The sequence below is a fragment of the Nostoc sp. 'Peltigera membranacea cyanobiont' 210A genome (genome assembly GCF_002246015.1).
Lineage (GTDB): Bacteria > Cyanobacteriota > Cyanobacteriia > Cyanobacteriales > Nostocaceae > Nostoc.
Window position 1 is genome coordinate 1 of record NZ_NOLJ01000010.1, and the last position, 115343, is coordinate 115343.

The 115343-nt window shown below is 40.3% G+C and carries 85 protein-coding genes, 1 tRNA gene and 6 pseudogenes (1 of these 92 running past the window's edge); 47 read left to right on the forward strand and 45 right to left on the reverse strand.

Translation table 11 applies throughout. The features are described 5' to 3' along the window. The 3 genes and pseudogenes from CDG76_RS27820 to CDG76_RS27830 all read right to left on the reverse strand — a co-directional run. Positions 1-825: pseudogene (locus CDG76_RS27820) on the reverse strand (glycoside hydrolase family 10 protein); the annotation flags it as partial. A 625-nt stretch (positions 826-1450) separates the two neighbouring features. Beyond that, positions 1451-2776, reverse strand: a complete 1326-nt coding sequence (locus CDG76_RS27825) for a TIGR03279 family radical SAM protein (protein ID WP_094352108.1) — start codon at positions 2774-2776, stop codon at positions 1451-1453. A 321-nt stretch (positions 2777-3097) separates the two neighbouring features. Next, positions 3098-3922 (reverse strand): undecaprenyl-diphosphate phosphatase, encoded by an 825-nt coding sequence (locus CDG76_RS27830; RefSeq protein WP_094352109.1) that lies wholly within the window; start codon positions 3920-3922, stop codon positions 3098-3100. Positions 3923-4379: 457 nt separating this feature from the next. Here CDG76_RS27830 and CDG76_RS27835 point away from each other — a divergent pair, with 457 nt between their 5' ends. From CDG76_RS27835 to nadB, 3 genes are all read left to right on the forward strand, one after another. Further along, on the forward strand, positions 4380-5159 hold the full coding sequence (locus CDG76_RS27835) for a DUF3120 domain-containing protein (protein WP_190241003.1): 780 nt from the start codon (positions 4380-4382) through the stop codon (positions 5157-5159). A gap of 576 nt (positions 5160-5735) precedes the next feature. Next, a complete protein-coding gene (psbU, locus tag CDG76_RS27840) occupies positions 5736-6164 on the forward strand; it encodes a photosystem II complex extrinsic protein PsbU (protein WP_094352300.1) in 429 nt (142 codons plus the stop codon). 238 nt (positions 6165-6402) lie between these two features. Then, positions 6403-8079: an L-aspartate oxidase gene (gene nadB / locus CDG76_RS27845; RefSeq protein WP_094352110.1), complete on the forward strand. Its 1677-nt coding sequence runs from the start codon at positions 6403-6405 to the stop codon at positions 8077-8079. A gap of 1121 nt (positions 8080-9200) precedes the next feature. Here nadB and CDG76_RS27855 read toward each other — a convergent pair. The 3 genes and pseudogenes from CDG76_RS27855 to btpA all read right to left on the reverse strand — a co-directional run bounded on the left by CDG76_RS27855 (position 9201) and on the right by btpA (position 13996). Further along, positions 9201-11409, reverse strand: a pseudogene (locus tag CDG76_RS27855) (CHASE2 domain-containing protein). Between the two features lie 612 nt (positions 11410-12021). Next, positions 12022-13005 carry a vitamin K epoxide reductase family protein gene (locus tag CDG76_RS27860; RefSeq protein WP_094352112.1) on the reverse strand — a complete coding sequence of 328 codons (984 nt, stop codon included), beginning with the start codon at positions 13003-13005 and terminating at the stop codon, positions 12022-12024. A gap of 142 nt (positions 13006-13147) precedes the next feature. Next, positions 13148-13996: a photosystem I biogenesis protein BtpA gene (btpA, locus tag CDG76_RS27865; RefSeq protein WP_094352113.1), complete on the reverse strand. Its 849-nt coding sequence runs from the start codon at positions 13994-13996 to the stop codon at positions 13148-13150. A gap of 756 nt (positions 13997-14752) precedes the next feature. On the opposite strand from btpA, the gene rimO reads away from it, so the two are divergent. The 3 genes from rimO (at position 14753) to CDG76_RS27880 (ending at position 18667) form a co-directional block, all read left to right on the forward strand. Then, entirely contained in the window at positions 14753-16072 is a 1320-nt protein-coding gene (gene rimO / locus CDG76_RS27870) for a 30S ribosomal protein S12 methylthiotransferase RimO (protein WP_094352114.1), read from the forward strand. A gap of 281 nt (positions 16073-16353) precedes the next feature. Continuing rightward, positions 16354-17892, forward strand: coding sequence for a DEAD/DEAH box helicase (locus CDG76_RS27875; protein ID WP_094352115.1), 1539 nt, complete (start codon positions 16354-16356; stop codon positions 17890-17892). Positions 17893-18088: 196 nt separating this feature from the next. Further along, on the forward strand, positions 18089-18667 hold the full coding sequence (locus CDG76_RS27880; protein ID WP_094352116.1) for a Uma2 family endonuclease: 579 nt from the start codon (positions 18089-18091) through the stop codon (positions 18665-18667). A 10-nt stretch (positions 18668-18677) separates the two neighbouring features. On the opposite strand, the gene CDG76_RS27885 is transcribed toward CDG76_RS27880, so the two are convergent. From CDG76_RS27885 to CDG76_RS27910, 7 genes and pseudogenes are all read right to left on the reverse strand, one after another. Next, positions 18678-19625 carry an aldo/keto reductase gene (locus CDG76_RS27885; protein WP_094352117.1) on the reverse strand — a complete coding sequence of 316 codons (948 nt, stop codon included), beginning with the start codon at positions 19623-19625 and terminating at the stop codon, positions 18678-18680. 267 nt (positions 19626-19892) lie between these two features. Further along, positions 19893-20117: a hypothetical protein gene (locus CDG76_RS27890; RefSeq protein ID WP_094329757.1), complete on the reverse strand. Its 225-nt coding sequence runs from the start codon at positions 20115-20117 to the stop codon at positions 19893-19895. Positions 20118-20282: 165 nt separating this feature from the next. Then, complete coding sequence (locus CDG76_RS38665; RefSeq protein WP_223265439.1) at positions 20283-21149, reverse strand: tetratricopeptide repeat protein; 867 nt, start codon at positions 21147-21149, stop codon at positions 20283-20285. Between the two features lie 135 nt (positions 21150-21284). Next, positions 21285-22487 (reverse strand): annotated as a pseudogene (gene rpoD, locus CDG76_RS38670) (RNA polymerase sigma factor RpoD); the annotation flags it as partial. Positions 22488-22895: 408 nt separating this feature from the next. Continuing rightward, positions 22896-23219: pseudogene (locus tag CDG76_RS38675) on the reverse strand (nuclease-related domain-containing protein); the annotation flags it as partial. Positions 23220-23499: 280 nt separating this feature from the next. After that, positions 23500-23718, reverse strand: a complete 219-nt coding sequence (locus CDG76_RS27905) for a hypothetical protein (RefSeq protein WP_094352120.1) — start codon at positions 23716-23718, stop codon at positions 23500-23502. Between the two features lie 18 nt (positions 23719-23736). Next, a complete protein-coding gene (locus CDG76_RS27910; protein ID WP_094352121.1) occupies positions 23737-24534 on the reverse strand; it encodes an Rpn family recombination-promoting nuclease/putative transposase in 798 nt (265 codons plus the stop codon). A gap of 255 nt (positions 24535-24789) precedes the next feature. On the opposite strand from CDG76_RS27910, the gene CDG76_RS27915 reads away from it, so the two are divergent. From CDG76_RS27915 to CDG76_RS27930, 4 genes are all read left to right on the forward strand, one after another. Next, entirely contained in the window at positions 24790-26223 is a 1434-nt protein-coding gene (locus CDG76_RS27915) for a BCD family MFS transporter (RefSeq protein ID WP_094352122.1), read from the forward strand. Between the two features lie 70 nt (positions 26224-26293). Then, positions 26294-27100 (forward strand): inositol monophosphatase family protein, encoded by an 807-nt coding sequence (locus CDG76_RS27920; RefSeq protein ID WP_094352123.1) that lies wholly within the window; start codon positions 26294-26296, stop codon positions 27098-27100. A 216-nt stretch (positions 27101-27316) separates the two neighbouring features. Further along, positions 27317-27889 (forward strand): hypothetical protein, encoded by a 573-nt coding sequence (locus tag CDG76_RS27925; RefSeq protein WP_094352124.1) that lies wholly within the window; start codon positions 27317-27319, stop codon positions 27887-27889. Between the two features lie 96 nt (positions 27890-27985). After that, a complete protein-coding gene (locus tag CDG76_RS27930) occupies positions 27986-28942 on the forward strand; it encodes an MDR/zinc-dependent alcohol dehydrogenase-like family protein (protein ID WP_094352125.1) in 957 nt (318 codons plus the stop codon). A gap of 60 nt (positions 28943-29002) precedes the next feature. Here CDG76_RS27930 and CDG76_RS27935 read toward each other — a convergent pair whose 3' ends face one another. The 4 genes from CDG76_RS27935 to petP form a co-directional block, all read right to left on the reverse strand. Continuing rightward, a complete protein-coding gene (locus tag CDG76_RS27935) occupies positions 29003-29290 on the reverse strand; it encodes a hypothetical protein (protein WP_094352126.1) in 288 nt (95 codons plus the stop codon). 78 nt (positions 29291-29368) lie between these two features. Beyond that, positions 29369-30439, reverse strand: coding sequence for a chlorophyll synthase ChlG (gene chlG, locus CDG76_RS27940; protein ID WP_094352127.1), 1071 nt, complete (start codon positions 30437-30439; stop codon positions 29369-29371). 207 nt (positions 30440-30646) lie between these two features. Further along, complete coding sequence (locus CDG76_RS27945) at positions 30647-31747, reverse strand: Get3/ArsA fold putative tail anchor-mediating ATPase NosAFP (RefSeq protein WP_094352128.1); 1101 nt, start codon at positions 31745-31747, stop codon at positions 30647-30649. A 119-nt stretch (positions 31748-31866) separates the two neighbouring features. Continuing rightward, the gene (gene petP, locus CDG76_RS27950; protein WP_094352129.1) at positions 31867-32058 is read right to left on the reverse strand and encodes a cytochrome b6f subunit PetP; all 192 of its coding nucleotides are present in this window, start codon (positions 32056-32058) and stop codon (positions 31867-31869) included. Between the two features lie 262 nt (positions 32059-32320). Between petP and CDG76_RS27955 the strand changes: the two genes are divergently transcribed. The 15 genes from CDG76_RS27955 (at position 32321) to rfbD (ending at position 51239) form a co-directional block, all read left to right on the forward strand. After that, a complete protein-coding gene (locus CDG76_RS27955) occupies positions 32321-33055 on the forward strand; it encodes a Uma2 family endonuclease (protein ID WP_094352130.1) in 735 nt (244 codons plus the stop codon). A gap of 292 nt (positions 33056-33347) precedes the next feature. Further along, entirely contained in the window at positions 33348-34193 is an 846-nt protein-coding gene (locus tag CDG76_RS27960; protein WP_094352131.1) for an ABC transporter permease, read from the forward strand. Between the two features lie 248 nt (positions 34194-34441). Next, the gene (locus CDG76_RS27965) at positions 34442-35899 is read left to right on the forward strand and encodes a PPC domain-containing protein (protein WP_094352132.1); all 1458 of its coding nucleotides are present in this window, start codon (positions 34442-34444) and stop codon (positions 35897-35899) included. A gap of 378 nt (positions 35900-36277) precedes the next feature. Beyond that, positions 36278-37588 (forward strand): ABC transporter ATP-binding protein, encoded by a 1311-nt coding sequence (locus tag CDG76_RS27970; protein ID WP_094352133.1) that lies wholly within the window; start codon positions 36278-36280, stop codon positions 37586-37588. Positions 37589-37915: 327 nt separating this feature from the next. Beyond that, the gene (locus CDG76_RS27975; RefSeq protein ID WP_094352134.1) at positions 37916-38671 is read left to right on the forward strand and encodes a dTDP-4-amino-4,6-dideoxyglucose formyltransferase; all 756 of its coding nucleotides are present in this window, start codon (positions 37916-37918) and stop codon (positions 38669-38671) included. Further along, positions 38668-39798, forward strand: coding sequence for a DegT/DnrJ/EryC1/StrS family aminotransferase (locus tag CDG76_RS27980; protein ID WP_094352135.1), 1131 nt, complete (start codon positions 38668-38670; stop codon positions 39796-39798). The genes CDG76_RS27975 and CDG76_RS27980 overlap by 4 nt, the downstream gene beginning before the upstream one ends. Positions 39799-39801: 3 nt before the next feature. Next, positions 39802-41376 (forward strand): glycosyltransferase, encoded by a 1575-nt coding sequence (locus CDG76_RS27985; protein WP_094352136.1) that lies wholly within the window; start codon positions 39802-39804, stop codon positions 41374-41376. 474 nt (positions 41377-41850) lie between these two features. Further along, entirely contained in the window at positions 41851-43845 is a 1995-nt protein-coding gene (locus tag CDG76_RS27990) for a glycosyltransferase (RefSeq protein ID WP_094352137.1), read from the forward strand. Between the two features lie 8 nt (positions 43846-43853). Next, on the forward strand, positions 43854-44771 hold the full coding sequence (locus CDG76_RS27995) for a glycosyltransferase family 2 protein (protein WP_190241004.1): 918 nt from the start codon (positions 43854-43856) through the stop codon (positions 44769-44771). Positions 44772-44959: 188 nt separating this feature from the next. Continuing rightward, positions 44960-45931, forward strand: a complete 972-nt coding sequence (locus tag CDG76_RS28000; protein ID WP_094352139.1) for a GDP-mannose 4,6-dehydratase — start codon at positions 44960-44962, stop codon at positions 45929-45931. A gap of 339 nt (positions 45932-46270) precedes the next feature. Continuing rightward, positions 46271-47119, forward strand: a complete 849-nt coding sequence (locus CDG76_RS28005) for a glycosyltransferase (protein WP_094352140.1) — start codon at positions 46271-46273, stop codon at positions 47117-47119. Next, positions 47116-48189, forward strand: a complete 1074-nt coding sequence (locus tag CDG76_RS28010) for a glycosyltransferase family 4 protein (RefSeq protein WP_094352301.1) — start codon at positions 47116-47118, stop codon at positions 48187-48189. The genes CDG76_RS28005 and CDG76_RS28010 overlap by 4 nt, the downstream gene beginning before the upstream one ends. A 97-nt stretch (positions 48190-48286) precedes the next feature. After that, positions 48287-49363: a glucose-1-phosphate thymidylyltransferase gene (locus CDG76_RS28015; RefSeq protein WP_094352141.1), complete on the forward strand. Its 1077-nt coding sequence runs from the start codon at positions 48287-48289 to the stop codon at positions 49361-49363. A gap of 117 nt (positions 49364-49480) precedes the next feature. Next, on the forward strand, positions 49481-50026 hold the full coding sequence (gene rfbC, locus CDG76_RS28020; protein WP_094352142.1) for a dTDP-4-dehydrorhamnose 3,5-epimerase: 546 nt from the start codon (positions 49481-49483) through the stop codon (positions 50024-50026). Between the two features lie 292 nt (positions 50027-50318). Further along, a complete protein-coding gene (gene rfbD, locus CDG76_RS28025; RefSeq protein WP_094352143.1) occupies positions 50319-51239 on the forward strand; it encodes a dTDP-4-dehydrorhamnose reductase in 921 nt (306 codons plus the stop codon). 31 nt (positions 51240-51270) lie between these two features. On the opposite strand, the gene CDG76_RS28030 is transcribed toward rfbD, so the two are convergent. Continuing rightward, the gene (locus CDG76_RS28030; RefSeq protein WP_094352144.1) at positions 51271-52005 is read right to left on the reverse strand and encodes a 2-phosphosulfolactate phosphatase family protein; all 735 of its coding nucleotides are present in this window, start codon (positions 52003-52005) and stop codon (positions 51271-51273) included. Between the two features lie 373 nt (positions 52006-52378). On the opposite strand from CDG76_RS28030, the gene CDG76_RS28035 reads away from it, so the two are divergent. Next, positions 52379-53218, forward strand: coding sequence for a M56 family metallopeptidase (locus tag CDG76_RS28035; RefSeq protein ID WP_094352302.1), 840 nt, complete (start codon positions 52379-52381; stop codon positions 53216-53218). Between the two features lie 227 nt (positions 53219-53445). On the opposite strand, the gene CDG76_RS28040 is transcribed toward CDG76_RS28035, so the two are convergent. The 8 genes from CDG76_RS28040 to CDG76_RS28075 form a co-directional block, all read right to left on the reverse strand. Further along, a complete protein-coding gene (locus tag CDG76_RS28040) occupies positions 53446-53802 on the reverse strand; it encodes a hypothetical protein (protein ID WP_094352145.1) in 357 nt (118 codons plus the stop codon). Between the two features lie 4 nt (positions 53803-53806). Further along, complete coding sequence (locus CDG76_RS28045) at positions 53807-54841, reverse strand: methyltransferase (protein WP_094352146.1); 1035 nt, start codon at positions 54839-54841, stop codon at positions 53807-53809. Positions 54842-54857: 16 nt separating this feature from the next. After that, positions 54858-55037 (reverse strand): hypothetical protein, encoded by a 180-nt coding sequence (locus tag CDG76_RS28050; RefSeq protein ID WP_094352147.1) that lies wholly within the window; start codon positions 55035-55037, stop codon positions 54858-54860. 118 nt (positions 55038-55155) lie between these two features. After that, positions 55156-56358, reverse strand: coding sequence for an aminotransferase class V-fold PLP-dependent enzyme (locus tag CDG76_RS28055; RefSeq protein WP_223265425.1), 1203 nt, complete (start codon positions 56356-56358; stop codon positions 55156-55158). Positions 56359-56368: 10 nt separating this feature from the next. Continuing rightward, positions 56369-56440, reverse strand: a tRNA-Asn gene (locus CDG76_RS28060). Between the two features lie 145 nt (positions 56441-56585). Then, complete coding sequence (locus tag CDG76_RS28065) at positions 56586-57137, reverse strand: NYN domain-containing protein (RefSeq protein WP_094352149.1); 552 nt, start codon at positions 57135-57137, stop codon at positions 56586-56588. A 292-nt stretch (positions 57138-57429) separates the two neighbouring features. Continuing rightward, positions 57430-58107 carry an ABC transporter ATP-binding protein gene (locus CDG76_RS28070; RefSeq protein ID WP_094352150.1) on the reverse strand — a complete coding sequence of 226 codons (678 nt, stop codon included), beginning with the start codon at positions 58105-58107 and terminating at the stop codon, positions 57430-57432. Between the two features lie 13 nt (positions 58108-58120). Continuing rightward, a complete protein-coding gene (locus CDG76_RS28075; protein ID WP_012410874.1) occupies positions 58121-58393 on the reverse strand; it encodes a hypothetical protein in 273 nt (90 codons plus the stop codon). Between the two features lie 356 nt (positions 58394-58749). On the opposite strand from CDG76_RS28075, the gene psbD reads away from it, so the two are divergent. From psbD to CDG76_RS28110, 7 genes are all read left to right on the forward strand, one after another. Continuing rightward, entirely contained in the window at positions 58750-59805 is a 1056-nt protein-coding gene (gene psbD, locus CDG76_RS28080; protein WP_012409998.1) for a photosystem II D2 protein (photosystem q(a) protein), read from the forward strand. Between the two features lie 781 nt (positions 59806-60586). Then, complete coding sequence (locus CDG76_RS28085; RefSeq protein WP_094352151.1) at positions 60587-60868, forward strand: 4a-hydroxytetrahydrobiopterin dehydratase; 282 nt, start codon at positions 60587-60589, stop codon at positions 60866-60868. Between the two features lie 489 nt (positions 60869-61357). Beyond that, positions 61358-63085 carry an iron uptake porin gene (locus CDG76_RS28090; RefSeq protein ID WP_094352152.1) on the forward strand — a complete coding sequence of 576 codons (1728 nt, stop codon included), beginning with the start codon at positions 61358-61360 and terminating at the stop codon, positions 63083-63085. A gap of 461 nt (positions 63086-63546) precedes the next feature. Further along, on the forward strand, positions 63547-63984 hold the full coding sequence (locus CDG76_RS28095; RefSeq protein WP_094352153.1) for an RrF2 family transcriptional regulator: 438 nt from the start codon (positions 63547-63549) through the stop codon (positions 63982-63984). An 84-nt stretch (positions 63985-64068) separates the two neighbouring features. Further along, positions 64069-65031: a cysteine synthase A gene (gene cysK, locus CDG76_RS28100; protein WP_094352154.1), complete on the forward strand. Its 963-nt coding sequence runs from the start codon at positions 64069-64071 to the stop codon at positions 65029-65031. Between the two features lie 15 nt (positions 65032-65046). Beyond that, positions 65047-65748, forward strand: a complete 702-nt coding sequence (locus CDG76_RS28105) for a J domain-containing protein (RefSeq protein ID WP_094352155.1) — start codon at positions 65047-65049, stop codon at positions 65746-65748. Between the two features lie 150 nt (positions 65749-65898). Continuing rightward, positions 65899-66771 carry a 6-carboxytetrahydropterin synthase gene (locus CDG76_RS28110; protein WP_094352156.1) on the forward strand — a complete coding sequence of 291 codons (873 nt, stop codon included), beginning with the start codon at positions 65899-65901 and terminating at the stop codon, positions 66769-66771. Between the two features lie 107 nt (positions 66772-66878). Here CDG76_RS28110 and CDG76_RS28115 read toward each other — a convergent pair whose 3' ends face one another. From CDG76_RS28115 to CDG76_RS28140, 6 genes and pseudogenes are all read right to left on the reverse strand, one after another. After that, complete coding sequence (locus CDG76_RS28115) at positions 66879-67436, reverse strand: Uma2 family endonuclease (RefSeq protein ID WP_094352157.1); 558 nt, start codon at positions 67434-67436, stop codon at positions 66879-66881. 32 nt (positions 67437-67468) lie between these two features. Further along, on the reverse strand, positions 67469-68437 hold the full coding sequence (locus CDG76_RS28120) for a PrsW family intramembrane metalloprotease (RefSeq protein ID WP_094352158.1): 969 nt from the start codon (positions 68435-68437) through the stop codon (positions 67469-67471). Continuing rightward, positions 68430-68846: pseudogene (locus tag CDG76_RS28125) on the reverse strand (class I SAM-dependent methyltransferase); the annotation flags it as partial. The gene CDG76_RS28120 and the pseudogene CDG76_RS28125, both read right to left, overlap by 8 nt. Positions 68847-68932: 86 nt before the next feature. Beyond that, positions 68933-70516: a group II intron reverse transcriptase/maturase gene (locus tag CDG76_RS28130; protein WP_094348548.1), complete on the reverse strand. Its 1584-nt coding sequence runs from the start codon at positions 70514-70516 to the stop codon at positions 68933-68935. Positions 70517-71074: 558 nt separating this feature from the next. Further along, a pseudogene (locus CDG76_RS28135) lies at positions 71075-71581 on the reverse strand (SAM-dependent methyltransferase); the annotation flags it as partial. Between the two features lie 242 nt (positions 71582-71823). Then, positions 71824-73500: a DUF3352 domain-containing protein gene (locus CDG76_RS28140; protein ID WP_094352159.1), complete on the reverse strand. Its 1677-nt coding sequence runs from the start codon at positions 73498-73500 to the stop codon at positions 71824-71826. Positions 73501-74601: 1101 nt separating this feature from the next. Between CDG76_RS28140 and CDG76_RS28145 the strand changes: the two genes are divergently transcribed. The 3 genes from CDG76_RS28145 (at position 74602) to CDG76_RS28155 (ending at position 79874) form a co-directional block, all read left to right on the forward strand. After that, entirely contained in the window at positions 74602-77244 is a 2643-nt protein-coding gene (locus CDG76_RS28145) for a M1 family metallopeptidase (protein WP_094352160.1), read from the forward strand. A gap of 501 nt (positions 77245-77745) precedes the next feature. Continuing rightward, positions 77746-79470, forward strand: a complete 1725-nt coding sequence (locus CDG76_RS28150) for an ABC1 kinase family protein (RefSeq protein ID WP_094352161.1) — start codon at positions 77746-77748, stop codon at positions 79468-79470. 29 nt (positions 79471-79499) lie between these two features. Further along, positions 79500-79874 (forward strand): hypothetical protein, encoded by a 375-nt coding sequence (locus tag CDG76_RS28155; RefSeq protein WP_094352162.1) that lies wholly within the window; start codon positions 79500-79502, stop codon positions 79872-79874. 58 nt (positions 79875-79932) lie between these two features. On the opposite strand, the gene CDG76_RS28160 is transcribed toward CDG76_RS28155, so the two are convergent. From CDG76_RS28160 to CDG76_RS28195, 8 genes are all read right to left on the reverse strand, one after another. Beyond that, positions 79933-80961, reverse strand: coding sequence for an Npun_R2821/Npun_R2822 family protein (locus tag CDG76_RS28160; protein ID WP_094352163.1), 1029 nt, complete (start codon positions 80959-80961; stop codon positions 79933-79935). 16 nt (positions 80962-80977) lie between these two features. After that, positions 80978-81868, reverse strand: coding sequence for an Npun_R2821/Npun_R2822 family protein (locus tag CDG76_RS28165; RefSeq protein WP_094352164.1), 891 nt, complete (start codon positions 81866-81868; stop codon positions 80978-80980). Positions 81869-81871: 3 nt separating this feature from the next. Continuing rightward, the gene (locus CDG76_RS28170; RefSeq protein ID WP_094352165.1) at positions 81872-82852 is read right to left on the reverse strand and encodes an Npun_R2821/Npun_R2822 family protein; all 981 of its coding nucleotides are present in this window, start codon (positions 82850-82852) and stop codon (positions 81872-81874) included. A 3-nt stretch (positions 82853-82855) separates the two neighbouring features. Continuing rightward, positions 82856-83815, reverse strand: coding sequence for a glycosyltransferase family 10 domain-containing protein (locus CDG76_RS28175; RefSeq protein ID WP_094352166.1), 960 nt, complete (start codon positions 83813-83815; stop codon positions 82856-82858). Between the two features lie 208 nt (positions 83816-84023). Then, positions 84024-86264: an ATP-binding cassette domain-containing protein gene (locus CDG76_RS28180; protein ID WP_094352167.1), complete on the reverse strand. Its 2241-nt coding sequence runs from the start codon at positions 86262-86264 to the stop codon at positions 84024-84026. 41 nt (positions 86265-86305) lie between these two features. Next, a complete protein-coding gene (locus CDG76_RS28185; protein ID WP_223265426.1) occupies positions 86306-87469 on the reverse strand; it encodes a glycosyltransferase family 4 protein in 1164 nt (387 codons plus the stop codon). A gap of 133 nt (positions 87470-87602) precedes the next feature. Further along, on the reverse strand, positions 87603-88970 hold the full coding sequence (locus CDG76_RS28190; protein WP_094352168.1) for a glycosyltransferase: 1368 nt from the start codon (positions 88968-88970) through the stop codon (positions 87603-87605). Positions 88971-89034: 64 nt separating this feature from the next. Then, the gene (locus CDG76_RS28195) at positions 89035-90399 is read right to left on the reverse strand and encodes a glycosyltransferase (protein ID WP_094352169.1); all 1365 of its coding nucleotides are present in this window, start codon (positions 90397-90399) and stop codon (positions 89035-89037) included. Between the two features lie 428 nt (positions 90400-90827). On the opposite strand from CDG76_RS28195, the gene gloB reads away from it, so the two are divergent. The 4 genes from gloB (at position 90828) to CDG76_RS28215 (ending at position 96000) form a co-directional block, all read left to right on the forward strand. Further along, the gene (gloB, locus tag CDG76_RS28200) at positions 90828-91601 is read left to right on the forward strand and encodes a hydroxyacylglutathione hydrolase (protein ID WP_094352170.1); all 774 of its coding nucleotides are present in this window, start codon (positions 90828-90830) and stop codon (positions 91599-91601) included. Between the two features lie 325 nt (positions 91602-91926). Further along, entirely contained in the window at positions 91927-92385 is a 459-nt protein-coding gene (gene rplI / locus CDG76_RS28205) for a 50S ribosomal protein L9 (RefSeq protein ID WP_094352304.1), read from the forward strand. Positions 92386-92559: 174 nt separating this feature from the next. After that, on the forward strand, positions 92560-95457 hold the full coding sequence (gene dnaB, locus CDG76_RS28210; RefSeq protein WP_094352171.1) for a replicative DNA helicase: 2898 nt from the start codon (positions 92560-92562) through the stop codon (positions 95455-95457). Between the two features lie 24 nt (positions 95458-95481). Continuing rightward, complete coding sequence (locus CDG76_RS28215) at positions 95482-96000, forward strand: alpha-ketoglutarate-dependent dioxygenase AlkB (protein WP_094352172.1); 519 nt, start codon at positions 95482-95484, stop codon at positions 95998-96000. A 184-nt stretch (positions 96001-96184) separates the two neighbouring features. Here CDG76_RS28215 and CDG76_RS28220 read toward each other — a convergent pair whose 3' ends face one another. The 3 genes from CDG76_RS28220 to CDG76_RS28230 form a co-directional block, all read right to left on the reverse strand. Continuing rightward, positions 96185-96706, reverse strand: a complete 522-nt coding sequence (locus CDG76_RS28220; RefSeq protein ID WP_190241005.1) for an FKBP-type peptidyl-prolyl cis-trans isomerase — start codon at positions 96704-96706, stop codon at positions 96185-96187. Positions 96707-96784: 78 nt separating this feature from the next. After that, on the reverse strand, positions 96785-97108 hold the full coding sequence (locus CDG76_RS28225; protein ID WP_094352173.1) for a phasin family protein: 324 nt from the start codon (positions 97106-97108) through the stop codon (positions 96785-96787). A gap of 340 nt (positions 97109-97448) precedes the next feature. Then, positions 97449-97859 carry a 2TM domain-containing protein gene (locus CDG76_RS28230; protein ID WP_094352174.1) on the reverse strand — a complete coding sequence of 137 codons (411 nt, stop codon included), beginning with the start codon at positions 97857-97859 and terminating at the stop codon, positions 97449-97451. 519 nt (positions 97860-98378) lie between these two features. Between CDG76_RS28230 and CDG76_RS28235 the strand changes: the two genes are divergently transcribed. Both CDG76_RS28235 and CDG76_RS28240 read left to right on the forward strand, forming a co-directional pair. Next, the gene (locus CDG76_RS28235; RefSeq protein ID WP_094352175.1) at positions 98379-99263 is read left to right on the forward strand and encodes a ParA family protein; all 885 of its coding nucleotides are present in this window, start codon (positions 98379-98381) and stop codon (positions 99261-99263) included. 425 nt (positions 99264-99688) lie between these two features. Continuing rightward, positions 99689-103072: an amino acid permease gene (locus CDG76_RS28240; RefSeq protein WP_094352176.1), complete on the forward strand. Its 3384-nt coding sequence runs from the start codon at positions 99689-99691 to the stop codon at positions 103070-103072. Positions 103073-103146: 74 nt separating this feature from the next. On the opposite strand, the gene CDG76_RS28245 is transcribed toward CDG76_RS28240, so the two are convergent. Next, positions 103147-104298, reverse strand: a complete 1152-nt coding sequence (locus tag CDG76_RS28245) for a histidine decarboxylase (RefSeq protein WP_094352177.1) — start codon at positions 104296-104298, stop codon at positions 103147-103149. Between the two features lie 1003 nt (positions 104299-105301). Next, positions 105302-105985, reverse strand: a complete 684-nt coding sequence (locus CDG76_RS28250; protein WP_094352178.1) for a class I SAM-dependent methyltransferase family protein — start codon at positions 105983-105985, stop codon at positions 105302-105304. A gap of 563 nt (positions 105986-106548) precedes the next feature. Between CDG76_RS28250 and fldA the strand changes: the two genes are divergently transcribed. The 5 genes from fldA to CDG76_RS28275 all read left to right on the forward strand — a co-directional run. After that, positions 106549-107061, forward strand: a complete 513-nt coding sequence (gene fldA / locus CDG76_RS28255; RefSeq protein ID WP_094352179.1) for a flavodoxin FldA — start codon at positions 106549-106551, stop codon at positions 107059-107061. A 67-nt stretch (positions 107062-107128) separates the two neighbouring features. Then, positions 107129-107881 (forward strand): alpha/beta fold hydrolase, encoded by a 753-nt coding sequence (locus CDG76_RS28260; RefSeq protein ID WP_094352180.1) that lies wholly within the window; start codon positions 107129-107131, stop codon positions 107879-107881. A gap of 357 nt (positions 107882-108238) precedes the next feature. Next, positions 108239-111355 (forward strand): hypothetical protein, encoded by a 3117-nt coding sequence (locus CDG76_RS28265; protein ID WP_094352181.1) that lies wholly within the window; start codon positions 108239-108241, stop codon positions 111353-111355. Next, positions 111345-115055 (forward strand): helicase-related protein, encoded by a 3711-nt coding sequence (locus tag CDG76_RS28270; RefSeq protein ID WP_094352182.1) that lies wholly within the window; start codon positions 111345-111347, stop codon positions 115053-115055. The genes CDG76_RS28265 and CDG76_RS28270 overlap by 11 nt, the downstream gene beginning before the upstream one ends. A 195-nt stretch (positions 115056-115250) precedes the next feature. Next, positions 115251-115343 carry the start of a cytochrome ubiquinol oxidase subunit I gene (locus CDG76_RS28275; protein ID WP_094352183.1) on the forward strand. The gene runs 1350 nt beyond the window's last position, so only the first 93 of its 1443 coding nucleotides appear in the window; it begins with the start codon at positions 115251-115253; its stop codon lies off the right edge, out of view.

Genomic DNA, 115343 nt, shown 5'->3' on the forward strand with positions numbered 1-115343 from the left:
CCCTGCCCCTCTGCCCCCCTGCACTGAGGGCGCAGCCGCCACAGTTGTAGAGCAGCTTTGGGAACCTCCTGGTATTTTTTTGGTGCGATTTGATGGCGCTAGTGCTGTCAAATAGTGATTGATAGTAGTTTTTAACCAGGCATTATCCAACTCGGCTGTTGAGGCTGTATCTGTTCCCCAGCGCCAGCCCAAAAAGGTAGAACGCTCAGTTGTCACTACTGCGGCCGGATTATCTTTAGAATTCCAAACAGCAGGAGATTCACTGCCCATATCATTAGGAATCACAACGCCGCCGCGCACTTTACCAAAGAGTCCAGTTTGATTTGTCCATTGTGGGATCTTGGTTTTTGCAGCTTGAATCTGTTCTGTGTCACTAAAGCTGAATCCCCAATAACCTCCCAAGAGCGATCGCAATAATTGCCGCACTCCTGGCGATGACAAACTACCGACAGGCCCACTAGCAATCAAACGCCCTCCCTTACTCATCCATTCTTCTAGGGCGATCGCTTGAGTTGGTGTTAATGTCTCAACATTTGGCAAAAATAATACTCGGCGATCGCCCCAATCTGCCCCACTCTTGACATCATTTAGGGAAATTACACAATATTTCACCCCTATTGTCTGTAAGCGATCGCTTATCCCTCCCCATTGATTTGCATTTTCTTGGCCATACACTACGCTCAATACGGGTTCTTCAGTCGCCGCCGTTACTGGCAAAATACTCAAAAAATTTAAAACTACAATTTCACAACTTAAAATAAATAATCTTCTAGCTTTTTTAATTTTTAAACTTATATCTTTTGGGTTTTCCTGATACTTCACCAGTGACTCCTCATTTAATTATTAATTAATTTAGTTATTAGTCAGAATTCATTAGTACACAATACACAACCATAGCTTGATTCTTAGTAATTTTACTGAGATTCTCAGCCGGATTAAGTAAAGCTAATATTTGGCTTTTCAAAAATCAAATAGGATTCCTATAAGCTTTTCGTAGAAGTACTTAGTGAATGACCTTCATCAATCTAGCCTATCAAAACCAGTAAAAAATGCCAAGATAGATACTCAACTTCCCAGGCGATTCTATAGAAATTGTTAGCTATTACATTGTGAATTTAATTCCATTAGTGACTAGTTTTTTAGAAACTTTTGCATTTACCAATTTCCATAGGCTTTTGCGTAATTGCAGAGAGTTTTCACTTAAACCTAAAATAAAAAATGCCACTCTTGTTCTAATTATCTGTTTTTCAGGGTTTTTGTGAGTGAGTTAAAAAAGTAATACTAGTGCATCTTAAAGCCCTCATCCTAAATCCCTCTCCCAAGTTTGGGAGAGGGATTTAGGGTGAGGGCTCTGTTCCCCCGATCGCAATTTCGGGAGAAGGGGTGAGGTTTTGATATGTACTTCATCTACCTGTGAACTGCTATAGACTAAAGAGCTAACAAAAACAGCTTAAAGAATACAGGTATTGATTAAATCTTCAACTCCTCCTACTGGTAAAATTTTTGTCTCCAATTTACAGGCTATTTCTTCAATACTCATATCATCTAAAAATACTAATTCACCATGTTTGAGCATTACATTTGGCAGTAAAATTCCGTCTCCCAAATCTTGCCCTTGTAAGTTCAACAGCAAATCATGACCCGTTAGTAAGCCCGTGACAGTGATACTCTGTCCCCAATAATCACTACATAAAGCACGCATATTTACTTTTAATCCTTCAACAGCATTTAACCGTTTCAAGATAGGTTCAAAGGCGTTTTCTACTGCGTTGCCTACTACCCAAGTTAATTTTCTCTGAGGATAAACTTTTGGCGGTAGTAATTCTGTTGCCGCGGCTGCAAATTGCTTGATAAACAACTGAATTGAACCAACACCATTATCAATTTGGGGATACTCTTCATATTCAGATTCGCTCGGTAATTCTTCACCTGCAATCAAAAACCACTCATCAGCTAACCAAGCGACGTTAGAGGAAAACTTTTGGCGAAATTGTTGTGAGAGTATTCGCACTTGAGAAATCACTTCTTTCGCTTTTTCTCTGGTTACGGGTGTAAGTTCGTCTTCTAGAGGCCGAAACCTTGTCAATCCAACTGGCACAACTGCCACTGATGCCACCGTAGGCACTTCACCAGTATGAAAGGATGCTAAGTCTTTTAAGGTTTGCTCCAGGTGTTCGCCATCATTTATACCAGGACAAACAACCACTTGAGCATGAATTTGTAGCCGTCTTTTTTGAAACCACTTGAGTTGTTGCAAGATTTGTCCCGCACGGGGATTTTTCAGCAGTCTAATTCTAACTTCCGGCTCCGTGGCATGAACAGAAACATACAACGGAGACAAGCGCATTTGCTCAATTCGCTGCCATTCTCTTTCTGGCAAATTGGTCAGGGTAAGATAAGAGCCATACAAAAAGCTTAGGCGGTAATCGTCGTCTTTAAAGTACAAACTGGTGCGCTTACCTGGTGGCTGTTGGTCGATAAAGCAAAATGGACAGCGGTTATTGCACTGAATTAAGCCATCAAATAGGGCAGTTTCAAATTCTAGCCCCAAGTCTTGGTCGTAATCTTTTTCGATTTCCAGGCTATGAGTTTTACCAGCAGCGTCTAAAACTTCTAATTCCAAGACTTCATCGGCACACAAAAACTGATAATCAATTAAGTCGCGGGGACGTGTACCATTGATTGCAACGATCGCATCCCCAGCTTCAAAACCAATCTCTGCGGCTATTGAGTCTGGAAGAACCTTGGTAATTCGGGCAGGATGAATGGTAGTCATGGGGAATGGGGCATTGAGCAAAACAGTTCCGGGTTCCAAGTTCTGAGTGCTGAGTAGGGAATCTCACTTCTTTACTCAGAACTCAGGACGGGCTAAACGCCCCGCTAACATAACTGGGCACTATTGAGGGGCATTGGGCATTATAGCGTTTCTTAGTTGAGTCTAATACAGACCTAACCCCTACCTCCTTCCCTACTAGCGTTAAGGAGTAAAATTCAAAGCCTCTCTCTTTGTAGGAGAGAGGTTTGGAGTGAGGTTAGATTGTATTACATACAAACGAGCGTAGGCGTAGCCCGTCGAAGGACAAATGACAAATGACTATTATCCTTTCCAACCTGCTGCGATCGCTAGTAAGATCGCACTACCAAATGCTAATCTATACCATACGAAAATCAAAGTGTTTTTGGTTGCTAAGTATTTGATCAAAAATGCAATTGATAGGTAGGAAAAAATCAAGGTTGAAATAATTCCTACAATTAATAGTCCAACAATGTTATCTGGCAACTGATGAGCTTGAAACAACTTGAATATTTTTAAGCTTTTATACAGCGTCGCAATTGTAAGAGTTGGAAACCCTAACAAAAATGAGAATTTTGCTGCTGTAGCGCGTTCTAATCCTAAAAATAAGGCAGTTGTCAACGTCGAACCAGAACGAGAAACGCCCGGAATCAAGGCAAGTGTTTGTCCCAATCCAACCAAAATACCATCCTGAATCTGCAATGACTCAAAACCTCGCTTACGAGTGCCAATTTTTTCTGCCAAAGCTAATACAAGGGACATAATAATTGACATGATGCCAATAATTAATGCACTCTCAGGTAAAACATCTTTCAAAAGGAAGCCGAAAATTAAAGCGGGCAGTGTTCCGACTACAATACCGACAAGAATCTTCCATTCTTCACGTTGCCAGTCTTTAGTTTTTAGTGCTTCGATCCCACCTTTGACAATACTATAAATCAGCGACCAAAAATACCCCACAATTGCTATAACACTGCCAAATTGAATTGCATCAACAAAATCTTTAGAACCTAGTTCTTTCCAACCAAATACCTTTGTCACAATCAGAAGATGTGCGGTGCTACTGATTGGCAAAAACTCTGTAATACCTTGAACAATACCTAAAATAAAAGCTTGAATAAACTCCATATACAATTAATACCTTTTTCGTGTTCTAGAGATCGTGATGAACATTTTTTAGCTGATGATGTTGCTTTATATACTCTCTATTGCACCCAATCTTGTAGAAAATTCAATTTTACCGATCGAAAACATCATCGAAGACGCTGACTATGTTCTTACACCCACCTCAATAAGTCAACGCAATTTGAAAAATTCATCAAACTTTAATATTTAGCGGACTAATACCAGCTCACTTTTTAACTATTAGATTTTACCCTCACCTCTGTGTAGTCCCCCATTTACAATGAACTACATAACAGTTGTGTACATAGTGCAACTTGAATGGATTCGTCTGGCGCAGAATGTTTTGTTTGGTTTGCACCAGCGCTAGTGGAAATTTCAGTATAATTACAATGCCCCAGGGGGGGATTTGAAAATGTGATATCTTAAATAAGATAAAGTTTAGTAACAAATATTAAAAACTTTGATTAATAATACACTGTCTTCCTACAGCGCTTCTACCCCTTCTATTGATACCGAGTTGGATTTAGCTGATACTGGGCAGAATGGTATCAGACAATTGGAATCTACACTTTCGTTTTCTCCCTCTCTACCCTTATCTACTTCTGCCCGACAAACTTGGTTAGTGTTTGCAGCAGCGGTGTTTTTGGTAACAGTGCCAGTATTTATAGAAGCGCCAATAGTGCGATCGCTACCAAGTCTGAGTCTAGCCCTGACAGGATTTTGGGTGTGGCTAAGTTTTGCCTTAATGTCACGCCCTGCAACTTACGTCTGGGGGGATTTGCTCTTGGGGTTTAGCTGGAGTTGGTTAGCAGGAGCGATTTACTGGGGTTGGTTACGTTGGGAACCTTTATGGCATCTGCCGATAGAATTTATCGGTTTACCGTTTGCTTGTTGGTGTCTGGTAAAGAATTGGGGCAAGGTAGGTAACTGGTTTTATTTAGGTTCTTTACTCGGTACAGTTTTAACAGATGTATATTTTTATATAGTAGATTTAATGCCCTATTGGCGGCAAATCATGAGAGTAGATGCAGATTTAGTACCGCAAATCTTACAAAATGCTCTCATGCAAGTACAAGCACCTTGGGGGCAAACTTGGGCGATACTTCTGGGCGTAGTGCTACTAACAGTAGGAATTTCAGCTTTAGGTCGAAATCAAAGACACTGGTATGCCTTTGGTGGCGCAGTTTTAAGCACAATTTTGGTAGATAGCTTGTTTTTGTTAGCTGCGATCGCAGCGTGAAAAAGGTAGGAGACACTATATGTTGCAATGAGCGTGTAGGCTTCTCTTACTGAAACTTTTCCCAGCCCAATCTACGGCACATCAAAAATGATGCTGTAGATGATTAATTAGTTAAGAAATATTACATAAAAATCCCTCAGCATCAAGTCTTTTTTGGTAAGGTTTTCGATCTTAGAAATCGTACAGTTTGGTGTCTGCTTGGGAGGTAGAATCAGCCACCCGGAAAAGATTTCGTCTAGCTGGGAATGCTGCTGGGATCGTCGATGCAACGCTATCGCAGCGATGTAGGTACTCTTGCCACAATGAAAATTTTTGCCAAAAGTATAGTCAAACCCAGTAACGGTAAATATTGTGGATATTAATACGCTGTATATTAGTTTCTGATGACTGCTGTGTTGACTAAGCTATCAGCTTTTGTCCTTCGTCCTTTGTCCTTCGTCCTTGGCGCTATCACGTAGAGGCATTAGGGCCTCCCGCAGGGTATGACTAATGACTAATGACCAATGACCAATGACTAAATGACTGTTGTTAGCTTAAAACTTTTATTTCTGTTTGATGGAAAGAGGTAGAAAAATCGTGAAAGGATTGGCGCGTTTATTAACAGTGTTTAGTTTGTTACTTAGTTGCTGGGGATGGTTGGGAACAACTCAGATAGCCCAAGCTGCTAGTTTCAACAGTTTTGCTTTTCCCCAAGTCCCAGTTCTGGCAATTGAGCGGCAGAATCGGGCAGACGCTAAACTAGGAACGGAATTTGGTAAAAAAATTGATTTGAATAATACCAACGTCCGAGCTTTTCAACAGTTTCCAGGGCTTTATCCCACCCTGGCTAAGAAAATCATCACCAATGCTCCTTACCAAAAGGTAGAGGATGTATTGGATCTTGCCGGATTGAGCGATCGCCAAAAAGAAACCCTGCAAGCCAACCTCGATAAATTCACCGTGACGGAATTAGAGCCTGCCTTCAATGAAGGAGACGATCGCTTTAACAACGGTATCTACAGATAACTGAATTGCAGTTAATGTAGCAAATAGCAGCCCACTCCTGATTCTAGCGAGTGGGATTCTTCTATTAGAGATAAGGGGGGATGAGGGAGATAAGGAGGATGAGGGAGACAAGGAGGACGAAGTAAAATTTCTTCCTTGTCTCCCTCATCCTCCTTATCTCCCTCATCCCCCCTTATCTCTAATAGAAGAATCCCACTCGCTAGAATCAGGAGNCCCCCTGCTCCCCCTACTCATTACCTTGTCTCAAATAGATATTCCCAGCCAATTTGATGTCTTAGTAGTCGGTGCTGGTGCCGCTGGACTATACACAGCGCTGTGTCTGCCAGAATGCTTGCGAGTCGGTTTGATTACCAAAGAAACCGTTGCTTTATCCGCCAGTGATTGGGCACAAGGTGGCATTGCCGCAGCGATCGCCCCAGAAGATTCTCCCACGCTGCACATTGAAGATACGATCCAGGCGGGCGCAGGTTTATGCGATCGCACCGCTGTCGAATTTCTCGCCCAACACGCTCCTAGCTGTATTCAATCCCTAGTTAACTTGGGGGTCGCTTTTGACCGTCATGGTCAAGCCTTAGCTTTAACTTTGGAAGCCGCCCATTCTCGCCGTCGTGTTCTCCATGCTGCGGACACCACAGGGAGGGAAGTTACTACTACCCTCACCGCTCAAGTATTACGTCGCCAAAATATTCAAGTCATTCAGCAAGCTTTGGCTTTGAGTTTGTGGATTGAACCCGAAACTGGTTGCTGTCAGGGAATTAGCCTGTTTTATCAAGGTAAAATCACCTGGATAAGAGCTGGTGCTGTGGTACTAGCAACCGGCGGTGGCGGTCAGGTATTTGCCCAAACCACTAACCCGGCTGTGAGTACGGGTGATGGGGTAGCGATCGCATATCGGGCTGGGGCTATCCTCCGCGATTTAGAATTTGTCCAATTTCACCCGACTGCTCTCACTAAACCTGGTGCCGATCGCTTCTTGATCAGCGAAGCTGTACGCGGCGAGGGGGCACATCTCATCGATAATGAAGGGCGGCGTTTTGCCTTTGACTACCACCCTGCTGGTGAACTTGCACCTAGAGATGTGGTTAGTAGAGCAATTTTCAGCCATTTACAACGTACCGCCCTTGATTTGGCTACTGCCCATGTGTGGTTGGATATGCGCCCCATCCCCGCCGACAAGATTCGTCACCGCTTTCCCAACATCATTAAAGTTTGTCAGCATTGGGGTGTTGATGTCTTCCACGAACCAATTCCTGTAGCGCCAGCCGCCCATTACTGGATGGGTGGAATTGTTGCGGATCTAATGAATCGTACAAATATCCCCGGTTTGTACGCAGTGGGTGAAACCGCTAGTACTGGAGTGCATGGGGCCAATCGCCTTGCTAGTAATTCCCTGTTGGAATGTATTGTGTTTGGGGCCCAGATGGCTAATATTAAGTTAGAAAATATTGGGCTGTCCTCAGAAACACCAGTGCTACCATTACGGAAATTTAATCCCGATCCTAGTGAGTGGCACATCCAACAAGCACAGCTAGAAGCACTCAGGGAGAAGTTACCGCGTCTAGTGTGGGAAAGTGCTGGTATTTGTCGAGAACAATCAAGGCTGGAAAATGCGATCGCTACTATTGAATCTTGGCAGCAAGATTTCGCTGCCTTGCCTTTAACTCAATTCTTGCTTGCTTTACGTCCAGTAGAACCCGCTAGTTTTGACCTACCAGATGTTGAACGGCAATTGGGACTTTGGGCAGAAACCCGCAATTTATTAGATGTAGCTGATTTAATTCTCAAAAGTGCTGCTTTTAGAACCGAAAGCCGAGGCGGACACTTCCGTTTAGATTATCCTCAACCAGACTCAAATTGGCAAGTCCACACACTTATACAAACAAATCATTGGTGGAAATCTCCACTATTGTCTTGAATCAACTATCTTAAAGAGCCTGACGGTTTTCGCAACCCTAAGCACAACATCTTGCAATGAGCCGCCAAGTAAAAGATGTGGTGTCCAAGACGGTAGTTAACTCATCGCGCTGCTTTACCACAATCTAAAATCTAAAATTGCCATCAACGAGTACCGCTACCATTATGACTGTCGGGACCACCATAATTTGGTGGAATGTATATGTCTTGTAAATTTTGAGAATTGACCTTGCGGACGATTAAGCTATCACTGCTAGTAGGACCAAAAGAATTAGCACTTGCAGTACTTAATATACCTGTGCAAGCGGCAATTTTTGGGATCAGTATATAAGCACCTATGCAGAATATCATAAACTTTGTGATTCGGAAGTTAGTCTTCATGTATTTCAGTAAATTTACTAGTTTTTCATTTCAAAGCGTATTTTTATTTACTACCGTATATTTACTGTACTTTTTGGAAAAAGTATTTTAACTTTATGAAATTATTGCTGGTAGCGTACAAGTTATTGTGGTATTCGCTTGTCGATTAACCTTAATGTGCGGATATAAAAGAGTCTTTATACTTAAGTGGTATTCTTAATAAGCAGTTTTTACATCAGTCTCAGGTTAGATATGTCAATGATTTACTGTGAGCATTTTGCTTAATTCACTATTTATTAATAATATCTTAACACTTTTAAGTGTAAACACTATGTTTTCTGAATCAAGAGTTCAGAAGAATAGGAAATAATACTTATTTGATTGTATAGTTTAGACTTAATAGAGTATAGATGTGTAAAGATAAAACAACATATTTATCGTGTCATAAGGATTTTTAAAACTATCAAACAGCGTAATAAACGAATAAGTACAGGTATAATTTTTAATGCAATTCAAATTACATTAAAAATTATTTTCCTAATTATTTTTGATCGCTAATTGCTTTGTGACATTAGTCATGAGGTTTAGTCTTCAAGCCAAAAAGCCTTGCTGGGTATATATATTGGCTAAAAATTTACCTCGCAGTACATAAGCTATACTTTTCAAAATAGTGCCTTAGACGTGTCTCCAGTCTAAATTCCTAATTTGAAGGTAAAAATTGTAACTATAGTGAAAAAAACTGGAGACTTGACTCTTAACTAATTAAGCAAACTCGTAGCGATTTTTACCCAGGCGCTTGGCACGATACATTGCTGTATCAGCTTGTTTTATCAAAGTTTCACTGTCTTGACTGTTGTATGGGTAAACACTAATGCCAATACTGGCAGAGACTTGGATTGTATAGCCGTCCAAAACAATTGGCTTGGTAATACTGCTTAAAATTTTTTCGGCGACTTTAGCAGCTATTTGGACATTAGGAATTGCCCGTAAAATCACAGTAAATTCATCGCCACCCAAACGAGAAACTGTATCACTAGCGCGTAAAGAGTTGCTGAGTCTTTCAGCAATAGTCATTAACAAGCGATCGCCCATCTCGTGTCCCAAAGTATCATTGACTTGCTTAAAGCCATCTAGATCGATAAACAGCAGTCCCAGCAACAAGTTATTGTGTTGCGCCCAATGTAAGGACTCGTAAAGTAAGTTGTTCAGCAAAAAATTTGCGATTGGATAAACCAGTGAGGGGGTCGTGATACGCTAAATAACGTAAGTGGTCTTCTTTGAGTTTTAATTCATTGTTAGAGCGGTATAGTTCAGCAGCAGTACGCTTCAGCTGTTCTTCCATCAGCTTACGCTGAGTAATATCTCGGATGACACCAACTAAAAAGAAATTACCAGCTGAGTCTTTGTGGAGCGATCGCTTAGTGGCAATTAGATGAGTCTTACCATCGGCATTTGTAAATTCTTCTTCATGTTCTTGGGGTTGTTGAGTCCGAAAAACAAGATCGTCCTGTTGTCGAAACACATCAGCTTCATGTTTTGGGAAAAAGTCATAGTCTGACTTTTCAATTAAAAACTTATTTGGATAACCGATAAATCGACAATACGCCTCATTTAAAACAATCCACTGATGTTGTTCATTTTTCACAAAAATTGGATCGGGGATCGTGTTGATAACGTGATGCAAAAATTCTTTGGAACGTTTCCACTCTTCCTGCATGTGAGCAATATGACTAGTCATCCAAATCGCTGAAGTGCCAAAGCAAACCAGTGAGGGAATGAGAGGTATCCACCAACCGTACAAAAAAGCCAGGTATGCACTCACGGTCAATACAAAGCAAGAAACTAGGATACAGAAGAGACTCCTAGTTGCGTGTCGTATCCGCCATATCGTCACGGCTCCCAAATAAGACCAAACAAAAACCCATAAGTATTCCACTAAGTCAGGCCAAACTTTGAGTAATGGTCTTCCATCAACAGCAGCAGAGATTAACTCACTAATAAAATAAGCCTGCAATTGAATACCAGGTACAGGCTTTGCCGTACCAATTAAACTGCTGGAGTAAGGAATAAATACAAAATCTTGGAGACTGGGTGCTGTGGAGCCAATAAGTATAATCCGATCTTTGATTAAATTTGCTTTGACTTTATCTGCCAGTACATCTCTCATCGATACCTGGCGAAAACTACAAAATTCTCCAGACAAACTTTGACATTTAGGTTTGGGAAAATTGCTCAAAATTTGGTAGCCTCTATCATCAACTCCCACATAAGCACCATCATTAGCCTCAAAACGAGTAAATGCTGCCTTCCCTAATTGCAAATACTCAGAGTTACTTTTTGCTTTAGTGGGAGTAATTCCCTTTGACTTTAAATACAATAAAGCCAACTTCAGGGCAAAACTTTCATGTACTTCACTTTTAATGTGCCAATACAACAAACTGCGACGTACTTTACCATCAAGATCGTACAGCACGTTATTAAAGCCCACTTGATCCTGATTCAGCCCTGGTGGAGGCGAAACACTAAAGTTTTTGTTGTTATCATTTGCTAGTAGTTCAATACCAATCAAGTTGGGCATTGACTTATAAGCATTACGTAGTTCTTGATTACCAGGCTCTACTGGTAAATTTTTGTAGATATCTAAGCCAATCGCACGGGGTTTGTGGACATTTAATTTTTGCAACAACTGGGCAACCTTCGCATCTGGAATTGGCCACGAACCTACTTCGTTTAAATAAGCCTCATCAATCACTACGATCGTAATCCGGTCTTCTGGCGGTTCATTTGGACGTAAGCGAAAAAATTGATCCAAAGCTGCCAACTCCAAAGATTGCAATAATCCGATGGAGTGCAAAAGCAGGACGCAGACTGCAACGCTGGCCGCAGTAATCAATTCTCTGTGTCCTCGACTAAGCGATTGTTTCAGCCCAAAGGTTAACTTCACAAAACGCTTGCCTAGCTGCTGATTCATTCCCATTACCTAGTGAAATATTCTCTATTTCCTATAGCTATTAACTATCGGACTAACATAGCTCAAGTAGGAGCTAAATAGAGTTTCTAAAAATTTTTTCAAATTAGCAAGGTTCTTTAAGACATCGTGGTATTTGTGATGTATTACCATATATTGAGGCCAATTATCTGACTAAAAGGCAACTGTGACTTTTGTAGCTCTCAGCACAGATTAATAAATATTGTTGAAAGTAAGTTCAGTAACTTTTACTCTCAAAGCCTTGTCTGGTAGAGCTTACTCAACGAAACTCACACATTTGCGATCGATTAGGTATTTTACTGAGAATTTCGTTAACTTCCAACAGACACACCTCTGGGTTTGAACCTGACATGATTACATCCCAAGGTGGCTCTCAAGTGTTATAAAAACAAATTAAAATATACATTGTTTTAAAGCAAATGTACTTAGCTAATTTCCTTTAGCTTAAGTGTTTGCAGATAAAGCCGCAGGAAAATTGATATTGGGCATTGGATAAGGCCTATCATCTGTTAGCAAAAACAAAAAAGTCAACTGGAAACAGATTTTACTGTATTTATCCAGTTGACTATGGGGTGTGAACTACTGAAGGTCAGTTTACTTGAAATACTTAAAGTTTCGAGGCCCTGTGTAACCAGAAACTTTCGCTAGTTCCTCTAAATTTTGGACTCCGCTATAGCTTTTACCATTAACGATCCAAGTGGGGAAACCTTCAATTTTTGCAGCCTTACAAAGTTCTGGTTGAGCTTTGAGTCCATCAGGAGCGCACTCTACCTTAATACCATTATTGATTATTTCCTCAGCTTCTTTACCAAAAAGCAGCTTTTGTTCATGGCAGTGAGGACACCAATAAGCACTGTATTCCTTTGCACCTACCTTCGCTAGATGCTGTGCTAAGGCTATTTCTGCCTCACCAGAAGTAGTGGTAACTTCCCAACCGAACGCTGGGTTGGGATTTTCCTTGGGAGTAAAGGTAATTTTTGTGGGTTGTCCAGGAGTTCCAGGTGTCACATCTGATTGATTCACGCCAGCATAGACGCCTAAAGTACCAATCAGCGTTACCATCCCGACAATTAGGGCGGTAAACAAGATTTGTCCAATATCCTCCCAAGTCCGACCGATAATCGTTAGTATCAAAAGACTCACAGAGAACAAAGCTGAACCGATACAGTAAGGACAAATAGCTTTGATTTGAGATGTTAGCACATACATTAAGTAGCCGCTAAAGACAGACATAGCGATCGCACCTGCCAGCAGCAGCCACCACGTCCAATTTTCCAATTGTTTGCGGCTATTATTTTCCCCTGAGTTGAATATCAAGGGAGCCAAAGCAAATATCACCATACTGATGTATGCCAAAAACCCAAACAAAGCTAATGGCTGACCAAAAACCGTTGCCCAAGGGCTGGAAAGCACATCATTACAGCCCTTAGCACCAGCCTGTGCCACACAAGCGGCACTGCCTCCGGTTAACTTTTCTATGGTGAGATAACCTGTGATCAGGGCACCACATCCAGCGATCGCGGCAATCAATGGACGTGACCATTTATGAATCCAAGGAGTAGAACGGCGGCGAATCATAAATATTGGGGACTGGGGATTGGGGATTGGGGAAGGTGGGGCCCCCTCTGGGGATAAGGGGTAATGGGGATTGGGAACTGGGAAGAGACAAAGGAGTGACTTGTCCTTTATGTCCTCCTAATCCCTAGTCCCCATTCCCCCTTTAAGAATGTAACTTCACTTGTTCTGCTGATTTGCTTTCACCTTTGGAGTTCCAATTGCGACGGGCGGCTTCCACAAATTGACTGACGCGAATTGGGTCAATTGGTTGCTCAATACGTCCATGACGTTTTAGGGAACTGGAAACTATTACACCATCTGCTGCTTGCATTAATGTATCAATATTTTCCCAATTAGCCCCACTGCCGATGAACACTGGCGTGCCATTTGCTGCGCCACAAGCTAGTTCCAAATCTTCTAAGTTAGGAGGACTACCAGTAGCCCAACCAGATAAAATCACTCCGTCTGCTAAACCCCTTTCAATGGTGTCTTTCACGGCGACTGTGAGATTTGGAGAACTCAAAGGACGGGCGTGTTTTACCAACACATCGGCCAGGATTTTAACATCACAGCCCAACTCCCGTCGATAGCGGAGTAGTTGATGGGCTTCTCCCTCAATTAATCCTTGGTCGGTTGCCATCACGCCTGTGAGGACGTTGACGCGGATAAATTGCGCTTGTACACAGCTAGCGATCGCTATTGCACTTTTGGCATCGTTTCGCAAAACATTTAAGCCTATAGGCAAAGTTACCAAATTCTGTATGCGCTGCACCACAATGGTCATGGCACTCACAACCACCGGATCGACTTGGTTTTTGGTAAACGGCGCGTCGAAAAAATTCTCGACAATCAGACCGTCAACCCCTCCACTTGCTAAGGCTGCGGCTTCTTGTTCGGCACGATCAATCACCGCTTTTAAACTACCTCCCCAACGGGGTGAGGTAGGCAGTGGTAGCAGGTGAACCACGCCAATAATTGGGGAACGAGTTTTAAATATCTGATATAAGTCCACGTCTTTAATCCGCCTCGCGGAGTCCAGAGTCCAGAATTTTTTGACTATTGAACGCCAGTTCAACACCACTCCTCTTAAGATCAGGAACCTTTTTACAGGGGTGGCTCTTCAACGGGGAAAACCCCGCACGTGACTGGCTCCTTTTGACCCTTGACTCTTGACTTTTCATTAACTAGTCAAATGTGTTTTATGATAGTCGGTTTATTGCCTCTTTCCTCAGATGGAAATTGGCGTGAAACCTCCCATAAGATATGTTAAGATAAAACTTGGCTACAAGAGGAGTTTGCCACTCACTAGACGCAAGGCAGCTTTCCGTGGTTTAGGCGTCTTGTCCGCGCACTGTCGTAGGACTTGCCAATCGCCAGGGTAGCATTACTGCTTTATAGGCGTAGTCGCTTTCGTCGATTTCCCTGAGGGTAGCGACTTCTCAAAACAAGCCCTTTGGGCGGCTTCCCGATGGGTAGGTTAACAACGCACACGCTGTGGTAATGTAAAATATCAATAGGCGAATTGTTAAAAAACATTACAAGTGTCAAATGTACCCAAAGACACTTCAATTTACCCTGGGGAACAGATTGATAAAAATATCATAACATGACCTCTATTTTTATTATTGATAGGGTCATAATTCTACGGACAGTTGCTAACAGTGAAAATCTGTCAACGTGCTGTTATTAGAAGGATAGCGGTCGGAAAAAAGCGAAATTAGCGCCGGAATGTTGACTACAAGAAAAAAAATGAAGATATTTTCAAAATATGGGTGACAAGCCAACGATTGCCATTTCTCATCTGGGCTGCGAGAAAAATCGAATTGATACAGAACACATGCTAGGACTGCTCGTAGAAGCAGGCTACGGTGTAGATACAAATGAAGAGTTAGCAGATTACGTTATTGTTAATACTTGTAGTTTTATTGAAGCGGCCCGGCAAGAATCTGTCAGAACTTTAGTAGAACTGGCAGAGGCAAATAAAAAGATCGTAATCACTGGCTGTATGGCGCAACACTTCCAAGAGCAACTTTTGGAGGAGTTACCTGAAGCAGTAGCGGTGGTGGGTACAGGCGATTATCACAAAATTGTTAATGTAATTGAGCGTGTTGAACTTGGCGAGCGGGTCAAACAGGTTAGTATAGAGCCAACCTACATTGCCGACGAAACTACACCGCGCTATCGCACTACAACAGAGGGCGTTGCTTACCTCCGAGTTGCCGAAGGTTGTGATTATCGTTGTGCATTTTGTATAATTCCTCATCTTCGAGGGAACCAGCGATCGCGTACTATAGAATCTATCGTCGCCGAAGCGGAGCAGTTAGTTAGTCAAGGGGTAAAGGAAATTATTTTAATTTCCCAAATCACCACTAACTACGGTCTAGATATTTACGGTCAGCCAAAATTAGCCGAATTACTTCGCGCTTTGGGGAAAGTAGATATACCGTGGATCAGAATGCACTACGCTTATCCCACGGGACTGACCCCAGATGTGATCGCGGCGATTCAAGAAACACCCAACGTCTTGCCTTATCTGGATTTGCCCTTGCAGCATTCTCATCCAGATGTTCTCCGCTCCATGAATCGTCCTTGGCAAGGACGCGTAAATGATGGGATTATAGATCGCATCAAAACGGCGCTACCAACAGCCGTATTGCGGACAACATTTATTGTTGGTTTCCCAGGAGAAACAAACGAGCATTTTGAGCATTTACTAGAGTTTGTTCAAAGGCATGAATTTGATCATGTTGGTGTCTTCACCTTTTCCTCTGAGGAAGGAACCCCAGCTTACAAATTGCCAAATCAGTTGCCCCAATTGGTGATGGACGAGCGCCGATACCAACTTATGGAAATCCAGCAACCGATTTCCCAAAAGAAAAATCAACAGGAAGTAGGCAAAATCGTTGATGTCCTGATTGAGCAAGAAAATCCTGAAAGTGGTGAATTAATAGGTCGTTCAGGTAGATTTTCCCCAGAGGTTGATGGTCTGGTATATGTCAAAGGCCAGGCAAAATTAGGAACCATCGTGCCAATAGCGATTCACCACGCTGATACATACGACCTCTATGGTCAGGTAGTCAATAACTAAATTGTCCTTTGTCTTTTGTCCTTTGTCTTTTGTTAAATGACCCTTACAGATTTACCCTTATTCCAATATCGACGCTGCATTAATGGCAGTTTTCATGAGGGTTTACCTGAAGTTCGGGGACTCACTCGTGGGCATAGCTTCTCCAAGAGTTTGAGGCTTTGCTATCGCCCTTGGCTGACTAACTAGCCAATAACTAATGACTAATGACTAATGACTAATGACTAATAACTAATGACTAAATGACTAATCCAAAATCCTTACATAAAATTTAGGACGAATTAATGACTCTTTCATTTCAAGAATTAGGAATTTCCCAAGAGCGTGTCGAAGAACTAGAAAAAATCGGTTTTACCGAACCAACTAACATTCAAGTGCAAGCAATTCCCCAATTGTTAGCAGGTCGTGATGTAGTCGGTCAATCTCAAACTGGAACAGGCAAAACGGCAGCATTTTCACTGCCAATTTTAGAGCGGCTAGATATCAATCAAAGAGCCGTACAAGCCATAGTTTTAACACCAACTCGTGAATTAGCGATGCAAGTTCACGATGCGATCGCCCAATTTATCGGTAATGAAGGATTGCGGGTGTTAGCAATCTATGGAGGTCAATCAATTGACCGCCAAATGTTACAACTCAGACGTGGCGTTCACATGGTTGTGGGCACTCCCGGACGGGTCATAGACTTGCTCGATCGTGGCTGTTTAAAGCTCGATCAAGTGAAGTGGTTTGTGTTAGATGAAGCCGATGAAATGTTGAGCATGGGCTTTATCGACGATGTAATCAAAATCCTCTCGCAAGCGCCCGTAGATCGCCAAACAGCTTTATTCTCGGCAACAATGCCACCATCAATTCGGATGTTGGTGAACAAGTTCTTGCGATCGCCTGCAACTGTCACCGTCGAGCAACCAAAAGCCGCTCCTAACAAGATTAATCAAGTAGCTTACCTGATCCCCCGCCACTGGACAAAAGCCAAAGCTTTACAGCCAATTCTGGAAATGGAAGATCCAGAAACAGCCTTAATCTTTGTGCGCACCAGACGCACCGCCGCCGAACTCACCAGTCAGTTACAAGGTGCTGGTCACAGTGTTGATGAATACCACGGGGACTTGTCCCAACAAGCACGGGAACGCTTATTAGTCAGATTCCGTAACCGTCAAGTCCGCTGGGTGGTAGCAACTGATATTGCAGCACGAGGGTTAGATGTCGATCAACTCTCCCATGTCATCAACTTCGACTTACCCGATAGCGTAGAAACCTACGTCCACCGTATTGGTCGTACTGGTCGTGCTGGTAAAGAAGGAACAGCAATCTCTTTAGTCCAACCATTTGAGCGGCGCAAGCAGCAAACATTTGAACGTCATAACCGCCAAAGTTGGCAAGTGCTGACGATTCCCACACGCGCCCAGATTGAAGCAAAACACATTCTGAAATTGCAAGAACTGGTGCGGGAAGCTTTGACAGGTGAGCGTTTAGCTTCATTCTTGCCTATTGTCAGCGAATTGATTGAAGAATACGATGCTCAAGCGATCGCCGCAGCTGCACTACAAATCGCTTACGACCAAACTCGTCCCGCTTGGTTGAGTTCAGACGTGGAAATTCCCCAAGAAGAATCTTCTGCTCCCAAACCAAGACTCGGTAAGCGTCGTGAATCTTCTAGCGATCGTCCCCGTGCTGCATGGAAATCGGATAGCAGCAATGGAGATGAAGAAAGACATTCTTCTCCCAAGCCAAAACTGCGGACAAGTGGAAGTGGTCGTGAATCTTCTGCATCCCCTAGTAAAAAGATAGGTTCACCGACAGCTAGAGAATCAGCTTCTTAGTCAACAGTTAGAAGTTAATCAATTTTGGATTTTAGATTTGAGGTTTTTTCTTCAATCCAAAATCCAAACCTAAAATTGGAGAGTTGAGAGTTAGGAGTCAATATTTTGACTTTGGCTCTTGACTTTTTGGCTTTTTGGGTAATTTTTTCTCCCAGTTTGTAGGAAGATAAATTACAGATGCATTCTTCGTGGTCTTATGTTCACTATTCCAGACTTAGAGCAACTACAAGCAGAGCATCCAGAATGGCAGATGGAGCTAGTAGACGGAAATATACTTCTTATGGGGCCATCAGATTATGAGTCAGAGGAAATAGGCATAGAGTTTGCGCGGCAATTGGCTAATTGGGTGCGCCCACAGAGGCTAGGACGGGTCACTGGTTCTAGCGCTGGTTTTATTTTGCCTACATTAGAAACTGAAAACGGGAAAGAAGCTGATCACGAAAAACGAAATCTCCGCGCTCCTGATATATCTTTTGTTCGTGCTGATAGGCTTAAAACAAGCAAGCGCGACTTTGTGGAACTGGTGCCTGACTTGACGGTAGAGATAAAATCTAAGTCAGACCGGATCAAACCACTAGTAGAAAAGATTCAGCTATTCCTACAACTTGGATGTACAGTTGGTATCCTGATTGATCCTGACAAATTGACGCTCACAGTTTATCGCCTCAACCAAGAACCAATAGTTTTGCAGGACAACGACAAACTGACACTACCAGACTTACTACCAGGTTGGGAGCTAGTAGTGTCAGAAATTTGGCCTCCTGTGTTTGAGTAGTTCAGAAATACTACAGCCAAGGACGACTAACTAGTTCTAACTCTCCAATTTCATCGTCGCTCAATTTCCAGCCCAAAGCGCCAGCATTTTGCCGTACCTGTTCGGCTGTCTTCACCCCAGCAATGGGAATAACGTTCCCCTGAGCAATTAACCAGTTGAGAGCAACTTGGGCAGGAGTGCGATCGTATTTTTCCCCGAAGTTGCGTAGTAAAGATATGACTGGGGCAATTTTTTGCAGTCCTTCTTTCTTAAATCGCGCGTCTATTTTCCTCGCACCAGTGGGAGTTTCAGCACTATCAATACTGTACTTGCCTGTGAGTAATCCCTGAGCTAAAGGACTATAAGCCAAGATAGTCACACCCAAGTCACGGGCAGTTGTGATAATACCTTTGCTTTCAACTTGGCGACTGAGTAAAGAATAGCGCACTTGGTTCACAGCCAAAGGCACTCCACGGGCTGCCAATATTTGATGCGCGTCTCGCATTTGCTCTGCTGAGTAATTACTTACACCAACTGCCGCAATTCTGCCCCGCTTCACTTCATCCGCTAGGGCATTCATCAAAGTTTCTTGACTTAAAAAGAAGGCAAAAGGCCAATGCACTTGATACAGGGCGATTCGCTCTAATTGCAAGCGTTTGAGGCTAGCTGTTAAAGCATCAGAGACGGATTGGGCTGTAAATCGCCACGGTAGTGGGCCAAATTTTGTGGCGATTTGTACAGATTGTTGTGTCTGTTGGAGAAATTGTCCCAAAAATTTCTCTGATAGTCCCATTCCGTAGACTTCGGCAGTATCAAAGAAGGTAATACCAGCTTCTAAGGCTGCGGTAAAGGCTTCTTGTAACTGTTCTGGTCCGTAGCGATCGCCATAATTCCAAAATAGTTTATCACCCCAAGCCCAAGTGCCTATGCACAAGGGTGTAACAGATGGGCCATTTTGCCCCAATGTGATGTTTTCCACGGTTGCAAAATTTAGTTTATTTACATTTCTTTACTTTTATAGTGTATCGTTATAGACAAGATTGGGTGCGATCGTCACCACTTGGCTGCAAATCTTCTAGTGCCGCAGCTACGCCCGTCATAGACATCGCGCCTTGCATAAAAATTTAAAACCTGAATCAAACGCGCATAAACAAGATCCCCGACTTCTTGAAGAAGTCGGGGATCTGCGGGTTGCAATTCTCACAAATCAAATAGGATTGCTATAGTTGAGTGTATTTACTTGTATTTATGAATTAGAGGATTTATCCTGCTTGGGTTTTTTGATTAATTCCATGTAGACATTAATCTCACTAATTTCTACATCATGCTCAACTCTGGTTACTTTCCATCTTTCCTTTTTTAAGTAAACTTCCTCTCCTACTCTGGGAGTAAATTGGAGATCGTAGAATTTTTTGAGAAAATCTTTTTGATTTTCTTCCCATAATATTACTTTGACTGGTTCTTTAGTCATTGCTTATGCCTTTTTGGTTACTAGATGAAGGTAAGTAGTTTGATGACATACATACGGCAATTTTATCTTACTAATTCAATGGAATAGCGTAGTTAAAACCACATTTTAATATTGATATCTTTATATGGCTTGATTGCGTTTGATAAAGTTATTTTTGATTTGCTATTACACATAGTGGGATTCTGAAGCGTTTTTTAAGTCCTCCATTGCACCTTGGTAATCTTTCAGGGCAGCACGAATGCTACTTCGTTTGTTATAAGCTTGAGAATTGTTAGGATTGATCCGCAGTAATTGATTTAAATCTTCAAGTGCTTGTTGATAGTTTCCCAGATTGTAATGAACACTAGCCCGGTTATAGTAAGCTTCGGCAAAGGCGGGATTGATTTCCAAAACTTGGTTATAGTCCTTAAGCGCTTTGATATAGTCACTTAAGTTCTCATGCACAAGTCCACGGTAGTAGTATGTTAGAGTATCTTCACAATTAATTTGCACGGCTTGAGAATAATCTTCAAGCGCTCTTTGGTAATTTCCCAGGTAATAGTGTGCAAGCCCCCGCCGACTGTAAGCTTCAGCAAAGTCGGGATAGATCCGTAAAGTGTAATTGTAATCCTCAATTGCTCTATGTAAGTCTTTTAAGCGATAAAAGGCAACTCCTCGGTGAAAATAAGCTTCAGCAAGATCAGGCTTAATTTTCAATGCTTGGCTGTAATTACCAATGGCTTCCTGCATCTCTCCCAGATTGCTACGGACAAAACCACGGTAGAAGTAAGCTAAGGCTTCATTGGGATCAAGGAATAGTATTTCGCTGTAGACCTCAATTGCTTTTAGATTATCTCCCAAACTGTAGTGAACATGACCCCTCTGGTAGTAAGCATCTATATATTGAGAGTTTAGGTTAATAGCTTGAGTAAAATCTTCAATCGCTCCTTTCTGAAATTCTCCCTCAGTCTTGGCTAGCCCTCTTTGGTAGTGTAGCTGGGCATTATTGGGGTTAAGCTTCAGTGCTTGGGTAAAATACTCAATTGCTCCCAAAAAATCCCTATGACGGTGACATGTCAGCCCTTTTTGAACGTAATGAGTAGCATTTTTTGTCTTTCGGGTATAATTCTGGTTCCCCTTAGATTGCCCCTCATATTTCTTCTGTTGCGAGTTATGTGGTTGGCATCCACGAATATACTCTTTGAGAATGCTATTGCGGTTGGGGTGGCGTAACTTGCGGAGTGCTTTCGCTTCAATTTGACGAATTCGTTCGCGGGTTACATGAAAAATCTGGCCAATTTCCTCAAGGATCTTCATGCGACCGTCATTCAAGCCGTAGCGGAGTCTGAGAACATCTCGTTCGCGGGGACTAAGACTGTCGAGAACTTTTTCTAAATCTTCCCGCAGCATATTTTTATAAACTTGTTCTTCTGGGGTTTCCTCATCAGATTCTATAAAATCTGCCAAGCATAAATATTCTTCTATATCTCCCTTATAAAACCAAGGGTCTTTATCTAGAACTAAATAGATGGGAGTTTCTAGAGAAATAGGTAACTGGGCAGATTTAGCAATAAACCGCAGCTTCTCAATGGTCATTTCCATACGAATAGCTATTTCTTCCTCACTCGGTTTGCGACCCATGTTTTGAGAAAGCAGCTTAGTTGTTTTCTTGATCCGAGAAATCGTTTCGTATAGGTGAACTGGAAGACGAATAGTGCGAGATTGGTCGGCGATCGCCCTGGTAATTGCCTGACGAATCCACCATGTAGCATAAGTAGAAAACTTGTAACCTTTTTCGTGGTAAAACTTTTCTGCGGCGCGAATTAAACCAAGACTACCTTCCTGAACTAAGTCTTGGAAACACAAGCCGCGATTCATATATTTCTTAGCAATTGAAACCACAAGGCGCAGGTTGGATACCACTATCTTATCTTTCGCCCTGCGACCAATATGCAGCCGATAACGAAAGGCTGGTAATGGCAGTTGTACAGCTTTTGCCCATTCACTATCATTAGGGTCACGCTCCAACTGTTCTGAAAGTTTTTCCCGTACCCTTTCTAATTCCAACAAATCGGCAATTTTCCGCGCCAATTCAATTTCTTCGTCTGCCCGCAGTAGGCGAATGCGACCAATTTCTTCTAGATAGAGGCGAATTGAGTCTTCTGTGTAGTGCTTTTTCTGAGTTTGCTTCCAATGATAAAAGTTCGCACTCCTAATAGAGTAACCGTCTTCTTCATCTAACGGAATTTCTAAAAACTCATCTTCACCTTCATCGATGATCAGTAAGTCATCTTCTTCGTTTATTAAGAGTTCTTCTAATGACATCTCAGGCTAATTTTTTATTTCTAGATCAGGCTGATAAATGCTTTCGAGTACGTTGTTACCAGTAATAGGAAAGCTATTAACATGAAACTTATAACGGGGCAACTTAATTATTTTACAGACAGGACGAGGGGTTTTTGATTCATCTGTTTTGTGCGTTTTTTCTTTTTCTACAGAGATGTGTTTGGATATTGAAAATGATGCTTTGTCCACAAGTGTCTGATTAGTTCCACCAAAAACACACATTAGCGATCGCCATTGTTCGTCGGTTAAATTTATTTGTCTCCTTTGAACACTCTGAGTAAAATTATGTTTTAAAGTATAAGGTTTCAAATCTTCTCTAGTCAGTACAACACCTTGAATGTTTGGCAAATTATGAAATCCTTTATTTTGCCACTGTTCTTGGCTAATAAAGGGAATAGCAACTCTAAAGTTTAAGTTTAATGAGGCGCAAAAATCTAGCTGTTTACGCAAATGGTTTTTAAGCGCAAACATCTGGTATTGTGCTTGGTTAACTGGTTTTATGCGGTCTTCATACCAGTTTTTCATTCTCCATTCAGCACCCTTAATAGCCTCTATATCATTGATGTAGCATCCTTTACATTCAATCACCCATAGTCCTAGCTGACGATGGACAATAAGAATATCAATCTCTCGCTCAAGATTTCCGTCTTTGTCAAATAGCTGATAACCATGAAATGCCTCACCAGGATCATCCCTGAAGGCAGATTTTACTTGTTGCCAAACTTCTTTCTCGGCGTTATTATTGGCATCAAAAATATTGTCGGGATAGAATTCCATAGAATCTCTAATTTAATAAATCGTTACTAAATTTAATTATTTGGGCGGATACCATCTGCACCAAATGTTGTAGTTAGTAACGGCTATTATTAGAGTTCCCAAAACTGAAGTTGTTATTAAGGTCACTTACTAGCAAGTTTCAACTCTGATGAAATCATGAGCATCTTAATCTGTCATATTTTGGTGCGATCGCTCTGGAAACCATAAAATGACAATTGAGGATTCTTATCAAGCTCTCCTCATTTTGCAAAAATATGACAACAGACATAAAATGCCCATTCTATGTATTTTGTTGTATGGCGATCTGGACAGCTTTTATATCAACATTAAGGTGTTGAGCAATCTGCTCCACACTCATTCCTGTTTTTAGTAACAGAGGCACGGTAAGTTTCAACATTTCAGCTTCCCGTTCTTTTCGACCTTCTTCTCGGCCTTCTTCTCGACCTTTGGCTTTCGCTTCTTGATAAACTCTTGTTTGCTCCAAAGTCAATCCCAGCATAGCTTTAACTTCCTCATTCTATGTGGTTGACTGTGCAGCGATCTGGACAGCTTCTATATCAACATTGAGGTGTTGAGCGATCTGCTCCACACTCATCCCTGTTTTTAGTAACAGAGGGACAGTAAGTTTCAACATTTCAACTTCCCGTTCTTCTCGACCCTCGGCTTTCGCTTCCTGATAAACCCTTGTTTGCTCTAAAGTCAATCCCAGCATAGCTTCAACTTCCTCTCTACTCAAGGTCGAAAACTTATAAACGGCAATTGTGGTGATGATGTCTAATATTTCGTTTCGCGGCAGTGTGTCCGTTTCCTCTAATTTTACCCGCTCAATCAATTGCTTTGCTTGCTCTGCCATCACTTCATCCGATGCTAGAGTCAACTGCATCAAGTTGATGCCTATTGGCTGCTGATTAGTCGCGCCTAACTCATCTAAATAGATTCGCTGCACTTGGTCGCTGTTGAGAAATATTCGATGAGTTTTTTGATCCCTTGGTTCCAAAGAGCGTGATGAAAAAATTACCACACAGAACCAGTCATCGTACTGAGAACGATTCCGGTTCAGGTACATCAGCGACTCGGTAAAGAACCTATGGTAGAGGGCTTCATCTCTTTGGAATTGAACTTCAGCAAAAAAGATAACTCTGGATGTTGCACCCTCTGGAGGTAAAAACACACCATCGATGCGGAAAGCCGTTTCTTTGACTTCAAGTGATTCAAATCGATAGTTTTGTGCTTGAGGAGGAGGGACATCAATCAGTTCAAAGAGTAACCCAGGAAAGCGCTTAAAAATTTGATAGTAAATGGAGTCTCGTTTCACTATTTCATCCTAAAATTCTCTCGTTATGCGTAGGCGTAGCCCTTCGGCTGCGCTCAGGAACCACCCGTCGTAGACATCGCAGATTACAACTTCCTAAAAATTAATCCTAACTTGGCTGAAGCATACCCTAATTGAGGTGTATAATTGCTTGCCAAATCGCAACTTCAACTTTTCGTTCGCTGATTTTAAGCGAGTAGGGTTTATCTTTATTTAAAGAGAGAGATTAAATCCTATAAAGCATACGAAAAACTAGCTATGGCAAGCGGTGAAGTATTTGATACCAAAACAAAATCCTTATCTGTGCCAAGGGTAAACCTGCTGACCATGTTTCGGCTGGGTTTATTTCAGATGGGGTTGAGCATGATGTCTATTTTGACTCTGGGGGTACTCAACAGAGTCATGATTCAAGAAATAGCAATTCCGGCGACGCTGGTATCAGTAGTTCTAGCACTGCCTTTATTTGTTGCTCCTTCGCGTGTCTGGTTCGGCCAGATTTCCGATGCCAAGCCTTTATGGAGATATCATCGTACAGCTTATGTTTGGGTGGGCGCGGCAATATTTGCGATCGCAGCATTTTTAGCTGTACAAGTAATGTGGCAGATGAATCTTGCTGGAAATAGTTCAGGTGCTTGGGTATGGACAACCCAAACAATCGGTTGGACAGCACTTTTGGCTTTAGTTTTCGCTGTCTACGGTCTAGGAATTTGTGCTAGCGGTACTGCCTTTGCTGCTTTGTTGGTGGATATATCTGAAGAAGATAACCGTTCCAAAGTAGTCGGTGTGGTTTGGTCGATGCTAATGGTGGGGATTATTGTTGGGGCGATTATTAGTGCCAGCTTGCTGAAACAGTTAACTCCAGAAGCAACTGTAGAAACCTTGCAGCCAGCAATCAACAGATTGTTTACTATCGTCCCAGCAATTGTATTTGGTTTAGCGATCGCAGCGACATTTGGCGTAGAAAAAAAATACTCCCAATACTCAACCCGTTCCACACTGGTGAACCGGGAAGACAGCATTACTCTAGGCAATGCTTGGAAAATATTGACAGCTAGCCCACAAACAGGTATATTTTTCACCTTTTTATTGGTGATGACCATCAGTTTGTTTATGCAAGACCCGATTTTAGAACCTTATGCGGGTCAAGTGTTTAAAATGCCCTTAGCGGAAAGTACCAAATTAAATATTTTTTATGGAACGGGTTTGCTGATTGCCTACGGCGTTACGGGTTTTTATATTGTCCCGCGTTTGGGTAAGCGCAGAACCGCACGTTTTGGCTGTATGTTGGTAGCGTTCTGTGCAATATTGCTAGGTATATCAGGATTCACAGCTAATGCAGCAGTTCTCAAACTAGGTTTGGTATTGTTCGGTTTAGCCACAGGTTTCTTAACTACAGCCGCAATTAGCTTGATGTTGGATCTCACCGCAGCAGAAGCCGCAGGTACGTTTATTGGGGCCTGGGGATTAGCGCAGTCCCTTTCTAGAGGTGTGGCGGTAGTCATCGGAGGTACAGTTTTGGATATTGGACGCAAGCTGTTACCAACCGTAGAACTAGCTTATGGACTGGTATTCGTTCTAGAAGCAGTAGGAATGGTGCTATCGATTTGGTTTCTGAATCGGGTGAACATTACAGAATTTCAAACAAGTACCAAGCAAGCGATCGCATCTGTTTTAGAAAGCGATTTAGACTAAACTGTATAGGGCATTGGGCATCGGACAAATGACCAATGACTAATGACAAATGACTAATGACAAATGACTAATGAATGATTTTTGGACAACAATTCTTGATTTTGCTCAAACTACCACTACCAGAGTGGGCAAGCAGCTAATGCAAGATTTTGGGAAAGTCCAGGCTGACCACAAAGCTGATGGTAGTTTGGTGACGCAAGCAGATAAATGGGCAGATCGAGAAATTCGGGATGCGATCGCTTCTACTTTCTCTGGTTACGGCATTTTGAGCGAAGAGAGCGATCAGTCTTTTCCCGGTACTGAGTGGTGCTGGGTAATTGATCCTCTTGATGGTACAACCAACTTTACGCGCGGCATTCCCATCTGGACAATATCTCTGGGTTTACTGTATCGCGGTACACCCATTTTTGGGTATGTTTACGCACCAACTCTGAATCAAGCTTTTCATGGTTTCTGGGCAGGTTCATCTAGTTTAGCAACACCAACAGGAGCATTTCTCAACCACCATCCCATCCACACTAGTATAGATAGTCCCAGCAATAATCACTTTTTTAACCTTTGTTCGCGCAGCACGGCAATTATCCGCAATGGCTTTCCTTGCAAAATTCGGATGTTGGGTGTAGCTAGCTATAATTTTTTGACAGTTGCCACTGGGGCTACTCTCGGTGGGATTGAGGCGACACCAAAGGTTTGGGATATAGCCGGGGCTTGGGTAATTGTCCAAGCTGCTGGTGGGGTATGGTCATCACTCAAGTCAGAGCCGTTTCCATTATCACCCGGAGAAGATTATAGCGATCGCTCTTTTCCCACCCTTGTGGTTAGTCGTGCCGAATTAATTCCGGTATTTCAACCTTTTCTCGAAGGCGTAAAAATTTAATTTGCAGATCGTAAACCTAAAACCAGTGATTTTGTCAACTACCTTAGTAGACAATAGCATACCCGATATTAAACTTAACAAAACCCTAGTTAAACAAAGAATTGAGTATAAATAAAGCTGGTAATAATCCTGATTTAAGTGCAAAACCAGTGTAGTTATTAATTTAAGTAGTGTTATGACTTTCATTACACTGGTTAATTTAGTATAAAAAATTTTATGTTGTCTAATCTAGATTTAATTCGAGAGTTTGTGCAAAACTCTATTCAGAAAAAAGATATTTTGTTGTCAAATCCTGTTTTGACAGCGCAAACAGTGTATAAAATCAACCAGCTGACAGCAAAATCTGAAGGCGTAATTGCCACTGTTCAACTATCTAACACCTTATCTGAATTCTCGATTTCTCCAAAATCAACCCAGTGGGAATTGATAAATCAGGCATTAGCAGAATATAGTTATATCCTCAAAGGAGAAGTAGATAGTCGGGGTTTCTATCAGTATCAATACTGCGAAGTTCCCAAAGGCTATCAGATGAACTGTACTAAATGTGTGATTCTATGGCGAGCCTGGTGGAAATATTGCAAGCATAGTTCAAGACAAGGGATTCCGTTAGAACTTCTGATTAGAACACGAGATTCATGGTACCCAATTAGAGATTTAATTATCAGTGACGGACTTCTCTATATCAAAACCTTGGGGAGTGAGATTGCACTTGGCTCAGACGACTTAGTTACTTGGTTAAGCAAAGTTGATGTAAGCAAAATTAAAGAAATACCTTCTACAGAGACATAGGTGTGGGTATGGCGGTACAGAATATATGCCCCTATAGTTGTAAACATTTTTCAAAGTGATTGTGACAACATAATTAGGTAAAGGATGTGAAGAGAAATGAAAGGACTTTGGCTCGAAAATAACCAGTTGCAATTACGCACAGATATTCCCATTCCTGAACCGCCACCAGGAGAAGCCTTGGTACGCGTCTTGCGTGCAGGTATCTGTAACACTGATCTGGAACTACTCAGAGGCTACTATCCTTACACTGGTATTTTGGGGCATGAATTTGTCGGCATTGTCGAACAAGGGCCAGAACACTTAGTTAACCAGCGCGTAGTTGGAGAAATCAACGCGGTATGTGGGCATTGTCGGTTTTGTCTTAGTGGACAACCAACTCACTGCGAAAATCGTACAGTTCTGGGTATTGTCAACCGCAACGGAGCCTTTAGTGAATATCTTTGTTTGCCGGTGGAGAACCTGCATTTAGTACCCGATAATGTGCCGACAGAAGTAGCAACATTTACTGAACCTATAGCAGCAGCTTTGGAAATTCAGCAGCAAGTGCCATTGCATCCAAACCATCGGGTGCTAGTGGTTGGAGATGGCAAACTAGGGCAGTTAGTAGCTCAGACACTAGCTCTAACTGGCTGTGAACTCTTAGCTGTGGGGCGTCATCGAGACAAACTGGCTAACTTAGAAGCACGGGGGATAAAAACGAGTCTAGCCGAGGCTGTTACAGATGGATATTTCGATATTTCAGTAGAATGTACTGGCAACCCAGAAGGATTTGCGATCGCCCGCCGCGCCCTACGTCCCCGTGGTACTCTTGTACTTAAAAGTACTTACGCTGGCAACCTCAGCTTAGATGTTTCTTCTTTAGTAGTAGATGAAATCACTCTCATCGGCTCCCGTTGTGGCCCCTTTACTCCGGCTCTCCAGCTACTAGCCACAGGACAAATTGACGTGCAACCTTTGATTCATGCCACCTACCCTCTCATTGAAGGGCTTGCGGCTTTTGAACATGCCCAGAGTCGCGGTGTTTTAAAAATATTGCTGGATATTAGTGAATAGTTATAGTTATTGAATATTGGGGAAACTCTTTCCCAATCTCCAGCCCCCAATCCCCGCTCCTTAATACAGATAGGGGTTCGTCTTCGGTTGATAGTCAAGACAATTGATCGCTTCTTCTGTATTGGCAATAGATGGGCGTACAGTACATTTAAGGCGGTAATTGTCAGTAAAGAATTGGCAACCAGTACAGGGGATTTGATGCATTTGCTTGGCTGTAGCCACACTATCTCGCGCCGCCGTCCAGAGACTTAACATAACGAGAATAGTTACAGTCCAAGCAGTGATAAAGGATATTGGGATTATCAAAGGTTGAATCGCGTGAATGAGGAAAAATATAAGTTCTAACACGGCATTTTCTGATACAAATTAGGAGTTAAAAGTATATTAACTCCTAACTCCTAATTCATAACTCTACTGAGAAGTATATTAAATGCCAGCATGACCCAGCGCTAAACCTGTTACCAGCATTCCCAAAACAAGAAACGGTTGGGCGCTGGCTTGGTACTTAACATCATTCTTCACAGGATCGCGCAAGAAATACATATCTTGCAAGGTAATTTGCGGAATGATTAAGAGTACTAGTATCGTTGCATACAAATTCTCATGAATGCTGACGAGATAAGCTGCGATCAATCCTTGAAAGACATCAATCGTTACTACACAAATCCATGCTGCGGTGGTGATGCCAAACATTACGGGTAATGAATTTAATCCTAACTGGCGATCGCCTTCTACACTCTTAAAGTCATTGACAATGGCAATACCCAATCCAGCCAAGCTGTAGAACATTGTCAAAATCACAATTGTGGAATTCAGTTCGCCAAATAAAGCGTGTCCTGTAGACCAAGGTAGGGTAATGTAGCTTGCACCCAAAGCGTAGCTGCCTAGCCAGCCGTTTTGCTTGAGTTTCAGGGGAGGCGCAGAATAAATATAAGCGATGAAAGAACCGATAATCGCGATCGCTGTAATTGTCGGGAATTCATGACCAGACCACACATCCAGCACAAATGCCAAAGCATAGCCAGCAATCAGTAATACCCAAATCTGAATAATTACCTGCGGTAGGGGAATTGCGCCAGAGGGAATGGGGCGATAAGGTTCATTGATGGCATCGATTTCGCGATCGTAGTAATCATTGAGGATTTGGGTGTAACCTGTCATCAACGGCCCAGCCAGTAACATACAGGCTGCTACCTTCAAGACATTTTCCAGCGTCCAAGTATAGTTGCCAGAAGAAGCCGCACCACAGACTACGCCCCAAATTAGGGGAATCCAGGTGATGGGCTTCATTAGCTGTAAACGAATTTTCCAGATTGAAGTTTCCCCAGCAGATGCACCTTTCATCCCCAACAGCTGCCTAGTTTTCGCACTGCGATCGGCAGATGCGTTCGCCCTTGGCGTTGGCAGAGCCATCGCTTGCTCATTGAGATTATTTGCCACTGAGTCTAGTGCTTCAGACGGGTTAGGGTCTGGGGTAATGGGAGTTGATTCTGACATAATTTTTACTGATTAATTGGGCATTGGGCACTTGTACTGAGCGTATCGCTAAAGCGAAAGCTTCGCTAACGCGTAGCGTCTCGTAGAGAAGCCGTTGGCGCAGCCTCTCCAAGAGTTGTATTGAGCATTGGGCATTGGCATTAGGATTAAGTTTCTTCCCTATTCCCTATTCCCCATGCCCCATACCCCATGCCCTATTCCCATAACTTAAAACGAAATTATCAAATAATTATTCTGAAACTTTGCTCCAGCAACGGGTCTGCCACTCAGAGCCGGGGGTAAGGGAATATTGCGCCGCTGATCTCCTGCTTCTACCGTGACTTCTGGCCCATATTGGGTAAGTTTGACCTGCTTTTTGTCAAATCCTGGCAAGAATAAGCGTACTTGACGATTGTGGATGTCTATTTCAATCGGTTTGGGAGCCTGTAAAGCTTGTGCTTCAAAGTTTGGTAGAGCGTCTATCAGTGGTTGCCAATCACCCGTGGGCGAGTTGGGAACGATGCTCACAGTTAGGGGTATAAATTCTTCTGACAGGTTGACATTTGTCTCGTTAGACACAAGCAGAACACCACCGACAGTTAAACCGATTTGTTGAGCGCTACCCCATAAATAACGAGCATTTGCGACCTCAATCGGATCTCCTGTAGTCACTAAGAAAGCAACGAGACGCTTGGGATCGGCTAGAGCGGCTCTCCCCTTTTCTAAGAAATTATTGACTTGGTTAGTGGGAGCGGCAAAGTTATCTGCTGTCCAGTTGATATTGAAAAAACTGCTAATCAGCGGTTGAATCAAGGGTGATTCAGTAATTGTCTTTCCCAAATCGGAGTTGACAAATAATTGCCGAAATCGCCGGACATACCAACTCAGAGATTCTGGCAAACCCAACATTCGCAGCGTTAAAGAGTCGCCCGTGCCATCGTAGACGATCGCATCATATTTCCCACTGGCATCATATTCGCGGATAGAATTCAGTGCCAGGGCATTATCCATCCCCGGCAATACTACCAGTTCTTGACCAAAAACGTCTTTGAAGATGGGTGTGCGGAGATATTGCGCCTCAAGTTTCTTCACTTCGTCCCAGTTGCGTTCTAGTAGTACAGATGCTTGAAACTGGACTACTTGCAAATTGGGAGCGATTTCCTGCGGATCGGCAGCAATGGGAGTGCCCAGCAGGATTTGCAATGTTGGTTCTGCTTGTCCAGCTAGGAGTACGCGCTTGCCTTGACTTGCCAATAATTTGGCGGCGGCGATCGCAATTTTGGTACGAGCGGTGCCGCCTTTGCCCAAAAATGTCAATATTAGAGCCATTAGTTGATTCCTATTTTCACCGCCGATCTTTTCAACTTCAACTTAGCACTTAACAAAGACTCTCAACCTGTGCATTCAACTTCAGAGTCAAAGAAAACCCGGATTTGAGTTCTTTACAACTACACAGGTTTGATTTCATCTTCAAAAAACCAAGTGGAAGAATTGTCTTCAAACAGCACTACTACACCGATTCCAGCACCATCGGTGACTTTGTAGCCTTGGATAATACCCACTTGTCCGAGTTTTTTCACAACTGGGGGAGAGACGCGATCGCGCAAACGATAGACTTTAACCTTTTGTCCGATTTCCATGCCTGATTACAATTCAGATAAACCAAGTCTCAGTGTAGCGGAATCCGTGACTCTGCTCTCATAAATTCAGTGGAAGATAAGGGAACTGGGGAAGATGAAGGAGAATAGTAAATGACTAATGACTTCTGAGGTTCAATGATGGTTATAACAAGAACGACAGCGATCGCAGGCGGAAAATTTGTCTAGACACAAACCTGCTTGTCGTCAAACATCGGAGAGAGTTGTTTCAGATAGCTTGAGTTCAGCAACAAAGGTAGTAATCATGTATCAAACAGATCCACCCCGTCCGCCACAAGAAACAATGCCTACGATGTATGATTTACCCAGTGAATTAGTGGGGGAATCAGGTTTGCCAGATGAATTTCACCGGATTCAGGCAGATTTGCTCAGTGAGACTTGTCAGCCTCTTGCTTATCCATCTGAGGAAATTTTGCTTGCTAGCGACTTAAATCTTTACTACGATCCCCGCCATCCTTTGTGTTACAAGCGTCCTGATTGGTACATGGTTTTAGGATTACCTAGTGCTAGCCAACAGCAAGACCTGCGCTTAAGTTACGTTATTTGGCAAGAAGGAATTGATCCATTTTTAGTAGTTGAATTACTTTCACCTGGTACAAAACAAGAAGACTTAGGAAAAACACTGCGGGAAGTAAACCGACCCCCAACGAAGTGGGAAGTATATGAACAGATTTTACGGGTTCCCTACTACGTTATCTATGACCGCTATGAAAATCATCTACGTGCATTTAAGGTCAATGGCACTCGTTACGAAGCAATATCTTTACCAGAGAACCGCCTATGGTTAGAAGAGTTAGAGCTAGGATTGGGTTTTTGGCAAGGTAGTTATCAGCAGACAACTGGTTTGTGGTTGCGTTGGTATAATTCTGCGGGTTGGGTGCCGACTCGAAGAGAACAAGCTGAACAGGAACGCCAACGGGCTGATAGACTGGCAGAGTATTTGCGATCGCAAGGAATTGATCCAAACAACCTATCCTAGTAACAGGTAGCCATAACTACAACCATCAAAATAGTCAATCCCAATATCTAATATCCCAGTTCAGACGGTGAACCATTACAACAAGAACGCCAACGGGCTTTTGCGATCGCAGCCAATTAATCCAAACAACCTATCCTAGTAAGATTCATTGTATAATTGCCAAGACAATTTAAGTACTATTTTCAAGTAATAATGTATTTCTCAATTAACACAAAAGTACTTTCATCGCTATAAAGCTTTATAAAGAGAATCGACTGTGCAAATAGCAAAAAAATAACAATTATTACAAATAATGCGAATGTTCTTACGTAAAGCAGGTAGTCTAAGACGTATTCTGCCGATAAATGAACGGTTTTGGGCAAAGTTTGATTTACTGAGAACTTTAGTACGTCGGGATTTAGAGGCGCGGTATAAGGGTTCTGTTTTAGGCAATTTGTGGCCTTTGCTAAATCAGCTATCACAATTACTGATTTACACTTATGTGTTTTCGGTCGTCTTGAAGGTGAAGTTGAGCATCAAAACCTTACCAGAAAATAACTTCACCTTTGGTTTGTGGCTATTTGCGGGATTATTACCTTGGATTGCTTTTAGTGGTGGTTTAGGTCAGGCTGCTAGTTCTGTAATTGGACAACCAAATTTAGTCAAAAAAGTGGTGTTTCCTCTAGGATTGTTACCACTAGTGCCAATTTTATCAACCTTTATTGAGAGTTCCTTTGGTTTAATAGCATTGATTTTTTTTGTGGCGATCAGTTCTCATACTATACACACGACCTTGGCATTATTGCCGTTGGTGTGGATACCACAATTATTGATGACAGCAGGATTGGGTTATTTAACGGCTAGTATGACAGTATTTGTGCGAGATATACCCCAGACATTGACAGTAATTTTGAATATTTGGATGTATTTAACACCAATTATTTATCCCGCCTCAGCAATTCCAGAGGAATGGCGGGGATGGGTATTTTGGTTAAATCCGATGACAGCGATCGCAGAAGTTTATCGTGACATAGTTTTAGTGGGAGAGGTGAAGCATTGGGGTGAGTTAGGAGTTGCTTCACTAATTGCGCTGGCGATGTTTTGCGGTGGATTATGGTGTTATCGACGCTTACGTCCGGCATTTGCAGATGTATTGTAACTTAATAGGAAAAGTTAAGCACGCGGCAAGTTGCAAGTTACTTTATTGGTTGTCAGGATTATCCTTGAATAACAAGAAAAATTTCCTACGTAAAATTATGTATTTTTTTAGTATAACTTGCTTGCTAGTTTTAATTAGTTGAGATTATACTGAGTAGCACGCAATGCCTGCTCCTGGTTTTGTCTTTGTAAATTTAAACCAACAGGAATGGGTGTAGTGCCAATTCATCTCTAACCCCCAAGAAATTTATGGCTGTTAACTTATTTGATGCCAGTTTCTACCGTGCTGCTAACGCCGACTTAGCTAGAGCAGGCTTGACGACAGATGGACAGTTGCTTTCACACTTTCAAAACTCTGGTATAGATGAAGGACGGGCTTTTAGTGCCTTTACCGACCTTAACTTCTATCGCTCTAGTAGCAGCGATTTGGCTTCTTTTAACAACCGTCAAGCTTACGAGCATTTAGGAAAATTTGGTGTAGCAGAAGGACGCCAATTTTCTCAGTTTTTCGATGTCAACTTTTACTTAGCTGTTAACCCTGATGTAAATCAAGCCTTTGGCGGTAATCGCGAACGAGCTTATGAACATGCGCGAGGCTTAGGTGTCAACGAGGGACGTGAATTTTCACCATTTATTGCTGACTTAAACGATTATTATTTGGCGGCGAATCCCGATTTGAAACAAGCCTTTGGGGATAATCGTGCTAAAGCACTGGAGCATTTAGTAATTTCTGGTGTCAGAGAAGGACGCAGTTTTTCACCATTTGTTGATATCAACTACTATTTGTCTAACAATAGCGATGTCAATCAAGCCTTTGGAGGCGATCGCTATCGTGCTTTTGGGCATTTAGAAACATTTGGACTGAATGAAGGACGGAAACTCACTCCGGCTTTTGATGTAAATTATTACCGCAATACCTATTCAGACTTGAGAAATGCAGGTTTAACAACTAACCGTCAACTTTATCAGCATTGGGTGGTTTTTGGGGCGTTCAATGATGGGCGGTCTGGTACACCAGATCCAGGTAATTCATTAAATACTGCTCTCAACCTTGGTAATCAAGATGATAACGGCACTTTATTTAATGGCTCTATCGGTGGTAGTGACACTAATGATTATTACCGTTTTACGCTAACTAATGTTCGCAGTATTAGTGCAACACTTAACAATGTGAACGCAGATTTAGACTTATCGCTACTCGATGCTAATGGTAGTTCGCTCCTGAGTTCTACAAGTAATAATGATACTGGTGATGGAGTTACTTACTTTGCCTTAAACCCTGGTACATACTACATCCGAGTCTATCCAGGCGTGAATGGCGCATCTTCTACTTACAATTTAGGAGTAAATTGTAGTTCCATTGTAGACGCTGGCAATACCCTCAGTAGTGCTCTTCCTTTGACTGGATTCGATGCACCTAAGTCATCCGGTGTTATCCGAGAGACTGTAGGCGGTAGTGATACAAATGACTACTATAAGTTTATTGTGAATGAGAATCTTTCGTTGACTACATCACTATCTCCATTTACGGCAGATGCAAATTTGTATCTACTTAATTCCAATGGCAGTATTATCGGATCATCAACGCAAACTGGCACTAACACAGATTCAATATTAAACGCTAGCTTAAGTCCTGGTACTTACTATATCCAGATTCAGGGTTTTGGCAGTAACACTGGTTACACACTGAATGCAATTACTACTTGACTACTTTCACCAAGGCTACTCTGAGTTGTGATGCATAAAGTCAAAAGCAATTGCTAATTAGAGCGATCTATTTTGACTTTTTCGCATTAATGTGATATGTAAACTAGCTAGCTATATTGCCACAAATTTCGGCAACTGACTGAATGTAGTAAAAAAATAAACAAAAGCATAATTAGAGAAAACAATAAAACTTTTTTATGTTGTAGTACCATCCTGCTTGATACTTTAAGCTGGAAGTGGTACTTTTTGCTTGTCAATGTAATGCCATTGACTTTTGTGTAGTGAAAGATTTTGGCAAAATGGCAGCTATTACTGGGATAAGTTTCCCTAAAGTAGTTTGGTCATAGTTTGGGTGTATTGAGGAGAAAGCGCAAAGACATGGGTGAAGAACTTGCAATTTCGTTAAAAAATGTCTCAAAGTGCTTTAAACGTTATGCTCGTCCCGTAGACAGACTAAAAGAAATTTTAGTGCCAGGAAAAAGTTACGCTCAAGAGTTTTGGGCGCTGCGGGATGTCTCTTTCGACGTAAATAAAGCCGAGACTATGGGCATTATCGGGCGCAACGGTGCAGGCAAGTCTACGCTTCTACAGATGATTTGTGGTACTTTGACACCAACAAATGGAGAAGTACAAGTCAATGGAAGAGTTGCAGCACTGCTAGAGTTGGGCGCTGGGTTTAATCCAGAATTCACCGGGCGAGAAAATGTGTATATGAATGGCGCAATCATGGGGCTTTCTCGCCAGGATGTGGATGAGCGCTTTGATAAAGTTGCCGCTTTTGCTGATATTGGAGACTTTATTGAACAACCAGTTAAGAGCTATTCTAGTGGAATGTATGTCCGACTGGCTTTTGCTTCAGCAATTCATGTTGATCCAGATATTCTAATTGTGGATGAGGCATTGTCTGTAGGGGATATGTTCTTTCAAGCAAAGTGCATGACGCGGATGAAGCAGATGATGGATACTGGGGTAACAGTGCTGTTTGTAAGCCATGATGTTGGCGCTGTTAAAAGTCTTTGTCGTCAAGCAATTTTATTGAGTCATGGAGAGCTAATAACTTCTGGTTCAGCTAACCAAGTAGTAGAAAAGTATTTTTCAATGAAGGTTGAAAGTGAGCAAGTGATTCTTAAGCAAGATAAACTCAAGAATGATTCAATTGATTCAGAATTATTAGTTCAAAGTGATGAACATTCTTTTGTTAATAACTTAGATTTTCTAAAAAGAGCAGCTTTTCAAAGAATACAAAATGGGAAAGCAAGTTTTATCAACGTGCAGATTCTCAACGAAGAAGGTAAAAAAATATCTAACCTTGATTATGGACAAAATTTAATTTTAAGAATGCATATTGAAATTTATGAAGATATTGAAGAGCTAGTATTTGGTTATCACATTAGAGATAAGAATGGTGCTGATATAGTGTATTCTGATAGTGAAATTGAAGATAAAACACTCAAGTCTGTTAAGCAGGGAGAAAGATATATTATTGATTGGAAGTTTAAAGCTACCTTGATACAAGGTATCTATAATATTTCCTGTGTATTGTCAATTCCTATTCAATTTGAAATTGCTGTAGTAGATTTTTGCGATTTTGTGCCATTAGCTGTTCAGTTTGGTGTAGCACCAAGAAAAGACGCACGTCTATATGGAAGCGTTCATTTGGATAACTGTCTAGAAATATTGAAGTACTAAAATATGAGATAACATCAAATGCTGAAGTTATATATAATACACAAAGAATTATATATTAAATTTAGTTTATCTAAATTTGACTTACGTAATTCAATTGATTTAGATTAACAACTTTCTTATGAAAAGAATACCCTAAATTTTTTTCATGATGGCTGGATATATAAAAATAAAATTAATAACCTATCAAAACACAGTTGTTCAACTAATAAAAAATTAAAGTAAAAATATTATTTTGAGAGGTTTTTAGATTTATAAATAAAAAGTACTTCACATTTTCAAAAATAAAATAGAGATGTAGAAATTAAAGTGTTGAGGCTGTGAGGTGAAATGAACCTATTTTATAAAAATAATTTAATTATTGGAGATAATAGTAATTTACTAAAAAAAATCTTTGATATTTTAGAGAAGAAACATTTAAATCAATATGCTGAATTTAGCTATGCCTGCTCTCCACAAACAGATATTGAACTACCTTTCATCTCTGATTTTAAATGTAATCAGATAGATGTCAACAAAGACATAAAAACTTTAGTTGATAAATTTGATTTAATTATATCTGCACACTGCAAGCAGATTTTTCCAGCAGAACTAGTTACTGAAGTCAAATGTATAAACATACATCCAGGCTTTAATCCATATAATAGAGGTTGGTATCCTCATGTATTTAGTATTATTAATAAATTCCCAACTGGTGCGACTATCCATGAAATGGATCAAAAGGTAGACCACGGTTCAATAATTATTCAGCGCCAGGTAGAAATATTTTCTTATGATACTTCAGATACTGTTTATAAGCGGATATTAGATGCTGAGTTAGATATCTTCTCTGAAGTAATAGAAAAAATACTTTACAATGATTATCACACTTACACTCTTGAAGAAGAAGGAAATATAAATAAAAAAAAAGATTTTCAAAAAATTAGACAAATAAAACTAGAAAAAGTATATTCTGGCAGAGAAATTATCGATTTACTGCGTGCTTTGACACATGGTGATTATCAAAATGCTTATTTTATAGATGACGAAAATAATAAAATTTTTATCCGGCTAACACTAGAACCAGAAGAAATTGTAAAAGAATGATATCTCCTTTTCCAGAACCTATATATGTTACTCGTCCCCTACTACCAGATTTAAATAAGTTTAATCAAAAGCTTCAAGAAATTTGGCAAAGTCAATGGCTGACAAATAATGGAAAACAACATTTAGAACTTGAGAAAAAACTAGAGCAAGTTCTAAAAATTCCTCATTTATCATTATTTAATAATGGCACGATTGCACTTGTAGTTGGGTGTCAAAGCTTACGTCTTTCTGGAGAAGTCATTACTACTCCTTTTACTTTCCCTGCGACTCCCCACGTTTTGACTTGGAACAATATTAAGCCGATATTCTGTGATATTGATCCAGAAACGATGAATATTGATGCCAATAAGATTGAGTCAATGATTACCCCCCAAACAACAGCAATTCTAGGAGTTCATGTCTATGGTACTCCCTGTGATGTGGTCAAAATTCAGGAAATAGCTGATAAATATGGCTTAAAAGTAGTTTACGATGCCGCACACGCCTTTGGGGTAGAAATTGATGGTGTAGGTATTGGTAATTTTGGCGACTTGTCGATGATGAGCTTTCATGCTACAAAATTATTTCATACAGCCGAAGGAGGCGCTTTATTATTTAAGGATTATAACTTGAAAGCCAGAGTGGAATTGTTAAAAAACTTCGGCATCAAAAATGCCGAGGAAGTAGTCATGCCAGGAATTAACGGTAAAATGAACGAAATTCAGGCAGCCCTGGGTCTAATTGTATTGGAATATATAGAGGAGGAAAGATATCAGCGCAAGCTACTAGTCGAGACATATCGCAAGTGTCTGCAAAATATGCCGGGTATTAGTCTTTTGGCAGAAATTCCTGATATTACCAGCAGCTATCAGTATTTTGTAATTAGGATTGATCAGGAACTTTTTGGGTGTGATAGAGACTATGTACATAATCAATTTAAGCAATATAATGTCTTCACTCGCAAATACTTTTATCCTCTTTGTAGCGATTACCCATGCTACAAGTACCTACCATCATCTAGTAGCGTTAACCTGCCAGTTGCCAATCAAGTAGCTAAAGAGGTTTTATCATTACCCTTGTATGGTGGCTTAAGCGTTGATGATGTTAAAAAAATTTGTAACATAATGATTGAAATTAGAGGCTATTAATCTGTGCCAAAAGTATCAGTAATTATTCCATCTTATAATCACGAAAAATATATATCAGAAACTATATATAGTGTATTAAGACAAAGCTATCAAGACTTTGAAATACTTATTACAGATGATTATTCGTCTGATAACACTATAAAAATTATTAAAGAATTTAATGACCCAAGAATTAGGCTTTTTTGCTTTCCAAAAAATCGGGGTGCGGCTGTTGCTGCGAACAATTGCATTAAAGAAGCAAGAGGCGAATTTATTGCAATGTTAAGTTCTGATGATATTTTCAATCCCGATAAGTTGGCAAAGCAAGTTAGTTATTTGGAAGAAAATACAGATGTCGGTGCTGTTTTTAGTTATGCTCATATTATTGATGATGATGGAAATGATTTTAATCAAGAAAACCACTTTTATAAACAAATTTTTCTCCAACCAAACCGCACTCGTTTTGAATGGTTAAATCATTTTTTCTTTAAAGGGAACTGCTTATGTCATCCTAGTGCATTGGTTCGTAAGAAATGCTACAATGATGTGGGACAATATGATGAGAGATTTGCCCAACTACCTGATTTTGACTTCTGGATCAGGCTTTGCATGAAGTATAATATCTATATAATACCTGAAGAATTGATCAAATTTCGTATCCGTAATAATGAGGCTAATGCAAGCGGGAATAGGCCAGAAACAAGAATTCGTCATCAGATAGAGTGTAAACAAATTTTAAATAATTATTGTTCGCCGGAAGTACGCAATAACTTTTATAAAATATTTCCCGAAGCGGGATTAGATGTAACCCACAATCAAGATGTTGAAGAATCTATTTACCTGCAAATCGCTCTGCTAGCAATTAAAGTTAGTCTACCTGCATACCAAAGTTTTGGAATAGATAAGCTTTATGAGCTACTTGATAGTAGAAATGACACCTTTGAAAAAATTATAAAAAAATACGCTTTTGATTTTACTAATTTAATAGCAATTACAGGTCAATATGATGTATACGGTTTTATTAGTAAAGAAAATTTGTCTTTGGAACTTGAACAAACTAAAGCAGAATTAGAGCGTTCGCAATCACAATTCCAACAAACTCAAACAGAACTAGAGCGCTCACAATCACAATTTCAGCAAACTCAAACAGAACTAGAGCGCTCACAATCACAATTTCAGCAAACTCAAACAGAACTAGAGCGCTCACAATCACAATTTCAGCAAACTCAAACAAAACTAGAGCGCTCACAATTGCAATTCCAACAAACTCAAACAGAACTAGAGCGCTCATATTCTCAATTCCAACAAACTCAAACAGAACTAGAGCGCTCATATTCTCAATTCCAACAAACTCAAACAGAACTAGAGCGTTCGCAATCACAATTTCAAGACACTCAAATGAAACTAGAAAATCTACAATCCTTGTTGCAACAGACGCAGGTGAAACTAAAATCTTGCCAGTCAGAACTGCATTATAATCAACTTGAATTACAACAGCTTCAAACTAAGATTACAGCAATGGAGAGCAGTAAGTTTTGGAAATTGCGAAAAGTATGGTTTCAACTAAAATCAGGCTTGGGTTTAGAAGGGAATGAGTAAAAAAGCCCTAGTGTTTGATTACAAAAGAAAATCGTAACTGCTGCGATTGCAAATTCAGATAAAATACGCTCTATCCTGACAATGAAGATTAAGAAATTATTCTAGGTAAATATAGGGTGCTTGAAATTTTAAATCCTTATTGACTGGTGTATGAAATTGTGATAAATCAATAAAGTGATCAAAAAAGGATTTTATCTGAACATTATGTACCCTCAAATGGTAAATTTATATAAATAAATGAAATGCGTTTTCTATTAGTACTTAAGTACTAATAGAAAACGCATTACGTTAACGGTACGAGCGCAATGATGTAAAATGTACAGAATTATATTGTTCTAATAATTAATCGGGATATTAAGTTTAAATATAAATAGTATTTAAAACAACCTTTTTTGTTATTCCCAAGTAAAAATAAACTTCAACCAATAGGGTGAAGAATATTGGTTATGTGCATCTACCAAATTGAGGATCGATATGATTTTTAATCATGAAAAGTTTTTGAGATTAAGGTCTATAGTCTCATCTCAAGACTCTCTGAATGTAGCTTTTTTCTGTGCAAGGCTAAAGAGAGGATATGGTGTAGATTTAGTAGTAGCGACACAAGCTAAGTATTTGGCAGCTTGGGGAAACAAAGTTAAAATTTACACTTTAGTTAATGATGGATTTTTCACCTCTTCATTTACTCAGATAGGAAACATAGAGGTAATAACATTACCTACTTTTAGATTGAGTCATACTGTCTCTAAAATAGTCTGTGATATAGCTATTGCTCATACAGACCCTTTTTTTGAATTAGTACTTAAGATGAACTCTTACGTTACTAAAATAGCTTGGGACTATGGTGAGCCTCCTCCAGAATTGTTTCCCGGACAAATAGAAGAGAGAAAAGCTCAAAAAGAATTTAGAAGTTCGCATCATCACCTTTATCACAAAGCTATAGCTATCAGCAATTTTGTTAAAGAAGATATGGCATTAACAAGAGCTGATGTGGTTTATTGTGGTTCCGACCATTTGATTATTGAATATCCTCAATATGAAAAGCTAAGGGGTAAGCTAGCAAATTTGGCATCTTCACGAGGTTACTCTCCAAATTGCTTAGAAAAACCATTTTTACTTTGCGTATCTCGGTTAGGAGAAATTTATAGTAGATACAAGGGAACTAATGATTTACAAGAACTTTCTCGTTTGACTAATATGCCAATCGTTCTTATTGGTAAATCAGATAGTTCTAAAGATGTAAAACATTTCAAAAATCAAGGTCTTATTTGCATTGATAACCCATCGAATGAACAATTAATTTCTGCCTACTTAGATTGTAGTGCTTGTGTATCTTTGTCTAGATGGGAAGGCTACAACTTGCCCCTTGTTGAAGCTATGGCTGTCGGTAGGATGTCATTTGCATTAAACTTGGGGGCACACAAAGAAACTGGTGCAAAAGTAGCGGCAAATATTAATGAATTATCACAAGTAATTATAGATAATCTACAGAGAGCAGACCAATATACACCTCCTAAAACTTTATATTCATGGAAAGAAAATTCTCAAAAACTCAATTCTATTATTTATGAAAATCGTCTTAAACATTTAACAACTATTCTTGGTGATAACTCTAAAAGTTTTGTTTTGCCTATTATCAACAAGACAACATTACCTCGGATCAAAAAGCTTCAATTAAAAGCCAGTAATTCCAGCTTGTATTTTAGCAATTTAGAAAAATTAGACTTATCTATATTAATCCTTTCTAAAGACAAAGTGAATCTTCTAAAACCATGCTTAGAATCTATTAAGCAAACTCTACAATATATAAATTATGAAATTCTCATAGGTGATACTGGCTCAGAATTATCAGAAACAGAAATTTATTATAAATCAATACAACATCCAGTATTTTATTTAGGTAGATATAATTTTAGTACGGGCAATAATTACTTGGCTTCTCAGGCTCGTGGTCGCTATATCTTATTGTTAAATAATGATACAGAAGCGATACTACCATCTATTCAAGAAGTAATCAAAATTTTCGAGACTAATCAAAATCAGATAGGTGCTGTTGGTTGTAAATTATTATATCCTAATTTCCGAATACAGCACGCAGGAGTATTTATATGTAGACATGAACCTTATAAATATATTCCTGAACATATTAATAAAAATTGTAAAAGCGCCGACAATAAAGTTATTCATTCACAAATTGTGCCAGCAGTTACAGGAGCCTGTTTGTTTACAAATAGACAATTATTTTTAGACTTGGGTGGCTTAGATTCAGTTTACCAAGAAGAATGTCAAGACATCGACTATTGTTTTAAGCTTAGAGATAAGTATGGTTTACATTCCTACTATTATGCAAATAGTACTTGGATTCATAAAGAAGGACGTACAAGGTCTGCAAAGGAAAATCTCCAAGATAGAAATATTTTCATAAACAGATGGCAAAATTTTATAGACAATAATTCTTTGTATTCTTCATGAGGTTTAATATGAGTAACGCTCCTCTTGTGACTGTTTGTATACCAATATATAACGGAGAAAGATTTTTAGAAGAGGCATTAATTAGTGCTTTTAACCAAAGCTATTCTTCTATTGAAATAATTATTTCTGATGATAAATCTGATGATGATTCCCTTTTAATAATTGAAGAATTAAAAATTCATAATCAGAAAAACTTTGACATTAAAATTTATAGTCATGAAAGACTTGGATTGGTTCAAAATTGGAACTTTTGTTTGTCTAGAGCAAGTGGTAAATATATCAAATTTCTATTTCAAGATGATATTTTAGATAGCAAGTGTGTGGAAAAAATGGTGACTTTGGCAGAAAGTAAACCAGAGATAGGAATGGTATTTACACCCAGAGAATTGATAGTAAATGATGGAATGAAAGTACCTTTCGGCGTAGATATACTACATGAATTTTGGGGAAATTTACAACCGATTCAAAAAGGAAGTTCATTGCTCAAAAGAAGAGTGCTTGTAAAAGACCCAGTAAATAAAATAGGGGAACCAACAAATGTTCTGATTAGAAAAGAAATTTTAGATAAGATAGGTAATTTTGATTGTAATTTAGCACAGCTTGTAGATTGGGAGATGTGGCTAAGAATCATTTCTTGTTATGACATAGGTTTTATTAACGAAAAACTTGCAAGGTTTCGCATTCATGACAAGCAAGCGACTAATCAAAATTTTATTGTGGGACGTGGATGGGATGATATATATAAAATCTGGCTTAAAGTTCTCAATGAACCTGTATATCATAAAGTTCCGTTATCTACCCGTTTGTTGATAAAAGGTAATTTGCTGTATCGACTGGTAAATACTTTACTAAAAGCTTTACCAGCTAGAAAACCTGATGATTTAAGATTGTTATCAACATATATAAAAAAGGCAATCATGTCTTGAAGGTTTAGATTGCTGAATTTGGTATTTAAAAGCTCAACAAAACTATAGGTTTGGCTAATCTCAACTATTTTTAATAAATATAATTTTTTTGTTAGTAAAATACTAAATTTTTCTATTATGGAAATTTAGCATTTATATATTCCATAGTTGTCTAATTAACATTTAAAGACAGGGCAAGGTCAAAATCTATGGTAAAGCGAGCATTAATTACAGGGATAACTGGGCAAGATGGTTCTTACTTAGCTGAACTTCTCCTGGCGCAAGACTATCAAGTTTTTGGTTTAGTTCGCCGCTCCAGTTCAAGTAATTTAGAGCGCATCACCCATCTTGGCGGTAACATTGAGATACTATCGGGCGACTTGTTAGATCAATCATCTTTGATGGATGTCATCACACAAGCTCAACCAGATGAAATTTATAACCTTGCATCCCAAAGCTACGTTCCTTTATCTTGGACACAACCAGCTCTGACTGCTGAATACACTGCACTAGGAGTTTCCCGTCTGTTGGAATCGGTTCGACGATGTAAGCCTGATGCAAAATTTTATCAAGCCTCTAGTAGCGAAGTGTTTGGTCAACCTAATGAATCACCCCAAAACGAACACACCGCTTTTCGTCCCCGCAACCCCTATGGTGTTGCGAAAGCCTATGCTCACTGGATGACTATTAATTATCGCCAACAATATAACCTTTATGCGTGCTGTGGATTAACTTACACCCATGAATCTCCCAGACGCGGTACAGAATTTGTATTTAGAAAAATTACACGCTCTGTAGCCGCAATCAAACTTGCTTTAAGCAACGAATTGAAATTAGGTAACTTAGATGCACGTCGTGACTGGTGTTATGCCAAAGATGCTGTATACGCCATGTGGTTGATGTTGCAGCAAGAGCAACCAGATGACTATATTATTGCTAGCGGTCAAACTTACTCTGTGCAAGACTTAGTAGAGTGTGCTTTTAAATTTGTCGGATTGAATTGGCAAGATTATGTTATTGTAGACCCTACCTTTTATCGACCAAATGAACCTATGCAGTTAGTCGGCAACATTGAGAAAATTAAAAAAAATATAGGTTGGTGTCCACAATACTCTTTTGAGCAATTGGTTGAATTAATGCTAGATCATGATTTGAAGGAACTAAGTTCAAAGACCACGTGATCGGTTTTGTCTAATAAAAATTGTTCTTAATTAGGACTTACGCAAAAATTATTACAATTTTGAACTGAATTTGCAATACTGTGTTGTAGACTCTAAAATCATAGCGATCACCTTTTCAGATTCAGACCAAGATGATATTTGGCAAGTAGATTTTATGTCTGGTTTCGGAATAAATTAGACTTAAGATGATCTGATACCTTTGATGATCAACGATTAGACTTTGGTTTTGGTATTCTCAAGCTTTGTTACCAAAGTTGGCTAAACAGATACGGTTCTGAAGGAATAGCCCTGCGAATTTGGATTCTTAAAGTTTTATTTGATATAAAAAAATTAAACCCAGTGATTTATTTTTTAATCGTTAATTATTATTCTACAGATTTAATCTTGAAATTAATCAATTCTATACAGAAAACGAACTACTTTGACTACAAAGTAATTATTATTAATAACTCACCTGATGATAATTCTATTGATAATATTAAAACTGAATCTTTATTAATTTTTGATGCTGGGGCTAATTTAGGCTTTGGTTGTGCTTGTAATTTAGGCTTAAAATGGATCTACATTCAAGATCCCCAAGCGTATGTTTGGCTCATCAATCCAGATACCTATTTAATAGAAAATACTTTAGATAAAATTAAGCCATTTTTTGAGTTACATCCAGAAGTTTCAATTGTTGGTACGATTATTTATACACCAGTAGGTGAAGTTTGGTTTGCAGGTGGTAGATTTATTTCTAAAACTGGTGCAATTCTGAATCAAGACTTGCTAACAAATATAGATACTGCTTATGCAACTTGTGACTGGGTTTCAGGCTGTAGCTTAATAATAAATCTTCGTAAATTTTCTGCCTGTCCTTTGTTTGATCCCGCTTATTTTCTCTACTACGAAGATTTTGATTTTTGTAGATATAATGCAAACCAAGGACATTTGATAGTAGTAACCAAGCAGTTTAGTGTGATACATCAAATATCCTCAATTACTAATAGAAATATGTTTATAAAAATGAAACACAGTACTTACAGCTATTTATTAACTTTAGAAAAATATACAGATTCAACTATACAGATACTCAGATTAGCAAAGCTTCTTTGTTATGCATTTGTTTTAATTGCTATCAAACCTCAAGTTGCATTTGGTAAAATTTCTGGCGTATTACTCTATTGGAGGCGATCGCTACGATTTTGAGCCATCAAACCATAGTTAATTTGTCTGTTGCCAGCACTAAACCTACAGGCATAACAACCTACACTAATAATTTGTTTCCTTACCTTCATTCACTGAATCCGACATTATTGATTTCACGGACAGTTGCCAATTTTACTTGCTATTCAGTACCTGGAAACTTAACACCTGATCAAGGGACAAAAGGTCATATTCGCCGCTTGCTTTGGACACAATTTCAATTACCACAAATATATAAAAACCTCAAATCGAGTCTCTTATTCTCACCGCTACCGGAAGCACCCCTTTATAGCAACTGTCGTTTTGTCGTCACATCTTTTGACATGATACCGTTGCGCTTTGGCAAACGCTTCTCACCACTCACACCCTATCACCACTACTACACTCCGCAAGTTCTTAAGCAAGCACAACACATTATTTGCATCTCCCAGACTACAGCAAAAGACATCACCGATTTTTACCAAATTCCCGCCAGCAAAATTACTTCCATCCCCCTCGCCCACGATCACACTCATTTCCGTCCTCTCAACCTCCCCACCAGCAACTACTTTCTCTACATTGGTCGCCAAGATCCATACAAAAATATCCAGCGACTCATTAGTGCTTTTGCGGCGTTACCTAACTGCAAAGACTACGAACTATGGTTAGTAGGGCCAATTGATTTGCGCTATACTCCTACTTTAGAAACGCAAGTTGCAGAATTGGGTGTAACTAATCAGGTAAAGTTCCTTGACTACGCTCCCTACAGCGAATTACCAAAAATCATCAATCAAGCGATCGCACTTGTTTTCCCCAGTCTTTGGGAGGGTTTTGGTTTACCTGTCCTCGAAGCAATGGCTTGTGGTACTCCCGTTATTACTTCCAATCTTTCCTCCTTACCAGAGGTGGCTGGCGATGCGGCGATTCTGATCGATCCCTACAACACAGCAGAAATTACAGAGGTGATGCAGGCTGTTGCAACTGATTCGGTATTGCGATCGCGCCTTTCTAGCCAAGGTATCACTCACTCCCAACAATTCAGTTGGGAAAAAACAGGAAAAGCAACCGCCGAAGTTTTATCCCGTTACTTATAAAAGATACACTAACACCAGAATTGGATGCCAAGATTTGGGATTTTGTCGAAGTTTCAGATTATCTTGACTAATGACTGTGAATTAATCCGAAATCTTTATGAAAGCACTAATTCTCTCTGGCGGTAAAGGTACACGTCTACGTCCCCTCACCTACAGCGGAGCAAAACAACTTGTACCAGTTGCTAATAAACCTGTTTTATGGTATGGCATCGAAGAAATGGTCGCTGCTGGTATTACTGATATTGGCATCATCATCAGCCCGGAAACTGGGGCAGAAGTCCAAGGAAAAACTGGAAATGGAGAATACTTTGGAGCAAACATCACCTATATCGTACAAGATCACCCACTTGGACTTGCTCACGCCGTTCAAATCGCCCATTCCTTTTTAGGTGATTCTCCCTTTGTCATGTACTTGGGTGATAACCTCATTCAACTAGGTGAGTTACGTTACTTTCTGCAACAATTTAGCCAACAACTGCCAGATGCTCTGATTCTCTTACGTTCGGTTACCAACCCTAGCGCCTTTGGCGTGGCTCAGGTGGATGAAACAGGACGGGTATTACAATTAATTGAGAAACCCAAAGTTCCTCCTTCCAATTTGGCATTGGTAGGAGTTTATTTCTTTTCTCACCTTATTTTTGATGCGATCGCAAATATCCAACCTTCCGCCAGAGGCGAACTAGAAATTACTGATGCTATTCAATACCTCATTAATCAGAAAAAGCAAGTTGTAGCCCACAATCTCCAAGGTTGGTGGTTAGATACTGGTAAAAAAGATGACTTATTAGAAGCTAACCGATTGATTCTCGATACTTACCTGACGGCATCAGTTATGGGCGAAATTGATCCCCAAAGTCAGATTATTGGGCGAGTCCAAATCGGTGCAAAATCTAAAGTAATTAACTGCACAATTCGAGGGCCAGTGATCATTGGTAACAATTGCCATTTAGAAAACTGCTTTATTGGCCCTTATAGTAGTATTGCTAATAATGCCACACTCATTGATACTGATTTAGAACATAGTGTGATTTTAGAAGGTGCTAAAATCGCCGGAATTCATCAGCGCATTATTGATAGTGTCATTGGACAACGGGCGCAACTGACTCTTGCACCCCGCCGCCCCAAAGCCTTGCGATTTCTAATTGGCGATGACTGTCAAATTGAATTAACCTGATTTACTAGTTAAAAATAGGACAAACCATCGTCAAAGTTGGAACATAGTGCATGTAAAATATAAATGCGAAATTCATCTAACAATCAGAACACGCAGCACATCCTATAAATAATATTAATGAGCATTTTACATACCAAAATTTCTGAAGTTCTACAAATTGAACCCCAAGTATTTGCAGACGATCGGGGTTTCTTTTTTGAAGCCTACAACCACCAAAGTTTTGCTCAAAAAACAGGTATTATTACGAACTTTGTCCAAGATAACCACTCTTGTTCCAAACAAAACGTTCTGCGTGGGCTGCACTACCAAATCCAACAACCCCAAGGTAAACTCATTCGTGCTGTTGTCGGGACTATTTTTGACGTAGCCGTAGACATTAGAAAAAGCTCTCCTACCTTCGGTAAATGGGTGGGTTATGAACTCAGTTCTGAGAACAAACGCCTACTGTGGATACCACCAGGCTTTGCTCATGGCTTCCTCGTGCTTTCAGAAGTAGCTGAAGTTCTCTACAAAACTACAGATTATTACGCGCCCCAAAGAGATCGTACAATTCTATGGAACGATCCAGATTTAGCGATAGATTGGCCCTTAAGTGCGCCACCAATTTTATCAGCTAAAGACCAAGCTGGTAAATCTTTCAGAACTGCTGAAGTATTTGATTAAGTAGTCATTGATCATTGGTCATTAGACCTCTTGCATAAATCAAAAATAAGAAAGAACCCCACCCCGCCAAAGCTACGCTTTGTCTCCCCTCCCTGCTTGCGGGGAGGGGTTGGGGTTGTTAGCGACTTTTGCAAGAGGTCTACTGGTCATTGGTCATTAGTACATACCCCGTCTCTTGTGATACCCTAAGCTTACTTTTATGGTGGACGGAAAAACTTTGTCTTTCATCGGACTAATTCAAACCACGTTAAAGAGTGGGCATGGCTTCTCTTGGACAAATGACAAATGACAAATGACTAAATCAATTTTGCTGATTGGTAGCAACGGTCAAGTGGGAAAGGAACTACAACAAATACTCTCATCTTATGACGATATTATCTCAGTAGCACGCCCAACAGTAGACCTTGCCCAACCCGATACCCTCCGCAACGTTATCAGATCCAAGCAGCCGCAAATCATCATTAACGCTGCTGCTTACACTGCTGTAGATAAAGCCGAAAGCGAACCCGAACTTGCTACCGCTATTAATGCGGCTGCACCCTTAATTCTTGCCCAAGAAAGCCAAAAGTTAGGAGCTTTTTTAATTCATATTTCGACTGATTACGTTTTTGATGGCAATGGCTGTAGCCCTTACCAAGAAACTGATGCGACTAATCCCTTGAGTGTTTATGGTAAAACCAAACTCGCTGGAGAAGAAGCTATTCGGGAAAATTGCGCCCATCATCTCATTCTCCGCACAGCTTGGGTTTATGGAACCTTTGGCAAAAGTAACTTTGTCAAAACCATGCTGCGACTAGGTGCAGAACGCCAAGAACTCCGTGTTGTCGCCGATCAAATTGGTAGCCCGACTTTGGCGCAAGATATAGCGGCAGTTATAGCGCAGATGATTCCCCAGTTAACCCCAGAAATTAGCGGCACTTATCACTACACTAATAGCGGCGTTGCTAGCTGGTATGATTTTGCCGTCGCCATTTTTGAAGAAGCCCAACAACTAGGCTTCCCTTTGAAAGTTGAACGGATTGTCCCCATTACAACCGCCGAATATCCGACACCAGCCCGTCGCCCTGCTTATTCCGTCCTTGCTTGTGGAAAAATTGCGGCAATTCTAGGAACTTATCCCCCCCATTGGCGACAAAGACTGCGGCAAATGCTTCAAGATTGGGTATTGGGTACTGGGGATTGGGGATTGGGGATTGGGAAAACTCTTCCTTAATCCCCAGTCACTAGTCCCTAGTCCCCAGTCGCTATCCCCTTTTCAAAACTCCCGTTTCATGTTGTATAGGCAAGACATCTAAAATATCAGTTTGGGAACAATATTTTAAATCTTCATGGCAGTCAAGACGCAACAATCGTTGGCCGTGACTAGCTTGGTGAAGTAATCCTAATAAGTTATCTTGCCATTGAGAGTAAAGAGCGATCGCACTAATTACTTCATCATTCCCAGCGAGTTCTTCAGGTGACAACTTGGTTTGCTGCAAAATACTATGAGCGATCGCACCCGCACAAACTGTATCCTCTAAGGAATAACTGCCTTCCCAGCCAGAACCGACAATCCACACTGTCTCTGGTTGCTTATCTAAAAGAAATTGCACCACCGCCGCCCGGTTAATTAAGGCTGCTGCTAATACATTTGGAGAATCTTGTACCCGTTGTAAAGCACGAGTGCCATTTGTGGTACTGATAAACAAACGTCGCCCTTGCACTAATTCTGGCGTGCAGTCGAGGGGAGAGTTTCCCAACTCAAAGCCAGTGACTTTCGCGCCGCCGCGTTCTCCAGCCCGCAGACGTTTTTCAGGGGGCCATTTTTCGCTAACTTCAATTAACCGATCTAAATCGCTGAATACTTGTACAGCTTCGCCTCCAGATGCCAAGACAGTCGCTATTGTGCTAGTGGCTCGCAAGACATCGACTGCGATCGCACATTCTGGCGCTTTATCCGTTGGAGTCAATTCAGGAGTGTGGTATACGAATAACTTCACGGGCTGGATACACCTGTTTTAATACTACTGCCGTAAATAACATTCTACCTAGTTGGTGTCACTAACTATAGTCACAATTGCTCTAGGAAAATTTTTATCATCAAAATACAAAATGTATCTCATTCAATACATAGATGGGAGCAGGGGAGCAAAGGAGGCAGGGGGAGCAGGGAATGAGTAAATATTTGTCCCTTTGGGCTGTAGCCTTATAACTGTAACTTTTTCCCCATTTAGAAGGTCTGTTCTTGTTTTAGATTACAAGATAGTGCAGCAAGTCTAAAAGTCTAACAGCATAAAATGCGCTTTTTGAGTATTTATTAGGGATTGGGCATGGAGAAGAGACAAGGTAGACAAGGAAGAGGGAGGAACAATGATGCATCTAATAATGATTTTGAATGCTTTGGCAGTTGCCTGGTGGTTAAGATCCGCTGGGAATCAACCCCAAGGCAATTGGAATCTGCGATGGCAGCGATCGCTATTTTTGTTTCTCTTCCCGCCCTTGCTAATATTCATGACTGCGATCGCTGTGCTGTTCATGGGGCCTCAAGGACAAATGGGCGGGATGTATACAGGCTCAATTAGCTATTTACTAGCATTAATTTATTTGGCATTTTTTGCCATTTCATGCATTAAACTTGCCTTCCAGGGTTGGCAATCTGTAGAATCTGCGCGTAACTGCCCTTTGGTGAATGTTGGCGATAGACGAGCCAGACTGCTGCAAACGGGCGCGTTGTTTGCAGGTCAAATTGGTTTTTGGCAACCAGAGCTAGTGGTTAGCCAAGGATTAGTGCAAACTCTCTCACCTGCTCATTTAGAAAGCGTCTTAGCCCATGAGCAAGGGCATCACTATTATAGGGATACGTTCTGGTTTTTTTGGCTGGGTTGGGTGCGTTCTTGCACTGCATGGTTGCCGAATACAGAGCCTTTGTGGGAAGAATTGTTAGCTTTGCGCGAACTCCGTGCCGATGGTTATGCAGCATTGCAGGTAGACCCTCTGGTGTTAGCGGAATCACTTTTATTAGTAGTTAGTAGCGGCCCCGTCTTATCGGAAATTTGCTGTGCTGCATTAGGTTCTTCTGGTGCAGATCGTTTAGAACAAAGAGTAGAAGCTTTATTAGCACCACCAGAAGCAACCCCAGATGCTCAATTGCAATCCTGGCATGGCTTTTTGCTGGCGTTCCTGCCTTTACTGAGTGTGATATTTCATAGTTAAGTTGAACTTAGCAAGCTACTACAGCACGAAATCGTGATGTTTGTAACGAGAATTATGATGTTTGTAACCAAAACGTAGTGTTTGTAACAAAAATTAGATTGTTTGTAACAGAAATCGTAGTGTTGGTAACGAAAATCGTAGCGTTGGTAATGAAAACGTAGTGTTTGTAACGAAAATCGTAGTGTTTGTAACAAATATCGCGATCAGAACAAATTAACAAGCGGTAATTACGAATTAGGAATTACGCTTATTCTTCTTCTAGCAACTGTTCTATATATTTTTGTACTAAAGGCACTTGAAAAGCATTGCCTTCTTGAGTCGAAATATCTTTTCGCGTTAGTTTGCCGATAACACCTTTGTCTTGCTGGGTGGGGGGCTTCCACTACCTCACCCAGTCCTTCATATTCATCCAAACAAAAGAGAAATTGCTTACCGGAGTTGTTGCGTTCTATTTCTGTTAACCAAGTTTGCAGGGCGGGAAATGGATCTTCAGCTAATTTATCGGCATCTGGATTAGGCAAGTATACTTTGCGGGGTAATCGCCGTGCAGCTTCGATAATTTGTTGAGCTAAATTTACAGCCAATCCTTTAAATTTTTAGCGCCTCAATAACGCTAATTGGTGACGAGGTTGGAATAACTTGGGTAAGTTGGAAGCCAGCATGAAGCAGTAACACTTGATATTCCTCCTCTGTGCGTTCGCGTCCACCAGTCATAACTAGCATATTGAGGTCAAACAACTTGCTAAAAGAAGATACATTCCCAGGAGGAATTACTGTCTCAAACAGCAGGAGTTTACCATGCTGTGACATTGCCTGATGACAGTTTTTGAGAATAGCGATCGCTTTTTCCTCATCCCAGTCATGAATGATGTGCTTGAGAAGGTAAGCATCACCACCTGCTGTTATTGACTCAAAGAAGTTCCCCGACACTACCGTACATTGGTCTGTAAAACCTTGTGCTTGCAGGCAAGATTTTGCTTCTTCTATCACCGTTGGTATATCAAAGATAATTCCTTTAACAGTCGGATAAGCTTTAAGGATGGTAGTCACCAAACTGCCCTGACCTCCTCCCACATCAACAATGGTGTTGAATGCTGAAAAGTCATAACTGCAAATAATTGCTTCCAAAACTGAAGCTGTTAGACTTGTCATTGCCCGATTAAACAACTTGCCAGCTTCAGAGTTTTTAAGGTAATGATCCCAAACACTCATTCCAGCGATGTGGTCAAACGCAATCTCGCCAGTTTTGATGCTATGTAGTAGGTTATCCCAGCCTAAGTAGTGCGCTTGTCCCAGTTCGGAAATGGCAAAAAAACGCAAAGAACCAGGAACATCCGTTTGTAACGTAGCACCCAAGGGTGTTAAGCCAAATCGATGATGCTCATCTTCAACAAATATACCCACACTGGCAAGGGCACGCAGTAATCTGTACAATGATGGGACGTGAGTATTAGTGATTGCAGCTAGTTCCTCTAGCGTCTTTGGCTGTTCCTTGAGGTAGTCAGCAATACCAAGTTTAGCAGCAGCGTGGATTGCTCGTGATACCCAAAATCCAGAAATCATCTGAAGCATAACATCGGATGCAGGGACTTCAGTACTTATGCTTGGTTCGAGTGAACTCATATTCTGTAAATTCTTTTCAAAGTTCTGGATTTGTGGGGGTACACAACCACAACTCAATCATATCTGAATTGATACTTGTAGGCTGATCGCCCTTCATCCGAGATGCGATCGCGTGTAATTCATCTTTACGACCGACAAAAAGACGCGATAAATCGCCGTCTCTACAAATCGGTCTTTTGTAGAGACGGCGATTCATCGCGTCTCTTGCCTTAAACGTGGTATCTGATAAAAATATTTTTTATTTGGCAAATACGCCAATACTGCTAAAAGTGCAAAACAGACACTTGATGCGATCGCCAGTTTCCTAAACTAGATTAACAGTACAATCCCTTTAATACCTTTGCCAAATACTCATACTGCTCTAAAGTATTGTAAATCTGCGCCGAAATCCTTACCAACAGCCGAGGTTGTTCTAGCCACGGCATCACCTGCACTTGAATACCAAACTTATCAAACAACTCATCGTGTACAGACATGAAATCGCGGTTTTCCAAAGTCGTAGGCATTGGCACAACTGCCATTGAACCAATCATCTCCTCTGGACAAAGCGGCTGCACTCCCAGCGCTTCACAAAGTAGCTGTCTTCCCTGCAACACTAGTTGATGATTTTGCTGTCTCAATTCTTTCCACCCGCCAGGTAGCAAGGAACCCATAAAAGCGTAGACACGAAGTGGCTTGTCGTTAGACATCGCTTCCGGTACACACATATAAGCTGTAGGATCGTCTGTACCTGTCCAGTCAAATTCCAACTGAAAGCGGCTTTTATCAGTGCGTGGCGAATTTGTGCCGTGGCTAATTGTCAGAGGACGAATTTCTGACTGTTTATCTCGTCGCACATACAAAAATGCTGCCCCTTTTGGCGCACACAGCCATTTATGACAATTCCCTGTGTAATAAGTTGCGCCCATCTCTCGCAAATCGAGGGGAATCATTCCAGGCGCATGTGCCCCATCTACCAATGTATCTACACCCCGTTGTTGCAACTCCTTCGCCAACTCTTGAATCGGGAAGATTAACCCTGTCTGGCTGGTAATATGATCCAAAAGTGCTAATCGTGTTTTTGGTGAAACTCGCTCAATTACTGCTGCCACTACTTGCTGTGGCGAGTCAATAGGGAAAGGAACTTTTGCCACCACCACCCGCGCGCCAGTACGACTGGCGATAAAATCAAGTGCATTACGGCAAGCATTATATTCGTGGTTGGTTGTAAGTATTTCGTCCTCTGGTGAAAACGTCAGCGACCTTAACACCGAATTAACGCCAGTCGTTGCATTGGGGACAAATACCAAATCCTGGACATCAGCACCTATAAACGCCGCCAACTTACTTCTGGCATCGTCTAGCAGGGGTTCCCATTCCCTACCAAAAAAGCGTAAGGGTTCCTTTTCGAGCTGCGATCGCAAACGTTGTTGAAACTCCAGCACTTGTTTAGGACAAGCACCAAAAGACCCATGATTCAGAAACGTCACAGTCGAGTCAAGCGACCATAAGTCTCTGATGGATAATCTAGAATCCAAAATTGATAAACTCCCCAGGCTGGATTCGAACCAGCGACCAATCGATTAACAGTCGATCGCTCTACCACTGAGCTACTGAGGACCACTCACGATTTATAATCTTAGGGCTAAAAATAGTATTTGGCAAGTACTTTCGCCAATATTTTTTTTTAGAAACTTAATTTAGAGAATTTTTGCAGCCAAAATCGATTCAAGAACTTAAGCAGAGACTCTGAGATACTAAATATCTACTGTAATCCCATTCGTAATTCAGCCAGACGCTGCCGCGCCTTAGCATCAATGGCATTAGCTAAAAACCGACTCTTAGATTGTTTGCGCGTATGATACTTTTGTCGCATTCGGCAAACAGTGGTTTCCACTTCCCCACAGAGTTGCTGTGCTGACAACCATTCAGCCCCATATCCTTGGATCATCAACTGCTGTGCCCGATCTGATGTAGCAACAATCACACGCGAAATCAAAGATTGGGCTATTTGGTGGCGAAAAGAAGCGCAGGATTTTTCAATATAAGTATCTGCTGTTTGCCCAAAATCAGTGTAATAAACAGATAAAAGCTCAGTAATAATTTCTTTATTACTAGAGCTATTCTGATATTGAGCATCAAAAACTATCTGAGTTGTGTAACCTTGAAACGCACTATAACCAGTCATCGCTTCCACAAGTTCGCCCCGTGCAGCCTCTAGTCCAACGCTATCACGCGTTTTTTTAAGGCAAGGCCAAGCGCCTATGATATTGTAGCCGTCCACTAACAAAACGGCTTGGAGTAAGGAACGGGGCATGGTTTTTAATCACAATTTTCTAGAGTTAACAAAATTCATTCATAAGTTTTATAATAATTGATGCATAGTCTGTAACACTATGCTACACAGAATAAAAAATACGGCAGCCTCACAAAACTCAAACCTCAGATAGACGCACCAACTTAAAACGCGCCTTTGTTTAAAAGGCGCGTTGCAATTCTTTTTCAGTAGTATTCAGAAGTGCTAAGTACAATGAATTTTACTTATTCACTCAGCACTCGTTACTCATTACTCAGCACTCATTACTCAGCACTCATTACTCAGCACTGAATTAAGAGGCTTCGCTGTGTACCTCCATCAGACGTTGTTTGAGACGTTCAGCTTCACCACTATCAACCAAAGAGCCTTTTTCTAGCAAGAAAGCGCCGTCACAATAATTTAGCTCATCTAATCGATGTGTCACCCAAAGGGCTGTAATACCTCGACTTTTGACAAGGCGGCGGACACCAGCAACTAAATCCAACTGGCTATCTGGATCTAGTAAAGCAGTGGGTTCATCTAATAATAGAACTTCACAGCGACGGGCGATCGCACCTGCGATCGCGACTCGCTGTTTTTGTCCCCCAGAAAGTGCATAGATAGGGCGTCGTTGCAAAGTAAGCAAATTCACCGCTCCTAACGCCTCCTCAACCCTGGCTCTGGTAGCAGCAGGTGGCAACTTTTCTTCCACCAATCCAAAAGCCACATCAGCACCAACCGTTGGCATCACCAGTTGATGATCCGGATTTTGGAAGACAAAGCCAACGGGTTGCAAAACCCGAATTTCGCCAGATTCAGGAGCTAATAACCCCGCCAGCAGTCTCAGTAAAGTAGATTTTCCACTGCCATTTGTACCCAAGAGCATCCAAAACTCACCCTTGGGTACTTCTAAAGAGCAAGATTTGATAACCTTCTCTCCATTAGGCCAACTGAAATTTAAATCCTTGACCTCAATGCCCACTTGAGCCATTTGTCAACCTTGGTTACTCAGCAGCTACAGCAAAAAAGCCAGGTGGTCTGCCGCCACCAGGGGTTGTACCATCTTTCTGAACAATCTGCACCCCAGAAATTTCACTAGCGCGGACAGCAATTTTTTTCTCTGTCTTGCCTTCGCACTTGAGTTCTACAATGTCAGGGTTCCCAGAACGGATTGCTGCCAAAATTAGCTGATAGACAGCCTCAGCATCCTCTGCTGACTTACGTTGTACTGAGATTGGGAAAGCAGTGTTTCTGATGCTTAAATCGATGGTAAACATTTAGCAATAATCAAATTTAACTGTGGACTCATTTTAGCGTCAGCTGACTGATTCTAGGGAAATGGGCATTGGAAGAGGCAGAGGGGCAGGGTGCAGGGAGCAAGGGGGAGAATTCAAATTACCTCTTTCGCCTCTTGCTTCCCTGCTTTATCTACCTCGTCTGAATCAAAAATTAATTTTTATGACAAAACCCCTAGAAAAATTAGCGATTTACACCTAATATGATTAAAGGTGTGTAAAAAATTGTAAACTTGGTTAACAACCCGGTTAACTTTCTGCTTATAGATAGGCATTTATATAGCCGTCTATAATACTAGATACAACCTGTACTTATAAACATTTGGAGATTTGCTCTAATGACCATCGCAGTTGGACGCGCCCCCAGTAGAGGGTGGTTTGACGTTCTCGACGACTGGCTCAAGCGCGATCGCTTCGTATTCGTAGGTTGGTCAGGGATACTATTATTCCCCTGCGCCTTCCTAGCACTAGGCGGTTGGCTGACCGGCACCACCTTCGTCACCTCTTGGTACACCCACGGATTAGCCTCCTCCTACTTAGAAGGTGCTAACTTCCTAACAGTGGCAGTATCCACCCCCGCCGACAGCATGGGACATTCCCTATTGCTGTTGTGGGGCCCAGAAGCCCAAGGCGACCTCACCCGTTGGTTTCAATTGGGTGGTTTGTGGCCATTCGTTGCCCTACACGGAGCCTTCGGTTTGATTGGCTTCATGTTGCGGCAATTTGAAATTGCGCGTCTAGTAGGGATACGTCCTTACAACGCTCTCGCCTTCTCAGCTCCCATTGCAGTATTCGTCAGCGTATTCCTGATGTACCCCTTGGGACAATCAAGCTGGTTCTTTGCACCCAGCTTTGGGGTGGCGGCAATTTTCCGGTTCCTACTATTCCTGCAAGGGTTCCACAACTGGACACTCAACCCCTTCCACATGATGGGTGTTGCGGGTGTATTGGGTGGTGCTTTATTGTGCGCCATTCATGGTGCGACAGTAGAAAATACCTTGTTTGAAGACGGTGATGGTGCTAACACCTTCCGCGCCTTCAATCCTACCCAGTCTGAAGAAACCTACTCAATGGTGACAGCAAACCGTTTCTGGTCACAGATTTTCGGGATTGCTTTCTCTAACAAGCGCTGGTTGCACTTCTTTATGTTGTTCGTGCCAGTCACAGGCTTGTGGATGAGCGCCGTCGGCATCGTCGGTTTAGCGCTCAACCTGCGGGCTTATGATTTCGTTTCCCAAGAATTACGGGCGGCGGAAGACCCTGAGTTTGAAACCTTCTATACCAAAAACATTTTGCTGAACGAGGGTATCCGCGCTTGGATGGCTCCTCAAGATCAACCCCACGAACAATTTGTATTCCCTGAAGAAGTTCTACCTCGCGGTAACGCTCTCTAAGAATTCAAATTTGGCACATGACCTGAATTCGGGTTGTGGTTGGCAAAAATTGACACACCCAGATAAAATAATCTCCTTGTAATCAGCCAATAAAGTGTCAATTTTCACTATTCTCCAGTAATCTCCTATCAAAAAGGTGGGAGATTTTTTATATATTGGTTAATATCTCTAAATTTATGTGTTATGTTAGATGAAGGTTATAAACCCAGAGTTAATTCTCTGCCCTTTTAAAACTAAGACCGCTTAGGCAATAAGGAGGTGATGCCCATGATAGAAAGTAGTAAATGCATGGGTCATCAGGTTGCAGTTAGCCGGCTGCGCGCCGGGGCTGTTCTCTAAAAGTTAGCCTTAGTTATCTTTGAGATACTAAGTTAGCTCAAGTAGCTAGGCAAGCTCGGAGTTCCTTCCGGCAGTCTGGTTGCAACCTGAAGACCCGCTAGACCGCTCTGACTTAGATCGTCCGATCTGAATCAGGGCGGATAGTTTTTTATAGGTGATTTTTGTTTTATCAATGGTTACTTTTAAAAAATAGATAGCGATGGCTGCCGCGATAAAGGCAAGCTATTTAAGTTTTATTAAATAAGAATAAATATCTTGTATTAAAGCTTGGAGTATGACCAAATGTGAGAAACAGCGTCTATCTGCCAAGTCTGATTTAAATCTAGACATACGCATTGTGGCTTAATTTATCCTCCTATATTTTCTGTGTGGAGAATAAAAGGGATTTGCCTTTGTCAGATGCAAAATGTTGTAACAAATATATAAGTAGGAATTTCTTGATATGACACAACTACTCACCGAAGCGGAAATTCAAAAACAGGCAAAGGTTTTGTCAGATTGGACTGTTAAAGACTCCAAGTTGCAAATTACCCGCACATTTAAAGATTTTATTGGAGCAATTGAGTTTGTCAATAAACTAGTTGAGCCGGCTGAATCAGCCGGACATCATCCAGATATAGAGATTTCCTACAATAAAGTGAAGATTACACTTACAACACATGATGCAGGCGGATTGACCCAGCCAGACTTTGATGTAGCACGGGTGATTTCACAGATCGACTAACTGATTTCTTCTAACATCTTGTGCCAGACTACAGAAAGTCACTACGATATACGGTTTATATAGCCGAGCCAGTGTGTTCTAACTGGCGTAAGATTTATAGTAGGGGTAAGTGGAAGAAGGATTTTTGATGGCAAACTGCTAAGTGTCTAAAGCTTTCAGCAATTTAACCTGCGTAAAGAGCGAATGACCCAAACCCTACTCCCTGCTTAAATATTTAAATAAGTATGTGTGACAGTTATTAAGGCGATCGCTGCAATCTTGCCATCTAGATCAGATGTTTTATAATGTTATGATATAAAGATATGTTTTTGCATAAGTTAATCACATAAGTTTTTAACCCAAGTTAATTGTTTATTTAGCTTTGCAAAAACTAAAATTGTAGTAGTGCCAAGTATGCCTCATCCATAGGTTTCAATGAGATGTCGCATTTTCGAGAATTAGGTGTAACGAAACCAATTATCTAAACAAGGTGTGAGGAGTCAAGTGAAAATGTCTAATCTATTATGGAAATCCTTAGTGGTTAGCCCAGCAGTTTTGGGAGCAACATTGTTAGTTTCGGCAACAGCAATGGCGGCCCCAAACCCGACCACGCAAGTATCAGCAGCCAAACAACTAGGTGTAACCGAAGTTGCCCAACAGCCAGAAATATTGGCTCAAACAACCATAGATCAAGTTAATCGCTACAGCAACGAAGGCAACCAAGGTAATTCTCAGTCTCAAGTAACATCGGTTTCTCAATTTTCCGATGTACAACCTACTGACTGGGCATTCCAAGCATTGCAGTCCTTGGTTGAGCGGTATGGTTGTATTGCAGGTTATCCAAATGCGACTTATCGCGGTAATCGTGCTTTGACCCGTTATGAATTTGCCGCTGGTTTAAATGCCTGTTTGGATCGGGTTAACGAATTGATTGCCACAGCAACAGCTGACTTGGTAACTAAACAAGATTTAGCCACCTTACAACGGTTGCAAGAAGAATTTTCCGCAGAATTGGCAACCCTACGTGGTCGTGTAGATTCCTTAGAAGCGCGGACTGCTGAATTGGAAGCGAATCAGTTCTCCACTACTACCAAACTAGTTGGTGAAGCAATTTTTGCCGTTAGTGATGTGTTTGGGGGTGACACCGGCGACAACAACAACACCGTCTTCCAAGATCGGGTACGTTTAGACTTGCAAACCAGCTTCACTGGTAGAGACATTTTACACACACGTCTAGCAGCAGGTAATGCAGCAGCCTTTACACAATTTGATAATGTTGGTGGTGCTCTCGCTACTGCTGAAGGTACACAAACGTTTCAAGTTGGTAATCAGGGTGCTAACAACAGTGTCAATATAGATCGTTTGACTTATGAAGTTCCCATAGGCCCAGCCAACGTTTACTTAGCAGCTAGTGGTGGACGACACAGCCATTATGCAGCCGTCAATAATCCTTACTTTTTTGACCAAACTGATGGTGGTAACGGCGCTTTATCTACCTTTGCTTCTGAAAGTCCCATCTATCGGATTGGTGGCGGTGCTGGTATAGCGCTCAATCTGCCCCTTGGTAAAGGTGGCGGTATTCTAGGAAATAGCTCAATCACTGCGGGTTACTTAGCAACGGATGCTAATAATCCTGGTGTTAGTTCAGGTCTGACCAACGGCGACTATGCAGCTCTTGGACAGTTGAACTTTAGTGTTGGCGATCGCTTGGCTTTAGCTGCTACCTATGTCCACGGATATAGCGCAGGCGGTTTCTTGTTTGACTCAGGTACTTCATCAAACGTAAATAACGCTTTTGCATCTTCTGTTGCAGTAGGTACTCAACAAGCTAACACTCTACTAGGCTCAGGTTCCAGCAATTCTTACGGCGTGTCCGCTGCGTTTAGACCTAGCGACAAGTTGTCAGTTAGTGGCTTCGTTTCTTACCACGATGTCATCGGCTCTGGTATAAATGATGATTATCAAGCTTGGAGCTACGGTTTAGGGGTAGCATTACCTGATTTCGGTAAAAAGGGTAACGTTTTAGGTGTCTTTGCTGGTGCAGAACCCTATTCTTTTAACCGCCCAGGTTTTGGTGGCAACAATGATATACCCTACCACTTTGAAGGCTTCTACAAGTATCGTGTGTCGGATAACATCTCTGTAACTCCTGGTGTAATCTGGTTGACCTCTCCTGGTCAAAACAGCGATAACGATGATGCTATTATCGGTACGCTCAGAACTACTTTCACCTTCTAGAGTGTTGATTATCTGCTGACAAATTTGAACTCTATTTCTCCCCGCCATTAGGCGGGGTTTTTTGTTTTCGGTAATAATAATGGATAAACCCCAGTAGTTAACCGGAGTATACTAGAAAAGTTAGGAGTTAGAAGTTATGAGTTATGGCGGGTTTGACATGAATAGACCAGAGTAATGCCCACTCTACAAGTGACTTACGCCGCGAGCAGCTTTTTATGAGCGAGCTTTTTTAATAGAAGTTGGCGGTATAAAGCTACATATTGCGTAGCATCTTAACTCTAGCAATTTAAAATTTTGAATTTTGGATTTGGGATTGAAGGAAAAAGCGTTCGACTGAGCGCTCACGCCTACCCCTCCGGGGAAGCAAGCTACGCGTAGCGTTCCGTAGGAAAGTCTCAAATCCAAATTGAATGACTCCTAATTCCTAACTTCTAATTTTTACCCCTAACTTTTTGCTGCTTGTGGAACTATCCTGTAAATCGGAATACGCAATTCTCGCCTTATTAGAGATGGCCGCTCATTACGAAAGCGGCGAACCGCTGCAAATTCGACAAATTGCAGCACAACAAAACATACCCGATCGCTATCTAGAACAGCTACTAGCAACCTTGAGGCGTGGCGGTATAGTTAAAAGTCAGCGTGGATCAAAAGGTGGCTATCTGTTAACGCGAGAACCCCGAAAAATCATCCTTTTTGAAATTTTAGAATGCTTAGAAGGGTTAGAGGCGCGGGCTGGTGAAGAAAACGTTAATTCCAAAAGTATAGACAGTTCAGTTATAGAAGAAATTTGGCAAGAAGCAAGCCGCGCAGCAAATTCAGTCTTGCAAAAATATACGCTCCAGGATCTTTGTGAAAAACGAGATTCGCGGCGGCAATTAGATATCATGTACTACATTTAGTCAAGAGTCATTTGTCATTTGTCATTTGTCATTTGTTGATGACTAATGACCAATAACAAATAATTAATAATTAAGGACTAATTTATGCGAATAGCTCGTAACATTACAGAACTTGTTGGTCGTACTCCTTTAGTGCAGTTGAACCGCATTCCGCAAGCAGAAGGATGTGTTGCAGAAATTGTGGTGAAACTGGAAAGTATGAACCCATCGGCATCAGTCAAAGACCGGATTGGGGTAAGTATGATTAACGCCGCAGAGGAGGAGGGGTTAATTACTCCTGGGAAGACAGTATTGGTAGAACCCACTTCTGGAAACACTGGAATTGCCCTAGCAATGGTCGCAGCAGCAAAGGGTTATCGATTAATTTTGACAATGCCAGAGACGATGAGTGGAGAGCGTCGGGCAATGTTGCGAGCTTATGGAGCAGAACTGGAACTAACACCAGGAATGGAAGGCATGAGTGGGGCAATTCAACGAGCGCAGCAAATAGTTAATTCTACACCAAATACCTATATGTTGCAGCAGTTCCGCAATCCAGCTAATGCAAAAGTGCATCGGGAAACTACAGCGCTTGAAATCTGGGAAGATACCGATGGACAAGTCGATATCATTGTGGCAGGAGTGGGTACAGGTGGTACGATCACTGGTGTAGCAGAAGTGATTAAAGCACGCAAGCCTAATTCCAAGGCGATCGCAGTTGAACCAGCCAATAGCCCAGTTTTATCTGGGGGACGACCAGGCCCCCACAAAATTCAGGGAATTGGTGCTGGGTTTATTCCCCAAGTATTAAAGATAAAATTGATTGATGAAGTGATTAGTGTCACCGATGAAGATGCGATCGCTTATAGTCGGCGTTTGGCAAAAGAAGAAGGGCTACTATCTGGCATTTCCAGTGGAGCAGCTTTATGTGCAGCAATTCGCGTTGCCCAACGTCAAGAAAATAAGGGACGTTTAATTGTGATGATTCAGCCTAGCTTTGGTGAAAGGTATTTGAGTACACCGTTGTTCCAAGACCTGGAGGCAAGGTTAGCCACTAGCGTCAGTTAACGATACATTGAATTAATGGTCAATTATAACCACGTTTCTAACCATTACGAAACTCTCAAAGTTAGTCCAAGTGCAAGCCAAGCGGAGATTAAGCAAGCTTATCGCCGCTTGGTTAAGTTGTTTCATCCTGACAGTAATCAGGAAACAGCCGATCGCGAGCAAATTATCCGCATCAATGCAGCTTATGAAGTTTTAGGCGACAACCAAAATCGCCGCAATTATGACCAAGAACTGCAAGATGACTCCCAAAAATTAAATAGCGATCGCCAACAGCGTACAGCATCAGCCCAAAACCATTACCAGACAAGACGAAAAACCGGACGGGATGTTGACGAGCAAGTTGAAGAATGGCTGCGCCAAGTTTATCAACCAGTTAATCGTTTGCTTTGTACCATTCTTTATTCGTTAGAAGAACAAATGGAGCAATTAGCTGCCGATCCCTTTGATGATGAGTTGTTAGATGAATTTCAGGAATACTTAAAAACCTGTCGAGATGACCTCAAGCAGGCACAAACTACTTTTCGCTCCCTGCCAAATCCCCCTAGTCTGGCAAGAACAGCGGCTCACCTCTACTACAGCCTCGATCAAGTAGCAGATGGACTCGATGAATTAGGTTATTTTCCTTTGAACTACGATGAGCGTTATTTACACACAGGTCATGAACTATTCCGCATAGCTACGAGATTACACTGTGAGGCACAAGCATCTGTTACATAGTCATTGGTTATGGGGCATTGGGCATTGGGCATTGGGCATTGGGTATGGGTCTGGGGGTCAATTTCGCTGGATGACTAATGACTAAGAAATTAGTTTATGCTGGAAGCAGAAAAAGATTAAGAAATTTTAAATTCTGCTCATAGTGTACTCATGCAATGCATTGTTAATCGCCGCGCCCAGTTTTCAGCAAGTCATCGTTATTGGTTGCCAGAGCTGAGTGAAGCCGAGAATATTGAGAAATTTGGTGCTGGTACTAGATTTCCAGGACACGGACATAACTATGTCTTATTTATCTCCCTAGCTGGGGAATTGGATGAATATGGCATGGTGTTGAACTTGTCTGATGTGAAACACGTAATTAAACGGGAAGTTACCAGTCAATTGGACTTCTCTTATCTCAATGATGTGTGGGCAGAATTTGAACAAACTCTGCCTACCACTGAGAATATTGCACGGATTATCTGGCAACGGTTAGCACCTCATTTGCCTCTAGTCCGCGTGCAGTTATTTGAACATCCTGAACTTTGGGCAGATTATATGGGAAACGCAATGGAAGCCTACCTCACCATCAGTACTCACTTTAGCGCCGCCCATCGGCTAGCTCATCCTAAACTCAGTAACGAAGAAAACACTGAGATTTATGGTAAGTGCGCTCGTCCCAACGGTCACGGACACAACTACCATCTAGAAGTCACTGTCAAAGGGAAAATTGACCCACGTACTGGCATGATTATTGATCTAGGTGCCCTGAATCAAGTGGTAGAGGATTATGTGTTAGAGCCATTCGATCACACCTTTTTAAACAAAGATATTCCCTACTTTGCCGAAGTTGTACCGACTGCTGAGAATATCGCACTTTATATTAGTAATTTGCTGCGATCGCCTATTGAGGAATTGGGAGCTAAACTTTACAAAGTAAAACTGATTGAAAGTCCTAATAACTCCTGCGAAATCTACTGTACGGAATCAGAATCGGATTCAGTCAGCGCATCCGTGAATCAGCCAGTATTAGCAGGGGTTTAGGTAATTGTAAATTTAGGCATAGGACATAGGGAATTTATCTCATCCCAATGACGCCAGTTGCTTCAAGTCGGCAGAGCCGCCCAACGCACTGGCTCCCCAATGCCCAACTAAAAAAGTTTACTCACTAAGTAATTAAAACCAGGTAACAAAGGACTTGTCAGTTCATCTTGATTGAATAAGGTAGCTGCTAACTTTAATGCAGCCTGTTCGCGTCGATAAACCTCAACTTTCTTTTGTACAGAATTGCAAATCCAATATTCCTGAACCCCTTGCACTGAGTACAACTTTAGCTTTGTTTCCCTGTCACGTTTCTCATTTTTTTCACCGGGAGATAAAACTTCTACTACTAACTCTGGTGCGCCCGTGAGGTGTCCAGCCTCATCTAGCAAGTGTTTTAACCGTTCATGACTTGCCCACACTACATCAGGGATCACATTGTCCGAATCTGAGAAAATAATTCCAGGTGCGATCGCAGCTTTACCCAGACCAGTTTCATCTGACCAATTGTTAAGAACTGTAACAATCCTGCCGCAGCTCGTTTGATGATCCCAACTAGGTGATTTAGTCACAAATAGTTCTCCATCAATAATCTCATAGCGATTTCTGCGATCGCCAGCAAATAGCTCTAGGTCAGCAGTCGTCCAACGCACTGGAGTTGTTTGCATAGAAACCCCCTAGCCTTTTCCTAAATCATATTTTAAAAATACCGACGGCGGGCGGAATGTCGCAAATAGCGATAAATGCCCCACGCTAAAACTCCAAAAAAGAGATTTAGTAAAAAGCGACTAAATATAAACCACAAAATATAAGTGTCAAAAAGCTTTGATGGACTCAAAGGACTAATTTTCCTGACTAAGAGAAACAGCCCAAAAATAGCATTTCCACTCAGCACGAGGGCAAACAGCACTAAACTCCTCTGCCAGTAACGGCGCTGAATTGTACGGTCTGAAATTAGGGTAATTACAGGTTTACCTTGCACTTTTCGCAGTAATTGTTCTAGTCGCCAAAACATCCACAACAGAAAGGGAAATAAACCATAACTTAGGAAATGTAGGGGTAGTGAGTAACGCCAAGCACTAGATAAGACATTAACTAGGGCATGGCAGATTACAGAATTTAGCCAAGCCCTAAAAATAAACTTCTTGTCTCGATTTAACCGAGTATTAGAGGAAATATAGGTTCCTAAAGCATATCCCCAAGGAGCAGAGAACATGGCGTGGACTGGCGTGCCAATAGTCCGGTCAAGAATTGATGCGGTATCGTGGAAAAGGTAAATCCAGTTCTCTTCGGCAGTAAATCCAAGAGCAACAGCGATGGTGAAGAGGAAAACTGTCGAGTGAAGTAATCGATATTTGCGTTGCAGATAGTAGGTTGGGACAACAACCGCAGCTAACTTGCAGCCTTCTTCAATTGTGCCTACTTCCACAAGCTGCCGCAAGGCTATACCAGGAAGCCAACGTTTGAACTGTTGCCAGTCTACAAAATAGTTCGCTACAGTTTCAAAAACCCATTCGAGGCTAAGGGCTAAGATCCCAGATATTGCCCCGATGATAAAGAACATCAGTAACTTTAACAGAGGTGGGGCAAATGGCACCCGACAGTAGTAGTAGCCTAGCAGCAGCAAAGGTGGTATTAATGCCCACAACACTAGAGATAAATCAACCACTCACCTGAGCGATCGCTGTACGGTGACGGTGGGTATTGTTGGTGATAGTGGGAGTTTGGAAACCCGCTTCAACAATAGCTTGCTCAATGTCCAAAGCAAAATATTCATCTAAATACGGTTCAGTACTTTTGAGCAAAGTCAAAATGTAGGCTGGCATTTTCTTGTAAACTTCAGATTTGGGATTCATATCCATGATTGCCAAGTAGCCACCCGGACGCAACACGCGCCGCATTTCAGCTAAAATCTGTCGGGTTGCTGATTGGGGTAATTCGTGGCACATCAGGAAAATGGAAACTAAATCAAATGAGGCATCAGGTAGCCCGGTAGATTCAGCTTGGGCATGAAGCCAGTTAATTTTAGCTTGACGTTGCCCAGCGCGGTAATTGGCAACAGCTAAAAAATAGGGAGAGGTTGAGTCGATGAGGGATATTATTCCCTGCACCTCTCAGTTAAATCTGGGCGTGCGACTTTCACCGCACCCAGCTTCCGATGTTCTCAGCTTGCGCTTTTGCTCATGTGTTTGTAATCGTGGCAACTCTCATGAATTGCTTCCAGATTATTTTTCTTCCAGTTGGGGTGATTTCCATCGATGTGATGCAGATTAATCCGTTCTTCATCGATGAATTTTAAACCGCAGGAAGCACATCTATGGTTTTGCTTCTTAAGAGCAATAGAAGTTGTTCCGCCGTCATAGAGTTTACTTTTGCGTTCGCTCCAGTAGGCTGTATCTCCGTCATAGGGGGATTTTACTCCTTTGACCATGACGTGTTTATTTTCGGAGTAGGGAACCGTTGGGAATGCTTTGTCTAGTAATTTCTTGCTAGAGTAGCGATTTTGATTGGTTTCCTTGTTAAATACCCTGTAAGCTCTTGTTTCGATGTGGTATAGCGAGTTTCTAGACCCGTCCATCTTGCAGAACTTATGGTAATTTCTCCAACCTCTAACTACCGGGGCTAATATTTCAGCCTTTTTGGTAGCACCATAATTCGAGTTGTTGACGATGTGTTTTACTTTCTTACGGAACGCTTTGAAGTTATCTACTGAGGGAATACATCTAAACTTTCCGTTTTTCTGGACTTTAAAGTGCCAGCCGAGGAAATCAAACCCATCTGTCGCGGCGGTGACTTTGGTCTTCTTTTGGCTTACATTCATTCCGCGTTTGCGGAGGAACTCGCTGATTCTTTCAAGTATCTCTGTCGCATCATCTTGGGGGCGGAGTATAATAACCATGTCATCCGCGTATCGGATTGATGGCTTGACAATTCTCTTTTCTGGAGTGTTGTCTGTGATACTTCCACCGGATTTGTATCCGATATGGTATCTATGTATACTCTCAATCCCGTTGAGTGCAATATTTGCTAGTAATGGGCTGACCACTCCCCCTTGTGGGGTTCCTTGTTCAGGAAATTCTGGATTTACCCCTGCCTTGAGGCATCGGAATATACCGAGTTTTAGTCCTTTAGGGGCAATGAGTTCGTCCATTATTGCTGAGTGGTTAATCCTGTCGAAGCATTTTTCGATATCGAGTTCGATGACTCGTTTTTCTGTTCCATTGGATTGGGAGCGAAGGTTATTAAAGATGTGGGTTTGTGCATCGTGGGCAGAGCGCCCAGTTCTGAACCCGTAGCTCCTGGCGTGGAAGGTGGCTTCGTGTGCTGGTTCGAGTGCATATTTTGCGAGGCATTGCCAAGCTCTGTCCGCGATGGTTGGTATCTTAAGCATTCTGGTAGTCCCGTCCTTTTTGGGGATGGGGATTTCCCGTAGTCCCTGATGCTTCCAATTTCCACTGTTCATTTTCAGTAGTTCTTCAAGGTTGAAGCGTTCCATGAATGAGAGGGATTTCTTCCCATCAATACCAGCCGTCTTTTTGCCAGCATTTAGCTGAGATACAAGTCTAATTGCAAGAAATCGAGCCGAGGTGGATTTTAGAATAAGCTTTTGTAGTGACCTAGCTTTCCGCTTGTCTCCAACTTGAACAGCTTTATACACGCGCTTTTGAAGGCGGAAAAGGTTACGGCGGAATTTCTTCCACGGTAACGCTCTCCAAGATTCACTAGTTTTGTAACTGTGTCTAATCATTTTCTCTTCTCTGGTTAGTGTATTCTGAACACCTCGAACCAATTACGGTTCGTCCTACCCGAATTGTGGGAATTCCGCTTCTCGTCTAGCCTACTTGGGGTTCGACTGCCCCTTGACCCACAACTCGTTTTTATTCGTTCCCTCGGAGAGATTGATTGTTCCGTTAGATGTAGCCATTTCGACTACTGGATTCCCTTGACTCTTGCCGTTACTGACTTAAATGTTCGGCGGGAATTATCTCCAGTGGGGTCAGGGATTTTGCGTTGCGCCCTGCCCGGGCTTTAAGTCGCTTTTCTAGGCTCTGTTTCATCATAGGAACTCCCTATTAGCGCCAGTGTCAACCCGCAACGGTCGTCTGATTGCGCCCTGTTCCCAGCTTCACTCTACAAGAACCGAGCTTGTTCGGTGTGGGCAGATAAGGAGTCAATTCTGAGTCTGAATGGCAGGACTTGCACCTGCATCTGACCGAGAGTTCAGCCTTAATGACAGTAATCTGCTGTCGGACTGGCTTAGTTATGTACGGACTGATACCGTGATTCACTAAGCAACGAATCGCACTAAGTCTAAGCCTGTAATTTTGGTATGGGGATAAATTTCTTGTAGGGCAAAACTACTCAAGCCAACACTACATCCTACATCCAAGATGTCTTGCGGCTCATGGGGAATTTGACTCTTCAGGATATTGTGGTAACTTTGACGGAGCATTGGATCGCCTTGCGCTTCTTCAGCCCTCTGCCAAATCTTAGCGTGGACAGCATAAGCAGCAGGTTCTACCTCAAAAGCAGCTTGCCAACTGAGATTTCCGGTTTCGTAGGCATGGAATGAGGTGACGTAGTAATCGGGGTAGGAAAGCTGAGGATTTTCTACTTGAGCAAGATCGTCCTTCCAATCACGCGCTTGTAGTGTTTCGACTTCTTGCGTCCAAGGCACACCAATTCTCTCGGCACGTTTAATCATCATTTGTCTAGCTTGATGCTTGGCTAGGTTAGCTAAAGGCTGGATTGCCAGTATGCCATTTACCAAGCGGGAAGCTAAACCAGGATTAGTGTTTACAGCAGCAGTCATAAATCAGTTTGCATTTAACAGCCTTTTCTACTTATGACATAGTTACTGGAGGCGAGTCTAGATGCAAATTGAAAAACATTCTGGGGAATGGGGAGTGAAGAAGGGAATAGGTTACAGGTTATAGGGTAGAGAGTAAAGGTTATTCTCTATCATCTGTAATCTAAAACAGTTTCCCCATCTCGCATCCAAAAGGTTATTCCCTATCACCTGTAACCTGTCACCTAATCCCCATGCCCCATTCCCTATTTTGCAGTGGGCTTAAGAGCTAACAACATCTCTAATTCACTGGTGGATTTATCAGGGCTAATAGCGGTAAAACCAAAACCACGAATGGAATTCAAAATGGTGATGGTATCAGCGTTAGATGATACAAAACTATTGATCAGGGACACAGTTTTAGTTTTATCCATATCTAGGTAGAAATAGCCGCCATTGGGCTTTTGCAAAGAACCAGTTACGGCTTTGAAAGCGTCGCTAGTGTCAAGAGATGGATTTTTGCGATCGCTAACTGCGTCAGCAATGGGGCCACCAATAGCTACAAATACAGTATCTTGATCCAGCCAACCATGTGCCAATAAAGCTCCTTGTCGAGGAATTTGCCATTCAGTTACGTCTTTCCCACCGATATTTCTGTTGGCGATGTTGATTTGTTGGGTTTTTGCAAGAGTATCCAATTTTGTCAAGGTGGCTTCGGCAGTTTTGCGATCGCTAGTATCAAATACTAAAGCACCTCCAAAACCAACACTCGCTAATACTCCTTGATTTGATGGAATCGCACCAAAGGCAAATTCCCCATTCATCCAGCCAAAAATATCCTTATCTAGGTCTATATTGGCGAATTTCAGTTGTCCTCGCGCTTGTTCCAGAGCTTGCTTCATTTCTGGATAATCTTTTGACTGCTCTACCAGCACTTCCCAACCACGGCTGATACCATTTCCGCTAATCAGAGCAAAGGTATCGGCAGGAAATTGCCCGACTATATTCCCAGGACTTGATTGATACTGAAATTTATTTAATTGCGGATCTAAATTAGCGATCGCTTTTACCCGCACTCCCGCATCATCAACACCAACACCCGCTACTACAGATTTTATCTGCTTCAATTGCGTCAGGGTTTGTGGAGGTAACTGCTTTGCCTGCGGATTTCCAGCGGTTAATTGCTGTATCATCCCGGCATAGTCTGGTACATAAATTTGGGCGAGGCTGTTTTTAACATCCACTCCTTTAAGAATGCTGCTAGCACCTTCTTTACTGGCAAAAGAAGACTGTCCCTTAAACGTATCAATTGCTTTTTCTACAGCTTGCTTTTCGGAGGCTAATACCAACTGACTATCATTTAAAACTACGCTATACGTCGGCTTACCATTTTGTGTAGTTTCGACAATTTTTTGACCTTGATAGTCAGATTCCTGTAATTTCACCCCTTTTTGTGACTTTAATTTGTTAGCAAAATTCAACGCGCTGAGTTTGTCCTTGATTCCCACCACTATCAGGATATTTGATCCCTGCTGTAAATTTGTTGGTACATTAGGTGCCCCAGAGGGCACGTTTAACTGTGCCGGTTTTACAGGATTTGGTGGCAGTACAGCAATCATGACACCACCAGCCCAAGGCTTTATGTCTTTTTCATAAGAAATGTTACTGTCACTGAACATTTGCTTATTGAAATCTTCCAGACCTTTTGCTACTAACTTTTGTGCTTCTGGAGTGCCAAACTGCTGTAATTTTGCCCAGGCTTCAGAGTCATTAGTAATATAAGTTGCCATCAGTGCTGTTGAAGGCACTACTTTAGCACTGCCTAGAGCGTCTGAACTACCTCCTGGTGAGCCTTTAAAGTACGTGTAAGCCGCTATACTTCCTGCGACAACGACGGCAGCACCAACAGCAGGAATGAGAAATTTTGATTTACTTTCAGGCATTTTGTTATCCTCTTTTGCTCAGATTGTCACCGAGATTTATACAAGTGTCACTGTAGAGTTTTCGGATTTATAATAATTTCCGCTAATCCATCGTTAGACTAACCCATGACAAAAGGATTCAGCCGCACACTCATTGGCAAGCTGCACGTCTACCTCCCACTTGCAGAAAATTATTGCTTTTGACATCTTTGATGGGATATTAATCATAAAAATTCTCTGTTAAACGTGATGTCTCAATTAGCAAACAATCCAACTTAAAAGTGATTTTTCACCACAAATGGTGTTTCTGCAAATTAAATACATAGCAATCCTATCTGATTTGTAAAAATTGCAAGGGTAAGATTCCCGACAACTCTTATGAAGTTGAGAATCTCATTGTTTACGCATGATTTCAGATTGCTATAGCACTTGGATCTCGCAGTCCATCTATACAGCAAACAAGCTAGCGATGTCTGCGACGGGCTACGCCTACGCCGATTTGTTAAAGAAGTGAAGAGGATTTAACAAGCGCAACGTCAATCTACAAGCGTTCCCTCTGAATCGACGTTTACGGGCACTCGCCAGTATGGGAGTTTTTACGGAGACAGAAATCTGTTATTGTACTCTCACACAACTGGTATCCTGCATTTAGTTTCAACTCCAGTTGGTATTTACTGATAAAATTAGTAATCCTACAAATTAGCGGTCTAAAATTACTCTCAAAAATACTTCAACCAGATGAGGAGCGAATCTGCAAATGATATGTTGTTCATTTTAAACAAAATAGCGTGTTCAGCAGCAAGCTATCCTAAAGTTATAAAAATAATTAGGAGTATTTGTACTTAATGAGAATCTATTGAGGTGCAAGAGACTCTTGACTCAATGCCAAAAAAGTGCAGAACATCACCAAAAGTAAATGCGGCAGGGATATGGAAAAAATCCCAGGATCGGTAGCCAATCTTCGGAAGTTCGGATGAGATTAATTTCAATCCCCAATCCCAAAGGAGAGTTCTCACCTCCATAATGCCCTGTTGATTTGGTAAATACATCAAACACCGCTATTTTACTTAACTACATCCAACCAAGCCAGACTTTTCAGGATTACAAGGTCAGTAAGCATCAATGTCGCAGTCTTATTTTGATACAGAGAATAACGGACACAAACCTTTTGAGTTACCGGGAGCAAGACCACACTACAACCCCGATCGCCCCGGACAGGTAGAGCATATTTTTCTCGATCTCAGCTTGGATATCCCCAAGCAAAGCTATCAGGGCAGTTGTAGCATTCGCCTCTTGCCAATCCGTAATGGTATTGATCGTTTGACTTTGGATGCTGTCAACCTAAATATCGAGTCTGTGCAGGTGGACGAAGTACCACAAAATTTTGACTATGACGGGGAACAGCTTTCTATTCAACTTTCTGAAGCAACCCAGATTGGTCAACGCTTGCTGATTGCGATCGCCTATTCGGTGGCAAAACCGCAACGCGGTATTTATTTTATTCAACCAGATAAGCACTACCCAAACAAGCCTACTCAAGTTTGGACTCAAGGCGAAGACGAAGACTCTCGCTTTTGGTTCCCCTGCTTTGACTATCCAGGACAACTATCTACTTCGGAAATTCGCGTCCGCGTTCCCAATCCTCTTGTAGCAATTTCCAACGGCGAATTAGTTGACACCACAGAAGATGGTGATTACAAAGTCTATCATTGGTTACAGCAACAAGTTCATCCTACCTACTTGATGACTTTAGCAGTAGGTGATTTTGCTGAAATTAGAGATGACTGGAAGGGTAAAGCTGTCACCTACTATGTAGAAAAGGGACGGGAGGAAGATGCTAAACGCAGCATGGACAAAACTCCCAGGATGATCGAATTTTTGAGCCAAAAATATGGTTATCCATACCCTTTTCCGAAATACGCCCAAGTTTGCGTCGATGACTTCATCTTTGGCGGCATGGAAAACACTTCCACAACACTGTTAACAGACAGATGTTTGCTGGATGAACGCGCCGCCTTAGATAACCGCAACACTGAAAGTTTAGTTGTCCACGAACTCGCGCACCAGTGGTTTGGTGATTTGGTGGTGATTAAGCATTGGTCTCATGCTTGGATTAAAGAAGGGATGGCTTCTTACTCTGAGGTGATGTGGACAGAACAAGAATATAGTCTAGAAGAAGCAGCTTACTATCGTTTATTGGAAGCTCGTCGTTACTTAAGTGAAGATAGCAGTCGTTATCGCCGTCCAATGGTAACGCACGTTTACCGAGAAGCTATTGAACTTTACGATCGCCACATCTACGAAAAAGGATCTTGTGTATATCACATGATTCGGGCCCAATTGGGAGATGAGTTGTTTTGGCAGGCAATTCAAACATTTGTCCAAGATAATGCCCACAAAACTGTAGAAACAGTAGACTTACTCAGGGCGATCGAAAAGGCAACCGGACGTAATCTTTTGTTCCTGTTTGACCAATACGTTTATCGTGGTGGTCATCCCGATTTTAAAGTAGGTTACTCTTGGGATGGAGATGCTAATTTAGCAAAAATTACAGTCACTCAAACCCAAGCTGATGAAGGTAAAAATGGCAGTAAGGATTTGTTTGATTTAAAAATACCTATTGGTTTTGGCTATACCCAACAGGAAGAAGTGAGGAGTGAGGAATTAGGAGTTAAAAATAATTCCAAACTGATAACTCCTAACTCACAACTCAAAACTTTCACCGTCCGGGTGAATGAACGCGAACAAAGCTTCTACTTTCCCCTAGAAAATAAGCCCCAATTTATTAGCTTTGATGTTGGAAATAATTACCTAAAAACAGTAACTTTAGAATATCCAATCGCGGAGTTAAAAGTACAGTTAGAATTCGATCCCGACCCGATTTCGCGTAGTTATGCAGCAGCAGCTTTGGCGAAAAAAGGTGGGTTAGAAGCAATCATTGCACTGTCTGCATCACTAAAAAATGACCCATTGTGGGGTGTGCGGGTGGAAGTGGCGAAACAACTAGCCCAAATCAATTTAGATCAAGCCTTTGATGGCTTAATTCCTGGGTTAAAAGATAAAAATGCTTATGTGCGACGAGCTGTAGTGGAAGCACTTACTCAATTCAAAACTGCTGAAAGCTATAAAGTTGTGAGAGGGTTAGTGCAAAAGGGAGATGCCAGTTATTACGTGGAAGCAGCAGCTGCTCGTGTTATCGGGGCGATCGCCTCATCAAACTTGGAAGAAAAACCCAAGGAAGACAAGGTATTAAAGCTGCTAAAAGGCGTTTTAGAAGAAAAGGCGGGTTGGAATGAAGTCGTGCGGAGTGGGGCGATCGCCGGTTTAGCTGAATTCAAAACTTCGGAAGCAGCTTTAAATCTGCTAATCGAATACACCAAACTCGGTGTACCACAACCCCTACGTTTAGCCACAATTCGCGCTTTAGGAAAGATTTCTGTTGGTCAAAGTCCGGCTAATTTGGAACGGATTTTAGAAAAATTAACAGAACTAGCCAAAGAAAGCTTCTTTTTAACGCAAGTGTCGGTAGCAGCAGCATTAGGACAAATGGAAACACCCAAAGCAGTGGGGATTTTGCGATCGTTAGCTGAACAAACAGCTGATGGGCGTGTACGTCGCTCTGCTGAAGAAGAAATTTCCAAGGTGCAAAAAAACATTGGTTCAGAAAAAACCCTGCGTCAATTGCGTGAAGATTTCGATCAACTCAAACAACAAAATCAGGAATTGAGAAGCCGTTTAGAAAACTTGGAGGCCAAATCTAAATAGCACTACATGACAATTAAAAGCAGGTAATTGGTAATTGTGGCAAAGCTATTAACAATTACCAAGGTTTTAGTTGATACTGTAATTTTATTGTGGACACATAAAATATTTTATTTTCCACTTAAATCACAGGTATAAATAAACATAGTATCAAGATCCCCGACTTATGTTAGAAGCCGGGGATCTTTATGTTGTAAGCGGTTACTGAGTTTCAATTTGCATATATAGATACATATTTATATTTATATAAATTAAAGTTAAGAAAAGATAAAATCATCTAAAAGTTGGATAAGTAGTTGTAGTTTTATAAAGTATAATTAAGAAAAAGATAAACAAATCTAGGCAGTAACGGATGCTAAAATCGCGTCGAACACTATCCCCAAAGGGTAGAGTTCTAGTTGTTTTAGATAGAAGACTACCGCTATCCTGCAACTTACAACTAACTTGTAGGTCAGGAGAAAAACAATCATTGTAAATTTTTCAGTTGAAGAGGCAAAAAAAGGCGTGGGTCAGTATCAACCTGCTCAACTAAAACTCTATAATCCAGATGCGATCGCTCGCTACTATAGTTACCGTCCTTGGCTAGCCTGGGGGCGAGTGCTGAGAATTATCTCCTCCTTTGCAGGATTTATATTCGGTCTGAAGTGGGACGAGTGGCAAGATAAAGTTGAGCAGAACAAGGGTAAACGAGCTATCCAGTTGCGAGAACTGCTCACCCGCCTCGGCCCGACTTTTATTAAAGTTGGTCAAGCCCTCTCCACTAGGCCTGACCTGATACGCAAAGATTTCTTAGAAGAACTGATAAAGTTACAAGACCAGTTACCACCTTTCGATAATGCGATCGCTTACCAGATTATCGAAAGTGAACTAGGCCGTCCTATTAGCGAAAGCTTTAGCGAACTGTCACCTCACCCAGTAGCTGCTGCTAGCTTGGGTCAAGTGTACCGGGGTCGTCTGGTCAGCGGTGAAGAAGTCGCCGTAAAGGTGCAACGCCCCAACTTACACCCGGTAATTACACGCGACTTATATCTGATGCGTTGGGCAGCCGGTTGGCTAGCTCCTTGGTTGCCTTTAAATCTCGGTCACGACCTAACTTTAATTGTGGACGAGTTTGGCACGAAGTTATTTGAAGAAATTGACTATATTAATGAAGGCCGCAACGCCGAAAAATTTGCTAGCAATTTCCGCAACGACCTACAAGTAAAAGTTCCAGGCATTTATTGGCGTTATACCAATACCCACGTTCTAACCCTGGAATGGATTGACGGCTTCAAGCTAACGGATACTCAACGCATCCGCGAAGCAGGTGTAGACCCAGAAACGATCATCCAAATTGGTGTTACATCAGGATTGCAACAGCTTTTAGAATATGGCTTCTTCCATGCTGACCCTCATCCTGGCAATTTGTTTGCTGTAGCCGATGGTCGTATGGCTTATATTGACTTCGGCATGATGGATCAGTTGGAAGAAAGCACCAAAGAAACGCTGGTCGATGCACTAGTGCATTTGGTGAATAAAGACTATACCGACTTAGCCGAAGACTTTGTAAAATTAGGGTTTCTGACTCCAGATACGAATATTTGCCCGATAGTGCCAGCATTAGAAGCGGTGCTAGGAAACGCTATTGGTAAAAATGTCAAGGATTTTAACTTCAAAACTATTACCGATGAATTTTCGGAACTGATGTACGAATATCCTTTCCGAGTTCCGGCCAAGTTTGCTTTGATTATTCGTTCTCTAGTTACCCAAGAAGGTATTGCCCTTAGCCTTAACCCCGATTTCAAAATTGTTGAAGTGGGTTATCCCTATATAGCGCGGCGGTTGCTGACAGGAGAATCGCCGGAATTACGACGACGATTATTGAATGTGTTATTCAAAGATGGTAAATTTCAGTGGCAGCGGTTAGAGAATTTAATTGCGATCGCTCGTAGTGATAACAACTTTGATGTATTGCCCACAGCGCAGATGGGGTTCCAATACTTAATGTCGGAAGAAGGCAAGTTTCTTCGGCGACAGTTGGTGCTTGCTCTCACCGAAGATGATCGCCTGCACACTGAAGATGTCCAAAGGCTGTGGAACCTGGTTAAAGATGACTTAAAACCGGATCGTTTATTAAATGTAGCGATCGGTATTTTAACAGAGTTATCCAGAGAAGGGGCAGCCGCTATCTTGCCAAAAGCGACATTACTTGGGTCTTTTGCTGAGAACCAGTCAACAAATAAAAAGTAAAAAATCTTTAATATAAATTAGGAGTTTTCATGTATTATTTTCCTGAGCAACCGCCTTACTTTCTCCTACTTGTTGGCTTTTTGATAGCATTAACATCTGGTTTGGCATTATCTGGCACTTTGAAAGTAATTGTGCAGAACTGGCCAAGTGAACGAGCAGAAAATACTCAGCCACGTTCCTCACTGAAACAATTACTTATACCATTTATCGGCATAACAGGCGGTACTTGTCTATTTATGTCTTCAGGTTTAGAGATATTTGGCTTTCCGTCATCCTTGGCTTTAGGAGTCGGTCTACCAATTAGTCTGTTTACTTGTTTGCTAGTTTGGTTGCAGTTGGGAAGTATGATGACTTTTATAGAACGTGAAGGTATGCAATCTTTAGATTTAGATTCTTTTTCTTAGAAAAGAGTAGGAAATTAATAATTTAAAATTAAAGAGAGTTTCAGACTCTCTTTAATTTTTATTGAGCAATTCTATGCTTGAAGTTGCGATACTTTAGCTTAATATTGTTTATTCTTTGCTGAATAAAGCTACTAGTGGACTTTTGCATAAGTTTTAGCTTGCTTGGGCGCTTAAAGCTTTGAGGACGTTTTTCAGGTGATTTTAAATAGCGATAATGTAAGAATACATCGCGGTAAGCAATATCAACATCTTCACCCCCACAAAGCCTCGTAAAAGCTGAAGAAGATACACTCATATAGTGTAAGTATGTCAATTTCTGCCCTTGGTCGTAAAGAATATTATCTACAACATCAAATTTAGAAGTCCAATGGCAACCAGTCGCTTTACCGTGATAGGCGTAATTGTAGTAAGAAATTCCACTACGTAAAACTAAATAGTTGAGAACTGTTTGATCGGAATCTGCCCATGCCAGTGCATCAGCTTCACCTGCTTCTAAGTTTGCTAGTAGATTTGCTAACTTAGCATCGTCAAAAACACCTTTTTTAGAAGCAAACCAACCAGAACAAAAAATTTGATTCCTAATATCTTCTATCGGAAAAATCTCACCAAGCTTATCTTCTGTCCAGTTGAAAATATAATTCAAATCGGATCTATATTGAAAGTCATTCGTAATCCAATCATATTCATCCAACTTTTGATAAACATCATCGAGTGATTTCATCAATAAGGTATCTCCATCAAAGAAGATAAACTTGTCAAATGGGCCATCTAGACAGCAAAGTTTTCTATGTCTTTCTATGCGATAATTATCTGGCAAACCATATTCTCGCCATAGCTTTAACGCCCTTGGGTGAGCTTTCCAGATACGAGAGCCAAAGTCCTCCCAGTAGGCTATAGAATCAGAATTTTCAAATAAAGTAACATTATCTCTAGATGCAATTTCTGCCTTTACTTTCTCTAGCTGGTCATTATATGGAATTACACAAACAGGAATTTCTCTACCAGCATTAGCTTCTATGCTGTTGAGCAAAGCAACTAGTTGGTCATAGACAACATCATTCGCTAAGGTGTAAATACCATCAATCATTGGGATACTCCTAATATTAAGTTCGGGCAGAAACAAAGGGAAATAAACGGCGAGTCAGTTTGGGAATGAAGGCAAATTTACCCTCATGGAGATAGCGATAATGTTCCCACAATTGCCAATAGGGACTACCAGTTTTCATCCGCGTACCAGCCCAGTGGAGATATTTTAGTCGTTGTCCTCGGTCATAGAGGGCGTAATCTTGCTGTTGGAAATTTTGCGACCCTGCCCAACTACCAGGCCCTCCCCCAGGAATTTTGACGAGATTTCCACGTTTAGAAATTAGTTTGAGAACAAGATAATTTAAAATTGGTTGGTCTGTAACTCCTTCAGAAAAATCGAAATATTCGCGATGTGCTGCACACTCGCGCAAAGCTTCATCCATTTGTTGTTCGGTAATCACTCCTTTTCTCGAAGCCCAAAAACCGCTGTTGAAAACATCTTGAAGTTGGGCATCGGAAAAAATTTGCTGATCTTTCACAAATGGGGAAAAAATATTTCGCAGCTTTTCATTAGCATGATGGTAATCACAGCAGAAGAAATCGACTTCTGAAAGTTTGTCCAAATTGTCGGCAATTTTTTCAAAAACGACAATATCCGTATCAATATAAATAAATTCATCTAAAGGCCCAAACCATGCCACTAGTTTACGCATTTTGTTGGGTAAGGCGAGGAAATCTCGGTCAAAAATTTCTCCGATGCGTTTGGTAAAGGTATCAATAAGTTCTAAATCTGGGAAAATTTGGACGTTGTGTAAGGTAGCAAGCTGTTCTGCTACCTTGTGGTAATTGTCATTAAAAGGTATGAGATAAATGGTAACTTCTGGGTCATAGTAACGAATGCTATTGAGTAAAGCAATAGCATTATCGATAACGCGGTCATTGGCAACTATATAAATGCCCCTACTCATAAATTATCCTTGGTTAATTAACTTAAGTTTTTGCAAAGCCCTGGTAAGTAAATTTGGTGCTGGAGCGTCATTATAATTTTTCGGAGGAGTATTAAAAACTGGACGCTTTTCTGGTTCGTGTAAGTAACGATAATAGAGAAATAACTCTCGATATGGAAACTGAATATTTTCTCCCGCACAGACTGCTTGATTGATATTAGGAGGAATCCCAATGTAATGGAGATAAGTTAGTCGATTACCGCGATCGTAAAGAAGATGTTCACGTTCCTCGAAGTGTTTAGAACTAGCAGAACATCCGGTTTTCTGATTATCTGGCAATTGGCGAGCAAAGTTATAAATAGAAAGATTAGACCTCATTACCATGTAGTTGATTAATGGTTGTTCGCCAGCACCGCCATACAAAATTTCTGACTCACCATTTTGTAAATGTGATATTAGCCAATCTCTTTTTTCGGAGTCAAATAGCCCTTGTTTTGCACCATAAAAGCCTGAGCAAAATATTTCGGAATCAATGCGTTTTTGCTCAAAAACTTTTAGTAATTTCGGAGAATTAACATTATATATTTTACTAACGTCTGTAAATTGGAAATCGTAGACAACAAAATCATAACTCTCTAGCTTTTCAAACACTGCTGCAAGTGAGTTCATCACCAAGGTGTCTGCATCTAAATAGATAAATTTCTCGAATGGCCCATCAAAAGCGCAAAAACGACGGTGAGCGCCATAAAGACGGGATTTACTCCGATTCAATCGTTCTGGGGCTGCTGCCAGCATAAATTGATCCCAGCGGTTGATTGATTCTTGATCATCGTAAAGAAATACATTAGGGCGTTTAGCTATTTCATCAGCAATCCGTTGTGTCCGATCGTCGAAAGGATAGATACAAACAGGAGTTTCTGGGCCTAAGATAACATCAATACTGTTGAGCAAAGCCACCAGTTGATCGAAAACATAATCATTGCCAAGGGTACAAATACCATTCATAATTTATGAGTGTTGATCGACAAAGTTTGATAACCAGTTAAGCAGGTTTAATTTGTGTAAAATGATTTGACGTGCTTCTGCGATCGCATCTTTGGCAGCATACCAAGCATCAGGTGTTGCTGTCACTTCTTGGATGTAGGCAATGCCTTTTTCATCTAAACTGGGCAACCGCAAAAAACTACCCGGTGGCAATAATTTATCAGCAGCCGGGCCACCATAGTAAATTGGTAAACACCAAGCAAGTAAACTATCCCAAAGTTTCTCACTCACATACCAATTATTATCAGCATAGTTTTCAATTGCCAAATTGTAATAGTATGGTGCCATGCCATACCATTTATTACCTAGTTCTCCCGAACTGTTCGCCCATTCTGGTAAATTACGCCCATACAAATCAAATTTCATCTCACTAGATTGTAAAGATTGTAAAAAATCTAAACGCTGGCGATGGTTGGCTGTGCGGCTAATTCCTGAAGTAATCCAACTACATGGGGCAACTTTTGGGGGCGGTGGCATTTCATTTAAATCTTGAAATGAATTTGAGTGATACCAAATAGCAGGCATATAGTCAGGAATGGGAGCAAAATCATCGGGGCCAGAAACGTAGCCGCAATAGTTCTGGGCTTCTTGATAATTATGATTAGTTATTTTTACAACCTCATCTAAAGGCGGTTCTCTGAGCAAATAAATAATTCGCTCTTTGTTGACACCACGCAGTAGAGATTCAACATTTACTACTGGTTTTTGCTGCTGTTTGCGAAAACTATCTAACCAAGATTTTTGCGGCGATGCTTGGGGAAAATCAAATTGATATAGCAACATAAAATCTGGCTTTTGCACCATTTTCAACATTTGCATATTCTTCCAAACACCAAAGTAGTGCGGAGTTTGTTGCCATAGCCAATCTTTGTTTTTAGCCAGACCTGAATAGCTGCTAATCATGCCAACAGTTTTAATAGTCATAAATCGTATTTATTCGGTTATTTTTCAGTTAATTTTTGTACCGTTACCAAGAACATCATGAATTTCGTGTGCTGTGTCCGGCTTTAATGATAGCTCTCCGGCGTAAAAAATATATTGATTTTTCTTTGAAGAATTTATCATTTTTTTGGTGATGATAGGTTTTTCAACATTGTGGTATAGGTACTTTTGTTTATTAAATTAACTAAAATTAAATTCTATTCTCAAAAACTTTTAATATATCTAATAGGTAAATAGCAGATTGATAAGATTCTGCAATTAATAGATTTTGTTTTTGGGGTTCGGATTCTAATTTATCGGCTAGCAAGCGCAGAGAGCTAATCAGAGGATAGAGACGCGTGCGAAACTCATCCGAGATATGACTAAAGTTTTGATACTGCTTATGTTCATCTTGATTTTGGTCTATATCTGACGATAACTGCCAGTTAATTTTCAGGTTAACTACATCGCTGAATAGATCGATGGCGTTAAGAACTCTTAAAGCTGAGTTGTATGATTGGTCAATTAATTCCTGCTGCTCTTGGGAATTGTCTACTAGATCGTCAACTAATAATCCCAGGAAACCAATCATTGAGTTAAGCCTTGTACGCAGTTCGTGAGAAATGCGGTTAAAGCTAGGATTAGTTTTGGTGGAAACTTCAGTCTGATCGGCAAATTGCATTGAGTAGAGGCGTGAGTAGTAACCACCTTTTTGTAAAAGTGTTTCATGGGTTCCCACTTCTACCACCTGTCCTTGATCTAAAACGGCAATTTGATCGGCTTTTTGGACTGTGGAAAGGCGGTGAGCAATTACAAGGGTTGTGCGATCGCGACTCAGATCGTCGAGTGCAGCTTGTACTAAGCGTTCGGAAACGGTATCTAAAGCGCTGGTGGCTTCATCTAAAATCAAAATTTCTGGATTTTGCAGGAGGGCGCGAGCGATCGCTAATCTTTGCCTTTGTCCACCAGACAACATGACGCCGCGATCGCCAATTTGGCTGTCGAATCCTTGAGGTAATTTATCAATAAATTCATAAGCATTTGCTCGTTTGGCTGCTGAGATAATTTCATCTTCTGTAGCTTCAGGTCTTCCATAAGCAATGTTATTTCGCACCGAGTCATTAAAGAGGAATGTATCTTGACTGACAATTCCCATGTGTGTTCTGAGAGATTTGATATCAAAATCACGCAGGTCTGTGCCATCGATAGAGATACTGCCAGAGATGGGATCGTAAAATCTGGGTAAGAGGTCAGCCAAGGTTGACTTACCTGCACCAGAACCCCCTACTAAAGCGAGAGTTGTAGCACGGGGTAAAAATAAACTTACATCTTTCAGGACTAACTTTTCATGACTAGGGTAGGCAAAGGAAAGTGAATTAAAACGTATTCCTTCTTTTAATTCCGTGTATATAATATTACCGTTTTTCATAAACGGCTTGCGATCGCGACTTAAAAACTCAGTTACTATTTCTACGCTAGTAGCACTATTAGCAAAGCTACTACGAAGACTATTTAACTGAGATACCAAAGGCAGCAGTCGCAGCAATACTAATAAATATGTCAGTAGTACTGTAGAAATAAAAGAAACTTGGTTGGCAAAGAAAGTTTTACTCAAGAATACAATTAGAAGTAAGGCTACTACTCCCATTACCTCACTTATCGGCCCGATCGCTTGTGAGTTTACCTGAGATTGAAAATCTGCTTTCTCGCGATCGCGGATTAATTTGGTAATCTTTTGATATTCTCTGTCTTCATTAGCGGTTGACTTTACCAAACGAATTCCATTCAATGTTTCTAAAACACTGATGGAATAAGATGTAGACATTTCTGATAGTTGTTGACCAAATTTTTTCGCTCTACTAATTGTGTATTGATTGATTAATGTTATAAAACCCAACAAAATTGTTGCTGCGATTGTTAGCTGCCAAGAAATTGCTAATAATAAGCCAATGAAAACTAAAATTGTAATTATTAAAATAATTAAATTGATGATAGTCCCGATAGCACTTGAAGTCCGGGCAGTTTCAGAACCAAGGCGATTAATAATATCGCCTACTTTCATTTTTGAATAATAATCTATATCAATATCTAGCAATAACTCTAAGCTAGCTTCGCGAATGTCCGCATTTAATCTCCGAGTGAAAACACTCGATGCCAAAATACTACAATAACTAGATAAGTTTTTTAAGAAAATTATAAATATAATTGTTCCAGCCATTCCCAAATTACGATAATTTTCGGGAAGATTATCAAATGGGAACATCACAGCTTTGAGAATCGGAGGAAAACCAGTTAAATCTATTGGTTGTCCGACAATTCTCAAAATTACTGGCACAATCAAAGTCACACCGACACCATTAAATAAAGCACCAGAAAATCCCAACAGCATTGTTAGGATAATTAAACCTGGATAGGGTTTGGCAAATTTTAGTATTAGTTTTCTGGTAGACATTGGGTATTTTTATGCAAATTTAACTTAATTTTTAATATTATTCACAACTGAGCAATTACTGACTTGAGCGTAGAAGCCATAGCCTCTATGCTATAGTGTTCCACACATCTTTCTCTTGCCTTGATACCTTTCTGGCTTGCTGACTCTAAATTCTGAAAAATCAATTGAATTTGTTCAGCAATTTGCTCAGGACAACCAGGCTCGACTAAATAACCAGTATCACCTAAAATTTGGGGAATATCTCCAACACGGGTTGATAATACAGGTTTAGCCATTGCCATCCCATCTGTCAACTTCAAGGGAAATTGAGCGCGAGTTTCTGGAGTATCTCGCTGGGGAACAACTACAATGTGAGCAGCTGCTACCAAATCAGGCATAACGTCGGCTGGATACTTGGGTAATTTGATAATCCAACGTCCCCACTTTTGTTGAAGTTGTTTATCATAATCATCATAAGGACTACCACCTACAATTACTAGTCTCAAGTCTGGTTGATTAAGTTTATCGAGCGCGATGAGAACATCTTCTAAACCTTTATAAGGTCTTGGCGCACCCGGAAACATTAAAATCCGATATTCAGATAAACCATAACGATTCCTACTGGACTCAGCATCATATTGAGCGGGATCGAATAAGGAAACATCTTTGCCATTCGGAACAAATGTACCACCAAAACGCTGCTGCAAAAATTTAGTATGCACTGTCACAGCATCAGCGTGACTTACCAAACCTTCCATCCATTTCACATATAAAGTATGATGAGGATTTTTGAGTGCGCCCTGTGGTTTCAATAAGTCCCTAGCTAATTCTTTGGGTGTAGGATGATAATGCCAGTTATCACCGCCATGCCAGCTGAGTTCCCAATCATCTATGTCTAAAATTAATGGCTTTCTAGTGAATATTTTCCTTAATAGTCCAACTCCAAAACTTGCGATTTGTGGTTTGATAGCATAAATTATATCGCCATTTATTTTTGGTAAAAACTTTTGGATTTCTCCAAAAAACTCTGGAAAGTCTTTGCCTGGTAAGTTATAAACTTTGAATTCGGATGGTAAATTTAAATAGAAGTTATTTCCAAATAAAAAACCCATAATTTCAACTTCATATCCTAACTGATTGAGAGCTTTTGCTATCAAGTATGCACGCATAATCGCTGCACTTGATAAATCTGAAACCAACAAGGATATTTTAGAAAATTTTCTCACTATTTTTATACTTATTTTTATTTAATTTTCCCAGGATTTGTCAGCTGTTGCTAAATCTGCAAATATTAATTTAATTTGTTTTGTAGGAGTCGGAGCAACTAAAGAAATACTAAAGAAATTAGTTGTCAATCCATCAAGATACAAAATTTTTCTGGGGAATTTTTAAGATTTCATGGTAAAGTGCCGACATCTCGGAAGCAACAGTATCCATTGTACGTACTGGCTGGATACCTTGACGTAATTTAGCTAGTAAATCGGCGTCTTTGGCTAAAGTTGCGATCGCATCAGTCCATGCTTGTACATCTTTGGCTGGGACTAACCAACCATCAACTCCGTGACGAACTAATTCAGCAATTCCTCCTAAATTTGAACCGATTACAGGAGTACCAACAGCTTGGGCTTCAAGAACTACTAAAGGTCCGGTTTCTAACCATTGCGATGGTACTGCTAATAGATCGAAACTCGCCAGTGCCTCTGGGACTGAAGAGCGTGAAAGAGGCTCGGCAATGCGAATCCGGCTGTCACGAGCAGCGATTTCCAAAACCCTGTCTCGAATGTCTCTGCCTGTATTTTCCTGAAGTATGCCATGAATCACCAATTCTACAGGTAGATTAGTCGGCAAGCCTTGCACTGCTTTTACCAAGATTTCCACTCCCTTCGTCGTGTGCCACCTCCCTAAAAAGCCAATCCTTAAAACACCTTCTTGGCGTTTTGTCTGTGTTTTTATTTGTGGGTAGGAACTAGATACACCTTGCCGACAGAGAACTAATTTTTCTTTTGACAAGCCGCTGACTATCAAAGCATCGTAACTCCACTGACACGGTGTCACAATCTGGTCGATCAGATGCTCCATCTGTCGCAGTTTAGTTAGGTGATACTTCGCCAAAGAAGGTAAGCCCAGCGCTCTGCCCATCTGGTGCAACTGAACAGTCGGTGACTTTAGCAATTTGTTCTTGGCTGCTGTAGCTACAGACAGAGGAATTTGACTCAATGCCCGGACTGCCCACTCTGGCACTTTTTCGGGAACGCCATAGCAATATCCGCAGCCAACCTCGCTTTTCAGCCCTTCACAAGGCGAAAGCCCGTTTAGCATCAGCGTACCGCGCAGACATATAATATCAGGCATATGAACTGTCAACACTGTGGGCATTCCTATCTTTTTGGCGAGCGCGAGATGGTGCAGCCCGCAGTGCCAATGCCAAGAGTGTTGGTGGTATAAATCTGCTTTGTGCGCTTTTAGCCACCGGGAAAAATAGTTAAACCCCCCTGGTAGCTCTTTTTGGTGAAACTGGGCATCGGTAGGGGAGGGAAATACTGGATAGCGATAAACCTCTACACCGTTGTAATCGTAAGAGGTAACTTCCTGTCTTCCGACCTCAGCGGCTGCAACGACGCTTTCTATTTTATGCAATTGCAGCCCTTGTGCCAAATTGTCTACATATACCTCAGTGCCACCGTATGACTGTGGAAAATAACGAGTAATTGCTTGGATTACTTTCATAAAAATCCTTGTGAAATCAAATAATTTTGGAAAATTGCTTTCCTGATAGGCAGTATTCAGTTAATCAATAGGAAAAATGTTTTTTATTGATTGCTAAAATTTCCTTGTAAAGTCCTACCATCTCTGAAGCGACAGTGTCCATTGTCCGCACAGGCTGGATACCTTGACGTAATTTAGCTAGTAAATCGGCGTCTTTGGCTAAAGTTGCGATCGCTTCAGCCCATGCTTGGACATCTTTGGCTGGAACCAACCAACCATCAATCCCATGACGAACTAACTCAGCAATCCCTCCTAAATTTGAACCTAGTACGGGAATGCCCATAGCTTGTGCTTCTAAGGCAACTATGGGGCCAGTTTCTAACCACTGCGATGGTATTGCTAGTATATCGAAACCTGCTAATGCCTCTGGTACTGCTTCGCGTGAAAGTGGTTCAGCAATCCGAATCCGGCTATCACGAGCAGCGATCGCCATAACTTTTTCCCGATTGGCAGCACCGTATTTTCCCGGATGAGTAGCATGAAGAATTAACTCTACAGGTACATCATTCGGTAGACTATGTACGGCTTCTACTAAAACTTGTACCCCTTTAGTTTCTTGCCAGCGACCCAAAAAGCCGATTTTTAATGTAGAGTTTTGTAGTTTATTTGGTGTTATTTCACGTTTGAAAGTGTTAGCAACACCTTGTCGAGAGACAGTAAGTTTTTCGGGAGGAACATTGTTTGCAACAAAAGCATTGTATTGCCAATTACTCGTTACAACAATGCGATCGGCTAGTTTTGCTAGTTGCATCAAATTGCGTCTATGTTGAGACACGAGGGTAGGAATACCAAGAGTTTTACCAAGCAGGCGTAGCTTGAAACTTTTAGAGGTAAGTAATTTTGTTTCTGCCGCTATGCCAACATCCAAGGGAACTTGACTAAAAGCCTTGAGCATCCAAGGCGATACTTGCTTTGCTACTCCCAAACATTGACTACAATTAACAGAGTCAATCAGCCCATTGCAAGGTTCTTCACCCCAGCGCATCATCGTACCACGCAGACATATAGGCTCAGGTATGTGTACAGTAACTACAGTAGCCATCCCTAACTGGCGGGCGAGAGCCAGATGATGTAAACCGCAGTCAAATCGCCATGAATGTTGATGGTATACATCGGCTCGATTGTTTTCTAGCCAATTAGCAAAATTTTTAAAGCCGCCGTGGGGTAGCTGCTTGTGTACCTCTATCTTACTGGGGTTAGGAAAAACAGGATAACGATAAACTGAGATGCCATTGTATTCGTAGCTATCTTCTTCTGTACCTTGTTTAGGAGCAGCAACAATACTTTCTAGTCCATGTGCTTGTAAGCCATGCAGTAATGAATCTAAGTATACTTCAGCACCGGCTGATGTATCAGGAAAATACCAGCTAGTTGTATGGATTAGCTTCATTTATGAACCTGCAAAGAAAAAATTGGAAAACTCATCTTTTTTTACCACGATTGATTGCTCTATTTAATCGTTATTAACATCTATCTTTTATAAATAACCCAAAGTGAATCTATAAGATTCCGTATTATCCGTATTAATAGTTAGTATGTACAAATAAAAAATTTTCGATGACTGATTTGGTGTTTTTGAGTAAAAAAGACAATTTAGGACAAAAAGAACAGAATAAATCTAACTTAGCTTTTACACTTCCTCCCAGAGAAATTTTACTGATATACCCAAATCATAATTTATAGTTACTTATCATATTTTTAAGTATTATTACGGTTGTGTACTATCATAGTATTTATGGACTTTCTCAACCTTTTCTCACTGAGATATTTAAGATTGCTGATAAATTCCAAAGTACTTATCTTGAAAGGGAGATATTAATGCAAGTAATCAGGCTTGAGGCACTCTCGGATAACTACATATTTTTGCTGGTGGATCGCCAGCAACAAATTGCTGCGGTTGTAGATCCAGCAGAGGCTGAACCAGTACTAAAGCAACTTGCACAGTTAAAAGTTGAGTTGGTAGCGATTTTCAACACACACCACCACAATGACCATGTAGGTGGCAATCAGCAATTAATAGAACACTTCCCGCAACTAACAGTCTACGGTGGCGTCGAAGATCGCGGGCGAATTCCCGGACAGCAGGTGTTTTTGCAACAAGGCGATCGCGTCCAGTTTGCAGATCGCATAGCTGAAGTTATTTTTGTTCCCGGACATACCCGCGCTCACATCGCTTACTACTTTCCCCCCGAAAAAGCTGGTGAGACAGGCGATTTATTTTGCGGCGATACCTTATTTTCTGGCGGTTGCGGTCGTTTGTTTGAAGGAACACCAACTCAAATGGTTGATTCTTTAAGCAAACTGCGCTCTTTACCAGATGATACACGTATCTGGTGTGCCCACGAATACACTTTAGGAAATCTGCAATTTGCCCTCACTGTGGATGGTGACAATGCCGACTTACAAAGACGCTTCAATGAAGTGAAAACTTATCGTAGTCGAGGAGAAGCTACTATACCCTCGCTGCTGGGAATGGAGAAGCGAACCAATCCCTTTTTACGTTGGGATCAACCATCATTACAATCAACCGTTAAAGGTAGCGATGGAGTGCAAACCTTTGCGCGGATACGGGAAATGAAAAATAACTTTTAGGTATTGGGCATGGGGCATTGATTATTCTCCCCTGCTCCCCCAACTTTCTAGCGCTAATAGTTGCGATCGCACCCTTCCTTTCGCTAGGATCTGTAAGCTTTAGGGTATGGGCAAAGCTACTTGGGACAATATACTCATTTCAGGAGTTCTAAGTTCTGAAAAAACACTAGTTATTCAGGACTCTTTACTCAGCACTAGCTCAACGCCCTGCTACAGCTAACAGCACTGGCTCAACGCCCCGCTACAGCTAACAGCACTGTTTTAGTGAGCTATGCTGCTCAAACCCACCCAAATTAATCAGATTTTACAGGAAAAACGAAAAACGATGGCGAAACGCGTGCAGTTAGTTTTAAATCAGGATATCAGCAAGCTGGGAAAATCTGGCGACTTAGTGGAAGTAGCTCCTGGCTACGCTCGTAACTATCTGATTCCCCAGAAATTGGCAACCAATGCCACTCCTGGTATTCTCAAGCAAGTAGAGCGTCGTCGCGAGCAAGAGCGTCAACGGCAATTAGAACTCAGACAACAAGCTCTTGAGCAAAAAGAATCTTTAGAAAAAGTTGGCAGTTTGACAATTGCCAAGCCAGTTGGTGAAAACGAAGCAATTTTCGGTACTATCACCACCCAAGATGTTGTAGATGCAATTAAGGCAGCCACCGGTCAAGAAATCGATCGGCGTGGAATTACCATCCCCGATATTAACCACCTTGGTACTTATCAAGCCGAAATCAAGCTGCATTCGGAAGTAGCGGCGCAAGTCGATATTCAAGTAGTCGCTAGCTAACTCAGGAGAGGGACAAAGGGACGCAAAGATGTAGGTAGGGATGAGGATGAGGGAGCAAGGTAAGTAAAAGTGAATAACTCCTAACTCTTGTACAGACGCGATTAATCGCGTCTCTAATCCTACACGGACGCGATTAATCGCGTCTCTAGCAAAATCTCAAAACTAAAATCGTTTATGGCTGAAGAATTGAGTTTTCAAGGCGATGGTAGCGATGCCTACGGCGGTAAACTACGCCTCCCACCACAAAATATTGAGGCGGAAGAAGCGATTTTGGGGGGTATTTTGCTAGATCCAGAAGCGATTAGTCGAGTTAGCGATCGCCTTCTTCCTGAAGCTTTTTACATTAGCGCTCACAAAGATATTTATCAAGCCGCTGTGAGGCTCCACACCCAAGGTAAAGCCACAGACTTGCTCTCAGTAACAAGTTGGCTGACTGATAATGAAATGCTAGCCCGCATTGGTGGGAGAAATAAATTAGCAACTCTGGTAGACCGCACAGTGTCAGCCGTGAACATCGATGCCTTAGCAGGCTTAGTCATGGACAAATACCTGCGGCGGCGCTTAATTAAAGCTGGGAATGAAATTGTACATCTTGGTTACGAGACAGAAACCGAGTTACCACAGGTTTTAGATCAGGCAGAACAGAAAGTATTCGGCGTTACTCAAGAACGTCCCCAATCGGGTTTAGTTCACATTTCTGATACTCTAATTAATAATTTTCAGGATATTGAAGATAGAAATCAAGGCATCGCCTTACCTGGAATTCCCTGCGGATTTTACGATTTAGATGCCATGACCAGCGGCTTTCAGCGTTCTGATTTGATTATTGTTGCTGGTAGACCATCGATGGGAAAATGCCTCAGCCATGATTCAGAAATAGTTTTGGCAGATGGAACAATTACCACAATTGAAGAATTATATAAACAACGTCATGTTTCGACTCCGGTTCCATCGAGCGAAGCCGAGATGCTCAACACAAGTGGCTCATTATTGACGCTAAACAACGACTGGAAATTTACCTTTACTCAACCCTGTGCATTTGTAGATGATGGTATCAAACCAGTTTTTCGAGTAACAACTCGCTTAGGTAGGTCTATTGAAACTACAATCACTCACCCATATTTGACTATTAAAGGCTGGGAAAAATTAGAAAATCTGACAGTTGGCGATAAGATTGCTGTTCCGCGAAAAATAAATGTATTTGGTACAAAAACTATCCGTGAGTGCGAAGTAAAGTTATTAGCATACTTAATTGGCGATGGTGGTTTAACAAACTGCACTTCACGATTTACAAATAGTAATCCGTTATTGCAAGCAGAATTTTCTCAAGCAGTTGCTGATTTTGTTGGTTTAAAAATTCGCACTCATGATTCTCAAGGAACACGTACACCATCACTTTGTGTACGTGGAGACTTGGAATTTATTGCAATTCAAAGACAGATTTTTGCTGAAAGTTTTAAACTAGCGATTCAATCGCAGTCATTGACAGGAAAAGAAATCAGCCAATTAGTTGGAGTCAGCCCTACTTTACATTGCGCTTGGAAGCAAGGAGAGTGTGTATCAACTTTAGAAACTTTTGAGCTATTGTGCGAAATTTTACAATTAGATTTAGAAGAGTTTGTATCTCATGGATTTGCTTGTATGAGCAAATCTCGGAAGAATTCGCTAACACTTTGGTTAGAAGAATTAGGTTTGTGGGGCAAAGATGCTCATTCTAAAACTATCCCAAACATCGTTTTTAAATTAGAGCGATCGCAAATAGCCTTATTCCTCAATCGTCTCTTTGCTACTGATGGATGGGCTGCACTACTTACTAGCGGTCAATCACAGTTAGGCTATGCAACAGTCAGCGATAAACTAGCAAGACAAATTCAACATCTTTTATTAAGATTTGGCATTATTGCATCACTCAAAAAAAGGTCTGTTAAGTATAAAAATACCCGCAGACCAGCGTGGCAATTAGATATTACTGATGCCTTATCTATCAAAACTTTTATCACAGAAATAGGTATCTTTAGTAAAGAAGAAGCAATAGCAAAAGTTGCAGATGCAATATCTCAAAAAAGATATCAAACTAATCGTGACTTGATACCTGTAGAGATTTGGGAACAAATAGCAGTAGCAAAAGGCAATGAAACTTGGAGTAGTTTAGCTAGACGGGCTGGTATTCAAGGGCCAACAAATATGCATGTTGGTAAACGTGCTTTCAAGCGGGAAAGACTTTGGATACTAGCTACAGCTTTAGATAATTTACCACTTCAACAGTTAGCAACTAGTGATATTTATTGGGATGAAATAGTTGCGATTGAGTTAGTGGGGAACAAACAAGTTTATGACTTAACAATTCCAGAAACACACAATTTTGTTGCTAATGATATTTGTGTACACAATACAGCCTTTTGCTTAAACCTTGCTCATAATATCGCCGCTTCTTATAAATTACCAGTTGCTTTTTTCAGCTTGGAAATGTCTAAAGAGCAACTGACGCAACGTTTATTAGCTAGTGAAGCGCAAATTGAAAGTAGTTATTTGCGAACTGGTCGCCTCAGTCAAACACAGTGGGAACCTTTAAGCCGTGCTATTGGTATCCTATCCGAGATGCCAATTTATATTGACGATACGCCGAATATTACAGTTACACAAATGCGTAGTCAGTCAAGAAGACTGCAAGCTGAAATTGGAACTGAATTAGGATTAATTGTAATAGATTACTTGCAATTGATGGAAGGAGCAGGTGATAATCGCGTACAAGAATTATCAAAAATTACGCGTCAACTCAAAGGTTTAGCGCGGGAATTATCTGTTCCAGTTATTGCATTATCTCAGTTGAGTCGAGGGGTGGAAGCGCGTACTAACAAACGCCCGATGTTATCTGATTTACGCGAAAGTGGCTCGATTGAACAGGACGCGGATTTAGTAATAATGTTGTACCGCGATGAATATTACTCTCCTGACACTCCCGATCGCGGCATCGCAGAAGTAATTATAGCTAAACACCGCAACGGCCCTACAGGTACTGCGAAACTTTTGTTTAATCCACAATTTACAAAGTTTCAAAATTTAAAAATTTAGCCAGACTAAGTAATTATTTGAGCAATGAATCAGCCTGATTTACTCATTAATGATCTATTTTTGCTAAATAGTCATTCTCTATTTGATAGTCTTATATCCATAATTAACTGGGATGAGCGTATACTGGCACGAAAAACAGCTAGCTTTGGTTCACCATATAACTACTCAAACATTTCTTACGACTCATGCCCGATGCTGAATGAGTTACTTCCTATTATTGATAGGCTTGAAGAAAACTTTGGGTTTCGACCAAACAATTGTTTAGTCAATTACTACACAAATGGTAACTCAACAATGGGATTTCACTCCGACTCAATTGATGAACTAATGGACGATACTGGTATCTCTATTATTTCGTTAGGGGCTGAAAGAATAATTACATTTCAGAATAAACAAGACAAAAGCATTGAACATAGTTACTTACTCAAAAGTGGTTCTCTACTTTTTATGCCTCAGAAGACACAGCAATACTGGAAGCATGGAATTCTTAAGCAACCAGAAACATTCGGACGCATCAGTTTGACCTTTAGATTGTTGGTATAGTCGCGGCAATCCGATCAAAGTTACAGATACTTTTCTCATGTTTTCTAGCTGTACTTCTGCCCTATCCGTACTCTAAAATACTTAATTTATTTGATAGGGCACTGGGCATTGAGAACAGAGAGAATAAAAACTTATTTTAATAATTCTCCCTTGTCCCCAGTACCCAATCCCCCGTCCCTAGTCGCTATTTTACTCCCAGCAATTCTACTTCAAAAACTAGAGTTGCATTGGGTGGAATTACGCCACCAGCACCACGAGCGCCATAGCCTAATTCAGATGGGATGATTAACTGACGAAGACCCCCTACTTTCATGGTGCTAAGTCCTTCATCCCAACCTTTGATTACCTGTCCAGCACCGATTTTAAAGCTGAAGGGTTGACCGCGATCGCGTGAACTATCAAACTTAGTACCATCTTCTAGAGTGCCGACATAGTGAACTTCAACCGTTTGTCCAGATTTAGGAGTCGCCCCAGTCCCCTCTTTTAACTCCACATACTTTAATCCAGAGGGAGTGGTTACGGCATTAGCATCAGACATAGTATTACTCGCAATTAAGATATTGTTTTCAGTTACAGTTGTGGATACTGGCGGCGTTTGGGTTAACTCGGCAGCAATGGCAGTATTCTGTTTACTGCTTACTTGTCCTACAATCAAAAGCACAACACACACCAGCATGAAGGCCACGCTGAGGAAAATTGGTTTCAAAATCAGTTCTCCTTACTTAGGTATCCTGGCAAAAAGATTACCAACAGGACACATTTAGTTTAAATCACAAAGGACATTCTAACGCCAAAGCTTATTTTCTAAATCGCGCAATTGCCGCTCTAAACGGTCAATTCTACCCCTCAACTCGTCCACTTCTGACTGGCGAGCCACCCCCAAATCCTGCATCATATTTCGCATTTGCCGTTGCATTTGCACATCGAAGTTTCCCTGTTCCGACTTTAACTGTTGGGCAATATCATCTATTACCGCCTTGGCTTGCTCAGGATTAAGCTTACCGTCTTTGACTAAATCATCGCTGACTTGCCGCAGTTTTTCTGCGACTATAGACGTTGTACCAAGACCCACCATCATTAGCTGTTGCAACCAGTTGTTATTGTCCATACTCCCTTCCTTTTATCTTATTAACCAGCCGACCCTTGCTCCTGAGTTTAGGCAATCAAGCTTCTTAAAGCGTAGTTATTCTAGCCTACAGCTCTATTTTGGCAAATTGGCAAGCACAAGGATAAGGATCGAAGGTCGTGATTATACAACTCTTCAAGTTTAAGGTTGCCCAAATTTACCTAATTTGCGATGTTATAGGCAATTCCCTATAAATTACAAAGCTCACACTCACCCCTGGCGGTGAATGTGAGTAGTTTATGGGAAGATTTTATCTAGAAGGAGGCACAAATTTAGACAACAGCGATCGCTGAATGTCTAAGATTGATCGTTAAAGGAGAAATTAAATTTGTGTACGCCATTTCTGAAAAGCGATTTCGTAATCCTCTGATTTACTCTGATAAACACTCCACCAATGAAAAAATAATCCTAACCCCCATCCTAATACTGGAAAAATAGCCCAAAAATAACTAGGACTAGTGATTAAATTTAAGAGAATGAGGAATAAATTCACTGCTAGGAAAGAAACAAAGTGTGTCCAAAAGGCTCTGCGTCGGAAAGTATTAAATCTGTGTCGTAAACGTTCCTCTTCTTGTTGAGCCAACCACTTTTGTTCAGTCGCTTCCAAAATGTTAGAAGAAATACCTAACTCAGATGCCATTTCTAAAAGCTGTTCTCGTGAAAATTCACCTTTGTCTTTACGAGTGAGTGCTTTTTGCAAGATTTGTTCTACATCTTCTGAATCGTAAGTCATTTTAATTACCTTATAAGTTTGTGTGTAAATGCGCCTTTGATTTCACGAAATTATCAATCCGCTTCGTTCAATTCAATTAGCAAATGCATCCACATTTTGCACCCAATACTTAGTGATATTCACAACACTATTATTTTCTCACAATTGATTTAGGGCTACTGTATTTGTCAATACCTCTATAATTGCTTTGATAAGAGCGATCGCTTTACGGCATTAAGCCAAACATTGTCATTATGGAGCAAAGGATTCTGGTAGAACAATTCCAGGTAAAAACCCAACTACATTTTGCTGCCTCAATCGAGTCAACATCGCTGAAATCAATATTTTGAATTTCCAAAAATATTAAATTTAATGGAAGATTTAAGATATCAGCAGGGGTGTACGCTACCTAGTAGTCTGTCAAGTTTGATTTGATCGGTTCGGAGTTTGTGCTTTAGCACTAACTACAAACAATCCACACCCCTCAATTATTTCTTGACAGACTAGTAGATGGGAATGCGTCAATAGAGGACTTAATCAATGGGATATGTAATTGCTACTGCCAATATGAAAGGTGGTGTAGGTAAAACCACCCTCACGGTCAACTTAGCTACCTGTTTAGCTAAAAATTATGGCAAGCGGGTGCTGGTTCTTGATTTAGACAGCCAAATTAGCGCCACACTCAGTTTGATGTCGCCTTTAGATTTTGCCAAGCTTCGTAAACAAAGTAAGACATTTAGGTATCTGATAGACGAAGTTATCAATCCAGATCCACAAGCAAAATTCACAATTCAAGATATTGTTCAATCCCAGGTTTGTAATCTTCCTGGACTAGATTTATTACCAGGAGATATCGATTTATATGATGAATTTGTTGTTTCAGAAATGCTGCATCAGCAAGCAACTGCTTTAGGCGAACAGGACTTTGAAACGATTTGGAATCGCTTTGAAAGGGTCTTAATTAATAACATCTTAAAACCAGTACGTCAAGAATATGATTTTATCCTTCTCGATTGCGCCCCTGGCTATAATCTATTGACTCGTAGTGCTTTAGCCGCCAGCGATTTCTACATACTTCCTGCTAAACCCGAACCATTATCTGTAGTGGGTATTCAACTGCTAGAAAGACGGATTGCCCAATTAAAAGATAGTCACGGACATGAAACCAAGATAAATATAAAAATGCTGGGAATTGTATTTAGTATGTCCAGCGCTAACCTGCTCACTGGTAGATACTATAAACAAGTAATGCACCGCGTTGTCGAAGATTTTGGTGTCGATAAAATTTGTAAGGTACAAATACCGGTTGATGTCAATGTTGCTAAAGCTGTTGATAGTTTTATGCCAGCTGTTTTAAATGCTCCTCAATCAGCAGGTTCAAAAGCTTTCTTGCAATTAACTCAGGAGTTGTTGCAAAAGTTATAACCCTACTGAATCATTGATGAATAAAATGATTTCTGATTTATTAAATTAGAAATATGAATGTAAAGACGCAGCAATGCTACGTCTTTACAAGGGTTTCAGGCAATAAATAATTAATTTCTGAATCTGTCTATTAAATTAGTCCGAAAATCTGAACCTTTCGATTTTCACAAAGGTCTGAAGAAAGAGAATTTCTATTTACTCCGCGAGAAACAAGCTACGTGGAAGAAATCTCAAATCCCAAAGCTAAAATTCTTTATTGAAGAAAAATACTTTAGGTATGGAGTAAATCTAAAATCTAAAATCTAAAATTCACAATTGAGTGACAAATGAGTTATCCTTTTCTAAAGTTCAGCAGTTATACGGAAGCTATAATCGGTGAGATTCAGCTATTGAGTGAAAAGGTCAGTAAATCTCACTAAGAAACAATGGTTAGTAACGATTTTGCACGGGCGGACAACAATCAGCACTTGCTAATGCGCCTACCACGGACTCTAAGTTATCTCGAAACCTGGGGCTTTGGATTAACTGGTCATGTTGGATGGATTGGTACTGCCCCCATCATTCATGCAGCGTTAGGGCCGAAAGCTATCTTAGTTTGGTTTTTTGGCACGATTATTTCCTTCTTGCTTAACTTGCAGGTAAAAAGTCTAGGTAGGCATTGGTCAGATGTTGCTGGAGGAACACCAAACTATACCACAAGGCTATTAAAGAACTTCCCTGGCTTAGGTCGTTACGTAGCATTAGGATACTTTTTTAGCTGGGCAGCAGCACCAGCACTGTATGCAATTATTCTCACCAACCTAATTAAAGTCAATTTTGAAACATTAGGTATTTCTTGTCCAGAAACTTTCTTAAAAATCTTATTTACAGCGATTCCATTTATTTTAGCGTTCAGTGGCACCCGTGCTTTGGCGCTTCTACATTTATTTTTTGTATTCCCAGCGATTTTATTACTGTTATTGTTTTGTGTTCAAGGTGTATTATGGTTAGCCTTTTCATCTCCTAGTTTTCAATTTCCCGCAACTAGCACACATAGCCTAAGCTTTGAAGAATGGACAAAGTGGTTTTTTCTAGCTAGCTATTCAATTTACGCTTGTGAAACCACTTCTTCTTTTGTTGCTGATAGTCGCCACCCATATAAAACGTTAAAGTTTTTAACCGTAGCTGCTTGGTTAATTCCTCCGGTATTTCTAGGTGGTTCTTGGGTATTAATGTGTTCTGCTCCAAATTCAATAATACCTGACGATGTGTTCTTAAATCTGGTAGCGGCTTCTAAACCTTTTTGGGGTGAATTTGCCCCCTTTCTAGTAACACTTCTGATTACTATCTCTTGCCTTCTTAGTTCTGCAACAGCAGTTTCTAACTCTCCTCGGATATTATATCAGCTTGCTTTAGACAGACAGCTTGCTCCTATATTTGCATTAGTTTCCCGTCAAGGTGTCCTTGGCCCTGCTATTTTAGTTACCTTTCTCCTCAGTTTGCTTTGTCTAAATTTAGGAAATATATCTCAACTTGTCACAGTAGCAGGCACTTGTTATCTCATGTCTATTATGGGTCTACATCTGGGATTATGGATGTGTCGTGGCAAACCATACGTGTTATGGCCTTGGTGGTCACTTGGTTTTTTCTTGGTCGAAGCGGTAGTTCTAATAGTGGGAGGTTTAGCTTGGAACTGGAGAGATTTCTTAGTGGGATTATTATTACCCATTATTTTGACAATTGGAGATTTAGTTCTAAGGCGGTTAAGATTTGCGCCATTACACCCAAATTGGTGGACACAGCGTTACGATACTAAGTCTAGTAGAAATAATCCAGATTTTGTAGTATTACAAGTGATTGTTTTAGTATCATTGATTTGTATTACTGCCACAATCAGTTGGGTTATTCGCGATTTTTTAGATAGACTTTCTAGTAATCCTCAACATTCTTTTCTAGCGATTTTATTAGTGACGCTTTCTTTTACAGGGGTTGCGATCGCTTGTTGGACAACCTTACCACAAATCATTGCTATTGATGAAGCACGCAAACAAGCAAGAAACCTATTTATCACTACTCTCGATACCGTTCCTGATACTGTTTTAGTATTAGATGAAGACGGAACAATTTCTCAGACAAATGCTGCTGCTGAAGAATTATTTCAAACAAGTATTCAGCAGTTACTTGGGCAAAAGTTGAATCAGCTTCTAATATGCTATCGCGGTAAACCGGAGCAATGGTCTACTAGGAGTGAGCAAAGCTTGAAAATTAACCAAGGTTTGCGAATTGTTGAATCGACGATTTCACAGCCATTTAATTCTCTGCTACGGGAGTATATTGTGATTGTTCGTGATATCACTAAACGAAAGCTAGCAGAGGAAGAATTAGGCCAGTATCGTTATCAGCTTGAGCAGCTGGTGCTAGAACGCACTATTGAACTGATTAGAGTTAATCAACAACTTCAACAAGACATTGTTAAACGTCAAGAAGCACAAGAACAATTACTGCACAATAGTCTTCATGATGGGCTAACTGGATTACCTAATCAACGATTATTTATGGAGCGGGTGCAGCAGGCAATAGAACAGGGTAAACAGCAAAATAATTATTTATTTGCTGTACTCTTCTTAGACCTAGACCGCTTTAAAGTTGTTAATGACAGCCTTGGACATCTACTAGGAAATCAACTTTTGATTGCAATTTCTCATCGGCTCAAGTCAGTTCTGCGAGGCGGAGACATAGTTGCTCGTTTTGGCGGAGATGAGTTCACAATCTTAATTGACGAAATTGAAGATATTAACACTGCAATACAGGTGGCCGAGCGAATTAAAAAGGTGCTAGCTTTGCCATTTCAATTAAATGAACATCGGGTGTTTACTAATGTTAGTATTGGCATTGCTTTAAGTAGAGCAGATTATGAGCAAGCAGCGCAGATTCTACGCGATGCTGATGTGGCAATGTATTGTGCTAAATCACTTGGTAAGGCACGTTATGAGGTTTTTGATCCAAAGATGCACGAGGGTGCAGCTTTACTCTTAGAATTAGAAACTGCTCTGCGAAATGCGCTGCTCAAGCAAGAAGAATTTCGCCTTGATTACCAGCCAATTGTTTCACTAACAACTGGCAAAATTATTGGATTTGAGGCACTGATACGTTGGTATCACCCAGAACGAGGACTTATTTCCCCTCAAGATTTTATTCCCCTGGCTGAGGAAACTGGAATGATTGTTAGTATCGGGCAATGGGTGCTTTATGAAGCCTGTCACCAAATGCACAAATGGCATAAACAATTTCCTACCTCACAACCTTTGACGATTAGCGTAAATTTTTCTGGTAAACAAATCACACAACCTGATGTGTTTAAACAGGTTAAACATATTTTGCAGCAAACTGGACTGGAGCCATGCTGTTTGAAATTGGAGATTACTGAAAGCTTGTTGATGGATAATTTTGAATTAGCTACCACTGTGCTTTCACAGTTAACAGCGCTGAATGTTGAAATGCACATGGATGATTTTGGAACTGGCTATTCATCCTTAAGTTATCTACATCGCCTACCAATCAAAACCATTAAGATTGACCGCTCTTTTGTCACCAGTATAGGTAGTCGAGGAGAAAACTTAGAAATTATTCGAGCGATTGTGACATTAGCCCATAATTTAAATATGTCTGTAACAGCAGAAGGCATAGAAACTGTAGACCAATTAGCACAATTGAAGGCTTTACAATGTGATTATGGGCAAGGGTATTTTTTCTTACCACCTATGGAACAGGCAGAAGTAGAAATACTACTTGCTGCTAATTTGTGCGGAAAAAACTTTTTAAAAAGATAAAATCTTGGGAGCAAATTCTGTTTAGAGAAACACTTTGTCAAACTGGGCAATAAATTTCACTTGACAATCTATTTTTAGTGTAGCGCTGATTGTAGCTGGAAATTCTCTACGTTATCAAGTAACCCTTCTTCTAACAAAAGTTCGTTAACAAAAGTATCAATTTTGTGCCGATCGATATTTTGCATGACTACAATGTGTACCCAGTTTTCATAAATCGCTAACTGCCACTTTTTAATTAATCTTTGAGAAGGTTTTTGAAACACTACGGTATTAGAAAATTTATTGAGCATACATGGATATTCTCTGATTTTAAGTTGTTGGAAAAGATATTGGGCATTAGCTATACAGGTCTTTGCTTCTTTTGCTAATCCATCATAACCTCTTGTTTGTATTGCATACCAGAGAATCAGAGGGGTATGACCGTTTCTAGAACCCAGGATTGTTGTATCTGATGAACCAATATATTCAATTTCTGTTTCAACTTTTTCTACCCATTTTTTCTTGGTTAAAACTACACCGCAAGGTAAGGGAGAACCAATGAATTTAGCAGAAATAGCTATACTATCTATGGGTTTTTGAAAGTTAACTTGTGGAGCGCCATCTAAAAAGGGTAATATTAATCCTGAAAGGGCGGCATCACAATGAATGTAGTAATCTTTAATCTGATTGCGTTCTAAGATTTCGAGAACTTTGTCTAAGTTATCAATTGCACCTTTGACAGTAGTCCCAATATTCAAATTGACGATCGCAGGATAATTTCGATTTTCGCTAATGAGTTGTTCAAAATGTTCATAATTCATCTCTCCATTAATTTGTGAGTTAACAACATTATGTTGAATGCGGAATAGTTTTGCTGCTTTTGGTATGGAGTAATGAGAGTCTTGTGATGAGTAAAGAATGCCATCGGGATAGATTTCTCTTGCTAAGAATATTCCATATAAATTACCTTCAGTTCCGCCAGCAGTAACATAACCCCAAAACTCATTTTCTGGAATTTTATAGAGTTGGGCAAAAAAAGATAATACTTCTTGCTCAAACTTACGAGAATGGAGACCAAAATCTGGTTCAATATATGGATCTCCAGCATTATTTAACAGAAGATTGAAAAATTTGCCGATCGCACTGTAATCACAACTTAAATTATATGGATAGCCTGCGTGAAGCTGCGATCGCTGTTCTATTTGCAGCAGAAAATCAGCCAATTCCTTAGCGACTTTATTTGACATATCTTTGTATCTCTTAAATTTTAATTGAGTTAATGGATGTTTTAAACTACATTCTACGTATTAATCCATACCTTTAGATTTTCTTAATAATCTATCGTTTTGGCTCTTTAACTGAAGATAATACAGTGAAAATACTGATAAATATTCAGTAATAATACCCAAATATTTTCTACAAAAGTATATTATACTTAGAACTTCTGCATAATACGAGATAACCATAATGCGTATTACGTAAAATATCTTTTCAGTCGTTGACTGCAACCTGATTTAATCACATATTTAACTTTGTGCCAGTTGCGTAATTTCTGGGAATGACTAGGCTATACAAGCGAAGTCCGCTTATGCGGACTTCATCAAGCTAAAAAGACATTTCCAGAAATTAAAGTACAAAATGCAGGATTCGCCCATCAAAGATAAAAAGTTTCTACTTCCTTGTTCCTGCCTAAAAACCTGTAGCTTTGTACTTCATATAAAACAAAACTGCTGTAAGGGACTTCTAAATAAAAAAATACTCAACTACTTAACCTGAGTTCGGGTTAAAGATAAGTAGGTAAAAGCCACTCCAGTTGAAGGCTAGGTTTCTTAGGTTGATGACAATAAGCGATTAATCCACAAAGAACGTTAACGCAAAAATTAACGGGACTAAACAAAGCATCTAAACTAAACATAGGACAGGTTACTGAATTTATTGTTATTTTCAGCTTACTACCTGTCCTTTTCCTTATCCCGAACTCAGGTTAATTAATTTCTTTAATTACGAACTATGAATTAATAATTATGAATTATATTGAGGGGGGTTCCAAATTATCATTGAGAACATTCTGCTAAATTTTTCTTAGCGTAATTACAATCAAAATAAATTAAAGCTTCTCTACTAGTGAGGATATCGTAAGACGCGATAAATCGCGTCTCTACAAGCGTCATCGATCGCACTATTTATCAATTTTCTTGATTAAATAGCTGAAAACTGCTGTCAGTAAATTCTTCTAGAAAAGAGTCTGATTCATTCTCCAGAGGTTTGAAAAACTGGCTGTGCTGCTCTATTTGGGGTGCCGGAAAACACGAATAACTGTTGATTCTCTGGTAAAGCTGAACCTTCACCGAGATAACGATGAAGTCCTACTGCCATATCTCCTGTAGGAGTGAGTTTAAAACTAACTTCTTCAAATTCAGCTTCACGCAAAAGTTTGCGGACAGTATCAGAATGGTGAATACCCTTAGTGTCTCCACGAGTCCAAATGATCGAGGAACCTTTTTTACTTAATAAACTTAGGTTCCGAAGTAAGCGATTCAGTTCAACTTCGTCAGCGAGATTGCCAAATATACCACACACAATCACAATGTCTGCTGGCACTGCTCCTGCATAGTTGGAGGAATTTGTTGCATCGCCATTAACAAACTCAATTTGCTTTGCCAAACCAGCTGATTCTATAGCTAGTTTTCCACGTTCAACTAACTTCGGGTCTAGTTCAACGAGTCGTGCGTACACATCTTTTGCACGGGAGTGCTTTGATAGCGTTCCCAATAAATCCCTCCCATCACCCGCGCAAACACTGACTACACGAATGATTCCCGGTAAAGATGCATCCAAGCTATGAGAAATATATTCCCGAACAATTTGCAGTCGCTGCTGCAATTTTGGTTCACTATTGTAGAGATCGTGCCATTCAAACCAGTCTTTTGGCATAAGGGGCAATTTCCGTTTAATTTAAACTATCTTCTTGCAGAGTGCATTATTCACTCTTAATATAAAAATACGGTAACTTGACGCAGTTACCGTATTTGAATCAGCCAAAAAACAGTATCACATAACTCTTCCAAGATCAAGTCTTGTATCGCTTTTAGTCTAAACTCCAATAACTGAGAAATGCTTTTTGTTCAGGCGTTCATCTCACTACTTTTATTCGAGTAAGTGCGAGGTTTCTGACCAATAAAGGTACGAGAATTCTTGCTGCCTTGTCTAGTTCTCGGTTTTTTTCCTGAAATACTTAACAAAACTTTACCAAATTAAATGAAAAAGACTCTCAATAAGTCTGATAGTATATCTTCAGAGTTATTGCGACTAATACTCATTAAGTGAGCCATGTATTTCAGCTATTTGCAAACTTTCTGAAAAGATAACGCTTTTGACTTGCGTGGCTGTTCAAACACTGGAGTCGATGCCTTGATGGGCAGGGAACGCTGGATTAACCAACCTTTCAGGGCGACTTTTCAGTAGAGCACACAACTATTTATTTATCAGGTGTCAATATGTCAAAAAAAATTGGTTTGTTTTACGGTACTCAAACTGGCAACACTGAATCTGATGCTGAAAAAATTCGGGATGAGTTTGGTGATGATATTGTGACATTACATCCCATTTATGAAGCGGATAGTAGCACTTTTGATGAGTATGACTTGCTGATTATTGGCTCTCCTACTTGGGATATTGGTCAACTTCAGAGCGATTGGGAAGGCTTTTTCTCCGATCTAGATGAAATAGATTTTAGTGGTAAGCTGGTTGCCTATTTTGGTGATGGAGACCAATATGGCTATGCCGATAACTTCCAAGATGCAATGGGAATTTTGGAAGAAAAAATTTCCCAGCGAGGCGGTAAAACTGTTGGCTACTGGCCAACTGAGGGATATGACTTTGAGAATTCTAGAGCTTTGAAAAATGGCAAGTTTGTTGGATTAGCACTTGATGAAGGTAGTCAATCTGATTTAACAGATGAGCGAATTAAAACTTGGGTTGCTCAGTTGAAGACAGAATTTGGTTTGTAGAGATTTGGGGCGCACAGCTAGCTGTGCGCCTTTATTGAAGTTGATAATTTAGAAGTTATAGGTATTTATGTCTGATTCATTTGATATTTTATGGTTAAGTGCCAGTCCTGTTTTGCAGCGTTTTGATAAACCATTACTTGAATATTTATCTAGGTATATAAATGTCGCCCAGTGGGAATACCAGCAAACCAAAGATGAAGCGAGTTCCATAGATCAAGCTGTGGATTTGCTATATGAGTTTTTAGAATGGCGCGATCGCCCCGTGCATTTAGCCGGTCATGGGATGGGTGGTGTGATCGCCTTAACCTTTGCGCGGCGATTTCCGCAAAAAGTGCGATCGCTCACCCTGCTAGCTGTTGCAGCTCAACCTGCAAACAATTGGCAAGCCCACTATTACTTTCAACGACAACTTTTTAGCATCAGCCGTGAGTTAGTTTTGGCAAGCAGCGTTCGCAGTCTTTTTGGAAATCAACCACCTCATACTACTAAAAAGTTAGTAGCTGCCTTAGACAAAGATTTAGAACAATCTCCCTCGTCACACTCTTTGTTTAAGTTGGTTTATTTACCCAAAGGTGGAGTTTCTATGCCAATGATGGTATGTGGTAGCAAGAGCGATCCGGTAGTCAACCCAACTGTATTACATGATTGGTTGAATTGGTTCAAGCCAGAAGATAAGCTCTGGGAATGCCCAGAAGGATATCATTTTTTTCACTATTTCTATCCTCAACAGGTTGGCGAACAGATTTTGAGTTTTTGGGAACATCACCATCCGCATCTGCTAGAAGCATCTGCACTATCTTTTAGCACTTCTACAAATTAGTAACTTTGAGAGTGCGATCGCATCTATAAAACTTGGGATGTGATGGGGTGCGATCGCTACTTTACAGTTGAAAGCACTTTTTTACCAAATTGATTAATGAACTATTTTTACTAAAAATTAAGAATTTTAAACTTTTTTCTAAAAGTAACCTTTTGGTACATCCATACTATAATATCACCAGATAAGCGTAAGTCTTCAAAACTAACGATATGGCTGAATTAAAATTTTTGGGTTATAAGATAAGTCTTACAAACTCAGAATTGATTCTGCCAGCTTACTCTGTTGGCTGCTGTTTAAGTGCATCAATCTTTTAGGGTAAGTCACAAAATTGAAATATTTCTAAACAGTGGTTGCATCATGACATCAACATCAAGACATTCTATTGAGGAAAGCTCAAATCCCTTAGCAAAATTAGATTACATTCCATTACTAGACACAGTTTTAGAATTCATTAAACAAAAACCACTATTTAAATTTTCTCCAGATGGAAATAAACTCAGAATCTCAGCTTATGATATTGCCTATGAAATTGCTACAAATCCCAACCTATGTCCACAAAGTCCTTTAACGCAGAATATAGGCATTAAAGCAGCAACTGTCAATTTTAAGTTGGAAACAGAATTTTATTCTAAAATCCAAGCCATTAGAGATGAATTGAGAAGACAACTTGTTACTGCTTGTGGAGAAAACCAAACTCAATCTTCCTTAGACAATCTTTGCACACCATTATCTGATTTTATTAGCACTCAAGCTGAGTTACCATTTAAATATCCTTTTAACAAGCCTTATAGTTTTACATCTCAGCGGTTAGTTATTGAGAATAGCTTGGCTCAAGAGAGGCGCAAGGGTACAGAGTCAGTCATAAAAGCTCATCACTTGAACGTCAAATTTGAAGGCATATCTAATTTTAATAGTAGGTTTTTAGAGAGCCTTAAAAGCTACATAGATACTATAACTAGACCCGATTCACAAGATTGGCAACAACTGACAGAAATTTTAGACGATATATCAGAGCAAAAAGAATCTGAACTTACTGAGTTTCAAAAAATAGTAGATACTGAATCTCTTCCGAGACTACTACGAGATATCAAAATAGATTATTTGGATTATTTGAGAATAGAATGTGCCAAAACTAATCTACGTAATTCTAATACACAGGGTTTTGAATGTTTAGAAACATTGATTAAGCGGCTGAGATTATTAATAAATTATATCAACGCTCCAGATTTAGATGATCCAGATTATGAAGTAAGTTATTTACTTGATAAGCCTGTTAATCTCCGCACAGCTTTTTCTCAAGCAAATGCCTTTGATATCTTGCCTATTATTCCTGAGTATGAAGGAATGATAGGAGAAAGCATAGATAAAGACAGAGGTATCCAAGAATTCAACTTGGGTGTGAGGTTAAAACTCAATGGTTCTGTAAATTCTTATCATGAAAATTCAGTTGTGAATTACTATATGACTGAACTTGACCCCACCAGTCCGCGTCATAAAGACCAACTAAAAGATCCTGCAAAAGCCAAGAACTTTAAAGAAAAAGTTTTGAAAATTGCTTGTCTTTATTATTTCGTTTTCGCTGTCGATGAAGAAGGCAAGATACCTGATAAAGATTATGATCCTACTCCTAAATTTAAGGAGGATGTTTTAAATAAATTCAAAGTCGGTATTTCTGACGAGGAAGTTACAAATTTATTAATCAAAATTTACGGTTTGATATTGAATAAGGATGTTTGTCAAGTCGAACGAAAATTAGCAGCCTTAAGAAATCTGCTGCAAACCTTTCTTAAGAAAAAAGAAATATTGCCATCATTTTCTAAAAGAGTACAATTATGTATTAATAAAGCAGTTTTGCATAAAAATGCCTCAAAAATTATTAATACTCGTAGTTTTTTAAAACTTGATTTAAATCAAGAAAACCAAGCAAATTTTAAAGCCCAAGCTAGAGAAGCTCTGGCTTATGTGGAGGTTTTACCACCTACTGTAAATGAACAGTCTCTTAGTTCATTATCTGTCACTTTTACTTTTGATGATGTTCGGTATTTTACAGATAGTGATAAGCAGAATTTCTCGATGAAATATGACATCACAGGTATTAAAGCATTGCCAGTAGTCTTTTATCCTCTTGCTGTTAATCCTAAAACAAATAAATTAGAGAATCATCCAATATATGACAAATATTATAAATCACAAACAATGATTGGAATTTATTACCTATCTAAACAAGCTAGAGAAGAAATATTTAAAAATACTCAATCACCAGAAGCTACTATATATCAGCAAGTCTTCACTTTATTAAGTTACTTGTGCATTAGTATTTGTCGAGAGCAAATTAGTCTAGATAGCGAAAAGCAAGAAAAACTCTTTATTCCAATTTTTAGATTTCATCTCCAAGATACTCAGGAAACAACAGAAGATGAAGTTTTTCTCAATTCTTTATCAAAGGCATTAGCACATATTCTTCGCCGAGATTGTATGGCTGATGCTCAAGGACTAAATGTAAAAAATGGAAAAACAATAGATAAGTATAAAGAACAAAATGCCTTGTCATCGTTGTACGCTTTAATTCCTAAAACTTTCGAGTTGCAAGAAGGTTATCAGGCTCAACTGGATAAATTAGCAATTATTGTTGTTTCTAGCTGGTTGAGTGATGCAGTTTGGGATGAAAAAGATAAACCTGTCAGAATTTCAAATATATATGGCGAAATTATTGTTATTAATCAGGTATCTGATACAGCAGTCAAGGTTGAACCTATCAAAACATTTGCAGACAATCAACCTCACTCTAAAATATCTACAGAATCAGAGGTTGTGAGAGATGAAATTAGTAAACTTTACCAACAAGGTTATCGACATTTTTTATACATAGCGAAAGCTCCCTATACTAGGAGTTTGGGTATAACTAAATTGGAATCAGACCCAGATTCATTATTTTTCATGTCTCAGGATGTAGTTAAGTATCTCAAAGCAGGTAAGCCAGATATCAAGCTATATCCAATATTTATGGATAACTATCCTGCTATCAACTTGATTGAAGGGAAAGCTGATTCTTTTTATATTCCTGATATTGAAGAATTAGAGAAGTTATCTGTGGATAAAAGCCAAAAAACCAGAGTGTTTCTCAACCTTTTTACAGGCCGTTCTGTAGATAAAGAGCGGACTATATTTAATAGTGTAGTTTGTTACAGTACTTTACTAAATATTTATGACGTAGGTGATACGAAAGATATTATAGAAGGGTTATTAGATAAAGATTCGCCTTTACAAAAGACGATTTTACAATACATTGCTTTATTTCATTTTTCTCGATACGAAGTAAATCGAAATATTGCTCTCAAGCTGAACCCTTACAGTAAGCTAATTGGTGACGAAGGTATCGGTAAAATATCTACTTATACTTACTCGGTGAAGAATGTTAAGTTTAATAACTTAGCCTTTTTGACCGAAATTAGGAGTGCGCTTTATGGGAAATGATTTAGGCATTAATTTAGGTCGAGTATTTGAAATAAGTTTTAATATCGGCATTTTAACTTACTTTCAGCATTCCAAGTTAAAACATTCCTATGGCGATGTTTATCTTCAGCCTTTAAGTAAGTTATCTTTGCATAATATCCAAAAGGCTATAGCTAATAATTTTATAGATAAATCTCATCAAGAAATTATTGGTGACTGGGTAAAATTATTTATTCAAAAAGGATGGACTTCCGGCTATAGCTTTGTGCGAGAATATATAGAAGCATCTGGCTGGCGAATTAAAAACAAAATAGAAATTATCTATTTTCAATGTGATTTTCACAATGAAAATGCCTTTGGTATCAAAAATTTAGAAAGATATCCTCCTGAATGCTACAAGGAAATTTTAGAAATTCAGGGATTTGAAAACGTCGATATCAGTCGTTATATGGATGGAGGAGAGTTTCTGAAAGCAGATACTCTTTTATTGCTGCGGTATATGGGTAAGTATCGAATCTTGGTTGTAGACTTATCCACTTTTACAACTTCCGCTATTCATTCTATAACTGACTTAAATAACATTCAAAGTCTGGTAGAATCATTAAATACTGAGTTAAATTATGTGCGTTCCAAGTCTAGTTTTTGTGGACTCGGTATCGATACTGGAAATAGTAGCGACAATAACAATAAACTTAACGAGATATATTCTAAAGAATTGACTCGCTTCTTCTGTGCTTTCAAGACTAAAGACAAGGAAGCCGTGAAAGTTATCCAAGCTTCTAGTTATGCTTGGAGTTTTTATAATTTTCTGCTGTCATCAGGTAAAATATCACGAGATGATGCAGTGAAGTTTAATTGCTTTGGCTATAGTGACAGAATGATTAACGGGATTGCTTTGACTAAAGAAAAAGACAATGCTCAAAATAGTCTGCAAATTTTAAAAAATTGTTATGAAATATATAAAAATAAAAGTGACAAAGATATTAGTGACAGTCGCAACACGTTACTTGAAGTCATTAAAAGTAATGCAGCTAGAAACTTTCAGGATGGCAACAGGTTTGTCAAAGATATAGTTGAAACAAAAAAAGATACAATAAATTATATTCAAAATACTGAAGTATTTGAAGCGGGAAAGCATTTTTTTAATACGGCCGGTATTGTACCTGAATCTATTAAGCGATCGCTAGACCTAAAAGAAACAGAATTTAGAAATGCTCATGCAGAGTTGATACATCGAACCCTTGCAGATTCTAGAATACCATTGCTGTTTTTGACGGGAAATCCTGGAATTGGTAAAACTACAGCAGTTGCAAAGCAAATTATTGACCACTTGCATGAGGGGTCACTGCTAATATATGTCAGTCCTCGAATTCAGGTTAACCGAGATATTATTGATAAATTTACAGAAGAAAATAGCTTAAAACTAGTCTCGGACAATTTAATTTGTATTAATACCAATAAAAGAATAGTTGATGATGCCAATGGAGGTTACGTTGTTGAGTACTATAATAATAACCTGACTGACGAACATCAAATAGGGCAAGTAAAATTTCTAGATGCTAGAAATTTAAAAGACAAAGTATCTGAATTTCCTAGTAGCTTAGTTAGACGTACAGATAACTTGGTACAAGTAGAAAAACCCCGTGAGGTTGGAGTTCTAGCAAGTTTATGTGAAGCAATTCACACCTGTATCATTAATCCTGATTTACCTAATAATATTATTGCTACAGCCTCAATGCAGTCTTTAAAGGAAACTCGCTACGGTAATACTTTAAAGCATTTCGGCAGAATATTTAGTAGTGCTTATAATTCTTCCAAAAAGCCTCCTGGAGTTATTCCAAAGAAGATGAAAGAAATCGCCAGTCGCATGAAAAATATTTTCATTATGATTGACGAAATTACAGGTTCCCAAGAGGGAGTTGCTTTTCTACATGGCATTTTAGATTTTGTTGAAGATTATGATTTGTTAAATCCTGAATACGGCTTTAATCTGAAAGTGATTACTGCTGACGCGTCACTGACAATACAAGACGTAGTTGAAAATCATCTTTCTCTAAATCAAATTCAGGGAGATAGAATATTTGTTAGACAAGTTTCAGATTCAATTGGCCAATGTTTATCTCTTAATGAATTTGAATTTTTGGATAAGCCTGCAACTCTAATAAATGCAAATTCTTATCCTGCTGACAAGCTGATATTTAATTATCACATATTTGTCCAGTCAGTAAGCTCAGACGACATTACAGATGAAACTTTTACTTTAGATACTAAGGTAGCTAAAAAAATTGAAGAAGATATTTTAAAATTGCTAGATAAAAATGATGGACAAATTATAGTCTATATCCAAAATAAAGATACTCTCAAGCAATTAATTACTAAAATTTATCAGGTAAGACCTAGCTTTACTCTGCATCAAGAATATTTAGAAATACATGCCAGTTTATCAGATAAAGAAGAAGCTGAAATTCAGAAATACCAAAATATAGTCAAAGTAGTTTTTATGACTGCTTCCGCATCTCGTGGCTTATCTTTTCCCCAAACTAAATATATTCTTGTGCAGATACCTAGCTTTCAAATTGAGCAAAATTTGATGGAAATTATCCAAGTAATTTACCGTGGGCGAGGTGGTAAACTAGACCACGGTAGTAAATATTTAAATTTTTACTTGTCTGATAAAGCGATATACTACCCAAAAAAAGTAGATGATAATGGAAAAAGTTTAAGTGCTGCTGAATCAGAAAAACTTACAAATCTCTCATTAAAAGAAGCTTGTCTGAATATATTAAATATTCTGATTATCCTGAAAGCATCTATTATGACCCGGATTATGGGGTCAGGAGAAATTGGTAGAAAACGATACGTCATTATTCCTATTGGTGGTAAAGCAATTAGCCAAGCAGGGGAGACATTTATTGGTACGTTGGCTACTTTATTACGGCAAATTCAAAAGGAGGTAAAAAAACAACCTGGAGATAATATATTGAAAAATATAGAGCAAAGTTTATATGAATTACTTTCGGTTCAGAAAATTGAAATAAGCCCTTATTCTCAAAATAAATCACTTCCTCAAAATCAACAAGTATCCTATGTTTCAATCGGATTTAATTTTTTATCAAAAATCGAGACTAGCCTTGATAATTTGCTTAGTCTACCACCAATTGAAAAAACATACGTTAGAGGTAGTTTACTCATTGTACCGTTATCAGAGAAACTAGTTAAAGAAACTAATTATATTGACTTAGCAAAAATTCTCGATCGAGAGCGAAATGAAGATTTTATCAAACAACTTCAACTTTTAGTAAAGTCAGGAAAATATCCAAAACAAATTATTAGCGCTGCTTATTCTTTAATAGACTTGACGAGAACACTTTTTAGTGAATTAGAACGCTCACAAAAATTAAGCCAAACTTCTCTTTCGTCAGAACGTTATTATGCTTTACCTATACAGACATTTTTATCTTTTCAGGCTTTTGAAGACTATTTTGAAAATGAGAGAAGAATTGATAATGTCTCTTTACGGGATATTTTAGCTCGGTACGTTTCTACACTTGCTTTAGCATATAATATTTTACCCATTGACTCTAATTATCAAAATATTCCTTATGTAGTTTTCAATAGTGGTGCAATGGATAAATTAGGAAAAAACCTATTTAATGAAAATCAAATATTCCAGTCTAAAGAAATGAATATTCTAAATTTAATTCTTTCTCAAGAAGACTGATTGGCAAGGAAATTTGATTGCAGTTGTGAAATTTGGTGCAGCGATCGCTAATTAAAGTCTCACAAAATGCTCGTGTAAGCAGACTGAGTTACAACGGAGAAAATTTTCGTACTCCTCTTGTGTTCCCAGTGGTATCTTTAATCCATTCGGCTATGACTCAAAGATTCTGATTTAAACGAATTCAGAGGTTAGTTCATGGATTTTCTGTCGGATACCGTTGCCCTATCGCGGATGCAGTTTGCACTGACGGCGATCTTTCACATGCTATGGCCTGTTCTCACCACTGGA

Coding starts and splice junctions, on each gene's coding strand:
- CDG76_RS27825 (WP_094352108.1), bottom strand. CDS start 2,776: ATGACTACCATTCATCCTGCCCGAATTACCAAGGTTCTTCCAGACTCA.
- CDG76_RS27830 (WP_094352109.1), bottom strand. CDS start 3,922: ATGGAGTTTATTCAAGCTTTTATTTTAGGTATTGTTCAAGGTATTACA.
- CDG76_RS27860 (WP_094352112.1), bottom strand. CDS start 13,005: ATGATTCGCCGCCGTTCTACTCCTTGGATTCATAAATGGTCACGTCCA.
- rimO (WP_094352114.1), top strand. CDS start 14,753: ATGGGTGACAAGCCAACGATTGCCATTTCTCATCTGGGCTGCGAGAAA.
- CDG76_RS27875 (WP_094352115.1), top strand. CDS start 16,354: ATGACTCTTTCATTTCAAGAATTAGGAATTTCCCAAGAGCGTGTCGAA.
- CDG76_RS27880 (WP_094352116.1), top strand. CDS start 18,089: ATGTTCACTATTCCAGACTTAGAGCAACTACAAGCAGAGCATCCAGAA.
- CDG76_RS27890 (WP_094329757.1), bottom strand. CDS start 20,117: ATGACTAAAGAACCAGTCAAAGTAATATTATGGGAAGAAAATCAAAAA.
- CDG76_RS27905 (WP_094352120.1), bottom strand. CDS start 23,718: ATGCTGGGATTGACTTTGGAGCAAACAAGAGTTTATCAAGAAGCGAAA.
- CDG76_RS27915 (WP_094352122.1), top strand. CDS start 24,790: ATGGCAAGCGGTGAAGTATTTGATACCAAAACAAAATCCTTATCTGTG.
- CDG76_RS27920 (WP_094352123.1), top strand. CDS start 26,294: ATGAATGATTTTTGGACAACAATTCTTGATTTTGCTCAAACTACCACT.
- CDG76_RS27925 (WP_094352124.1), top strand. CDS start 27,317: ATGTTGTCTAATCTAGATTTAATTCGAGAGTTTGTGCAAAACTCTATT.
- CDG76_RS27930 (WP_094352125.1), top strand. CDS start 27,986: ATGAAAGGACTTTGGCTCGAAAATAACCAGTTGCAATTACGCACAGAT.
- chlG (WP_094352127.1), bottom strand. CDS start 30,439: ATGTCAGAATCAACTCCCATTACCCCAGACCCTAACCCGTCTGAAGCA.
- CDG76_RS27945 (WP_094352128.1), bottom strand. CDS start 31,747: ATGGCTCTAATATTGACATTTTTGGGCAAAGGCGGCACCGCTCGTACC.
- petP (WP_094352129.1), bottom strand. CDS start 32,058: ATGGAAATCGGACAAAAGGTTAAAGTCTATCGTTTGCGCGATCGCGTC.
- CDG76_RS27955 (WP_094352130.1), top strand. CDS start 32,321: ATGTATCAAACAGATCCACCCCGTCCGCCACAAGAAACAATGCCTACG.
- CDG76_RS27960 (WP_094352131.1), top strand. CDS start 33,348: ATGCGAATGTTCTTACGTAAAGCAGGTAGTCTAAGACGTATTCTGCCG.
- CDG76_RS27965 (WP_094352132.1), top strand. CDS start 34,442: ATGGCTGTTAACTTATTTGATGCCAGTTTCTACCGTGCTGCTAACGCC.
- CDG76_RS27970 (WP_094352133.1), top strand. CDS start 36,278: ATGGGTGAAGAACTTGCAATTTCGTTAAAAAATGTCTCAAAGTGCTTT.
- CDG76_RS27975 (WP_094352134.1), top strand. CDS start 37,916: ATGAACCTATTTTATAAAAATAATTTAATTATTGGAGATAATAGTAAT.
- CDG76_RS27980 (WP_094352135.1), top strand. CDS start 38,668: ATGATATCTCCTTTTCCAGAACCTATATATGTTACTCGTCCCCTACTA.
- CDG76_RS27990 (WP_094352137.1), top strand. CDS start 41,851: ATGATTTTTAATCATGAAAAGTTTTTGAGATTAAGGTCTATAGTCTCA.
- CDG76_RS27995 (WP_190241004.1), top strand. CDS start 43,854: ATGAGTAACGCTCCTCTTGTGACTGTTTGTATACCAATATATAACGGA.
- CDG76_RS28000 (WP_094352139.1), top strand. CDS start 44,960: ATGGTAAAGCGAGCATTAATTACAGGGATAACTGGGCAAGATGGTTCT.
- CDG76_RS28015 (WP_094352141.1), top strand. CDS start 48,287: ATGAAAGCACTAATTCTCTCTGGCGGTAAAGGTACACGTCTACGTCCC.
- rfbC (WP_094352142.1), top strand. CDS start 49,481: ATGAGCATTTTACATACCAAAATTTCTGAAGTTCTACAAATTGAACCC.
- rfbD (WP_094352143.1), top strand. CDS start 50,319: ATGACTAAATCAATTTTGCTGATTGGTAGCAACGGTCAAGTGGGAAAG.
- CDG76_RS28035 (WP_094352302.1), top strand. CDS start 52,379: ATGCATCTAATAATGATTTTGAATGCTTTGGCAGTTGCCTGGTGGTTA.
- CDG76_RS28045 (WP_094352146.1), bottom strand. CDS start 54,841: ATGAGTTCACTCGAACCAAGCATAAGTACTGAAGTCCCTGCATCCGAT.
- CDG76_RS28050 (WP_094352147.1), bottom strand. CDS start 55,037: ATGAATCGCCGTCTCTACAAAAGACCGATTTGTAGAGACGGCGATTTA.
- CDG76_RS28065 (WP_094352149.1), bottom strand. CDS start 57,137: ATGCCCCGTTCCTTACTCCAAGCCGTTTTGTTAGTGGACGGCTACAAT.
- CDG76_RS28070 (WP_094352150.1), bottom strand. CDS start 58,107: ATGGCTCAAGTGGGCATTGAGGTCAAGGATTTAAATTTCAGTTGGCCT.
- CDG76_RS28075 (WP_012410874.1), bottom strand. CDS start 58,393: ATGTTTACCATCGATTTAAGCATCAGAAACACTGCTTTCCCAATCTCA.
- psbD (WP_012409998.1), top strand. CDS start 58,750: ATGACCATCGCAGTTGGACGCGCCCCCAGTAGAGGGTGGTTTGACGTT.
- CDG76_RS28085 (WP_094352151.1), top strand. CDS start 60,587: ATGACACAACTACTCACCGAAGCGGAAATTCAAAAACAGGCAAAGGTT.
- CDG76_RS28090 (WP_094352152.1), top strand. CDS start 61,358: ATGTCTAATCTATTATGGAAATCCTTAGTGGTTAGCCCAGCAGTTTTG.
- cysK (WP_094352154.1), top strand. CDS start 64,069: ATGCGAATAGCTCGTAACATTACAGAACTTGTTGGTCGTACTCCTTTA.
- CDG76_RS28105 (WP_094352155.1), top strand. CDS start 65,047: ATGGTCAATTATAACCACGTTTCTAACCATTACGAAACTCTCAAAGTT.
- CDG76_RS28110 (WP_094352156.1), top strand. CDS start 65,899: ATGCAATGCATTGTTAATCGCCGCGCCCAGTTTTCAGCAAGTCATCGT.
- CDG76_RS28115 (WP_094352157.1), bottom strand. CDS start 67,436: ATGCAAACAACTCCAGTGCGTTGGACGACTGCTGACCTAGAGCTATTT.
- CDG76_RS28130 (WP_094348548.1), bottom strand. CDS start 70,516: ATGATTAGACACAGTTACAAAACTAGTGAATCTTGGAGAGCGTTACCG.
- CDG76_RS28140 (WP_094352159.1), bottom strand. CDS start 73,500: ATGCCTGAAAGTAAATCAAAATTTCTCATTCCTGCTGTTGGTGCTGCC.
- CDG76_RS28145 (WP_094352160.1), top strand. CDS start 74,602: ATGTCGCAGTCTTATTTTGATACAGAGAATAACGGACACAAACCTTTT.
- CDG76_RS28155 (WP_094352162.1), top strand. CDS start 79,500: ATGTATTATTTTCCTGAGCAACCGCCTTACTTTCTCCTACTTGTTGGC.
- CDG76_RS28160 (WP_094352163.1), bottom strand. CDS start 80,961: ATGATTGATGGTATTTACACCTTAGCGAATGATGTTGTCTATGACCAA.
- CDG76_RS28165 (WP_094352164.1), bottom strand. CDS start 81,868: ATGAGTAGGGGCATTTATATAGTTGCCAATGACCGCGTTATCGATAAT.
- CDG76_RS28170 (WP_094352165.1), bottom strand. CDS start 82,852: ATGAATGGTATTTGTACCCTTGGCAATGATTATGTTTTCGATCAACTG.
- CDG76_RS28175 (WP_094352166.1), bottom strand. CDS start 83,815: ATGACTATTAAAACTGTTGGCATGATTAGCAGCTATTCAGGTCTGGCT.
- CDG76_RS28180 (WP_094352167.1), bottom strand. CDS start 86,264: ATGTCTACCAGAAAACTAATACTAAAATTTGCCAAACCCTATCCAGGT.
- CDG76_RS28190 (WP_094352168.1), bottom strand. CDS start 88,970: ATGAAAGTAATCCAAGCAATTACTCGTTATTTTCCACAGTCATACGGT.
- CDG76_RS28195 (WP_094352169.1), bottom strand. CDS start 90,399: ATGAAGCTAATCCATACAACTAGCTGGTATTTTCCTGATACATCAGCC.
- gloB (WP_094352170.1), top strand. CDS start 90,828: ATGCAAGTAATCAGGCTTGAGGCACTCTCGGATAACTACATATTTTTG.
- rplI (WP_094352304.1), top strand. CDS start 91,927: ATGGCGAAACGCGTGCAGTTAGTTTTAAATCAGGATATCAGCAAGCTG.
- dnaB (WP_094352171.1), top strand. CDS start 92,560: ATGGCTGAAGAATTGAGTTTTCAAGGCGATGGTAGCGATGCCTACGGC.
- CDG76_RS28215 (WP_094352172.1), top strand. CDS start 95,482: ATGAATCAGCCTGATTTACTCATTAATGATCTATTTTTGCTAAATAGT.
- CDG76_RS28225 (WP_094352173.1), bottom strand. CDS start 97,108: ATGGACAATAACAACTGGTTGCAACAGCTAATGATGGTGGGTCTTGGT.
- CDG76_RS28230 (WP_094352174.1), bottom strand. CDS start 97,859: ATGACTTACGATTCAGAAGATGTAGAACAAATCTTGCAAAAAGCACTC.
- CDG76_RS28235 (WP_094352175.1), top strand. CDS start 98,379: ATGGGATATGTAATTGCTACTGCCAATATGAAAGGTGGTGTAGGTAAA.
- CDG76_RS28240 (WP_094352176.1), top strand. CDS start 99,689: ATGGTTAGTAACGATTTTGCACGGGCGGACAACAATCAGCACTTGCTA.
- CDG76_RS28245 (WP_094352177.1), bottom strand. CDS start 104,298: ATGTCAAATAAAGTCGCTAAGGAATTGGCTGATTTTCTGCTGCAAATA.
- CDG76_RS28250 (WP_094352178.1), bottom strand. CDS start 105,985: ATGCCAAAAGACTGGTTTGAATGGCACGATCTCTACAATAGTGAACCA.
- fldA (WP_094352179.1), top strand. CDS start 106,549: ATGTCAAAAAAAATTGGTTTGTTTTACGGTACTCAAACTGGCAACACT.
- CDG76_RS28260 (WP_094352180.1), top strand. CDS start 107,129: ATGTCTGATTCATTTGATATTTTATGGTTAAGTGCCAGTCCTGTTTTG.
- CDG76_RS28265 (WP_094352181.1), top strand. CDS start 108,239: ATGACATCAACATCAAGACATTCTATTGAGGAAAGCTCAAATCCCTTA.
- CDG76_RS28270 (WP_094352182.1), top strand. CDS start 111,345: ATGGGAAATGATTTAGGCATTAATTTAGGTCGAGTATTTGAAATAAGT.